This window comes from Hymenobacter sp. YC55, from assembly GCF_029433095.1.
Lineage (GTDB): Bacteria > Bacteroidota > Bacteroidia > Cytophagales > Hymenobacteraceae > Hymenobacter.
Map to the genome: position 1 here is coordinate 1 of NZ_JARNTX010000007.1, position 114,842 is coordinate 114,842.

The 114,842-nt window shown below is 54.8% G+C and carries 106 protein-coding genes; 45 read left to right on the forward strand and 61 right to left on the reverse strand.

Annotated elements, in window-relative coordinates; all coding sequences use genetic code 11:
• The 4 genes from P1X16_RS26895 to P1X16_RS26910 all read right to left on the reverse strand — a co-directional run.
• A partial coding sequence (locus P1X16_RS26895; protein WP_277235589.1) for a hypothetical protein occupies positions 1-478 on the reverse strand: 478 nt, incomplete at its 3' end.
• A gap of 134 nt (positions 479-612) precedes the next feature.
• Positions 613-801, reverse strand: coding sequence for a hypothetical protein (locus P1X16_RS26900; protein ID WP_277235591.1), 189 nt, complete (start codon positions 799-801; stop codon positions 613-615).
• 104 nt (positions 802-905) lie between these two features.
• Positions 906-1,397 carry a response regulator gene (locus P1X16_RS26905; RefSeq protein ID WP_277235592.1) on the reverse strand — a complete coding sequence of 164 codons (492 nt, stop codon included), beginning with the start codon at positions 1,395-1,397 and terminating at the stop codon, positions 906-908.
• Positions 1,398-1,411: 14 nt separating this feature from the next.
• Positions 1,412-1,585 (reverse strand): hypothetical protein, encoded by a 174-nt coding sequence (locus P1X16_RS26910; protein WP_277235594.1) that lies wholly within the window; start codon positions 1,583-1,585, stop codon positions 1,412-1,414.
• Positions 1,586-1,653: 68 nt separating this feature from the next.
• On the opposite strand from P1X16_RS26910, the gene P1X16_RS26915 reads away from it, so the two are divergent.
• The gene (locus P1X16_RS26915) at positions 1,654-2,508 is read left to right on the forward strand and encodes a BLUF domain-containing protein (RefSeq protein ID WP_277235595.1); all 855 of its coding nucleotides are present in this window, start codon (positions 1,654-1,656) and stop codon (positions 2,506-2,508) included.
• Between the two features lie 337 nt (positions 2,509-2,845).
• Here the strand turns inward: P1X16_RS26915 and P1X16_RS26920 are convergent, their stop codons facing one another.
• Positions 2,846-3,484, reverse strand: a complete 639-nt coding sequence (locus P1X16_RS26920) for a sigma-70 family RNA polymerase sigma factor (RefSeq protein ID WP_277235596.1) — start codon at positions 3,482-3,484, stop codon at positions 2,846-2,848.
• A 640-nt stretch (positions 3,485-4,124) separates the two neighbouring features.
• Between P1X16_RS26920 and P1X16_RS26925 the strand changes: the two genes are divergently transcribed.
• Positions 4,125-4,376, forward strand: a complete 252-nt coding sequence (locus P1X16_RS26925; RefSeq protein ID WP_277235598.1) for a hypothetical protein — start codon at positions 4,125-4,127, stop codon at positions 4,374-4,376.
• 596 nt (positions 4,377-4,972) lie between these two features.
• On the opposite strand, the gene P1X16_RS26930 is transcribed toward P1X16_RS26925, so the two are convergent.
• Both P1X16_RS26930 and P1X16_RS26935 read right to left on the reverse strand, forming a co-directional pair.
• On the reverse strand, positions 4,973-5,389 hold the full coding sequence (locus P1X16_RS26930) for a hypothetical protein (RefSeq protein WP_277235599.1): 417 nt from the start codon (positions 5,387-5,389) through the stop codon (positions 4,973-4,975).
• A 1,386-nt stretch (positions 5,390-6,775) separates the two neighbouring features.
• Complete coding sequence (locus P1X16_RS26935; RefSeq protein WP_277235600.1) at positions 6,776-7,990, reverse strand: PAS domain-containing sensor histidine kinase; 1,215 nt, start codon at positions 7,988-7,990, stop codon at positions 6,776-6,778.
• 267 nt (positions 7,991-8,257) lie between these two features.
• Between P1X16_RS26935 and P1X16_RS26940 the strand changes: the two genes are divergently transcribed.
• The 6 genes from P1X16_RS26940 (at position 8,258) to P1X16_RS26965 (ending at position 14,160) form a co-directional block, all read left to right on the forward strand.
• Complete coding sequence (locus P1X16_RS26940) at positions 8,258-9,907, forward strand: PAS domain-containing protein (protein ID WP_277235601.1); 1,650 nt, start codon at positions 8,258-8,260, stop codon at positions 9,905-9,907.
• Positions 9,908-10,091: 184 nt separating this feature from the next.
• On the forward strand, positions 10,092-10,259 hold the full coding sequence (locus P1X16_RS26945) for a hypothetical protein (RefSeq protein WP_277235602.1): 168 nt from the start codon (positions 10,092-10,094) through the stop codon (positions 10,257-10,259).
• Positions 10,260-10,785: 526 nt separating this feature from the next.
• Positions 10,786-10,995 (forward strand): hypothetical protein, encoded by a 210-nt coding sequence (locus tag P1X16_RS26950; RefSeq protein WP_277235605.1) that lies wholly within the window; start codon positions 10,786-10,788, stop codon positions 10,993-10,995.
• A gap of 73 nt (positions 10,996-11,068) precedes the next feature.
• Positions 11,069-12,247, forward strand: a complete 1,179-nt coding sequence (locus P1X16_RS26955; RefSeq protein ID WP_277235606.1) for an MFS transporter — start codon at positions 11,069-11,071, stop codon at positions 12,245-12,247.
• Positions 12,248-12,286: 39 nt separating this feature from the next.
• Positions 12,287-13,138: a DUF4239 domain-containing protein gene (locus P1X16_RS26960; protein ID WP_277235607.1), complete on the forward strand. Its 852-nt coding sequence runs from the start codon at positions 12,287-12,289 to the stop codon at positions 13,136-13,138.
• Between the two features lie 95 nt (positions 13,139-13,233).
• Entirely contained in the window at positions 13,234-14,160 is a 927-nt protein-coding gene (locus P1X16_RS26965; RefSeq protein WP_277235609.1) for a bestrophin family ion channel, read from the forward strand.
• A gap of 246 nt (positions 14,161-14,406) precedes the next feature.
• Here the strand turns inward: P1X16_RS26965 and P1X16_RS26970 are convergent, their stop codons facing one another.
• The 3 genes from P1X16_RS26970 to P1X16_RS26980 all read right to left on the reverse strand — a co-directional run bounded on the left by P1X16_RS26970 (position 14,407) and on the right by P1X16_RS26980 (position 18,702).
• Positions 14,407-15,234: a LytTR family DNA-binding domain-containing protein gene (locus P1X16_RS26970; RefSeq protein ID WP_277235611.1), complete on the reverse strand. Its 828-nt coding sequence runs from the start codon at positions 15,232-15,234 to the stop codon at positions 14,407-14,409.
• Between the two features lie 11 nt (positions 15,235-15,245).
• Positions 15,246-16,253, reverse strand: coding sequence for a histidine kinase (locus P1X16_RS26975; RefSeq protein WP_277235613.1), 1,008 nt, complete (start codon positions 16,251-16,253; stop codon positions 15,246-15,248).
• 64 nt (positions 16,254-16,317) lie between these two features.
• Positions 16,318-18,702, reverse strand: coding sequence for a TonB-dependent receptor (locus P1X16_RS26980; RefSeq protein ID WP_277235614.1), 2,385 nt, complete (start codon positions 18,700-18,702; stop codon positions 16,318-16,320).
• 1,045 nt (positions 18,703-19,747) lie between these two features.
• On the opposite strand from P1X16_RS26980, the gene P1X16_RS26985 reads away from it, so the two are divergent.
• On the forward strand, positions 19,748-20,164 hold the full coding sequence (locus P1X16_RS26985; protein ID WP_277235616.1) for a hypothetical protein: 417 nt from the start codon (positions 19,748-19,750) through the stop codon (positions 20,162-20,164).
• 242 nt (positions 20,165-20,406) lie between these two features.
• Here the strand turns inward: P1X16_RS26985 and P1X16_RS26990 are convergent, their stop codons facing one another.
• Positions 20,407-20,823, reverse strand: a complete 417-nt coding sequence (locus tag P1X16_RS26990) for a hypothetical protein (RefSeq protein WP_277235618.1) — start codon at positions 20,821-20,823, stop codon at positions 20,407-20,409.
• 561 nt (positions 20,824-21,384) lie between these two features.
• Here P1X16_RS26990 and P1X16_RS26995 point away from each other — a divergent pair.
• Positions 21,385-22,647: an amidohydrolase family protein gene (locus P1X16_RS26995; RefSeq protein ID WP_277235619.1), complete on the forward strand. Its 1,263-nt coding sequence runs from the start codon at positions 21,385-21,387 to the stop codon at positions 22,645-22,647.
• A gap of 111 nt (positions 22,648-22,758) precedes the next feature.
• Here the strand turns inward: P1X16_RS26995 and P1X16_RS27000 are convergent, their stop codons facing one another.
• The gene (locus P1X16_RS27000; RefSeq protein WP_277235620.1) at positions 22,759-23,526 is read right to left on the reverse strand and encodes a DUF3667 domain-containing protein; all 768 of its coding nucleotides are present in this window, start codon (positions 23,524-23,526) and stop codon (positions 22,759-22,761) included.
• Positions 23,527-23,948: 422 nt separating this feature from the next.
• Positions 23,949-24,140 carry a hypothetical protein gene (locus P1X16_RS27005; RefSeq protein WP_277235621.1) on the reverse strand — a complete coding sequence of 64 codons (192 nt, stop codon included), beginning with the start codon at positions 24,138-24,140 and terminating at the stop codon, positions 23,949-23,951.
• Between the two features lie 362 nt (positions 24,141-24,502).
• Here P1X16_RS27005 and P1X16_RS27010 point away from each other — a divergent pair, with 362 nt between their 5' ends.
• Positions 24,503-24,862: a hypothetical protein gene (locus P1X16_RS27010; protein WP_277235623.1), complete on the forward strand. Its 360-nt coding sequence runs from the start codon at positions 24,503-24,505 to the stop codon at positions 24,860-24,862.
• Positions 24,863-25,734: 872 nt separating this feature from the next.
• Here the strand turns inward: P1X16_RS27010 and P1X16_RS27015 are convergent.
• The 4 genes from P1X16_RS27015 to P1X16_RS27030 all read right to left on the reverse strand — a co-directional run bounded on the left by P1X16_RS27015 (position 25,735) and on the right by P1X16_RS27030 (position 28,297).
• Positions 25,735-26,160, reverse strand: a complete 426-nt coding sequence (locus tag P1X16_RS27015; protein WP_277235624.1) for a RepB family plasmid replication initiator protein — start codon at positions 26,158-26,160, stop codon at positions 25,735-25,737.
• Positions 26,133-26,384 carry a hypothetical protein gene (locus tag P1X16_RS27020; protein WP_346771270.1) on the reverse strand — a complete coding sequence of 84 codons (252 nt, stop codon included), beginning with the start codon at positions 26,382-26,384 and terminating at the stop codon, positions 26,133-26,135. The genes P1X16_RS27015 and P1X16_RS27020 overlap by 28 nt, the downstream gene beginning before the upstream one ends.
• 171 nt (positions 26,385-26,555) lie before the next feature.
• A complete protein-coding gene (locus P1X16_RS27025; protein WP_277235628.1) occupies positions 26,556-27,572 on the reverse strand; it encodes a replication initiation protein in 1,017 nt (338 codons plus the stop codon).
• 533 nt (positions 27,573-28,105) lie between these two features.
• On the reverse strand, positions 28,106-28,297 hold the full coding sequence (locus tag P1X16_RS27030) for a hypothetical protein (RefSeq protein WP_277235629.1): 192 nt from the start codon (positions 28,295-28,297) through the stop codon (positions 28,106-28,108).
• On the opposite strand from P1X16_RS27030, the gene P1X16_RS27035 reads away from it, so the two are divergent.
• From P1X16_RS27035 to P1X16_RS27050, 4 genes are all read left to right on the forward strand, one after another.
• Positions 28,296-28,631 (forward strand): hypothetical protein, encoded by a 336-nt coding sequence (locus P1X16_RS27035; protein WP_277235630.1) that lies wholly within the window; start codon positions 28,296-28,298, stop codon positions 28,629-28,631. The two genes, P1X16_RS27030 and P1X16_RS27035, sit on opposite strands and share 2 nt — an antisense overlap.
• A gap of 137 nt (positions 28,632-28,768) precedes the next feature.
• Complete coding sequence (locus P1X16_RS27040; RefSeq protein ID WP_277235632.1) at positions 28,769-29,215, forward strand: hypothetical protein; 447 nt, start codon at positions 28,769-28,771, stop codon at positions 29,213-29,215.
• 3 nt (positions 29,216-29,218) lie between these two features.
• On the forward strand, positions 29,219-29,641 hold the full coding sequence (locus P1X16_RS27045; RefSeq protein WP_277235634.1) for an STAS/SEC14 domain-containing protein: 423 nt from the start codon (positions 29,219-29,221) through the stop codon (positions 29,639-29,641).
• Between the two features lie 407 nt (positions 29,642-30,048).
• Positions 30,049-30,189 carry a hypothetical protein gene (locus P1X16_RS27050; protein WP_277235635.1) on the forward strand — a complete coding sequence of 47 codons (141 nt, stop codon included), beginning with the start codon at positions 30,049-30,051 and terminating at the stop codon, positions 30,187-30,189.
• A gap of 229 nt (positions 30,190-30,418) precedes the next feature.
• On the opposite strand, the gene P1X16_RS27055 is transcribed toward P1X16_RS27050, so the two are convergent.
• From P1X16_RS27055 to P1X16_RS27125, 15 genes are all read right to left on the reverse strand, one after another.
• Entirely contained in the window at positions 30,419-30,859 is a 441-nt protein-coding gene (locus P1X16_RS27055; RefSeq protein WP_277235637.1) for a hypothetical protein, read from the reverse strand.
• Positions 30,849-31,634: a ParA family protein gene (locus P1X16_RS27060; RefSeq protein WP_277235638.1), complete on the reverse strand. Its 786-nt coding sequence runs from the start codon at positions 31,632-31,634 to the stop codon at positions 30,849-30,851. Before P1X16_RS27060 ends, P1X16_RS27055 begins: the two co-directional genes overlap by 11 nt.
• 909 nt (positions 31,635-32,543) lie before the next feature.
• Positions 32,544-33,503, reverse strand: coding sequence for a conjugative transposon protein TraN (gene traN / locus P1X16_RS27065; protein ID WP_277235640.1), 960 nt, complete (start codon positions 33,501-33,503; stop codon positions 32,544-32,546).
• Complete coding sequence (gene traM, locus P1X16_RS27070; protein WP_277235641.1) at positions 33,500-34,783, reverse strand: conjugative transposon protein TraM; 1,284 nt, start codon at positions 34,781-34,783, stop codon at positions 33,500-33,502. Before traM ends, traN begins: the two co-directional genes overlap by 4 nt.
• 11 nt (positions 34,784-34,794) lie before the next feature.
• Complete coding sequence (gene traK / locus P1X16_RS27075) at positions 34,795-35,412, reverse strand: conjugative transposon protein TraK (protein WP_277235643.1); 618 nt, start codon at positions 35,410-35,412, stop codon at positions 34,795-34,797.
• A 12-nt stretch (positions 35,413-35,424) separates the two neighbouring features.
• Complete coding sequence (traJ, locus tag P1X16_RS27080) at positions 35,425-36,501, reverse strand: conjugative transposon protein TraJ (RefSeq protein ID WP_277235645.1); 1,077 nt, start codon at positions 36,499-36,501, stop codon at positions 35,425-35,427.
• Positions 36,501-37,139: a hypothetical protein gene (locus P1X16_RS27085; RefSeq protein WP_277235647.1), complete on the reverse strand. Its 639-nt coding sequence runs from the start codon at positions 37,137-37,139 to the stop codon at positions 36,501-36,503. Before P1X16_RS27085 ends, traJ begins: the two co-directional genes overlap by 1 nt.
• A gap of 2 nt (positions 37,140-37,141) precedes the next feature.
• On the reverse strand, positions 37,142-37,795 hold the full coding sequence (locus P1X16_RS27090; protein ID WP_277235649.1) for a hypothetical protein: 654 nt from the start codon (positions 37,793-37,795) through the stop codon (positions 37,142-37,144).
• Between the two features lie 40 nt (positions 37,796-37,835).
• Positions 37,836-38,417: a hypothetical protein gene (locus tag P1X16_RS27095; RefSeq protein ID WP_277235650.1), complete on the reverse strand. Its 582-nt coding sequence runs from the start codon at positions 38,415-38,417 to the stop codon at positions 37,836-37,838.
• A gap of 40 nt (positions 38,418-38,457) precedes the next feature.
• A complete protein-coding gene (locus P1X16_RS27100) occupies positions 38,458-40,926 on the reverse strand; it encodes a TraG family conjugative transposon ATPase (RefSeq protein ID WP_277235651.1) in 2,469 nt (822 codons plus the stop codon).
• Positions 40,923-41,240, reverse strand: coding sequence for a DUF4133 domain-containing protein (locus P1X16_RS27105; protein ID WP_277235652.1), 318 nt, complete (start codon positions 41,238-41,240; stop codon positions 40,923-40,925). Before P1X16_RS27105 ends, P1X16_RS27100 begins: the two co-directional genes overlap by 4 nt.
• Before the next feature lie 4 nt (positions 41,241-41,244).
• On the reverse strand, positions 41,245-41,586 hold the full coding sequence (locus P1X16_RS27110) for a DUF4134 domain-containing protein (RefSeq protein ID WP_277235654.1): 342 nt from the start codon (positions 41,584-41,586) through the stop codon (positions 41,245-41,247).
• Positions 41,587-41,654: 68 nt separating this feature from the next.
• Positions 41,655-42,332, reverse strand: a complete 678-nt coding sequence (locus P1X16_RS27115; protein WP_277235656.1) for a hypothetical protein — start codon at positions 42,330-42,332, stop codon at positions 41,655-41,657.
• A gap of 97 nt (positions 42,333-42,429) precedes the next feature.
• Positions 42,430-42,909: a DUF3408 domain-containing protein gene (locus P1X16_RS27120; RefSeq protein ID WP_277235659.1), complete on the reverse strand. Its 480-nt coding sequence runs from the start codon at positions 42,907-42,909 to the stop codon at positions 42,430-42,432.
• 12 nt (positions 42,910-42,921) lie between these two features.
• The gene (locus tag P1X16_RS27125) at positions 42,922-43,692 is read right to left on the reverse strand and encodes a ParA family protein (protein WP_277235661.1); all 771 of its coding nucleotides are present in this window, start codon (positions 43,690-43,692) and stop codon (positions 42,922-42,924) included.
• Between the two features lie 594 nt (positions 43,693-44,286).
• Between P1X16_RS27125 and mobC (P1X16_RS27130) the strand changes: the two genes are divergently transcribed.
• From mobC (P1X16_RS27130) to P1X16_RS27155, 6 genes are all read left to right on the forward strand, one after another.
• A complete protein-coding gene (gene mobC / locus P1X16_RS27130; protein WP_277235663.1) occupies positions 44,287-44,619 on the forward strand; it encodes a plasmid mobilization relaxosome protein MobC in 333 nt (110 codons plus the stop codon).
• Positions 44,616-45,548 carry a relaxase/mobilization nuclease domain-containing protein gene (locus tag P1X16_RS27135; protein ID WP_277235665.1) on the forward strand — a complete coding sequence of 311 codons (933 nt, stop codon included), beginning with the start codon at positions 44,616-44,618 and terminating at the stop codon, positions 45,546-45,548. Before mobC (P1X16_RS27130) ends, P1X16_RS27135 begins: the two co-directional genes overlap by 4 nt.
• A gap of 54 nt (positions 45,549-45,602) precedes the next feature.
• Entirely contained in the window at positions 45,603-47,618 is a 2,016-nt protein-coding gene (gene mobC, locus P1X16_RS27140) for a conjugal transfer protein MobC (protein ID WP_277235667.1), read from the forward strand.
• Complete coding sequence (locus P1X16_RS27145) at positions 47,615-47,980, forward strand: hypothetical protein (RefSeq protein ID WP_277235669.1); 366 nt, start codon at positions 47,615-47,617, stop codon at positions 47,978-47,980. The genes mobC (P1X16_RS27140) and P1X16_RS27145 overlap by 4 nt, the downstream gene beginning before the upstream one ends.
• 134 nt (positions 47,981-48,114) lie before the next feature.
• A complete protein-coding gene (locus P1X16_RS27150; RefSeq protein WP_277235671.1) occupies positions 48,115-49,932 on the forward strand; it encodes a DUF3945 domain-containing protein in 1,818 nt (605 codons plus the stop codon).
• Between the two features lie 135 nt (positions 49,933-50,067).
• The gene (locus P1X16_RS27155) at positions 50,068-51,465 is read left to right on the forward strand and encodes a hypothetical protein (RefSeq protein ID WP_277235673.1); all 1,398 of its coding nucleotides are present in this window, start codon (positions 50,068-50,070) and stop codon (positions 51,463-51,465) included.
• 450 nt (positions 51,466-51,915) lie between these two features.
• On the opposite strand, the gene P1X16_RS27160 is transcribed toward P1X16_RS27155, so the two are convergent.
• The 10 genes from P1X16_RS27160 to P1X16_RS27205 all read right to left on the reverse strand — a co-directional run bounded on the left by P1X16_RS27160 (position 51,916) and on the right by P1X16_RS27205 (position 61,581).
• The gene (locus P1X16_RS27160; protein WP_277235674.1) at positions 51,916-52,068 is read right to left on the reverse strand and encodes a hypothetical protein; all 153 of its coding nucleotides are present in this window, start codon (positions 52,066-52,068) and stop codon (positions 51,916-51,918) included.
• 394 nt (positions 52,069-52,462) lie between these two features.
• Entirely contained in the window at positions 52,463-53,152 is a 690-nt protein-coding gene (locus tag P1X16_RS27165; protein WP_277235675.1) for a class I SAM-dependent methyltransferase, read from the reverse strand.
• Positions 53,153-53,220: 68 nt separating this feature from the next.
• The gene (locus P1X16_RS27170; RefSeq protein WP_277235676.1) at positions 53,221-53,625 is read right to left on the reverse strand and encodes a hypothetical protein; all 405 of its coding nucleotides are present in this window, start codon (positions 53,623-53,625) and stop codon (positions 53,221-53,223) included.
• Positions 53,626-53,947: 322 nt separating this feature from the next.
• Positions 53,948-54,505 (reverse strand): TetR/AcrR family transcriptional regulator, encoded by a 558-nt coding sequence (locus tag P1X16_RS27175; protein WP_277235678.1) that lies wholly within the window; start codon positions 54,503-54,505, stop codon positions 53,948-53,950.
• 347 nt (positions 54,506-54,852) lie between these two features.
• On the reverse strand, positions 54,853-55,374 hold the full coding sequence (locus P1X16_RS27180; RefSeq protein WP_277235679.1) for a hypothetical protein: 522 nt from the start codon (positions 55,372-55,374) through the stop codon (positions 54,853-54,855).
• Between the two features lie 143 nt (positions 55,375-55,517).
• Positions 55,518-56,657, reverse strand: coding sequence for a hypothetical protein (locus tag P1X16_RS27185; protein WP_277235681.1), 1,140 nt, complete (start codon positions 56,655-56,657; stop codon positions 55,518-55,520).
• A gap of 19 nt (positions 56,658-56,676) precedes the next feature.
• Positions 56,677-57,321, reverse strand: coding sequence for an acetyltransferase (locus P1X16_RS27190; protein WP_277235683.1), 645 nt, complete (start codon positions 57,319-57,321; stop codon positions 56,677-56,679).
• 125 nt (positions 57,322-57,446) lie between these two features.
• A complete protein-coding gene (locus P1X16_RS27195) occupies positions 57,447-59,090 on the reverse strand; it encodes a hypothetical protein (protein ID WP_277235685.1) in 1,644 nt (547 codons plus the stop codon).
• Positions 59,091-59,217: 127 nt separating this feature from the next.
• Positions 59,218-60,321, reverse strand: coding sequence for a DegT/DnrJ/EryC1/StrS family aminotransferase (locus tag P1X16_RS27200; RefSeq protein ID WP_277235687.1), 1,104 nt, complete (start codon positions 60,319-60,321; stop codon positions 59,218-59,220).
• Between the two features lie 300 nt (positions 60,322-60,621).
• Positions 60,622-61,581: a glycosyltransferase family 2 protein gene (locus tag P1X16_RS27205; RefSeq protein ID WP_277235689.1), complete on the reverse strand. Its 960-nt coding sequence runs from the start codon at positions 61,579-61,581 to the stop codon at positions 60,622-60,624.
• 638 nt (positions 61,582-62,219) lie between these two features.
• On the opposite strand from P1X16_RS27205, the gene P1X16_RS27210 reads away from it, so the two are divergent.
• Both P1X16_RS27210 and P1X16_RS27215 read left to right on the forward strand, forming a co-directional pair.
• Positions 62,220-62,477 (forward strand): hypothetical protein, encoded by a 258-nt coding sequence (locus P1X16_RS27210; RefSeq protein WP_277235690.1) that lies wholly within the window; start codon positions 62,220-62,222, stop codon positions 62,475-62,477.
• 12 nt (positions 62,478-62,489) lie between these two features.
• Entirely contained in the window at positions 62,490-63,311 is an 822-nt protein-coding gene (locus P1X16_RS27215) for a serine hydrolase domain-containing protein (protein ID WP_277235912.1), read from the forward strand.
• A gap of 350 nt (positions 63,312-63,661) precedes the next feature.
• Here P1X16_RS27215 and P1X16_RS27220 read toward each other — a convergent pair whose 3' ends face one another.
• From P1X16_RS27220 to P1X16_RS27235, 4 genes are all read right to left on the reverse strand, one after another.
• On the reverse strand, positions 63,662-64,645 hold the full coding sequence (locus tag P1X16_RS27220; RefSeq protein WP_277235691.1) for an IS110 family transposase: 984 nt from the start codon (positions 64,643-64,645) through the stop codon (positions 63,662-63,664).
• A gap of 818 nt (positions 64,646-65,463) precedes the next feature.
• The gene (locus P1X16_RS27225; RefSeq protein WP_277235693.1) at positions 65,464-66,033 is read right to left on the reverse strand and encodes a hypothetical protein; all 570 of its coding nucleotides are present in this window, start codon (positions 66,031-66,033) and stop codon (positions 65,464-65,466) included.
• Positions 66,034-66,592: 559 nt separating this feature from the next.
• Positions 66,593-66,991 (reverse strand): hypothetical protein, encoded by a 399-nt coding sequence (locus P1X16_RS27230; RefSeq protein WP_277235694.1) that lies wholly within the window; start codon positions 66,989-66,991, stop codon positions 66,593-66,595.
• 44 nt (positions 66,992-67,035) lie between these two features.
• Positions 67,036-67,473 (reverse strand): hypothetical protein, encoded by a 438-nt coding sequence (locus tag P1X16_RS27235; RefSeq protein ID WP_277235696.1) that lies wholly within the window; start codon positions 67,471-67,473, stop codon positions 67,036-67,038.
• Positions 67,474-68,111: 638 nt separating this feature from the next.
• Here P1X16_RS27235 and P1X16_RS27240 point away from each other — a divergent pair.
• Both P1X16_RS27240 and P1X16_RS27245 read left to right on the forward strand, forming a co-directional pair.
• On the forward strand, positions 68,112-72,644 hold the full coding sequence (locus tag P1X16_RS27240; RefSeq protein ID WP_277235698.1) for an IPT/TIG domain-containing protein: 4,533 nt from the start codon (positions 68,112-68,114) through the stop codon (positions 72,642-72,644).
• Positions 72,645-72,748: 104 nt separating this feature from the next.
• Positions 72,749-73,513, forward strand: a complete 765-nt coding sequence (locus P1X16_RS27245) for a hypothetical protein (protein ID WP_277235700.1) — start codon at positions 72,749-72,751, stop codon at positions 73,511-73,513.
• Positions 73,514-74,006: 493 nt separating this feature from the next.
• On the opposite strand, the gene P1X16_RS27250 is transcribed toward P1X16_RS27245, so the two are convergent.
• The 3 genes from P1X16_RS27250 to P1X16_RS27260 form a co-directional block, all read right to left on the reverse strand.
• Positions 74,007-75,902: a hypothetical protein gene (locus P1X16_RS27250; RefSeq protein WP_277235701.1), complete on the reverse strand. Its 1,896-nt coding sequence runs from the start codon at positions 75,900-75,902 to the stop codon at positions 74,007-74,009.
• A gap of 150 nt (positions 75,903-76,052) precedes the next feature.
• Positions 76,053-76,799, reverse strand: a complete 747-nt coding sequence (locus P1X16_RS27255) for a DUF3575 domain-containing protein (RefSeq protein ID WP_277235703.1) — start codon at positions 76,797-76,799, stop codon at positions 76,053-76,055.
• Between the two features lie 900 nt (positions 76,800-77,699).
• Positions 77,700-78,740 carry an RtcB family protein gene (locus P1X16_RS27260; RefSeq protein WP_277235704.1) on the reverse strand — a complete coding sequence of 347 codons (1,041 nt, stop codon included), beginning with the start codon at positions 78,738-78,740 and terminating at the stop codon, positions 77,700-77,702.
• Positions 78,741-79,141: 401 nt separating this feature from the next.
• On the opposite strand from P1X16_RS27260, the gene P1X16_RS27265 reads away from it, so the two are divergent.
• On the forward strand, positions 79,142-79,918 hold the full coding sequence (locus P1X16_RS27265) for a hypothetical protein (protein WP_277235705.1): 777 nt from the start codon (positions 79,142-79,144) through the stop codon (positions 79,916-79,918).
• A 342-nt stretch (positions 79,919-80,260) separates the two neighbouring features.
• Here the strand turns inward: P1X16_RS27265 and P1X16_RS27270 are convergent, their stop codons facing one another.
• Complete coding sequence (locus P1X16_RS27270; protein WP_277235706.1) at positions 80,261-80,629, reverse strand: helix-turn-helix domain-containing protein; 369 nt, start codon at positions 80,627-80,629, stop codon at positions 80,261-80,263.
• A 192-nt stretch (positions 80,630-80,821) separates the two neighbouring features.
• Between P1X16_RS27270 and P1X16_RS27275 the strand changes: the two genes are divergently transcribed.
• The gene (locus P1X16_RS27275) at positions 80,822-81,553 is read left to right on the forward strand and encodes an SDR family oxidoreductase (RefSeq protein ID WP_277235707.1); all 732 of its coding nucleotides are present in this window, start codon (positions 80,822-80,824) and stop codon (positions 81,551-81,553) included.
• A 408-nt stretch (positions 81,554-81,961) separates the two neighbouring features.
• On the opposite strand, the gene P1X16_RS27280 is transcribed toward P1X16_RS27275, so the two are convergent.
• Positions 81,962-82,933: a tyrosine-type recombinase/integrase gene (locus P1X16_RS27280; RefSeq protein WP_277235708.1), complete on the reverse strand. Its 972-nt coding sequence runs from the start codon at positions 82,931-82,933 to the stop codon at positions 81,962-81,964.
• 2,037 nt (positions 82,934-84,970) lie between these two features.
• Between P1X16_RS27280 and P1X16_RS27285 the strand changes: the two genes are divergently transcribed.
• The 9 genes from P1X16_RS27285 (at position 84,971) to P1X16_RS27325 (ending at position 95,270) form a co-directional block, all read left to right on the forward strand.
• Entirely contained in the window at positions 84,971-85,591 is a 621-nt protein-coding gene (locus tag P1X16_RS27285) for a recombinase family protein (protein ID WP_346771271.1), read from the forward strand.
• Between the two features lie 480 nt (positions 85,592-86,071).
• A complete protein-coding gene (locus tag P1X16_RS27290) occupies positions 86,072-86,728 on the forward strand; it encodes a hypothetical protein (protein WP_277235709.1) in 657 nt (218 codons plus the stop codon).
• Between the two features lie 281 nt (positions 86,729-87,009).
• Positions 87,010-88,269, forward strand: a complete 1,260-nt coding sequence (locus P1X16_RS27295) for a hypothetical protein (protein WP_277235710.1) — start codon at positions 87,010-87,012, stop codon at positions 88,267-88,269.
• Between the two features lie 279 nt (positions 88,270-88,548).
• Positions 88,549-89,157 (forward strand): hypothetical protein, encoded by a 609-nt coding sequence (locus P1X16_RS27300; protein WP_277235711.1) that lies wholly within the window; start codon positions 88,549-88,551, stop codon positions 89,155-89,157.
• The gene (locus P1X16_RS27305; RefSeq protein WP_277235712.1) at positions 89,150-90,670 is read left to right on the forward strand and encodes a serine protease; all 1,521 of its coding nucleotides are present in this window, start codon (positions 89,150-89,152) and stop codon (positions 90,668-90,670) included. The genes P1X16_RS27300 and P1X16_RS27305 overlap by 8 nt, the downstream gene beginning before the upstream one ends.
• A 739-nt stretch (positions 90,671-91,409) precedes the next feature.
• Complete coding sequence (locus P1X16_RS27310; protein ID WP_277235714.1) at positions 91,410-92,312, forward strand: helix-turn-helix domain-containing protein; 903 nt, start codon at positions 91,410-91,412, stop codon at positions 92,310-92,312.
• A gap of 121 nt (positions 92,313-92,433) precedes the next feature.
• Complete coding sequence (locus tag P1X16_RS27315; RefSeq protein WP_277235716.1) at positions 92,434-93,303, forward strand: SDR family NAD(P)-dependent oxidoreductase; 870 nt, start codon at positions 92,434-92,436, stop codon at positions 93,301-93,303.
• A gap of 124 nt (positions 93,304-93,427) precedes the next feature.
• Positions 93,428-93,862, forward strand: a complete 435-nt coding sequence (locus tag P1X16_RS27320; RefSeq protein ID WP_277235718.1) for a tautomerase family protein — start codon at positions 93,428-93,430, stop codon at positions 93,860-93,862.
• Positions 93,863-94,262: 400 nt separating this feature from the next.
• Complete coding sequence (locus P1X16_RS27325; RefSeq protein ID WP_277235720.1) at positions 94,263-95,270, forward strand: SDR family oxidoreductase; 1,008 nt, start codon at positions 94,263-94,265, stop codon at positions 95,268-95,270.
• A 283-nt stretch (positions 95,271-95,553) separates the two neighbouring features.
• On the opposite strand, the gene P1X16_RS27330 is transcribed toward P1X16_RS27325, so the two are convergent.
• The 5 genes from P1X16_RS27330 to P1X16_RS27350 form a co-directional block, all read right to left on the reverse strand.
• Positions 95,554-96,312, reverse strand: coding sequence for a DUF72 domain-containing protein (locus P1X16_RS27330; protein ID WP_277235722.1), 759 nt, complete (start codon positions 96,310-96,312; stop codon positions 95,554-95,556).
• A 103-nt stretch (positions 96,313-96,415) separates the two neighbouring features.
• Positions 96,416-96,661: a hypothetical protein gene (locus P1X16_RS27335; protein WP_277235723.1), complete on the reverse strand. Its 246-nt coding sequence runs from the start codon at positions 96,659-96,661 to the stop codon at positions 96,416-96,418.
• A gap of 239 nt (positions 96,662-96,900) precedes the next feature.
• The gene (locus P1X16_RS27340; protein ID WP_277235725.1) at positions 96,901-97,638 is read right to left on the reverse strand and encodes an SDR family oxidoreductase; all 738 of its coding nucleotides are present in this window, start codon (positions 97,636-97,638) and stop codon (positions 96,901-96,903) included.
• 100 nt (positions 97,639-97,738) lie between these two features.
• A complete protein-coding gene (locus P1X16_RS27345) occupies positions 97,739-98,686 on the reverse strand; it encodes an AraC family transcriptional regulator (protein ID WP_277235727.1) in 948 nt (315 codons plus the stop codon).
• Between the two features lie 131 nt (positions 98,687-98,817).
• Entirely contained in the window at positions 98,818-99,504 is a 687-nt protein-coding gene (locus tag P1X16_RS27350) for a recombinase family protein (RefSeq protein ID WP_277235728.1), read from the reverse strand.
• A 124-nt stretch (positions 99,505-99,628) separates the two neighbouring features.
• Here P1X16_RS27350 and P1X16_RS27355 point away from each other — a divergent pair, with 124 nt between their 5' ends.
• On the forward strand, positions 99,629-100,300 hold the full coding sequence (locus P1X16_RS27355; protein WP_277235730.1) for a recombinase family protein: 672 nt from the start codon (positions 99,629-99,631) through the stop codon (positions 100,298-100,300).
• Between the two features lie 748 nt (positions 100,301-101,048).
• Positions 101,049-102,143 carry a hypothetical protein gene (locus P1X16_RS27360; RefSeq protein WP_277235732.1) on the forward strand — a complete coding sequence of 365 codons (1,095 nt, stop codon included), beginning with the start codon at positions 101,049-101,051 and terminating at the stop codon, positions 102,141-102,143.
• Between the two features lie 147 nt (positions 102,144-102,290).
• On the opposite strand, the gene P1X16_RS27365 is transcribed toward P1X16_RS27360, so the two are convergent.
• Positions 102,291-102,953 (reverse strand): hypothetical protein, encoded by a 663-nt coding sequence (locus P1X16_RS27365; RefSeq protein WP_277235734.1) that lies wholly within the window; start codon positions 102,951-102,953, stop codon positions 102,291-102,293.
• A gap of 322 nt (positions 102,954-103,275) precedes the next feature.
• On the opposite strand from P1X16_RS27365, the gene P1X16_RS27370 reads away from it, so the two are divergent.
• A complete protein-coding gene (locus P1X16_RS27370; RefSeq protein WP_277235736.1) occupies positions 103,276-103,581 on the forward strand; it encodes a recombinase family protein in 306 nt (101 codons plus the stop codon).
• Between the two features lie 301 nt (positions 103,582-103,882).
• On the opposite strand, the gene P1X16_RS27375 is transcribed toward P1X16_RS27370, so the two are convergent.
• Genes P1X16_RS27375 through P1X16_RS27385 form a run of 3 tightly spaced genes read right to left on the reverse strand, consistent with a single transcriptional unit; the run spans position 103,883 to position 105,714 of the window.
• Positions 103,883-104,683, reverse strand: coding sequence for an ImmA/IrrE family metallo-endopeptidase (locus P1X16_RS27375; protein ID WP_277235738.1), 801 nt, complete (start codon positions 104,681-104,683; stop codon positions 103,883-103,885).
• Positions 104,667-105,017 (reverse strand): hypothetical protein, encoded by a 351-nt coding sequence (locus P1X16_RS27380; RefSeq protein WP_277235740.1) that lies wholly within the window; start codon positions 105,015-105,017, stop codon positions 104,667-104,669. The genes P1X16_RS27375 and P1X16_RS27380 overlap by 17 nt, the downstream gene beginning before the upstream one ends.
• Before the next feature lie 4 nt (positions 105,018-105,021).
• Positions 105,022-105,714, reverse strand: coding sequence for a sigma-70 family RNA polymerase sigma factor (locus tag P1X16_RS27385; RefSeq protein ID WP_277235742.1), 693 nt, complete (start codon positions 105,712-105,714; stop codon positions 105,022-105,024).
• 80 nt (positions 105,715-105,794) lie between these two features.
• On the opposite strand from P1X16_RS27385, the gene P1X16_RS27390 reads away from it, so the two are divergent.
• From P1X16_RS27390 to P1X16_RS27410, 5 genes are all read left to right on the forward strand, one after another.
• Entirely contained in the window at positions 105,795-106,979 is a 1,185-nt protein-coding gene (locus P1X16_RS27390) for a CBASS cGAMP-activated phospholipase (RefSeq protein ID WP_277235744.1), read from the forward strand.
• A 20-nt stretch (positions 106,980-106,999) separates the two neighbouring features.
• Positions 107,000-108,445 (forward strand): CBASS cGAMP synthase, encoded by a 1,446-nt coding sequence (locus P1X16_RS27395; protein ID WP_277235747.1) that lies wholly within the window; start codon positions 107,000-107,002, stop codon positions 108,443-108,445.
• Complete coding sequence (locus tag P1X16_RS27400; RefSeq protein ID WP_277235749.1) at positions 108,423-110,207, forward strand: hypothetical protein; 1,785 nt, start codon at positions 108,423-108,425, stop codon at positions 110,205-110,207. The genes P1X16_RS27395 and P1X16_RS27400 overlap by 23 nt, the downstream gene beginning before the upstream one ends.
• 183 nt (positions 110,208-110,390) lie before the next feature.
• Positions 110,391-112,142 carry an SIR2 family protein gene (locus tag P1X16_RS27405; protein ID WP_277235751.1) on the forward strand — a complete coding sequence of 584 codons (1,752 nt, stop codon included), beginning with the start codon at positions 110,391-110,393 and terminating at the stop codon, positions 112,140-112,142.
• A gap of 146 nt (positions 112,143-112,288) precedes the next feature.
• The gene (locus P1X16_RS27410; RefSeq protein ID WP_277235753.1) at positions 112,289-112,948 is read left to right on the forward strand and encodes a hypothetical protein; all 660 of its coding nucleotides are present in this window, start codon (positions 112,289-112,291) and stop codon (positions 112,946-112,948) included.
• Positions 112,949-113,277: 329 nt separating this feature from the next.
• Here the strand turns inward: P1X16_RS27410 and P1X16_RS27415 are convergent, their stop codons facing one another.
• A complete protein-coding gene (locus tag P1X16_RS27415) occupies positions 113,278-114,180 on the reverse strand; it encodes a hypothetical protein (protein WP_277235755.1) in 903 nt (300 codons plus the stop codon).
• Positions 114,181-114,357: 177 nt separating this feature from the next.
• On the opposite strand from P1X16_RS27415, the gene P1X16_RS27420 reads away from it, so the two are divergent.
• A complete protein-coding gene (locus P1X16_RS27420) occupies positions 114,358-114,573 on the forward strand; it encodes a hypothetical protein (protein WP_277235756.1) in 216 nt (71 codons plus the stop codon).
• Positions 114,574-114,842 lie beyond the last annotated feature (269 nt).

Below are 114,842 nucleotides of genomic sequence, written 5' to 3' on the forward strand. Positions count from 1 at the left end.
TCCACCGCTCCCGCACACCCGGCAAATGGCTCGGTTGCTTGCCCGCCGACAGGTGCTTGCCCTCGGGGCGTTGCGGCTGACAGTTGTGGAGCACCTCCTGAATGGTGCCTTGGTTGGTGAAGCCCAGCACGAAATCGAAGTACTGCACCGCATCATCCGGATAGCACCGGGCGTGCGGACCACCGAGCACCGTTACGGCGCCTTGACTGCGGAAGTAATTACTGAGTGCGTAGGCCAGCAACGCCGATTCGGTGAAGGCACTAATGAACACCAAATCAACGCCTTTGGGCAGCTCTTTCCGCAAATCTTCCAGGCCCGTGTAGCAAATCAGCTTCACGTCGTGCCCTTCCTCTTCGCACCAAGTAGCCACTACTTGGGGCATAATGCTGGCTAGATTAGCGTGCATGGCGCGGGCCCACAACGTGGTGGTAGGCCCTTTGCACACTAAGTCGATAACCCCAATTGTAAGCTTTGTCATAAAAGTAGTAGCAGATTAGTTTCCTGACCAGACATACCCGCTGCTCTTTGGCAGAAGCGACCTTCGCCTTAACCTGGGCTTGAACGGTGGCTCCGCCAGCAACCGTCGGAGCAGGGTGGGGCGCCAAAGGGAGCTCAAGGAGTTGCTTTCAGGGCGTAGTAGACTTCCAACCAGCTTAACTCCCCAGCCACGTAGCGGGCATAGAGCGGCTGGGCCACGGCATTTGTTGGCAAGCCGGGAACAACGGCCTGCATTTGCTGCAACACCCACGCCCGCTGCGCGGGGGTTTGGGCATAGGGGCCGAAGCGAGCATCAGAGGCCATATGAACATAGCGGAAGGAAGCGCCGGGATACGCTAACCCAAAGGTGAGCGCAGGAAAGCCGCAACGTGCTGCGGATGATACGGGAAAGCCCTTGCGGAGAATACCTAATTTCTGTTAACACTCTTCCTCATGCCACCACTGGGCCGGGCGGTTGCCCTGGGCCAGCAGAAAATCAATGACCGGGCGCAAGTGGTCGGTGCGCGGGGTGTGGGCGGGGCCATACTAGCCAAACTACGGTTGAAGCGTAATGGGATGGGGTGCCGGAAAGAAGCGCAGCGACGCTCTATCTCGGCGATGCTGAGCGTTGGTAGCGCCAACACGAAAACGGGCGCTTGGCGCTGCGCCCAGGGTAACTGCCGGTACGCTTCCAAAAAAGCCCACCCATCTAGTACCGGCATCCGCAGGTCCAGCAGAATCAGCGTTGGGGACGGATGCTGGGCCTCTCCCTTGTGGGAGGTCAGATAATCCAGCGCCTGCCGACCGTTCGTAACCACCACTAGCTGCTGAGCCACTGCTAAGCGCCCTGGTAGACGTTGGTGGAGAAAGTTGGTCGTTTTATTATCGTCCACCAACAGGATACAAGAAAGCACGCGCACGATGCGGGGAAAGCTTATGGGTTGGGGTGCAGCGGGTGGTAGAGCAGGTGGGCAGCGGCTTCGAGCAAGGGCAGATCCGTGGTGCGCTCCTGCACCCGCCCTTCCAGCGCCTGGTTGAGCTGCTCGACCTGCCGGCGGGCGAGCACTTGGTCGGTCACGTCGTAGGATAACTCTTTCCTGGCATCCATTCTCCCGAGGCGCCGTACGCTCTGCTAAGAGGTATAAGAAGTAGATTGGAAGACGACACGACGAACTCATGCGCCACCTAGCGGGTATACTCTTAGTGGATGACGACACAACCAGCACTTTTCTCAGTGCGCGGTTGCTGCGCCACCTCGCGCTGACTGACCACCTGCTCGTGGCCGAAAACGGCGCCGAAGGCTGGCAGTTGCTGCAAGACGTACTGGCCCCGCCGGCTCCAGCGGATCAGGGCCTTTGGTTGGTGCTGCTGGACGTGAACATGCCGGTCTTCGATGGCTTTGCCTTTTTGGAAGCCTACCAGCACTTGCCTGCCGTCCAGCAGCAGCGGGTGGCTGTGGTTATGCTTACCACGAGCCTGCACGGAGCCGACCTGGAACGCCTGCAGGACTTGCCTATCGCGGGTATCGTCTCCAAGCCCCTGACCGAAGAGAAAGTACGCACCCTGCTGCGGGAAAATTTGCCGACGTCGCTGCGGGCGGGCAGCGAGTTACCGGACCGCGTCTTTCAATTGGTGTACCGCAGCCAAGCCACCAGGCCCCTGCCGGAAGCTGAGTTATTAAGTTTGCTCAGCCATGCCCGGCAAGCCAACGCAGCCGTGCAGGTTACGGGGATACTCGTGTACTGGAAAGGGTGCTTCGTTCAAGTACTCGAGGGTGCGGAAGCCGACGTGCGGGCGCTATATGCCCGGATTCAACAAGATCCGCGCCACTCGCAGGTCGTCACCGTCAGCGAAGCCCGCGCGCGTCCCCGCCACTTTGCCCAGTGGCGCATGGCGTTAGGCCGCGACACGGCGCCGGCCGTTATCGGCTTATTTGAGCTGGCGCTGAACCCGCCAGTGGTGGGCGGGGTCCTGCTGCTCGAAGTGGTATTGCAGGACGTAGGTGGGGCGCTGGAAAGGTCGTATAGCTAATCCCTACAGTTTCCACTGACCTAGTAATGAGTCGGATAGGCGTTCACGCGGCGCCCACGGCGTTGCCGTGGGCGTAAATGAGCGGAAGTTGTGTTGCCATCAGTGTCAACAAGTACCGTGGGCATACAGGCCAGCAAGCAAAACGTGGGGTGGTGCACGAGCAAAATGACTCCGCAGGGGGCGGGCTCAATGACGGATCAGAAGAGAAAGAAGAAAGAACTTCCCAAATGCCCTGCCCACTGGCATTCGGCCACCACTACCAAGCAAAAGCGAGGCGCCGTCCTTACGGCGGGCAAGTACCCGAAGTAACCCACGCGGCCGAGTTCATTAACGCCTTTTACAGCGACTGCTTGCTGGCCTGTAGTAGCTCGAGCAGGAGTTCGCGGGCCTTAAATAGTTGGGCCTTGACCGTGCCGATCGGGAGGTGGAGTTCGGTGGCCACTTCCTCGTAGCTGAGCTCATCGAAATAGCGCAAGCGAACCAGCCGGGCGTACTTCGCCGGTAGCTGGTCCACGACTTGCCGCGCCGCCTGCGCCCGCTGCTGGCGGATCATCGCTTCCTGGGGAGTGGGATCGGGGCAGGACACGTTCCAGCCCACTTCCGCGTCGTCGCTGGCCGACGACAGCGCCGCGAGCGAGAGCGTCTTAAGCCGCTTGCGGCGCAGCGAATCGATGCTGGCGTTGGTAGCAATGCGGAACAGCCAGGTGCTAAAGGCAAATTCGGGCCGAAAGCGCGGCAAATTCCGAAACGCTTTGGCAAAGGTCTCGCTGGTCAGATCGTCGGCATCGTCGGCCTGGCGCACCATCTTGAAGATCGTATAGTACACCGGCTTGCGGTAACGCTGCACGAGTTCTTCGTAGGCGTTGGCGTGCCCCTGTAAGGCGGCTTCGACCAGCGTTAAGTCACGGAGGGCACGCGCCGACCAGATTTTGTCGGTTTCCACCGGGGTAGTCTCAGCAGTAGTATTAGCAGGCATAGGCACAACAACGACGGACGGGAATGATGATTGACGACAGACGACAGACTCCCTCCCTAAGGTTAATAATGAGACAGGGGCGGGCACCGACCGCTCCGCCTAAAGCAATTCTAACCGGTAATCGGGTCAGAGTCTCGGGGAGGAAGCGTACGTGATATAATACAATTCGGTTATTTTATTGAATGGTAACATCACTTTGGTCGGCGTCGCTGATCATTAAGCAGGTGAAGAGCCGGGCTTAGACGCCGTAAGGCAGCGAAATCTTCCCCGAGTGGGTTGTATAGGGTTAGCGCAACGCAGACCGAGCGGGGGCTATGTGGTCCATTCCGTTTAAACTCTTTGGTTGATGCCACTTATTTGCTCGTTGGCTGGCTTGCTTCAGGCGCTGCGCACGATTTATTTTTTAATAGCTCGGTGTGCTGGCGGTTGCTGACTTCACCCAATGCGAGAAATGGTGTTGGGTTAGCGCAGTGTTGGGCTGTTTTATGCGGCAATTATAATCGGCCGCCCGTTGACAAGAGCCCCCGCGCTTAGGCAGACTGCTCCTGCTCGTTAAAGCCCAGTAGTCTTTTAGCTTGTTGCCCCTCAACCTCGCCTGGGCGAGTCCCGTACGTGACACGATGCCCAGTAGTATGCTGTTATGACGACCTCCCAGTGGGTGCTTGACGCCCTTCCCTTGCTGGAACAAATCCGTATCTTGGTTAAGGAAGGCCTTTTTTTAGGGACGCGCGCCGCCCAGGACGGAGGCATCAACCTATATCACTTGCCCCAGGGCTACTTTGCCGAAGTGCATTATAATCCGATGGTGTACGCGGTCACCACCTTCACCGGAACCCTGGGCCTGCAGGCCTACGTCGAGGCCATTTGCTTACCGGAATTGCCGAGCCGCTAAGCAGCCACCAGAGTGCCTCTTATCCCCATCGCTGAGTAGCTTCGGCACGAATGGCGCGGCCCGCTGCGAACTTTTCCTATGAGTACCTGCCCCTTGCCGCGTGCCTGCCGCTGTCAACTTCTGAACGTAATGGTCAGTTTTTACTTCTTGTTTGACGAGCTGCCCCTCGAGCTGCAATTACCCCTGATGTGGGCGCACGGCAGGTTCTGGCCGCCTGCCTAGTCGTGCACCAGATCCGTACACTTTATTATCTCCACCACTTCTTCTGCGAATTGCACTACGATTCCCCGGGTAAGTAGAAACTCGCATTCCGCTGCTAGCCGACCACGCGCGGTTTGGAGGGCTATGTCGATTGGATACGGTTGCCGGAGTTGCGCAACTTGCTGCCATAGCGCGATGCGGTACGCGAGTGTTAAGTAGAGGCGCGCCGCGGGTGCATAATTAATCGGTGCAGGACGCCACTTTCCGAGTTGATCGGCCGCCCTAACGAAAACGGCCCGGTGACGCGACTCGTTTCCGAGGGGCTTATTGACCGCTAGCCTATGATTGGGCCAGTCCATCGGTTATTAGTACCCATCTGAGGGGCCTGGGCCTGACTACAGCATTTGCCGAAGCCAAGTGCCAGCGGCTAGCTCGTCTTCGAAAATATGATAGGTGACGTCGCCTTCGTGGGCATCATTCAGCACTAGGTGCACGGAGAGCCGCGCGTAAACGTCGCGGGGCAGCAGCACGGCGACCAGTTTCTCGTAGTGCCCGCCGGGGCCCCCTTGGCGCCACCGCTCCCGGATAAAGGTCTGCTCTTGCTCGGTGAAGGGCGCGAGAGCCCGCTGATCGGAGAGCACCTTGTGCCAGCCCCGGCGGCGCAGCAGGTGGCTTAAGTGGGTGAGCAAGGCTTGAAAATCAAGCAGCTCGCGCTTGCCAGGCTTGTAGCGCACGACGGCGTAGCCCAGCGCGTGCTCGCCTAACTGACCCGCGGCATTTTCAAAATAAATGCTATGCGTAACAAGCGGCATAGAAAAGCAAATAAAGGGAGGAGCCCTGGACGCTAACCAAGAGGTAAACGGCAAGCCCTGGCAACAGGCAATAAACAGGCGAGTAGGGACCGACAAAGGTAAAAAACATTGGAGGTCACTGCAAAAGCAATCCGCAAGCTACCGCATGTCAACTAGTTATGCTTCGGATAATCTAGGCGCCAACTGCTGCGCATTAAACAAGCTAAGCTAGTATCAACTGGGCCTGAGCTAGGCAGGAAGTAAATGCTCGTAAAGCAGGCTAGCGGCCGCCTCAGGCAAGGACAGATTCATGGCCAGCGCTTGGCACAAGTTCTGGTCGTTGTGGCACAGGGTGCCGTATGTACTAACTGCCTTATTGATGCCCTTGTACTTTCGGCAGCTGAGCGTACCCTATTGATTTTGCGTTGGCCAGCTGTAGGAGCAACTGCTGAAATGTGGTGTGGCTACCCTAGTGGCCCGATTCCTCATGCACCTGTTTTTGCGAGACGAGGTCGTCGACACCTTCTACTGCCCAACGAAAAATAGGCTATTGGTTCCCTGGCTTATTGCTCTTCGTTGTTTGTAGAAAAGCGGTCTAGTGACTTGTCGCTACCCTATTCAAGTAGGAAAACAATCAGTTAAGCTCCGCCGTTAAGCCTAAAAAATAGCTGAACAGTAATGTATAAGAGCTACCCCTTTCATTCCTTTTACCGAGGCATTGGGGTCAACGACGTTTATCATTCGCACCCCACGTGCCAGATTGCGCATAGCATCCCGTGGGAGTTGCGCTTCGTAGGCAATCCGCGCGGGTGGCCGGAATGCTCCTGTTGCGCCGTGCACCATGCGCATCGGCCGAGGCCTCGCCCGGCACACACGCGTCGCGTTGATTCACCACTTGATGTAACGTGAACTGCCCCACAAAGAAGTGATCAAGTAACTGCCGTTTTGCTCGACTCGACGCAATGACCGTGTCGTGCGTGAAAGCAAGGAAAGCTTCCCCGTGCGGCGGTCTCTCACAGCAGTCAGCAAGAAGAATGAGTCATTGGGCCGGGGGCGTACCTCCGGAATTTCTCTCAGGGCGGAAACGTATCGAGCGATCCTGACAGATGCCATGTTGTTACTAGTGCAGGAACTAACCAAGGAAAGGCAGAACCATTACTATCATGCCGGGAAGGGCTGAACTAGGCGCTTCTGCTGCCGACAACCAGCAGGGACTGCTCTTTCTTGCTCGTCTTTTTATTCGAAGGTGGCTGTTGCAGAATGCACTATCCTGTTTGTTGTTCTGCTTTACTTGACCCTGCTTCGCCTTATTAAGCGCCACCTTTACTACTCGATTAGGGGCAGGCTTGTGCACACAAGTTTAGCCAAGACGGGGCTTTCTCCGCACTTTAACCCGCGGGGCGTCCGTTAGGTAAGGTCGATATAGAACGTGGTACCCTCGTTCTCTTTGCTTTCCAGCCAGATTTTACCCTGGTGCAGCTCCACAATCTGCTTGGTGATGAACAGGCCCAGGCCCGTGGTGGTGTCCCCATACAGGCCGGGCCGCGCGGCCGTGGTGAACTTGTCGAACACATGGGGCTGCAGCGCTGCCGGGATGCCCAGCCCCGTGTCGCGCACCACCAGGCGAATGCGGCCTTTCAATTGGCGTAGGGCCACGCGAATCGTGCCCCCGGCCGGCGTAAAGTTGAGCGCATTGGTGAGCAGGTTATCGAGAATGCGGCCAAACTTTTCGGCGTGGATGGCCGCGTGAACCGGGGTCTTGGGCAGTTCCAGGCGCAGGTGGATGTTTTTTTCCCGCGCCGCCAGCCGGAGCACGGCCACCCGCTTGTCGAGGAAGGCGCCCAGGTTGGTGCGATGTTTTTGCAAGCGCGTGGCTTCCAACTGGCCCAGAAACAGCACGTCGCGCAGCAGGGCGTTGGCCGTGCCGCAGGATTGTTCGGCTAGAGCCAGCAACTGCTCGACCTCCTGCCGCTCCGTGGCCGAGTCCATCCGGCGCACCCCGGCATTCTGCCGCAGCAAGGTGATGATCATTTGGACGTGGGCAATGGGATTTTTTAGATCGTGGGCCGCCAGGTGCAGCATGGTTTCCTGCGTGTCGTAGAGGCGCTGGTTGGCCAGCTCCAGCTGCTTGCGTGCCGTGATGTCTTCGAGCGTGGTGTAGCCCAGTTCACCCTCCTCGTCGGGGAAGAGCACCGACGTCACCCGGCACCAGAACGAAGACTTGTCAGGGCGAATGAGGCAGGTTTCCAGCGCAAAGTGCGGTTTCTTGTGCGCCCAGAGCTGCTGTTGCAGCCGCTGCCAGTCCGCCACAAAGTCCGGGTGAGCAAACTCGATGATTCGGCGCCCCACCACCTGCTGCGGTTTTTTCAGGCCCAGCATCGTGGCCAGCGCTTGGTTGGCCTGCCGAATGCGCAGGTCGGGATCGATGATTTTCTGGCCCAGCGGCGAGTTCTCAAACACGCTGCGGAACCGTTCCTGGCTGCGCTGGTACCGGTCGTCCGCCACTTTTTGCTCGCGGGCCACCCCTTTCTGTTGCTGCAAGCGGGTGTTTTTTTTCTGCAGGGACTGGACCTGCTTCTGTTCGGAGCCAGCAGAAGCCGGGGTTGACGAGGGGGAAGCCATTAAAGAAACGGAATAACGAAGGGAAAGAGCCTGCCACGAGGAAAGCAGCGCGTAGGATCAAGTATACGCGAAACGCAGTGCCTTCGCTAGCGGGAGGTCAACGAGGGCGAATTAGGTCAAGCAAGGGTACTACCCCGTTCTGCTGGGCGGGGTTCCGAACGATGAGACCCACCGCGAAGAACTTCCGCCTTCAACAACCCCACCCCGTCCGGCCCGTTTCCTACTTAGTTGCCTGCCACCAGTTGCCTGCTGCCGTCCCGTTTGTCCATGCTTCCAACTGCCTCGCTTGGCACTACCCTGTTGCTCTCCCCCAACTTGCTTTCCGTCTTCAACGCCCAGCCTGGCGCCACTCTATTGCTCTCCCCCGAGTGGCAGATTGTAGGCGCCAGTAACGACTACCTGGCCGCGACCCTCACGGAGCGAGACCTCCTCGTCGGGCAGTACATCTTCGACGCCTTTCCCGATAACCCCGAGACGCCCGAGGCCAATGCCGTGACCAACGTGCGCGCCTCGCTCGCGCAGGTGCTGGCCACCAAGCAGCCCCACGACATGGCCCCGCAGCACTACGACGTGCCTGACCCGGCGCACCCGGGCCGGTTTGTGGAGCGCTACTGGAAGCCACGCCACACGCCCGTGCTCGACGCGGCCGGGCAGGTGCACTTCATCATCCAGTCCGTGCAGGACATTACCGCCAGCCGCTTGGCGGAGCGGCAGTTGCGAGAGAGTCAGGCCCGCGAGCAGGCGGCCTTAGCGGAAACCGAGCGCCAACGAGCCGAGTTGCAGCGCGTCTATGAGGAGGCGCCGGTGGCGATGGGCTTGCTGCGCGGCCCCCGCTTTGTCGTGGAATGGGCGAATGCGCGCATGGGGCAAATTTTTGGGCGTCCCCTAGCACAGATAATAGGTCGTCCGCACTTTGACGCCCTGCCCGACCTGGCCGGCCAAGGCTTCGAGCAAGTCTTTGTGGATGTGCTGGAAACCGGCCGCACTGCCGCTTTTCAGGAACTGTTGGTGCGTATCGAACAAGCGCAGCAGTCCTACCAAGGCTATTTCAACATCACCTACCAGCCCGTCTACGACGGGCCGCACCACATTACCGGCATCTTGTGCTCCGCGTTCGAAGTAACGGACCAGGTGCGAGCCCGCCGGCAAGTGGAGCAGCTCAATCAGGAATTAGAAACCCACGTGCACGCCCGCACTCAGGAATTGACGGCCACCAACGAGCAGCTGCAACGGACCAACGTGGACCTGGACAACTTCATCTACACGGCCTCGCACGACCTGAAAGCCCCGATCAGCAACCTTGAAGGGCTGTTGCACGCGTTGCAACACGAACTACCCGTCCAGAGGCAGGTAGGGGAAATACCTGCCCTGTTGCAGCTCATGCAACAAGCTATTGAGCGTTTCGGCCGCACCCTCCACCATCTGACGGCTATTTCCCTTTTGCAAAAAGAGTACGACCGGCCCGCGACGCCGGTCAACCTGACCCGCGTCGTGGCGGAGGTGCAGTTGGACCTGGCGCCCTTGGTGGCGGAAAGTGGTGCGCAGGTCGTCGTCCTCCTACCCGAACACGTGAGCTTTACCTTGGCCGAGAAAAACCTGCGCTCGATCGTCTACAATCTGCTCAGCAATGCCCTCAAGTACCGCCATCCCGACCGCGTGCCCCACATCGAGATCACCTACGACCAGCAGGGCGAGTCCCACCTGCTGGCCGTGCACGACAACGGGCTGGGGCTGGATCTGGACCGGGGCGCTGAACGGCTGTTTGCCATGTTTCAGCGGCTGCACACGCACGTGGAGGGCTCCGGCGTGGGGCTTTACATGGTCAAGCGCATGATCGAGAATGCCGGCGGCCGGATCGAAGTACAGAGCGAACTCGGCCAGGGCAGCACCTTCTGCGTCTATCTGCCTCTCACCTGATTTTGGTAGAGCTCTTCGGCCTACTGGGTCGGTCCTTTAGGCAGGTCGTTGCGGTGAGGGATACCGCAGGACCAGAATTAGGTGTTGTCCGCAAGGGTTTTCTCGTATTGCCCGCAGCACGTGGCGGCTTTCCCCTCCTCCTCTTTGGGGCAGCGTATTCTGGCGCTTGTTTCCCGTTCTAACTATGGCACCCGATGTTCGCTTTGGCCCCTATGCGCAAACCCCCACGCAACGCGCGCGGGTGTTGCAGCAAATGCAAGCCATCGTGCCCAGTCTGCACAAGAAAGCCCCGGCCGCTGCCCAGCTGCTCTACGCCCGCTACGTGGCGGGGGAGGTACGGGGCCGTCCATAGCTCATCAACTACGACGAGCCGGGGGGCGTCGCTCTTCTGGGGCGGGCTTGATCGTTAGCATAACTTCGGCTAAGGAAGCTAGTTTGCCCCCTGAAAACCATAAATTATTAAAAAACAAGCACTTACAGTTCTGCTTGCGACTATAAAAGGCAAACTTCATTCTTGGTGGGCCGTATGAGCGCTCAACCCGTCCCATAAGGCGGGCCCTTTCTTCACGCAGTAGCCATCCGAGGCGACAGTCTTCCTTCTCTACATACTAGCAACTAGATGGCTACGATTACCGATACGCAGGACAAGGGAGTAATGGCGGCCTTTACCGTTACTACGCGTGCCGTTCCGATTAATCCGAGCAGGACAGTAGAGGGGGCTCTGAACAACTAGTGTAAAATCAAGTGGTCAGCTGAAGCAGTTCCGACAAGGATCCGCTCTTCCGACGTAGCGTCACTCCTCGTAACCATAACCAAACGGCGTAGCGGCTGCTAGTGTTCGCTCTAGCAGTTCGAAGCAGCGCCTCCTCGTTCGTATTATGCCTACACCCCTTGCTCACTGGATTCGCCAGCAGCAGTCGTTGCTCACTACCCCGGAAGACCGGCGCCGCGTGCTTGCCTTTGCCCAGACCCTAACGCACGGGACCCGCCTGCTGCCTACGCCCAAGCAGCAGCTGGTTCTCGATCAGTTTGTGCGGGGTACCTTCTCGCATGAGGAACTCTTGACTCATCTGGAAGTGAGCTCCTAGCGACACGACGGCCCAGAGTGGCTGCGGTCTCTGGCTGGTCTTTCCTGCTTCTTGTTCTTGTTAATAAATCCTTGTGAATAAAAACCTTTTACCGCTCTCGTTGGGAGGGCTGGCCATCGGCACCACCGAATTCGTCATGATGGGCTTATTGCCCTATGTTGCCCGCGACTTTCACGTCTCGATTCCGCAGGCGGGCTACGGCATTTCTGCCTACGCCCTGGGCGTGGTTATCGGGGCCCCACTGCTGACCGAGCTAGGTCGCAACCTGGCGCCTAAAAAGCTGCTGTTGCTCCTGATGCTGCTGTTCACGGTCTGCAATACCCTCTCGGCCTTTGCCCCCAACAACACCGTCCTGTGCGTGATCCGGCTGCTGTCGGGTTTGCCGCACGGTGCCTTTTTTGGCGTGGGCTCGGTGGTAGCGAGCAAGCTGGCGGAAGAAGGCAAGCAGGCGCAGGCCATTTCCGTCATGTTTGCTGGCCTCACTGTTGCCAATCTGCTGACCGTGCCGCTCGGCACTTTCATCGGGCAGCACTATTCGTGGCGCTACGCCCTAGGCGGCCTCGGTGGGGTAGGCCTGCTGACGCTGCTGGCCATCTACTTTTTCCTGCCCACCTTACCTGCCAAAAAAGCCGGCAGTCACCGCGCCGAGCTAGCGCTTTTCAAGAAACTAGATACCTGGCTGATCATCCTGATCACCGCCATCGGCACCGGGGGGTTGTTTTGCTGGGTAAGCTACATCGCCCCGCTCATGACCGAGGTTTCGCGCTTTCCGGCCCCCTATGTGCCCTACATCATGATGCTGGTTGGGCTAGGCATGTTCGTGGGCAATATAGCGGGGGGCAAGCTGGCTGACCGTTTTGCGCCAGTGCCAGCGTGTTTGGTGCTGCTGCTGGCCATGGCCGGGGCCTTGGTGATTATCTTTTTCGTGTCCGAAAATCAGGTATTATCGCTACTGATGACGTTTGTGGCCGGCGGCTGCTCCTTGGCGTTGGCTGCGCCCATCCAGATCCTCATGATCCAAAGCTCGAAGGGGGCCGAAATGCTGGGCGCTTCCGTAACGCAAGCGGCTTTCAACATGGGCAACGCCCTCGGCGCTTTTCTGGGCGGACTGCCCCTGGCGGCAGGCTATGGCTATACCTCACCGGAAGTGGTGGGGGTGGGCATGGCGCTGGTTGGGGCAGGCTTCGCGTACGTGCTCCTCAGCCGCTCCCGCCAGGCAGAACCCGCGGCAACTCCCGTTCCGGTAGCATAGAATGCTTGGGTGTTCTGCTTTTCCGTAGCCTTTTCTTTTATGGACCCCTCATTTCCTTGGCAAGCGGCCTTGTACCCGGTGAACCCTTCTTTGCATTACTTTCTCTGGCTTTACCAAATGCCCACCTGGCTGCTGGGAGCCCTTATTGTCGGCCTGATCCTGTTGCTCTCGCTTGCCGGCCTCTACTTCACGCACCGCCGCCTGCACCAGAGCCAGGCCCCCGACCAGATCGACAACGGGACGGTGGGCTGGTTTTTCTCGGGCGTGACCGTGCTTTACGGCTTAACCCTGGGGTTGCTAACGGTGGCTAGCTGGCAGAATTATTCCACGGCCGCCGGCATTGCCTCGCAGGAGGCGGCCACGCTGGCCGTGCTTTACCGTGACCTAAGCGGCTACCCTGATAGCACACGCCAGCCGCTGCAACGGCAACTGCACGACTACACTCGCTTCATCGTGCAACAGTCGTGGCCGGCTCAGCAACGGGGCCTGGCCAACGACACCGAGCGGCTGGTACTGACCACGTTTCAACTCGAACTACTGCATACAGACGTACCGACCCGGACGCTGCAAGTGCTGCACGGGGAGGCTATCGCCACCTTCAATAAGCTCGTGGAGCTACGACGGCAACGTATTGAGAGCGTCGGCACCGGCGTGCCGGGCGTGCTCTGGGCTGCCGTGCTCATTGGCGCGTTGGTCACCATTGGCTTTTCCTACTGCTTCGTAGTCGTGAGCCTGCGCCTGCATGCGTTGCTGACGGGCTTACTGGCCCTGATGGTAGGAGTAATGATCTTTCTGATTGCAGCGCTGGATCATCCTTATTTAGGCGAAGTTAGTGTGACGCCTGAAGCCTACCAGCTAGTGCTCGACAAGGTGATGATCCCGACTAAGTAATGACAGTCCTTTTGCGGCCGGATCCCGGCGCACTACCGGCTTTTTCTCCAGTCAATCGGCGGGGCACCGCTGTTAACGCAACCAAACACGTCATTATGATCATGTATAAACCCGGGGAATGGTGGAATGCTCTGTGGCATTTCCACACCACCAAAGTGTTATGGGTTCTACTGAGGCGCGTGGCGCTCGTCGGCCTCTACGTCGCCGCCGTCACAGTCGCCCAGCTCGAGTATTTTCAGTTTTTGCTGAAAGTGGAGCGGGAGTACTTTTCGTTTCTTGGCATCCTGCTGAGCTTGCTGTTGGTGTTTCGCACGAACACGGCCTACGACCGCTACTACGAAGGGCGCCGCCAGTGGGGCCAGCTCATCGGCGCCAGCCGCAACTTAGCGGCAGTGCTTAGCGCGGTCCTGCCGGCCGAAGCCGCGCAGCACCGCATTTTCTACGCCCGGATGCTGGCCAACTTTGCCCTTTCGCTGGAAGGACACCTGCGCGAAAACGTGGTCTACGACCAGTTAGAAGCCGTGGATGGCGTGGCAACGGCCGGCTTGCGGGCGGCCGATCATTTGCCGACCAAGCTGGCCACCCTGCTGCAAGCCAGCTATGAACAGCTGCACAAAACGGGCGAGTTGCAGGCCGTGCACCTGCTCCAGCTGCAGCCCTATCAGGGGAGCTTGCTGGAAGCGGCCGGGGCTTGTGAGCGGATCCGGTCCACCCCGATTCCTTTTTCGTACAGCTTTTTCATCAAGGGCTTTATCACGGTCTTTACCTTGCTCATGCCATTCGTGCTCCTCGACACGTACGGCTACTTCACCGTGCCCATCGTTATGATCGGGGCCTACGCGCTGCTGGGCCTGGAGCTCATTGGCGAAGAAATTGAAAACCCGTTCGGCTTGGAAAGCAACGATTTACCCCTCACCCAACTAGCCAACCGAATTCGGGTGAGCGTGCATGAAGTACTGGGGGTACCCCTGCCCGACCACAAAAAAGCGCTGGCTGATTTGCCGTATACCATCGTCCACTAAGTGCATAGTGCCTCGTCCGTCCGGTTATTGGAGCGTTTTTGTGGACAGATTGCTAGATGGTGTTCATTTGGCTATTCAAGCCCCCATGCGGAGGCATCTCGTCCCAAGATGCCGTCTACAAAAACAACGTCCCAGTATCTAGGCGTTTCTTGACTTAGTGAGAAACCAGTGGCTGACATCATCTGCCCAAGGTCCCTCCCCTTCTTCTCCTTGGGGAGCTTTTTCCTAGCCGTTTGACCGGGTAAGCTAGTGCTCTACCTGCGTAAAGCCTAGATAAGGGAGACAAACCCCGCTGAGCTGCTCCCCATCCCCGGCTAGCCACTCCTTGAAGGCGGTGGCTTTGTCGCGACTGATGTGCAGCTCCTGCGGGGGAATGGGGTCCAGCGTCAGCACCAGTTTGCCATTGAAGTAGGGCTGCACCCCACGCACGGCTTGCACGTGCGTGAGCAGTTGGCGGCTGGCCCGGAAAAAGAGTCGCGGGTCGAGCAGCTGTTCGAGTTGCTCGAGGGTGTACTCCAGGACAAAGCGGCGGCCATCACAACTTACCAGTTGCACCAGCTCGTGGCGGGTCTGGAAGTAGGCAATCTGGTCCACCGCCAGCGGCACTAACTGCTCGTTGCTGGCCACCAGAAAGCGAGTTTTATAGGTTCGGCTCGGGCGGGGCAGGCTGTCGAGCACCTGCTCCAGTTGCTGGCTGTGGGCGACGGGCGCAAAAGCAGCGCGCAGATCATGGTACTTGGCCAGGGCGGCGCGCAAGGCGGCTAGCTTGAGCGGTTTGAGCAGATAGTCCACGCTGCGCACCCGGAACGCGCGGATAGCATATTCGTCGTAGCTGGTGGTAAAGATAATGGGGCTGGTGAGCCCCACCTGGTCGAAGACCTCGAAGCTCAGGCCATCGGTCAGCTGGATGTCGGCCAGAATCAGGTCGGGCGGGGCGTGCTGGGCAAACCACTGCCGGCCGGCGGCCACGCTGCGCACCACGCCCACCACCTGCGCCGTGGGGTCGGCCCGGCGCAAGAGCCGTTGCAGGTGCTCGGCGGCTGGGTATTCGTCTTCCAGGAGCAGGATGGTCATGGGCGGCGGGGTTAGGGAAGCAAGGGCACCCGGACCGTAAACAGCCCGTCTTCGCGCAGCACTTCCACCGGAGCGGCCGACAAGAGCTGGTAGCGGCTGATCAGGTTGCGCAGCCCCACGCGGGTGGACGAGGACAGCGTAGTGCGCAGCTGCACGTTGTTTTGCACGCGCACGTACTCATTCCCCTCCTCGGTGAACACGCGCACGCACAGCGGCCGTTCCGGCGATACCACGTTGTGCTTGAGGGCATTTTCCACCAGCAACTGCACGCTCAAGGGTGCCACGCGCGTGGCATAGGCGGCGGGGGCAATGTCCTGCTCGACCTGCAAATCATCCCGAAAACGCGTTTTGTTCAGGAACACATAAGCCTGCACGAACGCCATTTCCTCGGCCAGCGGCACCGTGTCCTGGTGGCGACTCAGCAGCACATAGCGATATACGTCGGCGAGTTGCTCGAGGTAGGTGTGAGCCAGTTCGTTGTCGCCCTCAATCACGGCCGCCAGCGTGTTAAGCGAGTTAAACATGAAGTGCGGGTCGAGCTGGCTGCGCAGCAGGTCGAGCTCGGACTGCAGGTTGGCCCGGGCCAAGGCTTCGGAACGCAGCAGGTTTTCTTTCCAGTGGCGAAAAAAATAGGCGCTTTCGTAGAGCGACGTCACAAAGAGCGTGGGCACTAGGTTCAGCAAAAAGCTGACCAGCAAGGCATCCCCGGTGCCCAGCGGAATGCCGAGCAAAAGCGGGTAGATCCCGTGCAGAAACGCGGTGTTTGCGAACGTAAAGGCGACGCTGGCCAGCGTTTGCACTACCAGCCGCCGAGCCGTCTGCTGGTAGCGCGGAAACCAGCGCCGCATGGCGATGAAAATCAGCCGGTTGCCTTCCCACAAGGTAAAGCCAGAAAGCACCCCGCCCAGAAACCGCCGTTCCACTCCCGGCGCCGTATAGCCCGCCCAGCCGTCGTAGGCCGAGAGCATGAGCAGCGCGGCGCAGGGGATGCCGATCAACCGAATCCATTTGTCGTTCATAGGCCGGCAGCAGTAAGGCGCGCGACCTACCCGCGTCAGCCGCGGTCAGGTTGCCGCGGCTAAGTTAAAAGGTTACCCGGTAAAATGGGATGGGCAGCAGGCCCTGCTGATAGGCCGTGCCCAGCTGGTTGGTGCGTGCGTTGTAGGCTCGCTGAAACACGTTCTGTCGGTTGGTGAGGTTCTGCACGTCCAGGGCCAGTTCGTGCGTGAGCCGGGCGCGGTTGATTTTATAGCTCAGCTTCACATCGGTCCGGAAGTAGCCCGGTAGCCGCTCACTATAGGCCTGGTCGTCGCGGTACACCGCGGCGCGGGCCTGGCGGGAGGCTTCGGCGTTGAGGGGCGTGACGTAACGCCCACCTGCGCGGGTGGCTTTGAGGCTAACGGTGAACATATTACCGCGCTGGCCTAGCCGAAACTCACGGCCGGCCAGCGCGTTGGCCACGTACCGTGTATTGAAGGGCGTGTTGCGCCGCACGCCATCGCTGCCCGCGTACTGCGAGTCGAACCCCGAGCCCGTGAGCAGAAAGTAGTAGCCCTGGGCGAAGGTGCGCTCCAGCGTCAGCTCCAGGCCGTAGTTGCGGCCGGTTCCCTCGTTGACCAGATGGTCGCGGCTGGCGATGTCGAAGTCGGCCCCTTCCGTCAAGCCCGAATACGCGCTGGGCGTTTGCTCCACCGGCGCCTCGAACAGGGCTTGGTAATATCCCTCGACGCGCAGGCGCAGGTTATCGGCCAGTTGCCGGTCGTAGCCCAGCACGAAATGGTGGCTGCGAGTGAAACCCAACGCGTGGTTGGTGAGGGCGTAGGAACCGTCGGCCTGCGGACTTTGGTAGAAATAGGTGAGCAGCGGCGCGAGGCTGCTGTGCAGGCCGTAGGCGGCGCTCAGCGTGCTGGTGGGCGTGAGCTGGTAGCGCAGCCCCAGGCGCGGTTCCACGACGGTTTTCCCGTTCAGAGCGAAGCGCAAGGCACTCACGCCGGCATTGAGCGTGAGCAGGGCACTGAAGCGGTGATGCCACTGCCCGTAGAGTTGCGTTAGCGCCGTCTGGCCCCGGGCATCGCGCTCCTGATTGAGGGACGGGTAGAGCTCGGTGCTGCGGTAATCGTAGCCCAGCCCATCGACGAGGAGCCCGGCCGTCAGGCGGTTGCGCGCACTGCCTTTATGAGCGACTTGCAGGTGGGCCGAGCGCTTGTCTTGCCGGAACCGGTCGCGCTGGGCCGGCAGTTCCGCTAGCACCCTGCGCCCGCTTTGGAAGAGAAGCGTATCCTCATCGAAGTGTTGGAGGGCGCGCGAGGCCGAGAGCGTGAGGCGGCTCACCGTGCGGGGGCTGAAGCGGTGCTCGTAGCTAACAGCCGCCACGCCCGTGCGGAAGCGAGGATAACTGTTGACGCTTTCCTCGCCGTACACGTCGGTGCGGGTCGAGTCCACATCCTGTCCCAGGAAGGTAATGGTGCTGCGGCCGGCCAGCACCCAGGCGCTGAGCGTGCCGCGCGAACCCACCGGCACATCGGTTTTAAAAGTGAAATCCTGATACTCGGGCGTGCCGGCCAGGCGGTAGCCGGCCGCCTTCAGGAGTGAGAAAATCGAGTAGCGGTAGTTAACTAAGTACGAAGCTTTCGAGTGCTTGCTATAGGGTCCTTCCGCGCCTACCTCAAAGCCATTGAAGCCGACCTGCCCCAAAAACTCGTGCTTTTCGTCGTTGCCCCGGCGCAGGCGCAAATCAAACACCGAGCCCAGGGCGTTGGCGTATTCGGCCGGAAAGGCGCCGGTCAGAAAGTCGGATTTGGCCAGCAGGTTGTTGTTGAGCAGACTCACGGGCCCGCTCGTGGTGTTCTGGGAGCCGAAGTGGTTGGGATTCGGGATATTGACGCCTTCGAGCCGCCAAAGCAGCGTGGCGGGTGAGTTCCCGCGCACGACCAAGTCATTGCGGCCGTCGTTGACGCTGGTGACGCCGGCAAAATTCTGGGCCATGCGGGCCGGGTCGCCGAGGGCGCCGGCGTAGCGGTTGGCTTCGAGCGGGGAAAACGGGCGGGTGGACACGGTGGCCATCTCCTGATTAGGCACGGTCTGATCCTCCCCTCGCCGGTAGGTGACCTGCACCTCGCCCAAGGGCGTCAAGCGCTCGGTCAATTGAACGTCGAGGACCACTTCCTTACCCGCACTTACGCTTACGTCGTGGAGCAGCAGCTCTTCATAGCCAAGACTGGTAACGCGCAATTGCACGCGGCCAACGGGTACATTCACTAATCGAAAGCGACCCTGAGCATCCGTATTGCCGCCTAAGGCGGACGTGACGCCCAGTACCACCACCGTAGCCCCAATAATGGGCGCTTGGGCAGCCGCGTCGCGTACCGTGCCCCGTACTGTTTGCGTGGCGGGCGTAGGCTGGGCAATAGCCAGCTGGCAGCTGGCTGTCAGCAGGAGGGCCAATAGGATCTGTACAGAAGAGGGCATCACTGCGGGTCGTTAGGGAACAGCACGAAGATGGGCCGGCGCCGGCATCGGCGAAACGAAAAGGTCAGTGAACCGTCGCGCAAGCCAGGGTCAATCGTCGCCTAGCGGGTCTGAGTCGTACCACTACCAGTGGGAGGACGGCCGTGCTTGGTCTACCTGCCAGCCGACAAACACTGGCTCCACAAGCCCCGGTGGCGGTTGCAGCACTCTACCATCAATGGCCAAAGTAGACCCTACTGCCGAGCGGTTCAACGATATAGTTATATCATCATGCAGAAAATACAAGTCACATTTATCCTTAATCTGCCCTTGTTTGTGGCTCACTAGGCCCCGAGCTTTGTCGGCCGACAAAGCTCGGGGCCTAGTGTTTTTCTACTTGCTATTTCTATTCCTATGCTTGCAATAACTACTCTCTCCCCTGCGCTTCTGAGCCCAGTTGATCCCCTTGTCTTTGCTACGATCGATGGGTACCTGCTCTCCCGTCGAGAGGGAGAAGCCGCTTTGCGTGAGGGCCGCGCGGTGTTGGTCGGTGATTTATTGGTGGTCTTGTTTACGGCCCAACATTCGGTAACCTACCTTGTCGCCTAAGCCGGCAGCCGGATTAAACTTATCGGCCTATACCCCACTCATGGTGTCGTCCGGTCCGCTGCTGCGTTCGCCGCTTGGGCTATGGTAGCCGCAACTCGCGCGGCTTAACACCCTCCAACTCCTTACGCGGTCTGGAAGCCCAGCCACCCGTTCTCTCGACATAGAGCAAGCCTTATTCGGGATCGGTCAGCACAGGATGTCCCGACCGGACTCCCGGGGGCGCTCACCGTCTACGCAGATGGAGTCAGCTGGAAGTTAAGTGAGTTCTCAGCAGGACCGAACAGCTTGTTGGCTCGCAACGGGTCCTCATGGAACACGGTTCGTGTCTTCCTCCCGTTCTGCATGATCTTTTTTACCTTTATAGCGCTCTTACGTGGCTTTGCAGCCCTTATGTATCCGGGCGTCCCTGCCGCCCACTGGTCGGGCGGCCAAGTGCTAGCCTCTCGATCGCTTCCTTATGCCGCTTACTTCGCATACCGTGTATTTCGAAAATCCCGTCGGCCGCCTGAGCGAACATGCCCACGGGTATGCCATCGTGCACTACAAACCCGGTAAACGGGTATTTCATGAGTTTGAGGCCCTGCTCACCCACCTCACGCACTTGCTCCGGCGCCGGGGTTGGCATAAAGTGTTCTCCGACCAGCGAGCCCTGGCCCCCTTTACCGCGCAAGAACAAGCCTACATCCGGGAGCGGTGGCAGGAAGCGTCTCCGAGTAGGCACCGGGAGCGGCTTGTGGCTGTGCTCCTGCCGCAGGACGTCTACGCGCGGCTCTCAGCCCACCTCGTGATCAACGATGCCCACGAAGGCGACGTCACCTACCGCATATTTGACGACGAGGCTACCGCCGGGGCGTGGCTGCGCCAAATGGTGTAACCCGTCGCGCGACTTTCTCTGCTCGCGTCCACCCGTCTGTTGCCGCGCAAAAGTCATTAAGATAACTACTTCGAGAGCGTATCGCGGCCCACGGGGAGCCGTATACCCTTCTCTATGGAGGAGTCACTCGAAGAAACCCGCCGCCAACGCGCCCTAGCTTGGATGCTGACCCTGCTCGCCGCTTTCTCTGCGCAAGCGCAATCCTGTATCTGGTAAGGCACCCCAGGGTCAGTAGCGACTAGCTACGTCCGCTGTTGACAACTACGCAGCCAGTCCTCGGCCTCAGTCACAGTGTGAAACAACTGCAGGTCGAGAGCGCCTATCACAGGCTGCAGAAAGGTACGGGTTAAAATATCGACCCGCGTATCGCCTTGCACCACGTGGGCAATGTACCGTAAGCCCAGCTGCTGGGCGTGCGGCAGCCAGGCCTGTTCGAGCCACTCCACGGAGTCGAACCAGGGGCCTTGCAAGGCTAAATTATCATTGAGCAAATAGGCACAGTGAAAAGGGCCCGCGGCGCCCAGGTAGCCCTCGGCACCCCGCCGCGCTTCAAGTGGGTCGACGTAGCCGCCCCAGGTGGCGCGCAGCCACCCGTCGCTTTCTTCAAAGGTGAGGGTGCACCAGCTCCCGTCGGCATCCGGTAAGGTATGAAGTAACATCGGTGATAGTTTCTAGGATCAGCTTACACGTTCCAGGCGGGTCTTGCCAGCATTAGCCAAGTGCTACGGGTTCTAGCAGCCAGCCGTTGCCCTACGGACAGAAGACCCATAAGGCGGTGCAGGTATAGTGGCAAGTAGATCAGGCACATGGATATAGCCCAGAGCTTAAGTTAAGACGATTCGCTTGCCTGCCCGCTCGGCTGCATCGCCTTGCGTTAGCTGCCGCTGGTTAGTCATATCTTAAGCACATCGTATCTGGCAGCAAATCGACGAGATTGCTTAGAGAGAATCGGCACCAAATCGCGGGTAGCGACCAGGATTTCACAAAGGGAAGACTGTCGGAGATAATCTGGCAGACAAGGTGAACAAAGTACGCGGTGACCATGCGCAATCTGTTACGCGTGGTCGGTCCCACAGCTTCATCACCCGCAACGCCGTTGACACCAAGCAGCAGCTATATTTACTACCTCAGCCCCTCACTCATTTTCTGGTAGTGGCTTGGCATTCCTCGACCCCTATAGGCATATGCGGCATCTGCTACCCCTTCTGCTCGGCTGGTTCATGGTTTCCCCGCTGGTCGTCCGTGCCCAGGCACCGGACGTGAAGGCAATTAAAGCCGGCAAGCTGTTCGACAGCGAGCGTGGCGTTCTGCTGACCAAGCAAACCATCCTGGTTAGCGGCAACACGATTACGGCGGTGGGCAGCGAAGTCCAGATTCCGCGGGGAGCCACCCTCATCGACCTGAGTGAGTACACCGTTCTACCGGGCCTGATTGAATCCCACAGCCACCTGCTCATGGAGCACCCGGGCACCGAGGACAATACGCTAACCGTTACCAAGGCGGTGGCCCTGGAAGGCGATGTATTACGGGCTTTGCGGGGCGTACCCCGGGCAAAATCCTATCTGGAAGAGGGCTACACCACCGTGCGAGACGTAGGGAATGCCGGCCAGTTTGCGGACGTGGCTTTAAAACGGGCCATTGACGAAGGCAGTGTAGTCGGCCCCCGGCTATACGTGTCCGGCCCCGGTCTCGCCGCTGAAGGGGGGCAAGTACCCGGCCTGGCACCCGGACAAACGCACTTCATTGCGGGCGAGTACCGCATCATCCGCGGCGTAGAGGACGCCCGCCTGGCCGTGCGGGAGCATGTGTACCACGGGGCCGATCTGATCAAGATCTATTCCAACAGCTCCCCCAACAAGACCTATCTGTCGGTGGAGGAAATGAAAGCCATCGTGGAAGAGGCTCATCTGCACCAGTTGAAAGTTACGGCGCATGCGACTACGGACCTAGCCATCCGCCGCGCCGTGCGAGCGGGCGTCGATGGCATCGAGCATGGGTACGTGGTCGCGGACTCCACCTTGCAGCTGATGCGAGAACGGAAGGTTGTGCTTGTGCCGACCGACATGGACTTTCTGCTCGCGAAAAAGCAGGTAGACAAGTTGAAGATGAACCTGAGTAGGGAGCAGATTCGAGACTTGGCCAAGCCGTATCACGAGCGCCTACTCCGGGCCCGACGGGCCAACACCACCATCGCCGCAGGCTCCGATATGTACATGGACTTGGGATTATCCCGGGGGCAGGCCGCCAAACGGGTGCTGTTTGCCTATGCCGAGGCCGGTCTGCCGCTAAACGAGATCCTGCAGGCCGCTACCTGGAATGGCGCGCAGCTGCTGGGCGAGCCGCGGCTCGGTCGACTCCAGGCCGGGGCCTGGGCTGACCTCATTGCCGTGAAAGGCAACCCGCTGGAAGATCTGTCGGCCCTGGAGAAGGTGGTCTTGGTGCTAAAAAACGGTCAGCTCGTTCTCTCGACTCGTCAACCTTAACCAGCTGACCGTCTTTACCGGCCGTTGGTGCCAGAGGCAGATGCCTAGCTCGGGGCCGCCCGCCACCTACTGGCCGCGCACGAATTTGGGGTGGCTCAACGGGCCTTGGCCTTAGGTGGCGGCCCAATAGCCGACGAGAAAGAGCACGAAGCGATAGGGCAGCAGCAAGGCCAGCAGAAAGGCCCCGGTGAAGAGGACCGCCTTGCCCCAGCGCAGCAGCAGCGGCTGGGGCGCAAAGGCCCGCTCAAAGAAGAAAGCCGCGTAGGCGGTGGTCAGCGCGAACATGGTCGGCACCACCAGCGCGTCCTCAGCCAACAGCCGACTTAGCGGTGGCAGCACCCGCCCGAGCAAGGCGAGCGCGGCCATGGCGGCAAACAGCAGCAAGAGCCCGCCAAATAGGTAGACGCTCAGACTGAGCCACTCGACAAAGTAGCGCCGCTGCCGCCAAAATAGCAGCCACAGGGGTAGCGCCAGCAAGGGAATAAAGAGGAACACCAGGCTTTTGGAGTAGACGTGGGCTGCCGCGTCGAAACGCGTGGCAAACGCCAGCCACCCGGGCCCCGCCAGGGGGACGTGCCGCGCCAGCAACTGGCGGGCCCAGCCTCCCCACAAGGGGGCGTGCAGGTGATAGGGGAGCCGCGTTTCGAAGGGGCTGAAGTGACTCAGGCCGGCCAACAGGTAAAACAGCAGGTTAGTGATCAGGAACAGCTGCACGGGGGGCGCGTGGGCGACGCGGCGGCCCTGCAGCCACTCGGCTGCCAGCCACCCCGGACGGCGCAGCTGGGCACCCAGATCGCGCAGCACCCGCACATCGAAGTGGGTGAGCACGTCGACGGTGTGTTCGAGAAAATGGGCCAGGGCATAATCGTGGCGGTGCAAGCGCTTTTCCCCACAGGCATGGCAGTAGGACCCGACCAAGGGGGTGTGGCAACTAGCGCAAGCAGGCGCCGGGGCGCTGCTCGGCGGGAGCGGAATGGAAGGGGAAGGCAGCGGATTCATCCGCCTTAAGATAGCAACTCGCCCGGAGCTACACCCTATGCTCTGCGCTACATCTCGTTACGGGCTGCCATGCCACCCCTCGGGCTTGCTTATACCAGGGCCAGGTCCACGCCGGTGGTGAGCGGACCTGTTTGGTACTGGGTAGCGCCGTGAAGTGCGTTCACTGTCTTGGTGGGTTGCGTTCTGCTGGTCCTTACCCGCGCCGGAAGCACACCTCCCGCGGTTCTCTCGGCGCCACCTGCGGCGCCAGAGTATCACGGAGAAAATCGTTAGCAGTGAAGCCATCGTCACAGGGTATTCTGCTAGGGAGTATGGTGCGGCGGTAAGGGTGTCTGCGCGGCGGCAGCAACTACGGGAGCCGAAGAGGTTGACTTCTTCACATCAATAACGCCGGTTAGTTGCAACGCAAAAACAAGTAGGAGCATACTCGTCATGAGCCAGAAGTGGCTGTTCATTTCGTTGGCCAATGAGCTAGCAGGGTACGTAGTATTCATACAGCGGAAAGGCAAGAGGGAGCGGGACGAAGACGGCTTGGAAGATTGCTAAATATAAATAACATAATGCAATAAATACAAGGAAACGAGGTACTGGTTAGGATTAATTTAATCGCGGTAATAACCAAGCTATGGAAACCTCTCGTCCTAGGGCGAGGCTTCTTTCTATCTTGGGCAAGCGGCTGTACTCGGTATACGCTTCGAGAGGTGCTGTGCCAACGCAGGGGCGGCAAGGGGGCAGCTGAGTGGCTTCCGCATCCTAACACACCTGGGCAAAGAAGCGGTCTAGCTACTAAAGAGTGAAGCCGTTTTGTCCTTATCTACTAGCCTGAAAGCCCAGAAACCGCTAAATTTATGTTCTTATGAAGCAGAACCACGTCGTAACCGGAGCCGCCTTTGCCGCTCTACTCGGACGGTTGCGCCGTGAACAGCCCACCAGCCACGTGTATTTGCACACCAACATCGTCACGGACCGCTACTTTCTGCTGGGGGAACAGAAGCAGTTGCTGGCCGAAACCGACTACGATACGGCTGCCTTTTACACCTTGGCTTTTCGGGCCCAGGTAGCCGCGAGCGAGGGCGATGATTTCTACGTGGTGCTGGCCCTACAGGACCTGGAGGATACAAGTGGCGTGCGCGACGCCGAGTTTGCCTTGGAGTTGATGAAGTACATCTCTGCTCCTTTACCGCGTAAGCCCCGGGGTAAGCGGGGCAAAACCTAGGATTGTACTTCCTGATCGCCGTGCCCACGCAAAGCTGGTATGCGCCGTTAGGAGTACCCGGGCTGGCCGAGACGAACTGCGCGCTCTACTGTAAGCAGGAGCCTAGAGGAGCGCGTTTTCCGTTACTTTTCCGGCTAAGTCGTCCACCTATTTCAGCGCGCAATGCAGTTCGCTTTTAGCTACAGTTGAGATCTGCCAGCAGGGCCTTGGCTAGCATTTTCAAGGCTTTACTCGCGCTTTTTAGGCAAGGAAATCCCCATCTTCCTTCTAGGTTTAGTTTACCTCCCACGATATTCTCGTGCCCATACTCTGTTCCTTCTGGTTGTGTTTCGGGCTCACCCTCCCTCCTACTGCTCCCAAAGTCTATAGCTGTCAGGGATTCGCCAGCTAGGCCCATCATGCCTCAAGCAAGGGGTAAGGCTTGGCGTGGGGTACGAAAACGGTCAAGTAGTTGTCTAAGGGCGGCGGCCGAGAAGCTAGGTCGGCGCCCTTGCGGCCGCTGCTACTCTCGCTAAGATAAAGCTAGCCGAGCCTACTTCGATTACCGATGACTTAGCAAATCGGTTACGTCGTTTGGATAGAGTGGACCAAGACTTCTCTTCCTGTTTGAGGCGGTTTTCACTCGGACTACAGGTACCTAAGGAAACACGAGATGCCTGCTCCTGTCAACCCCCTAATTTGGATTGAACGACGTAAGGCAGGCAGAATAAAACCAGGCAATAATAAACTCATATAATACTAATAATCAGTTATATCGACACTTAATTAAAGGTATAAAATCGCATAAAAACCTCTCTGCGGAATAGACTTTTTTATACCCCGGGGAGCGTGCCGTTTCAACTTATGGGTTGACCAAAAGCACCTGTTTCGTTTTATGCTAGTTTGTGGTACAACTTGGGGTACAAACTCGTAATCCGCGCCATGGTCGTGGCAGCGATATTATCAAAGGCCTTGGCCCCGGTTTCGAAGTCTTTAAGCAGCGCATAGGTTTCCCGCATCAGCTTGGTCAGCTCCGCCTCCGACAAGGTGAGCACGCGCTCGATCTGCGCTTCGCTGAGCTTGAGCTTCCGGAATCGACCAGCCACCCGCGTATGCAGATCACCCAGCGGCGGCTTCGGGGCCGCCGGCAGTTGCTTGCTGGTTTCGGCCGCCACCACCGTGGCCGAGGTCTGCGGCTCGGTGGACTCGTGGTACTTAATCGTAAACTCGATGCTATCCACGGCCCGGCCTTTCTTGTTTTCCGTGTAGGCGACCTCGAAATTTTTCGTGTTCAACTCGTCGATACTCGGCTTGAGCACTTTGTTGCAGTAATCCGCGTACTGCGCGTAGGTGCCTGCCCCGTGGTAATGGTGCGCAGTTTCTCCACGGTGACCGTGATCGGCGAACGAAACTCCCAACTCTTGAGCAGCCAATAGAAGCGAATGGTATTGGCGTTGGATAAGCTCATTAGCTCCGCCACGTGGCCTAGGGTGTACTCGCCCGCCAGGTGCTGCAAGTACAGCAAGGCCGTTTCGCTGAACATGCCCGTCAGGATCCCTTTTGTGCCATCATAGCGCATGCCCTACACCAGGGAAATCACGGGGCGCTCCTTTCTCCGGTTTACCACGGGCAGTTCTCTAACCAAGTGAGCGTGAACACCACCAGGCCACGGAAAGAGCTGCGGTTCCAACTTCCAACCGCGCGGAGCGTGAACTTAAAGCTTGGAGAAAAGACCCGGAAACTCCGTCTTTAACGAATTAACCGTCGTGGCGCCGATATTATCGAATACCTTGGATTTCGTTTCGTAGTTCACTAGGAGTTGATGCGTGGATTTTAGCAGCTTCGTAAAGCTGGCCTCGTCATCCCCTAAATGTTCCAACACGGTCTTGATCTGCGAGTCCGTAACCAGTAACTTCTGCAACCGGGCCACTATGCGTTGATGTAGGCTAGGCATTTCCGCGATAATCCCCAGCGTTAATTGCTCTGACTGCTTTTGCCGGCCCTTGGGGGTGATATCAAGTATTGGGGGCTCCCCGTTGTTTCCCGCTATAACATGCTTGGGAATGGTAAACAAAATCTTGGTGACCTTCCTACCCACTTTCAGGGGTTCCCAACCAACCATCCACCCGATATCGTGCAGTTCTTTTACGGCCGGTTCCAGCACGTAGCGCTTGAAATCGTAGAAAATAACATAGGCGGTATCCTCCGTACCCACCATTTGCTCGCGTAACTTATCGATCTCCACCTCCCAACTGCCCACGTCATCCCAGCTGGTTAACAACCAGTAGAGCCGATGCGCGTGCGCGCTCTTTAAGGTCAGGATCGTTTCAATTTCCACCGTGGTATACTCACTGGCGAGTTCGAGCAGAAACGGTTTAATCTCGGGCGCAAAATTACCGGTCACGTACCCCGTACCCTCGTCTATTTCCATAAAGCTGATGATACCATAGTTTTTGATATTCATCTTCCCTCGGGAATTAGTTCGGGCAATGCTTACCACTTTCCCCATCAACGTCTTGCACGCCGCATCAATTTGTTCATACACGGGGCCGGACTTCGCCTTGGGAATAACCCGCTTCATGGGAATCCGAATTTGGGGCAATTCCAAGGACTTCGAGTGGATGCAACCCAATGCCAACGCAACGATGCGCGCCTCAATGTGATTCAGCTTCAAGGGCGACCTGACCAGAATATTGGCTTGCCGGGCCTGGGGGTACAACGATGTTTCCATTACAGATGCAGAGTTAAGCTGCTCTAACCTACGGAAAAGTAGTGACAATCTTCCGTAGTATAGGACTGTATTTTTCGCACCCAGTACCAGTGGGTGTAATTTCTTCCGTAGTTGCCACAGCTAGTGTAATTTCTTCCGCAATGGGTGTAGTTTCTTCCGTAATGGGTGTAATTTCTTCCGTAGTGGGTGTAGTTTCTTCCCTAATAGGGTGTAATTTCTTCCGTAGATGAGTGTAAATCCTTCCGTAACAAGGTGTAATTCCTTCCGTAGCAAGGTGTAGTTTCTTCCGTAAATGGCCTAGATAAATAACTGACTTACAGTTATTTACGAGCTATAGAAGAAAGAAAAGAGAAGAGTTAGAAAACTAGAAAGGTTCTTTGCTTTTTGAAAGGATTAAATTTTGTCTTAGTCCTAGTCAAAAGATGGCTTGTTTGTCGGTTACCGCCAAGCAGCGGACACTGAAACTCTCCCAGCAACTACGGAAGAAACTACACTCTGACTACCTACCAAATCCGGCGAAAACCCGGCAAGGGTTAACCCGGCAGTTCCCGGCCGGGTAATACGCGCGGTAAGTTAACTTGATGAGTGGATGCCCCGGAGGCACCAACAAGCACGGCAATGGGGACCGGATCCTTCTCGTCGAACTGGGGCAACAGGTGGCGCTGGCATGGAGCGGCGTGCCAACTCAACACTTGTTTGGTTACGTCGAAGGCATTGTTCAACATGCCTATTGCTATCATCAGCCTGGTGGACGAGGACCGCATCTGGTTGAAGTGCCACCACGGGCTGAAGGTGGAGCAAAGCGACCGCGACCCGGGCCTGTGCGCCTCGGCCATTCTCTCCGACGAAATGTACCTCGTGGAAAACGCGCGGCGCGATCCGTGCACGCTCACCAAAGCCGCTGGTGGCCGGCGCGTTTGGCCTGCAGTGCTACGCGACGGCCCCGCTGGAAACCTACGATGGTTACAACCTGGGCCCCTTTTGCCTGATCGACCAGAAGCCGCGCAGGGAAGTGCCCGGCGCATTGCCCAGCTGGAACAACGCCAGCCCGCTGCGTAGTGACGGCAAATAGCCACCGGTAGTGGCTTCACCCCAAACCAACTGCCTAATGTTGTGGCCTGAAGATCAATTTGCTAGCCGTTAAGGGAGGGCAAGCGTGCATCTTTGCCGGCGGTACCGCCGTAGCACGGGAGCATATGAACGACATCACCTTGGTTTCGGAGGCCTACGGGGCCGTCTACCTAGCGCCGGAGGTGCCGTGCATCATCATTCAGTGGACGGGCTACGCCAACAGCGAGCAGTTCCGCTACTTGATGAAGCAGGCGCAGGCCTTCTACATCGCCGAGACTCCGCGCCACCCTGCTGCCCTAGGCTGGATAGCTGATTCGCGGGGCTTAGGCGCGGTCCGCCCCGGTGACCAGCAGTGGCTGCACACCGACTGGAATCCGCAGACTTACCAGGCCGGGGTGCGCTACATCGCTATCGTCGAGGCCGAATCTATCTTCGGCAAGATTGCCGCGCAGCAGTACGTGACCAACGTCATGCAGAGCGAGCAGTACAGCTTTCACACCCGCACCCTGCCCACGCTGGAGGCCGCTAAGCAATGGCTGCAGCAGGTATTGCCCCTTGCCCCCGAGCAGTAGCCGATGCGCCAAGAACTGACCAGCGCGCTAGGGCGCACCTACCTAATTGTCGAACCCAACCCCGCCGAGCGGTGGATCGACGTGGTCTGGATGGGCTACCTCACCAGGGCCAACATCCAGTGCGGGGCCGCGGCCTACACCGCCGCCCTGGCCGCGTCCGGGTACCACGCCGTGCTCAACGACACGCGCGCCGTGTTGGGTCCGTGGGAGCATTCGCTCGACTGGGTGGTGAACACCTGGGCCCCGCAGGCGGCGGCCGCGGGCCTCACGCACTTTGCCATGGTGACCACCCGCGAATCGATGGCCGACGCCACGGCCCTGAGCTTTTACCAGCAACTCACCGCCTTCCAAGCCGAACTGTTTGCCGACATCGAAGAAGCCCGGCGCTGGCTGCGGCGGTTCTCGTTGGCCACTGGCGAACGATAAACAAAGGGTAAACAGCTCGGTCTGGCGCGGGAACCCAACCACCTCCGGGCTCGGGTAGTGGAACATGCCATGTTAGGGCTTTACTCAGCTGTCTCGTCCGCCAACAAAGTCGACCGTTATTTTGAGCGATTGTTCAGAGTAACGGTCGTGGCTGTTGCAGAACTCCCAGTAGGGAATGCACTTGCTAGCACCAACGTCTGAAACAGGCTAAAAAGACCACGTACTGCTCCTATTTCCCATAAATGAGGCGATGAAGCATAGCTTCTCCAGAATACAGGAAGGGTTCTGCAACAGCCACGTTCGTTTTAGTGAACATGCAGAAACAGTCTTTACGTTGAAATGTGCTGACATAGCAGATGGGAGACGCCCGCGGCTCGCCTACTGGTCTGCCCATACGCCCGTTGCTTATGCCCCGTCGTTCTACGCTCTCCGCCGCCGAGCGGGAGCAACTGCTCGCCTTGCCCGAAACGTCCGCGAACCACTCGGAGTCGGTGCTGAAAGAGTGGGCTCTCCCCTATCCGCTTACATTGTGGACTGGGTACGCATGAATTGGGATAACTAGTTACATACCAATGCATTGCGTTTGGGGAAAGAACCCGACGGAATGTCTTTAAGTGCAGCGGTTAGGCTACTTCCAAACCCTATCGGCCAACAAACCCTGGTGGGGCTATCCTCTTGCAAAAAACACCACTCCCTCTGGCGCTCCCACCGGAAAACCCAAGTTTTTAGCGCGAGCGCCACAGTGAGTGGCTATCGTAGCAAATCGATACGAATCGTTTACCGGGGGGCTTTTTTGGCGCGCGGGCGACCTTGCAGCTTCTTAACGTTGAGGCGCTTCTGGTATTCGTGCGGCGGCAAGGGCTTGTCGGCATCGGGAAAGCGTCCCAAGTACAACTGCAGCGCGTTTTCGACGGCGGTGGTCATGTCTTCCCGATTCCAGTAATCGTGCTGGACCAGGCGAATATAAGTGCCTTTCGTAATCAGGGTGTTATAGGGCACCTTCGCATCGAGCGGTAACTCGGAAGCCTCCTCTCCTACCGGCTCTATAGTTGATTCTGGGCTCGGCACCGGCGGGGAGGGTATTGCCTCCGGGGCTGCCAGCGTACGATTGCCGTAGAGGCTGGCACGATCCGCGGGGATGACGGGCGCGGGGGTGACGCGTTCCGGGTCGGCCAGGCTCGAGAAGTTGGGGCGGTTCTTAGGGGGCTTAGTGCTCATGGACAGCGGCGACGCGGTGAAGAATAGCTTGGGTTAATTCCATGTAGTCTTGGGCGCCGTGGGAATCAGGAGCGTACTCGAAGATGCTGGTTTCCAAACTCACGGCCTCGGCCAGCGCCAGGTTGGTTCGAATGCTGACCTGCAGCACATCTGCGTCGCCGAAGCGATCCCGGGTCTGCTGCACAAAATCCCGGTGGAGACGACTGCGGTAAGACGCCGCGTACTTGGTGAAGAAGATGCCGCCTAGTTGCAACTGGGGGTTGTAGTAGTCCCGGGTTCGGTCACAAGCATCGAGCAGCGTCTTTAACCCCTGATAGCCCCAGCGCTCGGGCTGGACGGGAATAAACACCCAGTTGCTGGCCACCAAGGCCGCGTACAACAGGGCGGACATGTGGGGCGGCGTATCAATAATGCAAAAGTCGTAGTGCCCGCTGACGGGCCCGAGCCCTTTGCGCAAAAGAAACTCGCTGCCTTTTTGCGTGCCATAGTATTGCTCGAGCAAATTCACGTCCAAGGACGAGGGAAGCAGGGCCAGCCCTTCCTCTATCGGATGAATTGCCGCGGCCACGGTTACGGAGGAGTTTGGCTCCAGCAGGGTGCCTAAGTTAGGGGTTAAGCTTATCGCCCCTTTGAACGCCATGGTCAGGTTGCATTGCGCATCACAATCAACCAAGAGCACGCGGTAACCTAAGCTGTGCAGGGCCAAGCCAATGTTGAGGGCGGAAGTGCTTTTGCCTACTCCCCCTTTGTTGTTTGCTAAACAAATTGTAACCATCAGACAAGTGCTAGATAATGGATGAACAAGTATAGTACTTATTGTACGTACAACCAGTATTGTGCTTAATATAATTAATTTACGCTTTATAGTTACACTAATCAGAGTAATTATTTAAACTATAACTTGTTTATAATCAGTTATATGCAAGTAAGCTTGCTGTTTCAAGTCGCGATTTATGAAGTACGAAATGTACACTGCTGATTGTAAGCTATTCGATTACCACCAGCAGTGTACGTACGATAATTACTGTACGTACCAGATTTATCGATGACTGTTACGTTGCCCGAGGGCTTAGGAAAAAAGTTGAACTACTAGCTTGATTTATCTGGTAAGGCGAGGGCGCCGGCAGGTAAGCTGATTCGATTCCCCTCTTATTATAAAAGCAGATTCCCTCGGTGAATGTGAGAAGCGAGTAGCTAAAAAAAACGGGTTACGGTTAGCCGTTACACAAGGGGCCGCAACCCAGCTGCGGTAAGAACCGGGCGGCTGCGCTGCCCTATAAGAGGGGCAGGGCCCACCGGCGTAAGCCAGAAGTTTAAAAGTGAAATTAAACGCTGCTGGTATTAGCCATCGCTTTTGACGGCAACGGGGTTCAAATAAGTGGCGGGATGCGAGTAGTAGGACGCTAGCGCAACAAAAGCTTGAAATTTAAAATGATTACAACGCGTAGTGTACGTACAATACTTACATAAAGTACTGTACGTACACTACGCGTATCTCGATTGATTGCAAGAAGAAACCATTCGCTTAGCGCAGGCTAAGCGTCAGATACCAACCAGTAGGGGAGGGAAGCAGCAATTACAGAGCCTAGGCAGTACCCGCACCTAACGCCGGCCTGCGACATGAGGCCAGCGGGCAAAGAGAATACACTCTGTTCCGTCTTCGTGAAGCTGTTGCCGGGCCGGGCTAGCGCTTCAGTTTGCGCGCCTTTAAAATATCGTCGTTGCTCACGTTAAACGTCAGATGTCGGCCGCCGCCGCGCTCGAACATCTCGACGACCAGGTTCTTGTCGTCGGGGATGGTGAACTTGCGCAGCACATAGACTTGGTCCAAGCCGCCCGGGCCGGGAATTACGGTTTGCCCCGCGTTATAAATGAACACCGGCGCTACCTCGGATTCCTGGATGGCCGTGCGCTTGGCCAGCTTCTTGTCGCGGATGTAGAACTTGAGGAAGTCCACGTCGTAGTTGATGTTGGACTTGTTGAGCATATAAACGGGCAGGAAGAACAGCTCCTCCGTGGTATACATACCCGGCAATGCCAGGGTGATATCATCCTTGACCTGCTTGGTGCGCAGCATGCGCTTCTTCTTCAGGACGAGGCGCGCGTAGTTCTCCATCTCGGGTTGCGTCAACCTGAGGGGCGAGAACAAGGCCAGCGGCAGGGTAGGGGAGGCCGCGCCGGTGCCCGTGGTCAGGTTGTAGGTGAGCACCCGGGGATTCGCCTCATAGTCCACTAAAAACGAGTACAGCTGCCCATCCGCGGTGACCACCGTCATGTTGGTTTGCGGAAAGCTTGGCTGGTTGGCTTTGAGCTTGACGATGTTTTCCGCCCCCTGGGCCTTGTCGGCAATGATGCCGGCATTCCCTAAGTCCACGTACGTCACGGCGTAGGGGAAAATCAGGTGGGTGGTTTTCTGAAAGCCCACGCCCAGGTGGTACGAGCCGATGTAGTTCTGCTCCTCGAGGCGCAGTATCTTCGGCCCGGCACTGGCTGCTTCGGCCGGCGCGGCCGGGGCGGAGAAGTTGCCCAGCAGCTGCGCCGGCGTCATCGACCGACGCGCACTAGCGTGTTGGGCCGGGGCGGGCAGGGCCCCTACGGTCAGGACCAGAAGGCCGACGCGGGCAAACGTGGGGAGTAGGCTCATGATTTGAGGAGCAGGTTGTAGTTGGCTTTGAGATGAATCTTGACCAGCTTGATTTTCTTACCGGCTAATGCTTTGCCGGTTTGCAGCGCAAGGCCCGCGGCCTGCGCGCCCATACTCGGTGACATCGTGAGCAAGTCGGCGCTGCTCGTGCCGCTGGCCAGGCCTTGCTTGGCCGCGTCCCGGTCAAGGGAGCCGGGAATGCTCAGGCCTTCCCCGCCATCCAGATCGTAGGCTTTCAGCGTTACGGGCAGCACACTATTCTGAACCTGCACCGAGGTAGCCTCAATCGAGAGGCGGTTACCGGAAATCTGGCAGGTGCCATACAGAAAGCTGTTGCGTGGGATACTTCGTCCTTCTAGCTGCACATCGGAAAGCAGGCGCATCTTCACCACCGACCCTTGCGTCACGACCACATCCTCATGAATGACGGCCGGTACGGCATTCCTCTGTCCGGTGGTGGCTTCCCCCAGGCCGTGGAAGGCATTGCCGGAATTCACGACCACCACCGGCGTGCCCATTGGGGCCGGGCTGCCCAAGCGGGTCACCACTGAGGGGTGTACTTCGCTCACCACGCTCATGCCTTTCGGCTTGGGAGCGGCCGAGGGTTTCGGTACCGGGGCCGCCGCAGGAGGAGGGGCCGCCGGCGTGTTCAGGGCCAGCAACCGCTTTTCGTATTGCTGCCGCAAAACATCCAATTCCTTGATGGTTTGTTCTAGCTCTACATCCTTAACCGAGCGGGCCGGCTCGTAAGCCCGCTCGCTGCTGTAGTCTCTGCTGCTGGCATACCCTCCGCCCGAACGACTGTGCGACGTTTCGGGATCCTGCTGCTGCTCTTGCAGGCGCTGCATCCGGCTTTGCACAGCCATCACATTGGGATCTTGGTTGGCTTCGTAGGGCTGGGAGGACTGGCCTGGCTGCACCGCATAGTTGAGGCCGGTAGCGGTCGTACCCGACATGGTAGCGTCACCCGCCGCATTCGTGGCCTCGCCGACTTCTCCCACAGGCGTAAAGGCGAGCCGGTTATCACGCTGGCTGCTGTCATGGGGGGCTTTGTAGGCCTCCAGCTTCGTTTCAAACAACGAAGATTTGCCGGCCGCAGGCAGGGTCGTATTAATGCCCATGGAACCAGGAGGGGCACTCGCCGTCGCGGCGGTCACGCCCTTGCCGCCGCCGCCCATATAAAAAAGCAAGGTTAGGCAGATGAAGGTGGGCAGTGGAATGAAGAGCAGCAACCGACGCTTCATCAAAAGTTCTTGGGTTAGTTTAGGAGGGGTCGCCATGGTCGTAGGAATTAGCGGCGTTCGGTGCGCAAATCGTTGTTTTGAATGACCCGCCATTTCTCCATCAGGAAACCGTGTGGGTTGTTGCTCGAGCGCGAGACGTCGCGCAGGTAACACTCGGAGATGAGTTGGCGGCTCGTGATCGTCGACGCTCGGATCACCTGCTGATGCGCGTAACAACGGGCGTAATAGGGGTAAGAGGCCGAGTTGATGCTGACGCTGTCAACCTTGATTTCTTGGCTGATATTAGCCTGAATCAGGTTGTTGTAGTAGCCGTTTTCTTTCAGGCTCTCGTAGGCTCGTTGGGCACTTTCGTCGGCCAGGAACAAGGATTGACTCACGTTGTACTCAATGGCCTTGGCATCAGGATCTAGGGTGAAGAAATACTCGTGAAAGCGCTTGACGTGATTCTTCGCCTCGACCGGGCGGTTTTCCTTCACGTTGTGCGAAACGGCCGCCAACAGGTTGCCCTGGTCGAGCACGTAGATACGGCCCTGGGCGGCGGCAGCCGTCTGGCGGGCTGCGTAGATGGCGTAGGCGGCCACTGAGAAGCAAAGCAGCATGAAAAGCAGCGCCAGCGTCTTCGTCTGTTGGTAGGCCGAGTCAATGTTTTTGAGGGATCGAAACATAGTCGTAGCTGATTAGGCGGCCGTGTTAGTGTTTTTGTAGCCTTGATTGCCCACCGTGCCGGGCACGGTGTTGTGGCGCACATCAGAAAGCATAGCGCCAGCCATGTTCGCGCCCCGGCCGGCAACCTGACCGGCAACCCCCCCGGCGGTACTAGCCGCCATGTTGGTTACTGCACCGGCCTGATTGGTAGCAAAGCGGGTAATGTTGCTCAGTCCACTGGCCGCGACGATCCAGCTGGCCACTGAGGGCACGGTGAAGTAGCCGCAAATAGCAATCACCAAAAAGATCATGTAGCCCGCATCAGCACTCTCCAGATCGCCATTAGTTTGAATTATATGAATGTCCCGGTCAAGCATCATTACCTCGATTTTAGCCGTAATGGCCCCGAAGATGTTGGCTACCGGCAACCATAAAAAGGTGTTGATGTAGCGGGAGATCCAGTTGGTGAGCGTGCCCTCAAAGCCGGGCCAGATAGCAAAGCCAAAGCTGATGGGTCCGATAATTGAAAGGATAATTAGGAAGAAGGTGCGGATCGTATTGATGACTAGCGCGGCCGAATCATGGGCTAACTCCAACGCATTTCGCATCCACTCTCGGAAGTTCTTTTGCACATCGTAGCTGAGCCGGTCGAAATACAGGGCTGCTTTGCCCCCGAAGTCCAACACGTCTTTGGCTCCTAATTCCTTTTCGAAGGCCTCATCAGACGCATAAGGCGCGTTTTCAGGCCGTGCAGCCAGCAGGGCTTTTTTCCGCTCCTGTAACTTGATGATGCTTTGATTTTGCACGCGCACCACGGAGTTGGTGGCACTGGAGATACCGCCGAGTACTCCGTTTAGAATGCCTAGCATTGAAGGGAACAAGACGATTACCATTCCGATGACAAAGGGCCGGAAGAGTGGGAACACGTCGATGGGTTCGGCTGCGGCCATGGTGCGCCAAACTCTGCTGGCAATAAACACCAAGGCACCCAGGCCACCCAGCGCACGGCCGATATTTATCATGTCTGAGCATAGCGGCAACATTTCAGTGTAGAGGTTGTCGAGCAGCTGGTTGAGCGATTCAACCGGAAGTGAGACTTGCAGTAGCATTAGTTGAGCCCGTAGAGCTGTTTGAGAAGTTGGGATTCGCGGGCGGCTTGCCCCTGCTGCGCGGCAATGGCCTGATTGCGTTTGGTGAAGTAGGCCACGAGCTGATACTGGTGGACTACCTTGTCGGAAATCCTGTTGATGAACTTGAGCCGTTGCGCGTCGGTCATCTTCGCCACGGCCGGCGTGAGAATGACGGTCAGTTCATCAAGCAGCCCCACATTGTCAGCCAGCAGCACCGTGTAGCCCTTGACCATGGCTTGCACCTGCGTGGGCGTCAAGTAGGGATTCTGACGCAGTTGGCTCATATTCTGCGTGTAGAGGTCGAGTGTCCGACTTTGATAAGTCCAGATCTTCTCTACTCGCTGATAATCGCGTACAACAGAATTGATCTTGAGCAGGCTCGAATACCATTCCTCGTGCATCTGGGCCGTCTGGTCCGTGAGGCGCTTAATGATGGCCTGCTGGTTGGTGCCCTTTTTGACGATCGTATTACCAATAGCACGAAGCGTGGTCAGAAACCCTTGGTGACCGGCCTGCTTGGAAGCTTGCCCTTCGGCAATGGGCACCGACACGACGAATTGCGCGCGTGCCATCTCCGGTAGGTAGGCGAGCAGCAGAAGAAGGAGTAGCTTTTTCATCCTTACTTAACTAGGCCGTAGAGTTGCTTGATCGTCTGCATATCCCGTTGGGCCTTGCTCTGTTGCGCCGAAAGAGCCAGGTTGCGACGGGTGAAGTAGCTCACCAAGTCGTACTGATGGGTTACCTTGTCATCGAGCACGTCAATGAGTTCCATCCGCTCCGCATCCGTCATCTTTGCTTTGAGGGGGGACACAATAGCCGTCAAATCATCCAGGTAAGAAGCCGACTCCTGAATCAGTACCGTGTAGCCGCGCACCATGCCCTGCACTTGCGCTGGCGACAGATTCGGATCGGCCTTGAACTTGCCGATGTAGGTAGAATAGATGGTAATAATGGCCGCTTGCCGCTCAAAGATGTGTTGCACCCGCCGATAGGTTTTGATGGTGTTGCTCACCTGCATCAAGCCGTCGTACCAACTCTTGGCCAGCAGCATGTTCTTTTCGGTGAAGCCCTTGGTGAGCACCTGCTCCACTACCCCGTTGTTGACCAGCTTATTGGCGGTGGTATTAAGCGCCTTGAGGGTAGCCTGCAAACCGGTTTGAATGAAATTGGTGCCCTCTAAAACGGGAGCGGAAACTACTGCCTGCGCGTGGGCGGTAGGCTTACCAAAAAGGCAAAGCGCGGCCACACACAAGAAAATCTGTGTCTTTTTCATACCTTAATGAGTGTTAGTAAGCTTGGTGGGTCAGAGCCGCTTAATAGTGGCCGAAGTTTTCCAGTCGATACTGTTCCCCCTTTTGTTTCTGCTCTTTCAAGGTCAGCGTATTGGCTGTCCTCCTAGTGTAGTATTTCACCAGAGCCAAGTGATGGGTTTGCTTTTCAGCCAGGTCCGACACGTACTTCAGTTGCTCGGCCTCGCTCATTGTCGTTTCACTCGTCGCTAAGGCAGATAACTCCTGCACCCGGGCTGCGCTTTCGTCGACTAGCTTTTTATAGCCAGTTCGGATGCCTTCTGCCTGCTCCGGTGTCACAAGGGCATGCTTTACCAGCTTGGGTTCATTGGCCGCAACTTCCTGCAGGATGGCCGCATGCGTTTCGTAAATCGTCGCCGTCTTAGGATTGAGCTTAACCAGGTTGGGCACCTTACTCTGATACCAGTTGTGCACCACGTTGATATAGGACGTAGTACCCGCTTTATCGCCGGCTTGCGTGAGCATCTGCTGAATGGAAGCCGTTACGCGGGCCTCCGTATCGGAAGCCAACTTCTTCGACGCGGCATCTTCCCCACAGGAAGAGAGCAGCAGGCCAGCTAGTAAGAACAAAGCGGTGGTTTTCATAGTGGGGTTGTATAGTGATAGTCTCTTCTTCCCTTTAGTTCTATCCGGCCTGCCGTAGCTCTTCGGCGTACACCTGAATAGCCTCTTCCATCGGCATGCCCGCCTCGACCTTGGCAAACAGCGGCAGCTTCTCCGTCTGCTCGGTGGTATAGGTCACGTACTCCTCCTTCGATACTTCCACCCCGTACACCTTCGAGAGGCGGCCGCCCAGGCTGATAAAGACTTCGTTGTATTTGGGACCTGGGCGGTTATTGCGGTTAATGGAAAGCACCAAGTTCTTCTCCTTATCCGACAAACTCATCATGCGCTGAATATCGTCAAAACGACTCAGGAAGTCGTTCATATCCAGCAGGATTTTGCAATGCGAGTTGTTGATGATCGTGTCCTTGACGATGGGGTTGCTGATAATGTCGTCGATCTCCTGCGTGACGACAATGGCCTCGCCGAAGAACTTACGCACCGTCTTGAACAAGTACTTGATGTACTCAGCCATGTTAGCCGTGGCCAGCGCCTTCCAGGCTTCCTCGATCAAGATCATCTTACGCACCCCATTCAGCTGGCGCATCTTCTGCAGGAAGGTGTCCATAATGATGAGCGTTACCACTGGAAACAGGATGGGGTGGTCTTTGATGTTGTCGAGCTCGAAGACGATAAAGCTTTCCTGCGTAAGATTGAGTTGCTTAGGCGAATTGAGCAGGTAGTCGTACTCACCCCCGCGGTAGTAGGGAGAGAGCACGTAGAGGAAATTGTGCAAGTCGAAGTCCTTTTCCCGCACCTTCACCGTTTCCAAGTGGGCCCGGTACGGGCCTTGTAGGAATTCGTAGAACGTATTGAAGCCGGCTTCAATCCTCGGGTCTGCTTCGAGCAGCTGGTAGTACTGGGCGATGGCATTCGAAATGGACACCGATTCCGACTGCGTGACCTTCTCGTCGGCAAACTTCCAGAGCGTCAGCAGCAGCGTGTGCAGGCTCTGACGCTTCTCCACGTCGGGCTTATCAACTACAAAAAAGGGGTTGAAGCTGATCGGCTTGCTTTCCTCGTAGGTGAAATAGACCCCCCCTTTGAGTTCACACAGGCCCTTGTACGAGTTGCCCGTATCGACGAGCAGCACGTGCGCGCCCTGCTCGTGGTACTGGCGCACCATGCCATTGGTGAAGAAGGACTTGCCTGACCCCGAGGGCCCGAGCACGAACTTGTTGCGGTTTTTGATGATCCCCTTTTTCATCGGCTCGTCCGACAGATCGACATGGACGGGCTTCCCACTGATTCGGTCGGAGAGCTTAATGCCGAACGGGCTGGAAGAGTCGCGGTAGTTGGTTTCTATGTTCCACAAGCAAGTGGCGGCATCTTCGAATGTGTAGAAGGTCTCTTCGCTCGGGAAGTCGCCGGCGTTGCCGGGAATGCCGGCCCAGAACAAGGCCCCGATGTCCACGGTGTTTTGCCGGGCCGAACAGGTAAGCGACGTCAGGGCCGCGCCTACCGTTTCGCGCAGGGCCTTCTCCTCGGACGGGTTCTCGGTCCAGGCTAGCACGTTGGCGTGAGCCCGTACCGAAAGCTTATTGAAGCTGTGCGCCTCGTTCAGGTACTGGTCGTAAAACTCCTTGTTGATCGCGTTCTGGCGCGAATAGAGCGAGAGCGCGTTCAGATTGTCGCGCTTCTTCTCGAACGCCTTCAGCGTCTTCTTGTGGTCATCGATGAAGAGGTACTGGTTGTAGATATGATTGACCGGTAGCAGCAAGGCCAGCGGGGCGGCAAAGCCCACGTAAAAGGGGGAGTTGTCTTTGCTTAAGGGGCCATACTTGCTGTCAGTTGGCAAGGCAGCCGGCAGATCATCCAGGCGCCCGAGCGAAAAGCAACTGCAGCACTTGGCGCCAACCTTCAACCCCTCCGTGAAATCAATATCCACCGCGGGGGCGTGGTCGCGAAAGTCCAGGCTCAGGTACTTCTCCAGTAAGCCGGTCGTGCTTTCGGTTCCGCACAGGTCCTCATCGGTTAGCTGCGTAACCCCGATGCCCGAGTCCGTCAGCACCCGCACGAATTGGCCGACCGACGAGAAGAACTCGGCGAGCGTTTCCTCGCTCATCATTTCCTTGGGTACAATCTTAGCCCGGGAGAGTAGGGTTTGCAGGCTGTTCCAGCTGTCGCGACTAGAGGCCGTTTTGGTGATGAACAGATAGCAGTAGTGGTTGAGGAACGGCCGCTCGTAGAAGTACTGCTGGTACGCGTGCGAAAGCAGGGTAGCGTCCGGCTCGAAACCCGGCGCGTACGTATCGGCAATAAAGGCGTCCAGCTTGTGGAGCACAGTATGATTCGGGAATAGCCGCACGCCCTTGCTGAAGTTGGCTTGCGCGCTCTCGTAGTTCTGCTGCGAGAGCGTAAAGATTTCGGGCAGCTCCAAGCGAAAGGCCACCGTCACGTCGGCGTTCTTGCTGATGAGGCAGTTGGCTTCCACCTTGTAGATCGGCTGCTTTTCTTCCAGCGTAGCGGCCGGTTGCAGTAGTTCACTCATCCTTTCAAGTCTTTAAACAGGTGGGGGGTGCGGTTCACAATTCGTTTGGGCTGCCGATTCTTGGCCAACTGTTTCATGGCCCCGTGCTCGCCGTATTTGGCACTGAGTGAAAACACCCGGGTCACCCAGCAGAAGCCGCTGCCAACCGCCAGGGGTAGCGTTAGATAGGAACTCAGGCCAGCGACGTAGAGGGCGATGTAGCCCAAGAATACGCCGCCGAGCCCCCCGAGCAGCAGAAAGAGGTAGCGTGAGCCGACTAGCCCTTTGAATTCGACCGGTTTATTGACCCCCTTATTCAGTGGGTAGTGGGTCATGATCCTAGAGAAAGAAGGCGCGCAGGATGGTGGACACCACCACGAGGAAAATGCAGCTGCCGAACCAGCTCATGGCCGCTTTCTGCGTGTCCTGGTCGCCCGAGTTCCACTTAGAGAACACCTTGATAGCGCCCACCAGGCCAACGATGGCGGCGATGGCATAAATGAGCAGCGTAGCGGGATCGAAGTAGTCGGTGATGGCGGTGGTGGCCTCCTCGATGCCGGTGGTACCGGCGCCGAGGCCGCCTTGCGCGTTCGCGGTGGCTACGACAGCAAGCATAAGAAAGGCAGTACCGAGGACTTGCTTCTTGCTTTGATTTCTGAGTGTTTGGCGTTTGTTGAACATGGCAGTAAAGGGTAAGAGTAAGAAATGGATTAAGTGAAAAAGAAAAGGGTAAAAGCGCACCAAGGAATTTAGTTGGCGACAGGCTCTTCTACTTGGGCGTACACCTTGGCGGTAAGCCGCTGCGCGGCTTTCGTGCTCTTCTGGAAGAAAGCCATCAGTACCTCGGTGTTCTCCAGCGCAGGTACTTCCCGCTCGATCTGCTGTTGGGTCATTTCTCCGGCCGCGGCCCGCTCGAGAAAGTGGTTTAGTTGCGCTACCCCAACGGTATAGTCGATCGCCACTTCTTCATTTTCGGTTTCCGCGTCCTCTGCAGCAACTTCGGTAGTAGTAATTTCTGCTGCTGTCGAGCTGTTGATTTTTTCATTATATGATTCCGAAGCTATTTCCTCTTCATCATGACTGTATTCCTCCGTTTCTTCAATAGACGACTCGACAGCTACCCTATTGGGATGGGCAGCCGTTACTTCTCCATCCTCGCCCTCCTCGCCTTCCGTTTCCTCTGGTTTGCGGTGCTGTTCGGCCGCAATCGGCATCACGATAGCTGCCTTAGGGATCAGCGGGCCGTTCTCTGGTAAAAGAGAAGGCATAACCGCCTGCCCAACGGTGCGAGTTACTATTTTGCCTTTACCAGTTACCAGCGCGGTCAACTCCGCGCGGTAGTAGACTACGGCCACATAGGCATAATACACGACGAGTAGCAGGGCCGCGACACCTAAGTATTGGGACCACGAGATCATTTTAAACATGACGATGGGCGAGTATAGTGAGGAATGGAAAGGGCAAAGCAGTAACTAACACCCCTTTTTTAGGGCTATGTAAATCAGTGCCTTAAGTGAGGGAAGCTTAGTAGGGCAGGCGCTTCTTATTCTTCTTTTCCTGCTCGTTCACGAAGGCCCGGATGTCAGGGCCATAGGTTTCGAAATGCTGCTTGATAATATTGATCAGCAAGTCCGCTAACGGGGTGCCGTCGCTGGCTTGGGTGATAACGGCGAGGGCATTGTGCGTGTCCTCGTCCATGTAGACGGCCTTCAGCTTGCGGCCGCGAACCGGCGTTAGGAAGGTAGCCGCATAGTTGATCCGGCCGGCCTGCTCGGCAGAGACTACCTCCCTTCTTTCCGTTTGTTTATTGGTATCCTCCGAGCGCTCTACCTTCAGCGTTGGCGCTATACTCTCGGAAACGGGGCTAGCTTGCCTGGGCAAATCAGTTGCAGAGGAAAGATTTGCTTCCGAACTGCCGCCGGGTTCAGCGGTAGGTAGGGGCTTACGGGTGAACGTGCTGACAAAAGCCGTCACGTCGGGAGTTGCGTTCTGGGAGGCAGCCATGCGGTGGGTAGGTTAGCAGTTGGTTGAGGCAGTGGCGGTTACAGGACTAATTTTCGCAGAATCAGGCACCTCACTGGCAAAAATGATGTGCGCCATCTCCTGAATTAGATTACTGATGCCCAACCGCATGAACTCCTTGGACAGCGGGAACATGGTCGAGCGCATGGCCTCCTTCTTGTAGTTGACACTGTGCTCTAACCGACTTTGCAGAAAGGGAATACCTTGCTCGGTAAATAACTCCTCTGTGCGCTGGTAAAAGGCCTGCTTCTCACTCTTGATGTGCTTGTTCCAAAAAGCGTAGTATTCCTTTAACCGGCTACCGGGCTGGCCTTTCGCGAAGTTTTCCAGAGCAGCAGCAAAAGGGATAGTGGCCTCGACACTGAGTACATCCGCTTCCAAGGGCATGAAGACATAGTCCAGCTGCTTCCATAGTTCCAACAGACCCGGTACGTTGATGGTACCGGGCGTGTCGATAAAGACCAAATCGTATTGGTTCTCCATTTCTTTGGCAACGCTCAAGGCCTCTTTTACCTCGCACGCAATAATTGGGTAGGAAGCTTGGCCCAACGCGTGGAATTCGGCGGCTTTGTCGGGATTGGCTTGTAAGTGCGCCAGCTCTTTGTGGCGCAGACCCTCCAGAGAGTGCTGAGGATAGTCGCAGTCAATAACGGCTACGCTTTCCTTACCCAGGAAGTGAAAAATCGAGGCAGCCAGAATATTGACGGTCGTTTTGCCTACGCCCCCTTTCTGCGACGAAATCGAGATAAACTTGGTCGAACTCATAAAGAAGAGGGGGGAGTAGTGGAGAGGACAACCGTCTACCGGCAGCACGTATCTAACAAATCCTATAACTCTTTCACTGTTTACAAATTTAGAAGTGTTGATGATTAAAGCAATATTTATTTAGATAAAAATGAAAAGATCATATCGTTCAACTTTCCGTTTTGTTGCCTAGCTACTTGCTCACATAAATCCATACGGGGTTGCACAGTTGCGTTGATGTCAGAGCAAATAAGCAGGGACGTACCTAACTATTGGTGAGGTCACAGCCCTAGTTAGGTAGTCAAATAATTGCATAGTTACGTAAGGCTATAACTACATAATTATTCAATTAATTACATATTAAATCATACCATTATGTCTGGTGCAGGAGGTTAGTTGAGGTTCAAGAAAAGTGATTGATAGTGCGCAGATTTTTGCCTACGTTGACAGTGTTCTTATCGAAATACTACCTCTGTTTTAGTCCCTTACATATTGGTCAGCAAGCCATGTCTTTGTGCGCACAAACCTGCGGTTCGCACTTACTAAGACCCCCGGGTAATTGACGCAAGCTATTCCCCTCGTCTTGCTGACGCAGACCCTAATCCAGTGCCCAACATGAAAACAGCCGACGTACCTGATCTCGCATCACCCGCAGAGAAAAGCACAATTAAAGACACGCACATCAACGTGCGTATTTCGAGGGCGGACAAGAAAATCATCGTAGGTAAAGCCGAGAAAGCCGGTCTTAGCACCAACGATTACGTGCGACGCGCAGCACTAGGAAAAAAGATTGTCGAAAAGGTACCCCCTGATTTGCGGCGTCTTATTGCCGGGTCAGTTAATAATCTCAATCAACTCACGCGCCTAGCCAACGCGGGCAAACTCAATTCTGTGAGTTCCGCGCAGTTAACAGATCTGCTAAACCGCCTACTAGAAATCCTGAAATGATTGCGAAAACGGTTACCGGCAACGACTTTTCTGGTGCTTTAGAGTACGGTGCGGGCCTGCGTTCGGACCGCACCAACAAGCAGGCCGAGCTCCTGAGCGTGGCTAATTTGGGTAGCACTAGCGTGCACGGAATGGCAGCTGAAATGCGCGCCGTGGCGGAGATGAGCGACCGAATTAAATTACCGGTGTGGCACACCGTCTTGTCGTGGGGGCCAGGGGAGGAGGTAACCAAAGAGTTGAAGTTGCGGGCGGCCGCCCTCTACTGTGAGTTGATGGGGGCAAGTTTGGAGCGGCACCAAGTAGCGGTCTATGAGCACAAGGACAAGCAGCACCCCCATATTCACATCTACATCAATCGGGTGCCCATGGACGGTGGCCCGGCTCTGCGCTCTGATCAGAACTACGCCCGCAATGTGAAGGTCACCCGTCAGATTCGCGAGCAGTTGGGCCTGAAACCGCTGCCCGAACGCCGGCTCAGCACCAAGGATCTTGACCCAAACCAAGAAGTGGCCCGCAGTTATGTTCGGGAGGTAGTGGCTACCGCGTTGCAGGATAACCGTATCCGTTCCCTGGACCAGTTCACCGACCGCCTGAGGACGAAGGGAATCGACCCCACCTTTAAGCGCGATGCCAAAGGCCTGCTCGTGGGCACGAGCTTTCGCTACCAGGCAAGCAGCGTGAAAGGCACTGAGGCAGGCATCAAAGCCAAGCAGTTGCGGGACCACTTCAACGCTTTTGGCCGCGAAGCTGTGTGCACAATCTGCCCCTCATTGCCCGGCAAACCAGGACTAGTTCCCCCGGCCAGCAGCCAGGATACGGCACTGATTCAGTTGGCCGACGAGTCGGGGCCTGGCGTAGGGGTCCTCGCCGATGATGCCGAGATAAACGAGAATGAAGTACGCCGACGTCGGCGCCGGCCGAAGCTTTAGGGGTCTACGCGTGACACCCAGCAAGAAACTCATCTACCAACTACCCCCCTAGCCATGGAAGACGAAAGAGGCCTCAAGAAGATCATGGACTTTATGCGCCTGATCAGCATTTTCCTCGTGCTGCTGCACGTGTACTATTACTGCTACAACTTCTTTACCGAGCAGCACTTGACGGCGGCTTGGTCGGGTAAGCTATTAACGCGGTTTAGCACCAAGACGGCCCTGTTTGATGCGCCCTATGTGACGAAGCTAGCCGCCCTCGTATTCTTAGCGCTTTCCTGTCTAGGTACGCGGGGCAAGCCCAAGGAAGACCAAACGTGGACGCCTATTGTAGGAGGACTCTTGTTGGGGGCAACCTTGTTCTTTGGGAGCGCCCTGCTCCTGGATCTGCCCTACCAACCGGCCGCGGTCACGGCCTGGTATGCCGGCACAATGGGCGTAGGCTTTTTACTGCTGCTGCGGGCGGGCAACTCCATCAGCCGGCTGCTGAAGGTGAATCTGATGAGCGATCTCTTCAATCTGGCGAACGAGACCTTCCCGCAGGAAGAGCGGAAAATGGAAAACGAATTCTCCGTGAATCTGCCTACTACCTACCTTTTGAAAGGCAAGCAGCGCCAGGGGTGGGTCAACATCGTGAATCCGTTTCGGGCGACCGTCGTGTATGGCACGCCGGGTTCAGGGAAGTCGTTTGCCGTCATCAACCAGTTCATCAAGCAGCACCTGGCCAAGGGCTTTGCCATGTACGTCTACGATTTCAAGTTCGACGACCTGAGTTGTATCGTCTACAACGAGCTGCTGAAAAACCAAGACAAGTTTCAACATCCGGTGCGCTTCTACGTCATCAACTTTGATGATCCGCGCAAGAGCCACCGCTGCAACCCGCTGCTGCCAGAAACGATGACCGACATCGTGGACGCCTACGAATCGGCGGCCACCATCATGCTTAACCTCAACAAGAAGTGGATCGAAAAGCAGGGCGAATTTTTCGTCGAGTCGCCCATCAACTTCGTGGCGGCCATCATCTGGTTTCTCAAGCTCTACGAGAACGGCAAGTACTGCACCTTCCCCCACGTCATCGAGTTTTTGGGGCGCGAGTACCACGAGATGTTCCCCATCCTGGGCTCGTACCCCGAGATTGAAAACTACGTGCGGCCGTTCGTTTCCGCCTACGAGGGCGACGCGATGGAGCAGTTGGAAGGGCAGATTGCCAGCGCCCGCATTCCGCTTAGCCGTTTGGCCTCCCCGCAGCTCTACTGGGTGATGAGCGGCAATGACTTTACGCTCGACATCAACAACCCGGCCGAGCCCAAGGTGCTGTGCGTGGGCAACAACCCCGACCGCGAAGTCATCTACGGCGCCGCCTTGGGCCTCTACAATGCCCGGCTCGTGAAGCTAGTCAACCAGAAAGGCAAACTCAAGTCCTCGCTGATCATTGATGAGCTGCCGACCATTTACTTTAAAGGCCTCGATAAGCTCATTGCCACCGCGCGCAGTAACAAGGTATCCACCTGCTTGGGCATCCAGGATAAGAGCCAGCTAGACCGCGATTACGGCAAAGCAGAAGCGACGGTCATTCAGAATACCATCGGCAACGTCATCGCGGGTCAGGTGTCGGGGGAGAGTGCGGAAAACTTAAGCAAGCGCTTTGGTCGCATTCTGCAACTGCGCCAGAGTTTGAGCGTCAACAGCCGCGATACGAGCAGCAGTCTTTCCACGCAGCTCGACCAGATGATTCCGGCCAGCAAGATTTCCAACCTGAGCCAAGGCACGTTCGTGGGAGCCGTGGCCGATAATTTCGGGGAAGAGATCAGCCAGAAGGTTTTCCACGCTAAGATTGAAGTGGACGTAGTGAAAACCAAGCGGGAAGAAGCGGCTTATGCCCCTATTCCCCACATTACCAGCTTCGCGGATCCAATAACCGGAGAGGATAAGACAGACGAGGTTATCCGAGTGAATTACAAGGCCATCAAGGACGACATTGCCCGCATTGTCAAGCAGGAATTGGAAAGGATTGCCAGTGCCCCCAACTTGCAGCACTTAATCAAATCCAAGAAAGAGAAAGTGAAATGAATAGAAACCAGATCGGTAAGCGACTCTCCATCATTCGTGACGAGTTAGCGCGCCCAGGGGAAGACGCGTGGACGCAGGGAAGAGTAGCAGCCGAAACCGGGCTCACCCTTAACCAAGTGGCCCGGTTAGAGCAGTCAGCAGCGGGCAGTATTGAAGGGTTGGTTACGTTGTTGCTGTTCTATCACGGCAAGGGCTACAATATCAGTTGGGTGCTGTTGCCAGATAATTCCGGCACTTCGAAGCTGGCATTAAGTGAGAACACCAAGACGGTAAGTTCTCGGGAAGTCATCAACAAGCTCAACAAGCTCAAAGGAGATTTAAGTAAAGACGTGGATGCGTTAATTGATGAGTTGGCTGAATAAGAACTGAATATGGTATAACGATTATTCATTTTACAGTTATTAAATAGTGATAACAGCAGGAGCAAATTCTTATATTTGTTTAGGCTGGCCCCGTGAAGGAGGACAGGTGGTATAACTCATTTAATAACAGGTGTATGTCACAAGAAACCGAACCTCCAGTAGGGTCTGGCGGGTCTTTTGCCCCCCGACTAACAGGGTCAGCAACGGAAATCAAGAAACCGGCAACCATCAATATTGATGAGACGCGGGATGATTTTATCAATAATGCGCAACCGGTCGCGGACGCACTGCGCAAGCGTGGGAAGCAGGTGGAAGCCACGCAGTTGGAGCAAGCGGCTAAGGTGATAGGGGTCGCCGTTGGCACGCGACCATTGCAGCAGAATAATGCCTTGCAGGGCGAGTCAGTGAGCCAGGTGCTGAAGAGCATTTGGGAAGTCATTGAAAAAGATCCCGAGCTCAGGAAGATGCCGCAGGCCCAGAACCTACGGAAGGCCGGCCAAGCCCTGGATGGGGCGGGCCTGCTCAACATCACGGTTCGAAATGGGGTGGTTGTAAGCTTTGTTAGCAATTTCGTCGACAATTTCAGCCAGGCCCACAAGGCCGGGCAGAAACCCTCTGAAAAGCCCAACCCTGATGTCATGCTGGAGTCGAGTGCTTCCGCTGCGCGGATTCAGCAGCCACAGACCGTATCTGACAGGCCCGCACCTATTGGGCAACAGGCCTCACCGCCAGTACACGTATCAACTGAAAAGATGCTGGAGCCTACCAGCCACGCCGCCGCACCAGCAGGTGTGCAGCCCCGTCCGCAGGAAGTTATCTACGTGAATGCGCCACCCCTCCCGGACGGGAAGCTTCTCCATGAGGTACTCGGCCGGCAGAAGGAACACTATTCCCTGTATCAGCTACAAGTAGACCCCCGGGATGCCAACAAAGCTATTATGCTCCCGGCTTCTGGTGCCGACGGGATGATTATCAATGCCCTGGCAAGTACGACTGGGAGCTGCTACTCCGTAGTGGGCAAGCCAGACGCAGACAAACAGTTCTTAGAAGTGAAATCGCCTACCCGGTTGGAGCGTACGGCCGATGGGTGGAGAGTCACCGAAAAGGGTACCGTTGGCTTTAGGGCGGCACCAAGCACCCCGCAGGCTCCTGCTCAGCAACAGGCGGCCGACCTGCAGCCCGCGCCCGCCGTGCAGGAAAAAGTAGCTTCGTTGCTGAGTCCCGCAGTACGGGCACAGGCGCAGGCATTGGCTGAGCAAAACTTAGCGAACCGCCGGGGCGCACTAGCTCAACCGAAAGGCTTTACCATAGCGGATATTCCCTTCAACTTACTGGCGAAGATGGGGGTGCAGGCGGCCGACCTCGAGAAGAGCGGCCAGTTGCAAAAGCTACTCGAAGGCAAGAAGACCGACCTGATCCCCTCGTTTGTTATCCGCAACCTGCAGGGCGAACCAGTTCCGTTTGCGGCCAAGCTCGTACTACACCGTGACGCCGATGGGGTGGCCACCCTACGCTTTGACCTGCCGAAGCATCGGTTGGAAATCCCCAAGCAAATCATGGGCAAGGACATTACGCCCCTCATGAAGGAGCAGCTGCAACAGGTGGGGGTCGTATTGGCCGACGGGTTGAAGGACGGCAAGGGCCAACCCTTTACGGGTTACCTGACCGTGGATAAGGAGATGAATAAAGTGGTGGCCGTGCCCCGTGCTGGCTTCGAGGTGCCGAAGGTGCTGCACGGCGTTACCCTAAAGCCCGACCAGCGCCAAGAGTTATTAGAGGGGCGGCCCCTCCAGGTAGAGGGGATGATAAGCAACAATCGCAGCTTTGATGCGACCCTGCAACTGGACCCCCTCAAGCGGACGATCAGCTGCAAGAATGCCAGGTTTTATGAGCCGGCAAAGCAGGAGATGGAGCAGATGGAAGGCTCAACGCGCCGCGGAGTTCGGATATAAAGCCTGTAAAGCCGTATTGATTATCAGAAAATCAGTTTCCGAGTTAATCGGGAGCTGATTTTCTTTTTTATTGCACCCCCACGTCCTACTACACACACCTACCTCTCATGCAACGGTTCCCCCATTCTCTCTTGTATGCAGCAACCACGTGAATCCGACCTGAACTTCAACCAGGTCAAAAAGGATCTCAACTTGGTTGACCTCGTGCTCACTTTAGGCTACCAGCACCATCGGGCTAAGAGCGGCCCCTCGCTTGAGCGAGGCAAGTTTCATGTATTCGATTACCGGGGGAAGGTGAACCTGGACCAAGTAATCATTTACAAGGCGCCGTCAGGAGACTACTTGTATTTCAATCGAGCCGATGACCGCGACAAGGGCAACGTGATTGACTTTATCAAGTACCGCATCGAAAATCCCCGCATCCCCGGTATTACGGCCTCGCCAGGTAAAAGTATTTGGGCCAGCGTGCTGGATAATGCCCGTCGGTTTCTTGCTGTGCCCGCGCAACAGCGCACCGTAAGCCCTGCGCTGCAGCAAGCCATGGAGCCAGTGCAGCGCGGGGATCAGTACCTACCGGACTTCCTGCTCAAGACCACTCCGCTCCATGACACCGGTTACCTCAATAGCCGAGGCATCAGCGACGAAGTGCTGAATGAACCTTGTTTTAAGGGGCGAATTTTCAACCACCTTCACGAGGGCAAACGCAAGGATGGCCACGCGTACAAGGTGTTACATACGGCCTTTCCGCAACTCTACCGCGACAAGATTGTCGGCCTCGAAATCAAAACCATTGGCTTCAAGGGCCACGCGGCGGATTCGCTTACCTCGTCGGCGCTGTGGCTCTCCCATGAGGGAGCCAGGACGCATACGCTTGTGGTATCTGAAAGTGCCCTAGACAGCCTCTCGCACTTTCAGCTCAAGCGGCCAAACTATACCCTGTATGCGTCCACTTCCGGCCATCTGACCGACAACCAGGTGACCGAGCTGCGGCGGCTCGTCACCGACCAGAACTTGAAAACGGTAAAGCTGGCCTTCGGCAACAATGTGGAGGGACACTTAGGTGACACGAAGCTGATCACCGGCTTAGCTCACCCTACGGCCGCGATGCAGATCGAACGGATTACGCCCGGCCTGTTGACCGTCAGCATTCATTGCACGCAGGATCAGTACTTCAAAAAGCTGCACGAAGAGACCCGCAGCTACAACCAACGGCTAACCGATCACTACCATCAAGTGGCCGGGCCAGAGAGGGTAGGCGTATCGGCAACCCTACAGGATGAATTTATCATTGCCAACAAGGAAGCGGACAACAACTACAAGTTCCACATTCCCAGGCGCCTTGATACCCTGGCTTTCTTCAATCAAGCGTTGATCCAATCGTACCCCATGCGGGTGAAGCTGGAGGTCGATAAGTCGCGGGCCAATGATTGGAACGACCAGCTAAAAGAGCATCTCAAGGGGAAAACAGCCATCCAGGCGCCCGAGCAACCCGAGGCCGACGAGCCGAGCCGACGCCGGGGGATTCGCCGCTGACTGCTCTTTAGATAGCCTTCTGTTTCACCCGTGAGAGTAGGACTAGCTAATCGGGAAGACTGTGCACTTTAGCAGGGGCCTCTAGGACAGACTAGCTGCGGGGCGACAGGAATCTACTCTCGTGAAGTTCACGAACATCAACCAGAAGCTAGCGGTGGGGTTTACCGCTAGTCAAAGTGATCTTTCGTTATCGCCGTCTTTTTTGTTGCCGATCCGAATGCCGAATACTGCCTGCAAGGCAAAGCACGCCAAGTAGCCGAAGACGAAAGAGCCAGCGATAACAGAAAAAAAGGTGGAAAACTCGAAGCTGGACAACATGAACTTGAGTCAATAAATTTCTGGGATCGACCGACGCAACGAAGGTCAAGGGTCTTGCGCAAAAGGGTGTGCAACGCCTCTTTGCCGGGCCTGACCGTATGAAAATAACAGCAAATCTATCCTCTTACTATTCTACTCATAATGGCGCCCCCGCGGAACGTGCTTGAAAATCTTGCCGGACACATACACGATGAGACTCATGTTCACCGCAAACTTGCCCCAACTCGGCCCCCAGGGGCTGTAAAGAAAGAGGGCCAGCAGCAGTAGAAAAAGGAAAGTGCGCATCGCCGTAGGATAACAATACGAGGAATGATGGGAATATACGACGTAGCACAGAAGGAGGCAAATACGAGTTGGGGCACTGCATTCAACTCGGCAACGGTAATGAGGCATCCTCCTCGTTGATGCCAGCACCTATCTCAGAGGTAAACGGTTCCCATCTTGGCGCGTCCTAGCATAAAGGGAAAAGATTGTCCATCAGTGAACGACGGAATTCTCCAGGTTGGAAGGTCGTCTACCTAAGTTGAACAGACAAGCGAGCTAAAGCACCATTGTCAAGCCATTGAATTCCAGTTGGCTGGTCATGAAACCGGTCAAGCAACTTCGGAGAAGCACTCGCGCAAGGGAAGTCATAAGGTGTTGTATCATTACTTAAACGCACCCTCAACAAATGATACGCTTATTGCACAGCCAAGTGCGGCTTGTAAGCTACCCATCCCCGAAAGGTGAAGCCGGCGTAGAAGAGGCTCACGTCGACAAAGCCCGCTTCTCGCAGCAGTTCTTCGTCTTGGGCCGGCGACAGGACCGAGAGCCGAGTGGCCATGATGGCGCTGCCGGCCGCCGCCTGGGCTGGGTCGGCCCCCTGGGCCACGGTATAGGCCGCGTAGCGCGCCAGCCACTGCGCCTGCTCGGGCTCGTGCTGGGGAAAGCTGTGATGGGCGACCACGAAGGGGGCACCCGGTTGGAGCCGGCGCAGAATCTGCTGCAACGTGCGGCGCCGCTCTTCCAGGGGCAGAAAATGGAAGGTCAGCAAGCAAGTGGCAGCATCAAAAGGCCCTTCCGGGGCCGTGTCGATATAGCCTTCGTGCAGGTGCACCCGATTGGCCAGCGAACCGAGGGTAGCCTGAGCCAGCCGCAGCATTTCCGCTGAGGGATCGACGCCGGTGAAATGCCAACCGGGCGCGAATTCGGCAAACGCCTTTACTTCCAGGCCCCCGCCGGCGCCGACCACTAGGATGCGCCCGGCAGCGGGCGTGCGCTCGGCCAGCAGCAGCGCGCTCATGCGGTGTAAGTCGGCGAAGCCGGGCACGATGCGCGGCGGGCGCTCCGCGTAGCGCGCGACCGCCTGAGGATCAGAAAAGGGAAGCATAAACAAGGAGAAAAGTGAAAAAATGAGAGAAAAGGTTGTTGCGCCCCCCTGGAGATATCCGCCGGGAGCTACGCGCCGGACCAGCTAGGCGTGGCGGGGCGAACCGGTGGGAGATAGGCGTCAACGGCTAGGATCTCCAAGCCCAGCCGATACGGCGAGGGGCCGAGTTCGTCCACCAGCTCCGCCCAAATCACAGTCAGCTCCTCGGTGTCAAAGAGCCGAACGCACGGTACCACATAGGAGGCGACCACCCGGCCCTCGCGCAGTACCGCCTCGGTGAGCTGATAACGCACCCGGTATACCCGAGGCTCCGCCAACGTCGAGCTAGCTTCCCAGTTGCTCGCTCCACCTGGGGCGGAAATGGTCGGCGCAACCGTGCGTGGTTGGTCTTTACCAAACACGCGTTCAGCCAGGCAACAAAGGCCGTCCTCGAGGTAAGCCAGCAAACACGTGATGCAAGGAAGAAGGGGCATGCCATTCAAGTTTAATAGTACATTCTGCCCGTTCGGGAAGTAGCAAATAAGAAGTAGGACGGGGTTAGCCGCCGGTGGCGGACTATTCTCTATCGGCTTCTGCTGCCGCAGGGGAGCGCCAGATGCCTGGAGAGTAGTGCTCTAGCTGTACCACTGGTAGGTTAGCACTTACTAGGCAGGTAGTAGTTTTCTGGTTGCAGGGGCGGCGAGAACCCGACGTAGCTGCCACCAATACTCACTATTTCCACGGCTATTTGCGGTTCCATAAGCAAACGAAATAAAGTGAATGTCTCACTTGTGAGACACGTGCATGCAAAAAAACTCACAGCCCGATGCCCTTACTAAACGAGAACCAAGCAAACTGCGACAAGTGGGCACCTGCAGTGCCCGCCGCCCGGGCCTCGATCGTGGTTTTTACCACCCCACTTAGCAGCAGCAGCACCCATTCGGCCGTCAGGTGCGGGCTGATGCGCCCCTGCTGCTGCAAGCGCGTGATAACGGCGCGGCAGCGGGCCTGTAAGCTGTCGTACTCGGCGCAGTCCGCTGCTTGCCTAGGGGCGTGCTGGTGTTCGGGTCGGCTGTGGAGCTTGGTGAACAGCGCGTACTTGGCCCCGCAGTCAATGCCCGCGTAGAGCATGTGCTCGAGCTGGACCACGGGGTCAGGGGAGCTAGTCAGTGCCTGGGTCAAGGCCTCGCGGCAACTGCGCTGCATATCGCGGGCACAGCAAGCCAGTAATTCCTCTCGGCCAGTGAAGTAGCGATGCAGCGTGCGGCGGGTAACGCCCGCCCGCTCGGCCACCTTTTCCAGAGGGGCAGAGTAATCCTCGTTAAAAACAAGAATGGCGGAGTCGACGATAACTTGCTCGGTGCTGCGGGTCATGTACAGCAAAAGTACACAATATGTCTCACTTGTGAGACATAAACGTAGCAAATTTTAGTGCTTTATGGCGATATATCTAGTTTCTTAAGCTAAGAACAAGCAACGATAGGTGAGGTCAAGTGCTAAAGCGACTTTGTACTTCGCGTTAATAGGTAGCGATAAGTAAACTAAAATCGTTATCTAAAAACAAGCAAGGTGCTTTTATTGCTCTTAACTCTGCGTTAGCAGGGGCTCCATTATTGGTTTAGTGCAAGGTGGGGGTAATCGAATACGGTAGCTTTGGCCTTCCTCGACTTCAGTTGGTGGTAATGGTCACCGCCCAAAGGCAGTGAGTGCTACTGAGGCTGCTAGCGTTTGCTATACTCATGATTTTGACTACGTTGACTCTGATATACCGCCGGCAGGCCCTGGTAGACTCCGAAGGCTTCAGTTGATTTGATTAACAGCGAGTGAGCGACCAATACCGATCCCTTCTTCATCAGAACGCCCCCCAACACCATGGCGGCAGCTCCAACCAAAACGAAATCTTCGAGCACAATACCTCGCTCCCGACCTTTACACTGCGGGTGATTCATATCATGGTCGGCCGTTAACAACTTTACTTCCGGCGAAATAGTAACGTTCTTGCCAATGACAATGTTGGCCCGGTTATCCAGCCGGCAGCCCTCGTTGACGATGGTATTTTCCCCGATGCTTAACATGCCCGAGCCATTGAATTTGCAACCCTTGCCAATACAGCTTCCCTTACCAATTTTATAACTCATGATGTGCCGGTAGTAAAACAGCCTCACCAGCAGGATGGGGATGTAAGAAACGATAAAGTTGCACACGTAAATCTTGCACTCGCTATAAATCCATCTGGGCTTCATACGGCTCTAGCAGGTAGTACATTTCGTAGTCTGGCAACAAGGTTCTACTTAATTCGCTCTGACAGTTGGCCGTTAGGAAAAAGCGTTCGTCAGAGCAGGAACGGGTGTACACTCAAATGGTAGGATTTAACAACGCGCCTAACTTAGGGCAACGTATATTCCTGACGATAGAAAGCCTCTACCCGCTGTAAATACTTTTCGTAGCTGTGATCTGGCCGGCACAGGGCGGCGACTTCACTATTATACGTTTCGTAAGCCGACTCCTGGTCCAGCCGGTGCATGTCCGCTATAATATTCTCGTACAAGGCCTCGTAGGAAGCGTAGAACGTGGGAACCGCCTGGTACTTGGGCAGAAAGAAGTCCTCGTTGTAGACCGTAAACGAGACCCCCCCTTTGAGCACGGGGAAAATAGTGTAGCCGTCAAACCCTTCCCCAAAAGAAATCGACCATTTCGCTTTGGCTTCCAACACTTTGAAGTCGTCGTACTTCATGTTTTCAATGACGATTAGCTGGAGCGTGGGAAAAGCTTGACGAATCCGGGCCAGTATTTTCACTTTGTCGGGATGCTCATCCGGGGACACCATCATAATGTTTTCCTTGCCCTGGTAAGGCACCACTTCAATTTCCTGCTGCTCGAACCAGGCGCTAAGCAAGTGCGTCGGGGCGGCATAGAGTTGGCGCAGGGCCGGCGTAGTATAGCTACTATGGGCGGTTGTAATGGTCAGGTGGGGCGTTAGCTGCCGCAGCTGCTCGATGACCTCCGGTGCCGGCATCAACTGGATGTTTTGGTTCATCACGTTGATGTGCAAGTCTTTAAGAGCCCGCAACTTGCTGGTTTGCGCGGGCGTTAACTCTCGCAGAAAGTACGGCACGTAATACTCAAGCAGGTGTAGGCACACTGCTTGCTGGGGCCGGAGGACGTCCAAAATTAAATTGAACCGGATCAATTGGCCGTCGTTACGGAACCAGCGGTAACGCAACGACGTCAGTTTGTTGGGGTAGGTAGCCAGTAGTACGCTCGCCTTAGCGCCTAACAAGGTTCGGGTAGCGCAGTAAAAAGCGTAAATAGATAAGATCCCCCCGCTGATGGAATCCGTGCCGGGCACGAGCATCACTACCACGTGCGGGGCATTGGGGAGCATAGCTTGCAACCGCCGACGCTGCAGCACATGAAAATAGGGCTGCAGGGTTAGCAGAGCGGCCATGCGCAGGGGCTGCCGCAGAAACTTTGTGGCTCGCTGCTTTACTTGTGCCGCCAAACTTGACTCCCGGGCCTTCTGCATCTGCTTGCTAGTATTAAGGCTAAGACACGCTTTCCAGGCGTTTGATTACTTTGGCCGGGGCGCCCACCGCCACCACATTGGCTTCTACGTCTTTGGTGACTACGCTACCGGCGCCAATGACGGTGTTGGCCCCAATTGTAACGCCGGGCAAAAGGATGGCGTTGGTGCCGATGGCGCAGTTCTCTCCGATGTGCACGTGCCCTGAAATCCGGGTGCCCGGCATTAGCTCGCAATAGTCGCCAATCACACTATCATGGCCGATGGTGCAGCATACGTTCAGCAGCACGCCTTCCCCTACCCCGATGTCGGTAGTGAGAATACAGCCTTCCATTATCGTGCTGCCGGCGCCGATTTCAATCCCAAATACGCCGATAGAGGTCTTAGGAGAAATAATAGACGTTAACACGCCCCCACAACTACGCAGTTTGGCGGCCAGCAACCGCCGCACTTTCGGGTTGCCTATTCCGAGCACGAACTGCTGGCCGTGTTGGCTAAACCACTGCTGAGCTTCTTCCTCGGTTTGCAGTACTGGCTGCCGCTCGTAGAGGTGCGGCGGCAAATCCGTCGATACGTTGTCGAAGAAGGCTAGGTGAGCCTGCTCGTTGGTTAAGTAAATCAACTCGAACACTTCTTTTGCAAACCCTTTGGCACCCGCGATTAGCATAAAATTTCGTTTAGTTTTCGCCTTTAAATCCTATTACAGTACCACTGCTCTCACCGCTGCTGGCGGCCGTTACGCCGGCGGTGGGCCACTCTCGTTCCCAGCTACCGCTGATCAAATCTTGCGAATTACAAAGTGGGTATATCGGCGAGTTGAGCAGTGAACTGCTGATTTTCCCACCTAACCACGCCCGCCTCAATCCAGGGGGCTGCGCGTTGCTTTTCCAGGAAGTCAGGTTCCCACTCGGTGGCTTCCCGGATTTTCTTGACTTTCACCTTGAATTGACAATGGTTTAAGTCCACGTGGTTTTTGGTGGCCCAGAAAGCCGTGAAGGTGCGGATGCCTTTTTCCAGGCGGGCCTGGTCGATTTTTTTCGTAACGATGTCGTAGGTCCATTTCAGCCACAACACGCCGTAGAGGTACGCTCCGGGCTGCCCATCGGGCCGAATGATGGGTAGAAAGCGCTCGACGCTGTCGGCGCCGACGTAGGTAACGGCCACAATGCGCGTGTACCCCGCGAAATGCTCGTCGAGCGCAATCGGGTGATTGGTGATGCCCAAAAACTTGCGCGAGGGCACGGTGGACGCCATGGTAAGACGGGCCAACCCCTGGCCAACAAGCGTGTGGTCGAAGCCGGATTTTTCGCGCAGCACCTGCGCTAGGGTGGAGTTGTAGGAGACGGCGCCCTGCATCAGCGTTAGCCCCACTATTCCTGTCGTTAGACCCGCCAGTTTCAGTTTACGCAGGGCGGTGCCCGCGCTGGCATCCGCGTATTGAGTGGTGGCGGCTTGATCAACAGCCCCCCTCGGGGTACTACTAGCCGGCCGGTGAGAACTAGCTTCAATTAAGCGGCGCAGTCGGGGGCGGCGCAGCAGCCAGGCCGCCAGGCCCCGGTCCGGCCGGGCCTTGAACCAGCGGCGCCAGTACGAAACCGGCACCATCAGCAAATAGATAGAACCAAAACCGAGGGCGAAGAAGGGCAGATTGAAAAACAGCAGTACCCCCACGTGCAGCCCTATCCCAATGACCATCAGCCCCGCCCGAAATTTGCGGAAAGGAAACAGAAACAAGAAAAAGAACTCGAACACCAACGTTAGGTAGCCTAAAAACTTAACCAGCCCTTCCTGATTCAAGATGAAGGTGCCGTTGGACCCCATTTCAAACGGCGAAGACATTGGCTTCCACATCCCCAGTCCCTTCAGCCACAGGGGCGCCGTCAGCTTGTAGAGAGTGGAATCAAAGTAAACGAAGGCAATACCCACGATGACGGGTACGTAGTAGGCGAGTTGGCTAACCGTGCGGGGCGGCGGAGAAAGAGTACCCGTGCGCACCGTTCGCCAGACCCGGTCCCAGGACAGGCACTGCCCAATGGGCAGAAACAGGAACAGGAAACTAATGCTCACGTAAACCGGGGTCATCATGTAAACGTAGGTGCGCACCGACGAAAAGAACAGCAGCACAAACACGTAGTTGGCGATGGCCGCGGCGCGCGTAAACCAGCCGAGCAGCAGCAACACAACCGCCCCCATCCACAAGACTAAGGGGCCGGCAAAACTCATTTCCGAGGGCTCGATAAAGGGCACGGCATCGAAGATCAGCTCCCGGAAATAAAACAAGTTAACAACCTCGCCGAGTAGTACGGCACTGAACACAATGCGGAACAAGGCTAAGCCGGTGCCGTCAATTTGCTTGTCGTAGGCTTTGCGGATTATGCGGTACGCTTTGGCGAATATCCCTTCCGCAACCGGGCGCTGAAGTTGATCGGTGATCATTACCTGAGTGAAGGATGCTAGGTGATGGAAAATAAGGTTGCCTACTTTTGGCCCTAAGGCAGGCTCCTGCCGGGTCGGGCCAGGCCAGGGCCCCCTTGCTACTGGCCGCTTCCGGCCGAGAAATGCTCTAGGCGGTGTAGGGGACCACGGGCAGTTTTCTGGTCAAGCCCGCCCGCACTAAGCCGGCTATCCGGCGGACTTGCACTGGTGGCAACTGCGGGTAGAAAGGCAGACAGAGGACGCGGGTAGCAATATCTTCGGCTACCGGGCAGCTCTCGCTCGGCGCGTAGGGCAGGTGGTTGAGGGAGGGGAAAAAATAGCGGCGGGCATCAATCTCGTTTTCCGCCAGCAGTTGCTTGATATCCAGCAGTTGCGCCTCGTTTTCAAATACCACGGGAAAGTAGGCGTAATTGTATTCTATCCCGGCGGGCATAACAGGGTAGCGTAGCGTTAAGCCGGCGAGTTCGTGGTGGTAGAGTTGGTAGAGCTGGGCGCGCGTGGCGATAAGCTCAGTAACCCGCGGCAACATGCACAAGCCCAGAGCCGCGTGGAATTCCGAGTTTTTGCCGTTAATGCCCAGCAGCATGTGATCATCACCGAAGTGACCGAACGATTTCAAAAGCCAAATTTTCTTGGCCAACTCGTCGGTATGCGCGATCAGGGCCCCACCCTCGCCGGTATGAAAGAGCTTGGTTGCGTGAAAGCTGCACGCCGTCAGATCACCGTAGGTGAGCAGCGAGCGACCCGCGACTTTGGTACCAAAAGCGTGCGCGCCATCGTAGATAACCTTCAGTTGGTGACGCTGGGCAATTGCTTCGATTTTAACGACGTCGCAGGGATAGCCGTACACGTGAGTGGCGAGAATGGCGCTGGTACGCGGCGTGATGGCAGCTTCTATCTTATCGGCGTCTATGCAGAAGGTGGCTTCTTCGATATCAACATAGACGGGCGTACATTTTTCCCACAGGATAACCGAGGTGGTGGCCACGTACGAGAAAGGCGTGGTAATAATTTCCCCCGTTAAGTTCAAGGCTTGAATGGCCAACTGCAGCGCAATGGTGCCGTTGGAAGTGAACTGGACGCAAGGCCCACCCATGTAAGCACTCAGCTGGCCCTCGAGTTCAAGCAACAACGGTCCGTTGTTGGTGAGCTGGTTTCGCTCCCAAATGCCAGTTAGATAGGAAACATATTCCTCAAGCGGGGGCAGATACGAATGCGTAACATAAATCAAAGCAGTAGGAAAAAGGTTAGCGAGTTACTAAAGTACCAATCAATATTGGAAAATGATAAAAATAACCCCACGTTATGGCAACCTATCCAAGCAGGATTCAATATAAAGCCCTCTTTAAATAGTTAAGTTTTATATTGATTAGATGCTGTAATCCACTGATCCTAACAGATCCTTCGCTTGAACCAATGTTAGAATGAGGCTAAGCTCGTCAGTAAATATCACTACTAAATAAATTTTGTTCTTTGTGCTTACGACTTTTGTGAAGCTCGTAAATTTTGCAAAATGGAAGATCAGCTAAGATTAGATAGCTTTAGGATTTTTAAATAGCAACATGCTAATATAAAGTAGTGATGTTTGACCTAGGGTCTGTTTGCGAACACCACTCTTGGCATTTCGATAAAACAGCAACAGGCTTTTGGTTTTAGCTAACTCAATAAAGTTATCAAGCAGTAATTTCTGTTGGTTGTCTAGCCGCTCGGCGTACGTGTAACTAAATTCCTTGGCCATAAGAATTTTCCGAGTTAAATCCCGGAGCATTTTCTTTTCAATAACTATTCTCTTGAATCGGTTAAGGAAAGTGCTGTCTTTGAAACTACCGGAAATATTATTTCCATGTTGGCGGTATAAAACAGTTTTCTCGCTTAAGTAGCTGATTTTCCCGAAGGCACTAGCGACCATGGCAATCCAGTAATCATGGCTTTCGGCAACGGTGGGTACGGCATCGACTAACTTAACTAAGGTCCTGTTTATCATAGTAGTACAGCCATACACGGGGTTTTGGACCAGTAAATGGGAAAGCTTGAGATCGGCTAGTTTCAAGGCGCTAAAGTTTTTCTTCGAGTAAATAGTGCGCAAGTTGGCGTCTACGTACCGAAAGCCGGTGTGCACCAGCAACGGGTACGATTTGCCGTGTTTTTTCTCCAGGACAAGCATTTGTCGCAGGGTGAATTCTATCTTACTAGGAATCCAATAATCATCCTGGTCACAAAACATAAGGTAGTCTTCCTGCTTGGCGTGCTGTAACAAGCAGTTGAAATTAAGCGCGCTACCCAATCGACGGCCATAATTATCAATCACCGCTATGGATTCGGGAAATAATGCCTGATACCGAGCTAATATCAGGGCTGTCTCATCCGAAGAGCCATCATCGCGAATCAGCAATTGCCAATTAGTATACGTTTGCTTGAGGATGCTTTCAATTTGCTCACCAACAAATTCTGCTCCGTTATAAGTCGCCAATAACACAGTAACCTTATGCATGAGCTTTTCTTTGACCACATCAACAGCACGAGTAAGTCGAATTCAATACGCAGGCTACCAATTGGAGGACGTTACACCCCTTTAAAAAATTAAAATTTATATAAATTTATGAATAAATTTTACATAATATGATTGTAAAATCTCGGCCTTGGCAAATGAGGGTATGCTTACTGGAGCACCTTATTGCTAAAGCTAGCTATGCCCTAACCGGAAAGTCCCTTAGAATTAAGGTATTGGTCTGTGTTACTAAGTCTTTACAGCTAGCAAATTAGCTCCACGCCGTTGCTACATATTCTTTGATGTAGTCCAAAGAGTTGGCGCCGCTGGAGTTTACGTAATGGTACCACTAATACGATGCCTAAGTCGTTGGAAAGTACTTACCGGCCAAGCGGTATGACTGGCGCACCAAGGTTCCTTTGACCACTTGTTAGACAACTTTATTTGCAGAGGGTAAGAAAGATAAGGCTGCTAAAATGTAAGGGCGCCTGTAACGAAGGGCCGGGTTGGCAGTAGTCGGGGTGCGCCCTACCTTCCAGTCAGCAAGTATTGCCCTGCTCCCGACGAAGCACGAGCGGAGGGTCTGCGTTACCATCAGGACCGCCCTGTTACTTGATTTGCCTACTTCCACCCGCTTGTTGATGAAAGCACTGGTCGCCTTTCTCGTTGTTGCCCTGTCCTTCTTCTCTGCTGTTGCACCCGTACCCCCGCCCGCCAAGCCCTCACTGGCCCGGCGAGAGCGAATGGCCATCGACAGTGCCGTTGCGCAAGAAATGCGGCAGCAACACGTCGTAGGGCTCTCCCTGGGCATCATCAAGAACGGGCACGTGGTGCTGACCAAGGGCTATGGCCGCACGAACGTGGAACTAGGCGTGTTGGCTTCCCCCCGGTCGGTGTAGAAAATCGGTTCGATCAGCAAGCAAATGGTGGCGACGGCCATCCTGTTGTTGGTCCAAGAACACCAGCTCACGCTCTCCGATTCGCTCCCGCTCTTTTTCAGAGGGGCTCCCCCGTCTTGGAACAAGATCACCGTTCGCCACTTGCTTCAGCACACCTCGGGCCTACCGCGGGACTCGCCCTTGCTCGACAATATGAAAGAGCAGCCTGACTCGGTTCTGATCAAAGGCGCCTATAACAGCAAGCTGCTGTTCGAGCCGGGCACGGCGTGGCGCTATTGCAACCTAGGCTACTTTATGCTCGCCGACATCATTCGCCAGCGCTCCCACCGCACATTCCCTGCTTTCATGCAGGAACGCCTGTTTGCCCCCTACGGCCTAGACCACACCCGCACGACCACTTTTTCGGGGATTGTCGCGGACTGTGCCGCTGGGTACGTGTATAAGGAAGGCCAAGGCTTGTCCAATGCCAAAAACTACTTGGCCTTGCGCCCGAGCGGGGCTTTTCTCTCTAGTGTGGAGGATCTGCTGCGCTGGGAACTGCTTATCCAACACCAGCAAGTACTCTCGGCAAGCCAGTGGGCACAAATGTGGCAGGATACCGTTTCGACTGCCGCCGTCACCCAAGGCTCGGTGGAATACTATGGCTATGGCTGGGACGTCAGCACATATAAGCAGCGGCCCGTAGTGCACCACGATGGCACCATCCCCGGCTTTACGAGCAGCTACTTTCGCTTTATGGATAGCAACACAGCTATCATCGTCTTAACCAATGCCGACAATGCCTACCCCAAAACGGTGGCTTTGCGCATCGCCGACATTTTGTGGGAGCAGTAAATCGGAAGCTACCCGTGGATCGGGAGCTGACAGTAGGTGCTTGTTTCCGGTTGCTACCTCAGCGAGGACGGCGAAAGTGCTGGTGATCGGTCCCGCCTGCTTTCAGCTGAGCCCCTGGTAGTCCGCCGCCCCTCGTGCTACAAAAACGCAATCGCCCTAACTAGACAAGAGGCAACGCCCTGATCAGAACGTTGCCTTGCTACTACTTTCTCTGGCCTGGGGAGACCGGGTGAACACTCCAGTAGGCGTACGAGGTCTTTTATCTCTCAATAGTCAATCGAAGTCAACATAAGGAGAAGGGTGAGTAGTGCTCATCCGCCCAACTTAGGTATCATGAACTGTGTTAAAAGTCAAGCGTTTAGGGGCATTTTTGAGGTAAAATCCGCTTGGTAGGGCACCCCCGATCCAACAATAGCAAATGCTTGCTTGAGCAACTTGTTACAGACGGCAATCAGGGCCAACTTCCCACTCTTGCCTTTGGCTACCAGTCGATTATATAGCGCTTGGCACGCGCTATTCCTTTTCTTGGCCGAGAAACTACACATAAACAGCTTGCTCCGAATCAAACTTCCGCCCATTTTGGTGATGCGTGTCTTGTCCCGCACACTCGTCCCCGAGCTATGCTCGTGGGGTGAGAGACCTGCTTTGGCAATGAGTTGGCGGTAGTTGTCCAGGTGAGCGAAGCCGCCAGCGAACAAGAGCAGCATACTCGCGGTCTTACGTCCAAGGCCTGGAACCGAGCACAACAGGTCTATTTCCAGCCCGAAGCGTTCCGCTAATAAGCTCAGCAGCTGTGTTTCCACTGCTTCTGCTTGTTGAGTAAGTAGTGTCAGCGTGTGCTGTAGCTGTTGGAGAGCCTGCTTGCTTACTACGGGCTGTTGCGGCAAGGCTTCCAGGGAGTTTCTAACCATCGTTTTCTGCTTCAGCAGTTGCTCGTTGACCTGTTCCAACTGCCGGCATTCAACTACTACTTGCTCATCCGGCTGCCAGGTCTTGACCACCTGTTGCTGGCCGTAGTGCAGCAACCATTGGGCATCTTTGCGGTCGCTTTTGCCTAAGTGCATCTGGATGAAGCGCTTGATCACGAGCGGATTGATCACGGCCACCTGCCCACCTTGTTCATGCAGATAGTAGGTCACGGCAAGATAGTACGTACCAGTAGCTTCGAGCACGAACAAACAAGTAGGACCGCAGCTCTTCAGCAGTTGCTGAAAACCGGCTTTGCTGTTGCTGACCTCCAGGTGTTTCACCTGTTGCTCGACCTGGTAACATACTGCCAGGGAAGTTTTACTCACATCAAGACCAACGACGGGGAGCGGGACAGAAGTAACCATAGTGTGGAACAAGAAGGGGAGGAAGTAGAGAAAGGAATTCTAGCGCGTCTTTCGCTATCCTGCTGCAGGCTCTGGGGCCTTATGGAACTGTTCGAAGTAACGCTAGAAAAGGAAGGGGATTGTCATGATACACGAGCTCGCACGCTCTATAACTTTGAAATCTTACTCCTCCCTTTTCCTTTTCACCAATGCTAATTAGAACAGCGAAACGAACATAGGATAACTCTTACGAATCGTATCCAACTAGGCAATAATTATCTGATTGTGCTCGCTACAAATGGGTAGCGATAAGTAAACCTACCTCGTTACTCAACAATGAGTCTATGCCTCATAAGGCAAGTTAATTCGTCCACGTCCCGTATTCTATTCCGCGCTTTGGGCAGCACACCAGCATCTACTACCCCCCCCTTTGGCCGCTGGGTCAGCGCTGCCAGATGCCGGGCCGCAACTTAAAACTGGTGTTTAATCCCCATGGTGGGATACAGCTGCAGGGCACCGTCCGAACTCAATACGTGGTAGAATGTATTCAGCTCGGTGCCTATGGCCACGCCTTTGTGCACCGTGAACCAGAGTTGGGGATTGCTGTAAAAAGCTAGTCAGGGGCCTTGCAAAGCCAGGTTGTCGTTAAGCAAGTAGGCGCAGTGGAACGGGCGGTCCGCAGCCCGGTAGCCCTCGCGCCGCGTCGCGCTTCGAGCGGGTCGACGTAGCCGCCTCAGGTGGCGCGCAGCCACCCGTCGGTTTCTTTTAGGGTAAGCGTGCACCAACTGCCGTCGGCATCAGGGAGCGTATGAATCAGCAGGGAAGGGAAAGAGGACATCTTAGCCGGTTAGAACGAGTTGAGCACCGCCCGGGCGAGGACGTAGTGCAAATAGATACTGACCCCGACTAGGAACGCCTTGACCGGGGGCGGAATCATCCGCGACTGCCACAGCCCGTAGCAGCCGAGTGGTAACACCAGCACGCACAGCAGCAACACGAGCCACGTTTGATTGTACCAGCGAGCGGATTCGGGGCGGTAACCAGGAGCCATAAGGGGGGCAACAAGCGTATGGATGAACAGTCGGGGTAGGTAGGAAGCGAGTGGAGGCGGGGTACTTGCTGGTCGGCGGCGGCGCCTGCCGGGTGTAGTCCCAATTGACCGCGTGGGTGAGGAAAAGAGGCGACTCCAACTGGGCCTGGTGCTGTAAGTCGAGCACGGCCAGGTGTTGCAGCAGCGCATAGCGCGCCCCTTCGGGCGTGTAGTCGGGATACAGGCCTTGCAGATCCTCGAGCGTGGCCACCAGAATTTCGAGCAGTTCCAGCTCCCCTGTTTCCGAGGTCGGGTCGAAGCGCAGGGTGTGCAACCGCGCCTGGTTGCGGCGCAAGCGGGCGGACAACAAAATAGCCATGAGCAAGCACTACAAGAACGGGGTAAAGAAGGAGCAGCGGGTAAGGGACGAGCAGGGCATTACCGAAGCATAAGCCCCGGGCTGAGCAGTCGCTCGAGCTGCAAGCGGAACGGAAACGAAGCAGTAACCAGAGACGAATCGTACGGGTGTCGGAGTACTCGGCTCCTGCTATGGGAACGGATACGAAAGGAAATGGGCGGCGCCCACCAGGGATAACCGGCTTGGAGTGAGAAAAGAAAAGCGTGTTGTTAAAAACGGGTTAAAGAAACGGAAAAGCGGGTTGAAAACCCAAGCTTTTTAGGCCGACCACCATCTAGTTTAATCGCCCTCCCTTCCGGCGGCAGCTTCCGACCCCCGCGAACAGAGAAGCCCCGGCCGCGGCCACGGCTTGCCAAGCGAGCAAGGCCTCCCGAACGGGCATGCCGCCGCCCCGTCACCTCGCCCGCAGGAAGGAAGCTGCTGTGGGATTCTGGTGCTGCCCGACGCGGCTCGCCCCGGGCAGCGCAGGCTACGCGGGGCGAAGCAGGTCCCGGCTGCTCTCGGTGGATCGAGCCCCGCCCTATGTACTCGCGGCCTGCTCGTCGGGCAAGTGGTCGATGAGGTCGTCTAGCCGCGTCAGCAGAGCCCACCCCGCGTTGCTGAGTTCGATCTCGCCCTGCTCAATCACCTTCTCGCGGATGATGGCCACGGCTTTATGCAAGATGCTTTTTTCCGGCTGGGGTCGGCTGAGTTCCTGCCGGAGCAAGTCAAGTTCGCCCTTCAGCAGTTCTCGCCCGGCCGGGAGCGCCGCTTGTAGCTGACGGAGCCCAGCGAAGAGCTGCTGAACGGCCAGCGAGCCGCTCGGGGCCACTTCCTCGTCCGGAAGTGGCGCCGTTGCTGCTTCATTTTTCGGCCCGGAGCTGGCCTTCGGTGGGCGGCCCCGCCGGGGGCTCGCCGGGCTGTTGATCCACGTACGCATCGCGTTAAAAGAAAGAGGAAGAGAAAAAGCAGCCGGGCAGGCAATCACCCAAAGCTGTCGATGAAGCACTGGCGCAACTGCTCATACAAGGGGTGAGGCAGTCCGGCATTAATCTGCAGGCGCGCATTGGCATAGCGAAAGCTGAAGTGGTAGCACTCGTCAATGGCCAGGCCCTGCGCGTGTAAGTAGGGCTGGTAGCGGACGGCGACCGCGGCGACCAAGCGCTGGAAGTCGGCATAGCAGGTGGCGGCAACGGCACTGTTGGCGCAACGGGTCGCGTCAAAGGAATCCATAGCGGGAAGGCAACGAACTGAATGTACGGTCGAGCGCTCAGCAGCGGGGCCCAGACGCTCCGGCAAGGTGGTAAGCCCCTCCGACAACGACAACTCCACTGGGTCAACGGGACGCTTTGCTGGCTCAACGCGCCGGGTTCGCCCGGCGCGTTGCCCGCGCCGGATACGGCTGGCTGACAGTGGGGCCATTGCCAGACGAGCGGCCCGGTGCGGAAAAGGACAGAACCCATTCGGCCGAAGCTTACAAGCAACGGAAGCGTTGGCTTAACGCGCCGGGTGCTAGATACCAACTTACCGCCCTTGCTCGTGCTACGCTGCTGCTCACGACCCTTACAGGCGTGGGTATTCGCCGGAGCAGAGGAGTCAGCACCAAAAGAAAGCTATTCGCGTCGCGTTCCGCTAAGCGGATAAAGGACATGACCGAAAATGGCATTCGACAGAGCATAACTGCACTAAAATGGTCATTATATGACTATTTCTCTTTTACTTGCACAATACCTGATTACCTCGGATAACACTCTTTATCCGCTGTAATGGGAGGTTGCTTTGACTAGCCTTCGCTTTCGCCAAATGATGCAGTTGCGCCAGCAACAGGCGGTCGATTTGGGTAGCGGTTATAGCGGAGTACGTTTCTTCCGCAGTGCTTTGAGAGGTAGTCAGGGCAGGATAGGTGCTATTTTACAATAGCCATAGAATAGGATAAAACATATGCTATTTGCATAATATTAGATAGCTTTACTGCCGCTCTACCTATTGCCTACAAAGGCCTTATTGCTTCCATTTTTATTGTATCCAATCTGGGGAGGCTATGCTTGCTCAGCGACTATATGGCTAAACTTTTACCCTGGCTTACTCTCCTATTCTTGCCCTTTCTTACGCTCGCCCAAGCTCCAGCATCCCTGCACCTGGAACGCGTGCTGGGCACGCCTCTGTTTGCGCCCACTGATATTGCTGTCGACCGGCAAGGCAATATGTTTATCCTTGATGCGGAACCGTATTATTCTCTGCGGTTGGGCATAGTGACCAAGCTCGATCCGCAGGGACGCTTTGTGGAGCGCCTAGACGTAAACAAAGCGAATTACACGCGGCCTCTCACTGCCTGCGAGGGTGGAACTTTGGCAATAGACGAGGCCGACAACCTCTACGTGGCGGATTATGGCGCGGGCGAGATTCGCAAGTTCACTCCCCGCGGGCAACTGCAGCAAACCTTTCGAGCCCCCACCTGGGGCCCCTGTTCGTGGTTTAATCCGCGCAACCTGACCGTCGACGAGGCGGGCAACGTGTATGCCCTCTCCACGACCAAGCTCGTGCGCTTCAACGCCCAAGGTGTACTGCAGTGGGAATACGCACCCCCACTCACCAGCCAGCCCGGGCGGGCCGACATCAAACTCACGGATGTGCAGACCGACGCCGCGGGCAATGCCTACGTGCTGACCGATTATTACACCATTACCAAGCTTAGTCCGACCGGGCAGGTCCTGCAAACTATTTCCGTTCGCCAGGCCGGGGGCTATATCCTCGGGGGCGGCTGGGATGTTCCGGTGCTGGCCAGAGACGCGGCGGGTAATTTTTACGTGGGAATTGAAGGCGGCACCCCGGTCTATAAATTTGATGCTACGGGAGCCTACCAGGCTTCTTTCCCTACTGACGTATTCGCCGGCCGGCTCACGCTCACTTTCGATCGGCAGGGCAAGCTCTACGCTTGCGCGATGAGTAACCGTGCGGAAACCCCCACTATTTTCAAATTTGATCCGGTCGGCCCGGAACTCGCCCGCTGGGGCGGCTCTAACCGCTCGCTGTTTTTAGCTCAAAACAGTCGGGGCGAGTATTACGTCTATAACCTGAACCGCCAGCAGATTATTAAATGCGCGGCCGATGGCCAGGAATTGCTGCGCTTTGGGGGCCCGGGTTATTCAAACGGCCAGTTCAAGCCCAACACCGGCGGCGTAGCGCCCCGGTTTGCGGGCCTGGCGCTGGACGGCCAGGGCAACGTCTACACCCTAGAGAATAGTGATAATTCCGGCGCGGCCACCCTGCAGAAATTCAACAGCCAGGGGCAGTTTCTGCGGCGGATCCACCACCCCGTTTTCGACCAGTCCTGGTCGACGCTGGGCGGGCTCACCGTCGATGCCGCCAACCAGGTGTACGTTTCGGACCGGGGCCGGGAGCGGGTCTACAAGCTCTCCCAACAAGGGCAGCTGCTGCAAACACTGGGCGCGGCGGGCGGGGTGCAGTTTCACCAGCCGCAGAGCTTGGCAACTGACGCGCTCGGGTTGCTTTATGTGGCCGATAGCGCGGGTACGCGGGTGCAGCAGCTTTCCCCCGGCGGCCAGTTGCTACGGGCCACGCATATCCCAGTACGCGGCAACTACTTTAACCCTGTCAATCCGGTCGGGCTCAGTATTGATCCGGCGGGGACTATGTATGTGAGCCACTCGGGCTGGGACTCGGTGCGGATTGTGGACCGGAGCGGCCGCCTGCGCCGGGGTCTACGCAATGAATTTGGGCCCGTCAGCGCGCTGAGCGCCCAGCCCGCGGGTGGACGGCTGCTGACCCTACGCCTGGAGTCGGATCTAATCTGCGCGTACTCGACCGGGAACGGAGAGCAGCGTGAGAGTCAACTCTATGGCAACGTATATCAGGAATTGAACGGCGATTGCCGCCGCCAACCGACGGAACCCGGGCTGGCGGGCATCGTGGTGGTAGCCGAGCCCGGCAACTACTATGGCCTTACCGATGAAGCAGGAAACTACGCGATTCGCGTGGACACCGGTACCTACACGGTGCGCCCGCTGCTCGCCGCGCAGCCCGGGCGGGTGATCACGCCTCAGTGCATCTCTTCCCCGCTGATCCGCGTGCCCGCTCTAGGCCTCAGCCTGGATGGCCCTAATTTCGCTAATACCGTGTCGCTCGCCCCTTGTCTGAGCGTGCAGGTAGCTTCGAACCGCCGGCGGCGCTGTTTCCGCAATGTCACTACTATTTCTTACGGCAACACCGGCTTCCTCGCGGCGGCCGATGCCCGCGTGCGGGTAGCCCTGCCCGAGCACGTGGTGTTGGTAGCCGCCGACCGGCCGTACACCCGCGACGCGCGCGGCTACTACGTGTTTGCTGTCGGTACGCTAGCGCCTAACCAGCAGGGCACCATCACCTTGCAAGACTCGGTGGCCTGCGGCAACCCCGCCCTGCGGGGATTGACGGTGTGCACCAAGGCCTGGATCACGCCCGCTAACCCCGTGCCCGCGGCCCCTACCTGGAACCAAGCGGCCATCATAGTAAACGGCGCGAGCGAACCGGGTAACCAGGCCCGCTTCACCCTCACCAATACGGGCCCAGCCGCCACCACTGACAGTTTAAGCCTGCGGGTCTACCAGGATACCGACTTGGCCTTGGTGCACCGCTACGCCCTGGCTGCCGACGACAGCTTGGTGCTGCGCGTGCCGGCCACGGGCCGGGTGGTGCGCCTCGAATCCGACCAGCCCGCGGGCCACCCCTACAAGGCTTTGGCCAGCGCCAACGTGGAGCTAGCAGGCCGGGCAAGCACCGGCGCCCCGAGTGCAGCCATGCAGGCCTTTCCTCCCGATGATGCGGAACCCGAACTCGCCGTGGACTGCCAGCCCATCGTGGATTCCTTTGACCCCAATGACAAGCAAGTGGTGCCCGCCGGCGTGAGCGCCCAGCATTACACGCCCACCAACACGCCCTTGCGCTACCAGGTCCGCTTCCAGAATACAGGCACGGATGTGGCATACCGCGTAGTCGTGGTAGACACGCTGGCGGCGGATCTGGACCCAAGTACGCTGCAGATGGGAGCCACTTCGCATGCCTACCGGCTGCAGCTGAGCGGCAAAACCCAACCTATCCTCACGTTTACCTTCGACAACATTCTGCTGCCTGACAGCAGTCACGACCAGCTCGGCAGCAACGGCTTCGTGCAGTTCAGCGTGCAGCCTAAAGCAGGCTTAGCCCCGCAAACCAAGATCGAGAACTTTGCCGACATCTACTTCGACTACAACGAGCCGGTACGCACCAACACCACGCTCAATCGTATTTATGATGTGCCGCCCACGGTAAACCCGGCCGGGCAGTTGCTCGCCCAAGACGTCATCGTCTCACCGACCCTGCGCGCCTTTACCCCCGCGCAGGGTCGGGCCGGCACGCTGGTCACGCTTACGGGCCACCGCTTTGCCCCGACGGCCGCCGCTAACCGCGTCCGCTTCCACGGCGTGGATACCCCGGTGTTGAGCGCCACGGCCACGACGTTAACGGTGCGCGTACCGGCCGGGGCCACGCCCGGGCCGATCGAAGTGGTGACAGCTGATGGGGCCACTCGTAGCATCGCGCCCTTTGAGGCTTACCAGTTGCCCACGCTCACGGCCCTGCAACCCAACGAGGGGGTGGTGGGTAGCCTGATCACGCTCACCGGTACGCACTTCTCGACCGTAGCCGCGCAGGATACCGTCTGGTTCAACGGTATCCCGGCCCAAGTGCTGCAAGCCTCCGCCACGGCTCTGCAAGTACAGGTACCGGTCGGTGCTTCGTCCGGGCTGGTGCAGCTGCGCACGCTCGGGGGCGGGGTCAGCAGCGCGCAGCCCTTCACTATTTGGTACCCGCCGACAATTACCTCCTTCAGCCCCGCCCGCGGCAAAGCCGGCGACCTGCTTACCGTCACGGGTACGGGGTTTGCCCCCGCGGCCCGCTCCACCGTTACGCTCGGAGGCGGCCGGGCACCCGTGTTGCAGGTCACGAGCACCCACTTGCAAGTGCGAGTGCCAGTAACTGCCCAAACCGGCAAACTCCACCTGGTAACCCCAGGCGGATCGGTGCAGTCTCTGACCGACTTCACGTTTCTGCCCCCACCCGTGCTCACGTCGTTCTCGCCACTGCAAGGCAGCGTCGGCGAGGTGGTTACCCTGACGGGAAGAAACTTTCTGGTTGAAGGCCGGGCGGATACCGTCTATGTGGGGGGCGTACCCGCGCCCGTGCTGGCGGCCACTGCCACCAGCACGACCGTGCGCGTGCCCCGAGGTGCGCGCTCTGGTCTCTGGACGATGGCCGGCACCGGCGGGCAGGCCGAGAATGCCCAGGCCTTTACCGTACTCGACTTGACGCCCGCCGAGGCCGTGCGCGTCTATCCTAACCCGGCCCGTGGGGCCATCACCTTGGAGTGGCAGCGAGCTGATTTTACGCTCGAGCGGGTGCAGGTCTACAACGCTCTTGGGCAACTGCTCTTTACCACCGACTTGAGTCGGCAAGCGGAACTGCGGCAGTTATTAACCTTTGCGGGCAACCCGACCGGGCTGTTCGTGCTGGTCGTGCACACCTCGCGCGGACCCGTTACTAAAAAGATCACCTTGTACTAGCTCAACCACTAGGATGGGCGTGCGCTTTTACCAGCGTGGTGCAAGTGAGCAAGGTTTTGTTTTCCAGAGATGACGCCCCATGGCGCCGATTCATTCTCCCTTCTATGCGTACTCTTCTCCTCGTGTGGGTAGTGCTGGTGAGCGACGCTTTTTCAAGTCACCCCGCTTGGGGAGCCCACGGGTGGCCGCATCGCGCATCGCTCTGCCAAGCGTCAGCTGGCCCTACCCCGACGGCGGTGTTCGGCTTACCAGTTCGTGATCACCTGGTAAGTCAAACGCAGGATCCGGAAACCCGAACCAGGCAGCAGGGCGTGGCCACGCGCCGACCCGGAGAAGCAGATACCACCTTTCTGCGGCGCGTACTCCCAGTATCGTTTCCGGCTTCCACCGATCTAGTGGCCTACGCGTGGCGGCCGAGTGCGTTTGGCAAACAACTCTTCTTCTCCGTGCCGGGCACTGGCGACAACGCGTACGGTCGCGAGTTGATCATCCTAGATCCATTCCAACCCAACACGTATGCCCTGTACTCGCTGACGCTGGAATCGCTCGGGGATGCGACGGAGCTGGCAGCGCTGCTCTTTGCCAATGTCGAGCAGAACGGGCAAAAGGAGCTCTTAGCGCTGCTCTCGTGCAGCTTGCGCGAGCCGGCCTTTCGTGACAAGCAAGGCCGCCAGCACTACGGCCGGGTAACGCAGTACCAGACCTTGGTCTTCCAGTATGTTGGCATGAATTCGGCTGGCCGGCCCCAGTATCAGCCGGACCCGACGCCTCATCCCGAATTAGATAACTTGTCCAGTGCTGCGGCGGTCCGGCAGGCGCTGACGCGGCCATCGCAACGGCGACCCTCAGCCACGCACGTCCCGAAATAAGTGGTACTATCCTCTAGGAACGAAAAAGCTATCTACGAATGCGCACGCTCCTTCGTAACCCTTAAGCAACGAGTTTCGACGTACTAACCTGATCATTCGTTTCCATCATTCACATAGGTGGCGATAAGTAAACCTATCTCGTTACCTAAAAGGACGGATGAGGAGCCCCTGTCATCCTGGTCTTTGTAAGAGGGAGACTCTGGCCACCTTCGACATCAACCAAAGGGGACTGAAGAGCAAACAAAAGCGTCTCCAGTCCCGAGCTGGAGACGCATTGAGAAATGGGTGTGCTCGCGTTACGCGGCCACTATGGATGGGACAACGCGTCCCGTCCAGTACCTACGAGGAACTGTTTAGCGAAAAGCCATCGCAAGTATTTCAACTCTAACTAGACTCGGTCAGGACGCCTTGTCGGTATGGAAGTAGTTGCTTTACGCCGGTAGCGGGCGGGTCGTCTACGAGGAAAAAGAGAGGATACCAGACGGGAGCCGCCTTAGTTCTTGGTGTATACCTGACTCAGAAACGTGAAATTGGGGTACCCTTGCGGCGAGCTATAGACCTTGTAGCCAGTTAAAGGGTACTTGAGCCGGGCATGCTTCGTAATTCTATCGTCCGTGTAAGCGGGATGCCACCACCCCTGCTCTTTCAAGATGTAGCCCTCGGGGGTGCTCTCAATGGACCAACGAATGGGAACGTCCCTAGTGAAGCCCGTACCATCCATTGGGTACACCCCCGTGCCATCGGCAAATAATCTAAAGCGGTACGTGCTAGGCGGGTTGTTCGGGTCATACCCCGTTACGGTCCATGACCCCACCGCCGCTGCTTTATAGATGGCAATCGAATCTTTTACCTTGACTTCAAACTTCACCGGGCTCCCCATCAGGTGTTCCTTCTCGCGGTCCAGTACTTCCGCCTTGAGCGCATACGTGCCCTCCGGCGTCGGCAGCCGCCATGAGGTGACCGTTTTGCCGTCGGCGTTAAAGGGGGTTTTGGGCGTAACCTGTCCGTGGCCGCTCTCTACCGTCCAAGCCGCCTCGAATTGCCCTAAATCTATTTTGTCGTAGAAGGATAGGATCTTGGCTTCCACTGCCGGCCGCACGGTCACACTCGGGGCGTACCCACTCGTTACGCTGCCCTTTATTTCTTGGAAGCTTACCCAACCGGGAACGAGTTTGCCTTTGTAGACCTGCATCTTGTCGGACATTATCACGGGATTAGCCTGCGCAAATACAAACGGAAAAAACTCAGCTAATTCGTACACCATGCTGACGGCTTGAATGGTTTTCATAAAGACGTTGGTTTGAGCGGCCAGGGCCTTCGCAATCACCGATTTATTTAACAATGTTTTTTGGCAGGCACTATTGGTGAAGGCCGTCTGCAGCGTATTGCCCGCAACTTGTGAAATCTTGAGCAGCACCTCTTGGGCCGGTATACTAGCGCCGCCCCCTAATTCTAACATCGTTGCTGTGATATCCACTTGTATCGCTCCGGCGATAGCGGCAATGCAGTCACTCCGGCTCTCTTCACCTAGCCGGCCAAGAAAAACATTCAGAAACATTTTGGCCATTCGGCTTGACAGCTCATAATAGTTTTTTGCCACCACTGACTCGTGGGTTTGGTTTAGATGAACTGTATAATAGTCATCCTTCAACCCTAGCTCGGCTAGTGGTTTCTTGGACCACCGACCAGCGGGGACGGGTTGAGGATCAAGCAGTGTCTTTACCGTATTGCCCCCGTTGCTGGGAATGAATTCGGCGTACACGTAGCTATGCACCTGATTGATGAGGGTGCCGCCTCCTTCCACGGCAACCCAATCCTTGAATTGATTTACTACTCTCGCAGTCCGACCCGCCGTCAGGTCCGGCGTTCCGAGCAGGTTTTTCAAGATATAGCTATTCAGCTCCACGAGCTTATTCACATAGGCCGGCTCCGTAGAGTAAATCGGCCGTTTACTTTTGAGCAGGGCATCGACCTGTACCACAAAGTCCTGAAAGGGTTTGAGCGAGGGCGCATTCCTTTCGAAGGTGATCTGTTGCACGGGCGTCAGGGAATGATAGGCCGGCACCAACGGGAGCAGGGCTTGCGCCACGGACGTGGCGTTTACTGGCACTTGGTCACGCACGGTGTCCGTTTGCACCACGGCCAGAATTTGGCCGGAAGTGTTGTCTAGGAAGAAGACGGCGGAGGGGTAGGCCGCAGGCACAAGGAGCCCCTTGTCTTCTCCATCCATTGCCGTGGAGTCGAGGGTGCTGTGCACTTCGGTTTGACTCAAGTCATACGCGCCGTCGATGATAAAGCTAATCTTGCGGGCATTCTTGAGGATGGGCTTGGCCCCATAAGCGGGTACCGCATCGGGCTCCTGCTTCTCTAAGCAAGAAGTAAGTGTCAATGTGAAAAAGAGAAGAAAAAGGGCGTAGCAATTGCGCATACGAAGAACAGTAAGTGATGAAATAAATCGGAGGAGGGGAGCCGCGCAGTGCCGGCAATCAGGAGCCGCAGTTACGTCCAGAGCACCCGTGGCAAGAATTCGAAGCAGTTTCTAGAAAGCAATGCCTAGGTTGAAGCCTAAACTGCGGATGCCAATAAAAGGCATGGTCCCGGTCAACTTGGCGCCTTGCGCCGTTACGGTGGCCTTCGTTTTCGGCTTGATCGGGAGATCATCGCTTAACGACTCGAGGTCGCTCTCCAACCCCTGTCTTTCCGCGGCGGACAGGGATCTCAGATCCGACTCCGAATGCAGGTCGATCTGAAGTTTGCCGTAGTGCCCACCTAAGATGTACCAGTCGAAGGCGACGCGCTTGGCAATGAGCCATTGTGAACCCATCATTACCCCGGCGCCGAACCCGCTAATTTTTCCTGCTAGGGGGATGGAATAGATCCGCGTGTCGGTCTCGTACTCATGCGGCAGCAAGGCGTCCACATTCAGGTAGCGCCCGTACAGGGAAAGATAAAACCCACGCGCTCCGGGCTTTTTGCCGCTATAGAAGCGTATCTCGCCGGTCACGGTGTTATTGCCTACCAGCGTGGCATTCAAATCCTCTTTCAGATCAGCATCTTCTTTGTCTAACTGGGCGCTATATTTCTGCACCAAAAAAGCGGAAGTGGCCGTCGTTCTCGGCATGTATCGATACCCGACAACGATCGTCATTTTCTTGGTCAGCGTGCGCTCATAGCTGAGGCTGTTGTTGTAGAGGGCCAAGGACGAAAGATTGAGCTTAACGATATTCTTTCGAAAACCCTCCTGTTTGGTAGGCTCATGGACAACGGAAACCGGAGCGGTAGTCATTCCCGATGGCACTCCTAGCGTATCCGAGTTTACCTGAGCAGTTGTGGGATCCGTTTGCGCAAAGGAGGAGACGACAGAAAGTAGGAAGAGGAGAGTAAAAGGTATTCTCATGCAGAAGTGAATTAATTCAATAAAACATGTAAACCTAGACTGTACAGTTCCTGCACACAATACCTACTTCTAGGTATATTTGACTACTACAGTGGTCGAATAACGTCCCCGCCGGCTTTATCTCGATTCCTTATCCCAGCCTTATGGCGCTGCTATCCAGGGTGGCGTATTCGCGCTTTAGGTGTACAACCGCTCTCTTTTCTTGTCCTTGTCCTAAGATGTCGCCCTTTAGCTAAGGCAAGCTGGAGGTCACGCTGCCCGCGCCCTTGCAACCCGGGTGGCAGGCCCTAGGCATCGAGCAGGTCTACCCAAATCGCTACGGGCTCTTTCGCGGGCAGAGAGCTACGCACTAGTCCTGCTGTTCGGGTTGTGAGACACGTGCACAAGGGAACCGCCATGCCGGCAGGGCTAATATTTTGGCAGCGTTAAAGCGCTTAGCGTCGTTGAGACGGGCATAACGCTTGTTGCTGATTTCGTCCTTCTATTGGGTTTGATATGTAATGCCGTGTAACACGGACTAGCCTCGACGGAAATGGCAACGAAAGAAGCGCACAGGGAGCGGGATAAGAAAGGTACTATGTTGACAGCGACTTCCAGTCTGTAACGTTTTTGCACTTTTTTGCAATACTATATGATATAGCAAGTATATTTATACTATTCCGCCATTTATTGGCTTAATCGATTATTGGACTCGATAAGATTTACCTATCACAACGCAAGGCATATTTTTTCTAATGCAGCCTTACTCGAACCTGGCCTGTTTCCAGATCAGGTTCGAGTAGGCAGTTCTTACACCCCGGTAAACTTCACCGTCACCAACGGCCGGGTTTCGTCGCACCGAATCAGATAGGGTTGGGTATCGAGCAAGGCAGCAGTGTCTTTATAGGCAAAGTCGAACTCCTGCAGGATGCTACTCTCAAAGTCGCCCTGCCGGTTGAGCAATTCCGAAAAGCGTTGACGATACGCCTCCTTCTCTGCCTTCTTGAGCGAATGCCAGTATTTGAGCGTATCGGTACGGCTGTAGCGACGGCCCGCCCCGTGGGCGCAGCTCCAGAGCGCTGGCGCCAGGGACGGATGCCAGCGGTTAGGCTTGACGATCAGCGAGCCGCGACTCATCGAGAGCGGGATGACCACCTCGCCGTCCCCGACCAGTTGCGTGCTGCCCTTGCGGTGGATCACCCCCTCTTCTTTGAACTCGAGCAGGTTGTGGCAGCTATCCGCCAAAACGGGCGTCCCGGCCTGGACGTAGCCATTGCGCCGTAAGAAATTATAAGTCTTATACACAAATTCCTGCCGACGGCTCGCCGCATAGGCGAGCACCCGTCCATATTCCTTCAGGTAGTCGGGCGTCGCCAACTCAAGTGGCAGCCACTCATTGCCCGGGTTATGGTGCTGCAACAGCCGGCAGTTCTCCTGGTAGAGGTAGATGCCCAGGTTGCGGCTACCCGTGTGCACGATGATGTAGAGGTACTCGTCCGACGTTTCGAGCGAGAGGAAGTGGTTGCCCCCGCCCAGCCCTTCGTCGGTCATACCGTGCACCTCCCGCTCCAAGGCGCGATAGTGCCGGGCTTTGTCGAAGGGGCGGAGCACGTCCTGCCGGGGAATACGCAGATAGGCGACCCCGCACCCTAGGTCCTTGCCCGTTACCAGGGGATAGAAAATGTCGGTGGTGTGAAAGGCCACCCCCACGGGGATGGAGCGCTCGGCGCAATAGTGGATATCGGGAAAGACGGCAATCTGCCCGATGGGTTCTTGTTCCTCATAATAGAGGAGGGATTGTAGCGCGTTCTGCTCCACGCCGCTACGATCCGTAAAATAGACGGTTTGCACGGGGTCTTCTTTACGAGATAAGGAAAAGGACGCGCGCCGGGAAGCAGCCGCAAAAAATGCGCGCGTTAGAGGAGCCTCAGCATAGGCTCGCACAAACATACAACAAATTACGTATTTCAATACCAATCTGCCGTACTACTACCATTGTAAAGTGCCATCTTTTAGCTCCACCGTTTACTCGCCGTGCAACGCCCTTGTATGCAATTGGTCACCCGACCGACGACTGCTGCGAACCGTGGACGCTGGGCCGAGGGCAGTGACTGGCGTGTTGCACTGCGTGGAGCCGCTAGGCAATCTGGGATAGCCCCGCCCTTTAGGGGTCCATTCCAGTCGCTTACAGGCAGGAATCAGTCGAATAACGGGTAAGAAATCGTACGTTGTGACCGTATGTGTTTTTCTACATGATGCTCCTGCACGGCCCTTTCTCGCTAACCACTCCTCCTGCCAAGTGGGTAGAGCAACGCCAAGTAGAGCAAAACGATTACCTGTGCTTCTGGTCCGCCTCGCTGCCCTACACGTTCGGGGCCCAAGTACTAACCCTTCCCGACGGCCCCTTGCGGGTGGGCGAGACGAAGCGGGCCGTACTCTGCGTTACAGCGGAAGCCGGGACGCAGCTACGGGTAGGCGAGCCTCTTTCGGTTGGCAGCGCCAGGCAGGAGCCGAGCGGGCACTTGGTGCTGAGGGTCTTGGCGAGGCAAGCAGGTAAGGCTGTCCCGCAGCGAGTATTGCCACTCTCTCGTGTGAAACGCGGTTCGCTCACCCCAACCGAGCAAAAGCTTTTCCAGCGTATTGAGGAATGGGTAAGGCTGGCAGACCAGCTGTGTAGTGCCTTACGCGAAGCCTTCCGCCTGGATTTTACCCGCATCGGCCGCTTGGAGCGGAATATGTGTATGGGCCGGCAAGGTCAGCGCAACGGTATTGCCTATGCCTTCCATGGAATTGGCTGTTACTTTGAAACCAACAACCTCCGACTGGATGTCGATTTTGACTCGCAAGGCGACTGGCGAGGGTTTGACCTCTGGCGCCTGCAGTCGTTCATCGACTGGAATTACCCGCAATTAGGCTTCTCTGCTCAGCGCATTGAACAGGGAGTTGACGCTTTACTCGCCAAGCAGTGGCTTTACCAAGTGGACCGGCCCTATGACCACAGCTTCTATTATGTAACGCTTACCCAATAACAGTGACCTGATTTATTTCATGGCACGGCACCTAACGGACAGCGTCCATTCAATTACTTTAGGTATCATAACTGTTACGAATCGTATCCGAACTAGCAACGAACGAGCTGATTTCGCTCGGCACACATAGGTAGCGATAAGTGAAGGGCCTCGTTACCTAGCACACCTAAAAGCCGGATTGTCCTTAAAGCTCCGATTTCGCTATCCTCTACTGAAGTCCGATACCCCGTTATTTTATCAGATCTTATGGAAGGAGTAGAACAAACAGCGATCCCGGCGCACGAATGAACCAGCCGTCCTATTACGCTCGTCTCTATGCGTTAGGCTGTTTCCTGCCCTTGATTAGTCTGGTAGCTCGGCCAAATTCCTGGCCAGCACTTGTTCCAGTTCTGTGCGGTGGGCATTGCCCCACTGCTCCATCACCTCAATCACTGGCAGCAGCGACCGCCCCAACTCCGTGAGCTGATACTCCACTCTGGGAGGCAACTCAGGAAAGATAGTTTTGCTCACCAAGCCATGGTGCTCCAGCTCGGCCAGTTGCACGTTGAGCACGCGCCGCGTAGCGCTCGGGAGCATGCGTTGCATGGCGCTGGGCCGCTGAATGCCCTGGGCAATACCCGCCAGCAGGGTAGACTTCCATTTGCCGTGCAGCACTTCCTTGGTGAGCACAGAGCCGCAATTCAACGTGTTAGCAATTTTCTTTTGGTACATCAGGAAAGCAAGTTGAGGAAAGAGATGGCGGAGGAGAACGGGGATTAAATTCGCCCTAGGAGTTAAAAGTATCAGGTGCCGAATAAGTTCTCCGTACTTGCCCGCCCTGCCCACGCGTCGGAAGTTTGCCTTGTGAACAGCGCCTGTAGGGTGCAAGTAGCGTCACGCAACGCAAACCATCAACTGGAAATCATGGGAAAACTCACCGGAAAAGTAGCCGTTATTACCGGCGCTACCTCGGGCCTGGCCCTGGCCACCGCCCACTTATTTGTGGCGGAAGGCGCCTACGTCTTCATTACGGGCCGCAACCAGCAGAAACTCGACGAGGCGGTGCGCACCATCGGCCGCAACGTGACGGGTGTGTTGGGCGACGCGGCCAACCTAGCCGACCTCGACCGCCTCTACGAGACGGTGCAGCAGGAAAAAGGGAGAATAGACGTCCTGTTCGCTAGCGCGGGGGCGGCCGGCTTCGGCAAACTGGGCGAGATCACGGAAGCGTTCTTCGATTCCATCTTCAACCTGAACGTCCGCGGCACGCTCTTCACCGTGCAGAAAGCCTTGCCCTTGCTAACGGAGGGCGGCGCTATTGTGCTCAATGGGTCGATGGCCTCCATTAAGGGGTATGCGGCCAACAGCGTGTACAGCGCCAGCAAAGCCACGCTCCGGGCCTTTGTACGGGGGTGGCTGGTCGACTTGCAGGACCGCCACATTCGGGTCAACCTGCTGAGCCCAGGCGCTATCGATACGCCCATGATGGCCGCATCCGGTGCGGAGTTTAAAGCTCAAATCGCCCCTTTGATTCCGCGCGGGGAAATGGGGCGCCCGGAAGAGGTAGCCGCCGCTGTCCTGTTCCTGGCTTCGGCAGAGGCCAGCTTTGTGAACGGCATCGAACTCTTCGTCGATGGCGGTATGGGGCAGATTTAGTTGAGCAACTACTAGCCCCTTGCGGGTGCAGATAGTTGCTCGGTCGCCCTAAAACACCTCCTGCTTCGGTGCTAGTGGATAGTGGATGCCGGCGCAATTCTCCGCGCAGGACCACCCTACCTTCCCATAGGCTCGTGGCAAGAGCCGGGGGGGTAAACAACAGGGAGAAAAGGCAAGGGCCTAGACTCGCTATCCTGCTTCCCCCCATTATTTACTTCCTTACGCGCTGTGGCGAAACGCTAACGGCCTACGTGTGCTTCTGGAAGAACCACTGGACGTAAGTAGCATACGCAAAATCGAGAATAGACTCGCCTCGTTACCTATTGCGCAGAAGCCAGGGATATTATCATGGAAACCGGGATTGCCTCTTTCTCTTAAGGTCTGATAGCTCTTACTTACCGGCGGATTCTACAAGCCGAGGAACTTGGCGGCGTTGAAGCGCTTGACGTCGTCGAGGCGGGCATAGCGCTCGATCATGGCGTCGGTCTTCTGCTTGGTCTGGTTCTTAATGGCCTTGTTGGACTGGCCGGCCTCGACAGCAATGGTGACAAAGGAAGCGCGCAGCGAGTGAGCCGAGTACTGCGCGCCTAGGTGCTGCTGCACGAGCTTGTTGGCACTGATGTCGGAGAGGCGAAACGGGGAGGGCTGCGCCACCTGCTTGGGCACGCGCTTAAGCGAGACGAACAGCGGGCCTGTCGGCCGCCCCAGCACTTCCAGCCAGGCCTGCACCGAGCGTACGGGACAGTAACGATCATCGGGGGCGTAGAAAACGGCTTTATCCTCGACCTCCCCGAACTGGTTGGTTTTGCTCTTGTCGAGGTGGATCATCAACGCTTGGGGGGTAAGCTCGAGGTGCTCGACGTTGAGGGCCACGAGCTCGGAGCGGCGGAAGGCACCGGCAAAGCCGAGCAGCAGCAGGGCCCGGTCCCGCAGCCCGGCCGGCGTGGTCAGGTCGAGTCCATTAATCGCTCGCTTAAGCTCGTCGACGCTGAAGGCGGGCGCTTGCTTCTGGCGCTTGCCCAGCACGCGGGTGATGCCCTCGAGCACGACGGCCAGCTGCTTGGAGTCGGTGGGCGTCTGGTAGCCGGCCAGCTCGTGCGCTTTGGCGATGGCCGAGAGATGACGGCGGATGGTAGCCAGCTTGCGGGGTTGGTCGGCCAGGTGCGTCACGTACTGAGCCACGGTGGGTACGGCGGCGGGCAGGTGCTCGAGGTCATGGTCGCGGCAGTACTGCTCGAAGGTGCGCAGGTCGGCCGCGTAGGCCCGGCGCGTGTTGGCCGCCCCGGCTAAGCCGACCTCGACGTAGCGGGCGACCGCGTCGGAAACCGACGACAAACCCGCGGGCAACAACGTGGTGGAAACGGGAATCAACTCACTCATAGCAGGCAAAGCTAGTCGGTCGTAGCACTCCTTATTATAAGGAGTACTGCGCCCGAGGAAAAGACGAAAAAAGAGCGGTTTTCAAAGATAGTGGTCTTGGTTATGATAATTAACTATTATCATAACCAAGTTGTAAAATCTAGCTCCGCTAACCAATGATTGTCGGAGTCTTTCCTAGAAAAACAAAACAAAAATCTAAATAGTACAATTATATGAGAAAAGCAATAATATTATTTGGAAAAATTATATTTTGTCTATTCCTGATTATTTCGGGATTTACTATGGTCAACGACAGAGTGAACGGATCGTATATGAGTACCGCTGGTAGAGCACTCAAGCCTTCAGTTAATAGGCAGCAACCAATCACTAGGGCTACTGTTTTCTGTACCCTATATATAAAGGAGTAGATCGTGATGTTTCGCTCAGTACCGCCAGAGATAGTCTTCGCCTTACTCGGCACTAATCCTACCACCCGCTTGATGAAGCTTCTACTTTCTAGAGTCGCGTTTGACGCGGCTACGTTGGCCAGACGTAGCTCAGTGCATAAACTCGAACTATGGCGGACAATAGGGTACAGCAACCTTCTAATCATCAGGTAATCTGCTTTAGAAGTTCTCACTTAAAATAGAAAGTGATACCATCAATAGGCATGCGAAGACCATACTGATAAGGATGTATACTGCACTTCGACTGGTAACTTTATAATAGGCAGTAACGAATGAATTATAATCTGAATTTATTCTATACCTGTTTACTATATGTTTCTTTTCACTGCTAGCGGAATTCTCAAAAACGCTGTCTAGATCAATGTCACCTATTGCTGGATCATGAAAGGGGAGGTTGTTAGAAAAACGGTCATTGATTATGATAAGCTTACGTAAGAAGATGGATTTGAGCAGCATCATTCTACACATAAAAAAGAAAGTTGATCCAAACGAAACCAAGAATATGATCAATTCTGTCATTTTTGTGATTTAATACCTATACACTAGCTGCTGGCTATCTAACAGTAAAGTTTTCGATGTGCCTTAGAATCAGATCGAGTAGGAAGCGCTGCTTTTCATCCTCATCATATGCTTGATAGTGAGGATGGACTTCTAGTATTTCGACGAGATGGTAGGGAATAATATAAGAGGCATAATTATTAACCTTTAATACAATACCCTCAATATCGGGCTTCGTGCCAAAACTAATGTTGACCTGAAAACTCTTTTGGAAAAGAGGCGAATAACTGTCCATTGAGAGGAAATAATTTTAGTGCTCCTAAAGCTACTGGTTTTAATACACTTGTATTCCACTTGTTGATTCTAGCAAGTCAGCTTAATTAATTTTCTATAGAGAATATCACTGCATTCACTACTTTTTATTTAATCAACTATTGTTTTTTTGATATCCACTAGGTAAGAAATAGAAGTAAGCAAATGTTTGCTGAGAAAACCATGATGAGTTGACAATGGAATTCTCTTCTATATTTCTTCTTAAACGGATTGAAGGAGTTTTCAACCACATGAACAATCGCGTATTTTATCTGCCTTCATCTCGAAAGCCAACATCCTGCCGATGTTGTCTTTTATTTATATAGCGGGTGGCAATAAGCGAATCGCATGAATTTACTTCTCGTCGCGTAAGCTCGTACATACTAGCCGGTTTTTTGCAACGGACTAAGTAGGAGGTTTTACCGTAGAAATCATTCCTTTCCCTTTAAAGTATTTATTATTCTAATTGGAATGGAAGCGCAGAATGTGTTCTTGTAGGGATAATTATTTAATAAATTAACTACAAACAAACAGACGGATAATACAGGCATAAGGATGTAAACTACAAGGAGGGTAAGTAACGATCGATTTCTATTTTCTTAAGAGGCCTAAATAGATCAAGTCGGAATCCAAGTATCTAATTAGGCTAGCTTACGCGTCTCTGCTGCCTTTTCCAACTAGTGGTTCAAGAGGGCTCCTTTGTTTTCCTGAGCGAGTACAGCAATAGCCTTCTTTAGGGCAAGAACTAGACCGACAGAATGCTCCGCTTTCTCGCTATCTTATGGGATCTTTCACCTTGTCAGACGGGAGTATGATTTGGGGCTACGCACGGGTATCGACGCCGGACCAACAGCTGCATCTGCAGTTGGATGCGCTGCGCGCCTATGGCTGCCAGGAAATAGTGAAAGAAAAAGCCTCGGCCGTTAAGGAGCGTCCTGCCTTGCGCGAGTTGCTTGATCAGCTCCAGCCCGGCGACACGTTCGTGGTGTGGAAGCTCGACCGGCTCGGCCGCTCGCTCAAGCACTTGGTCGAACTCGTGCTCGGCTTTCAGCAGCAACAAGTCCAGTTGGTGAGCTTGCAGGATCACCTCGATACGACCACCGCTCAGGGGCGGCTTATGTTCAATCTGTTTGCCTCCCTGGCCGAGTTCGAGCGCGACCTGATCCGTGAGCGTACCCTGGCCGGCTTGACGGCAGCCCGCGCCCGGGGCCGCCAGGGCGGGCGACCACCGGGCCTGAGCAAAGTGGCCCAACGCAAAGCCGAAGCCGTCAAAACCTTGTATTTGCAGAACGACAAAACGACGGCCGACATTGCCCAATTGCTCGGCATTGGTCGCTCCACCGTTTATCGCTATTTGGACCTGCTTGGGGTCGCGACTGGGGCAGCGTCCCGCCCGGCCTGAAGAGCGACTGTTTCTACGACTGGTGCCGCCAGCAGATTACCCGGTACTCCTACCGCTTACTTGGTAAAGTAGGCAGGTATTTTTGTATTTCTTGAGCACATACCTGCTTACACTGTGATATGCCCTAGCTGGTATTTCATCATTTCCGACTTACTGTAATTATTTAATTAACGAATCACAATAGTTAGCGATGTCATCTTAAATGAACTACCAGTCTGTTCGAAGTTCAGCATGCAACTATTAAAAGTCTTAAAAGAGCAGGTTAGATAGGTAAAACGACAAATCCGATTCTGCTTCGCGTAAGATGGGAATTCGTTTTTACTACCAAAACAAGACGACTCTAGCCCAGCTACACCAAGATTATTTGACAGCTCGCCTATAACACCAAGACTGTATCAGTGCTAGCACTGATATAGCTTATACTTTAAAAGATATACTTGCGCAGAGTCAGCTTGCTCATAATTCAAACTTTTGCTTTTCATGATTGGCGTATTAGAAAAGGATAAGACCATTCTGTTTCGACACGCATTTTTGATTCTGCTGACAGCTAGCCAGCTGATGGGTTGTGCTGTACTTAGTACTAACACGGAATGTGGAACGGAAGACAGTAGAGAATATACAATGAAGAATAAAGAATTACAGTTAAAAGATAACTCCACCAAATACAGGATGCCTGTTGTGTTTCATGTACTTTATAATACAGAAGCTGAAAATATATCCAAACAAGAGATAGAGAATATGTTGGCTACGCTTAGCCATGATTTTACCGCTAAAAATATCGATTTAGCTGAAGTGCCAACGGAATTCAAAGCGTTTGTTGGCAATCCTGACATCACATTCTACTTAGCTAATAAACTGCCCAATGGAGAAGACACTGATGGCATCATTAGGAAGAAAACCACTAATAAAAGTTTCAAGGTAAGGGAAAGAAAAGCATTTTTTCAAAGCAAGATAATAAGCCCTAAATCTTATCTTAATGTGTATATATGTGATATCAAAAATTCTAATGCGTATACACCAACTGAAAGCAATTTAGCTCATGACGGTATAGTGATTGATTATAAGAGAGTATTTGGTGGCAGTAGAACTCTAACTCATGAGGTAGGCCACTGGCTTGATCTTCGGCATATTTTTTAGGTGGTTGTGACAATCGAGATGGGGTAGCCGACACTCCAGCTCAATCGAAAAAGCATCCGCATTACTGCGCAAAGTATCCTACTACTGAATGCAATCAGTCTAATATGTTTATGAACTATATGGATTATAGTAGCTGCAGATATTTTTTTACAAAGGATCAAGCATTTAGAATGAGGAGCTACCTAATTGATTACAAAAATCCTGAATTAGTCGAATAATATAATTGCTGCAACACTTGCATACATGATTATTGAATCAAAAACTTTTAAATTAAAAATGCAATGAAAATTAATGTATTTCTATCGTTAGCAGGAGAAAAAGGCAAGACAGAAGCTGAACGTTTAAAGGCTGAGCTTGAAGCTGTAGAGGCTCCAAATGGCTTGCATTTTAAATGTTTTCTGTATTCACAAGAAGTTTCTGTAGGCAAGCCTCTCATAGAGAATTATCTAACTCAGCTTGATAAATGTAACTTCTTTGTCCCAATAATAACGCCAGAATACTGCGAACCAGAGCGCTATCATGTAAAAAAGGAATTAGCAAAAGCGCTTAAAAAAGATGAAGATATATATGTGGCTAGTGGCCAAAAATTCAGGTTCATTTTTCCTTATGCACCTCATAATGGCTGGTCTCTGATAAAAAAAATATCCGAGCTTGCTGAGCTTATTGTTACAGCAAGTGTGGCAGACTTAGCGAATGCAATGATTAAAAATTCCCCTTTTATTTTACTCAATCAGGACTCTGAAAAATTTAGTTTTGAAGATTGGCCCCGGAAATTTTTTAACCTTGATGGGGAGCCTGATATTCTGCTTGTCTTAGGCCATTCAGGTAAGGAGGATCCACCTAAAGTGACGGATATTCTGAACTTAAAGAATTGCTTGATAGAAGAAGATCTTATTGAACGTTATAAAAACAAGCCGGATAGTGTGGTTCCTAAAATGCCTACGCAGTCTATGAGAATCGCAGAGTACTTGCCTTATCTGTTTCAATTTATCTCAAACGAATACCTTAGGCTGGTGCCGGCAAGCAGGAAGGTGCCTCATATTCCAGCTGATATTGATTGGCACCTAATTAAGCATCGTTCAGAATTGTTAGGGCAATACAATCTCATTTGCTTCGGCGCAGGCGATACCAACTGGATATCGCGTGCTGTGTTAGCTTACTATGGGACACTCTTGCCTGTGGTTTTCGATTCGCCGGGTGACTCGCGAGTAATTTTTTACCGAGATTCAGCACATGCTGTCAATGGCAAGGAAGATTATTCTGGGCGCATCGAGTTAGCGGAATACTCTGAGCTTATGGAACAGGTCCCTGCCAATGACAGCCAATTTGGCGCGGTGTTATTATTATTACCTAATCCTTGGAACACCAAGAAAAGAGTAATTATTGCTGCTGGCTTAACTGGGCTCGGCTCGCAAGCTTCGATTTTAGCACTCAGTGATGTAAGCATTTCTGTCACCCCACGTGGAGGAACTCCATGGGCGCGTGTCATTCGCGGAATAGAAGGAAACTGGCAGGCATTGGGGTTTGAAGTAGTTGCCTAGAGTGACGTTACCACCAAAACAACCAAGTTGGCTTGATTCAAGTGCGGCCCCACGCGCATAAAGCCGTGAGCCTGCGCAATTAGTCTTACTCGGCTTCCGACACGTTGCGTCCTTACTGTTAAGACGGATACTCAAGAATTGGAGGAAAACAGGCCTCTTCTCACACAATTAGGGGTTGAGATATGAAGGACTATTACTACCATTTGAAATACACATCGATAATTTTATATATTCCATAGAAGGCACGCAGACCACCACCAGCACCAAGAGGGGACGACTATGAAAGGAGTGTTAGCACTGTTTGGGGGAGCTGGTGTGGGAGCGCTAATCGGAGTTTTAACTGGCCTTTCTATCTCCAGTACCGTGGCGGTGGTGATTGGGTCGTTGACATCCGTGCTCATTGTGCTACTCGGGTTAAAGGAAACAGCCGATGCCCACTATCATGCGCTCCGTACCGGGGCTTTCGGCTTTGCCTGCACGGGCGCGTTACTGACCGGGATTTACCTGCGGGCCCACAACGCGCTGGCGCCAAATATCCATAATGAGGTATTACGATGGACTGCACATGGGGAATTCAGCCTGGAAGAGGCCAAGCGCTACGTAGCCTATGAACGACTGGGCATCATCCCGCCCGAAGCAACCCTCGATACCACCCGCCAGTCCCCGCACCGCTCCCGGCGCACGGTGCTCTTTGCTGCCACCATCACCCTCAGTGACTGCACCAAGTTGAAAGGGTATGAAAATTTCTCGCTACAAGAGGAAGTAGAAGCCTATCGTCGTACCGGGGCCCTCTGGAAATCCCTTGCGGAGGGTGTGGTCAAACATGTACCTGCATCCGAACAGCAAAATACCCTGCATCTCACCCGCAAATGCCTCTGCAATGACTAAAGCGATGCTCTTATGGCTCTCGGTCCTCCTACTGGCCGTCCGAGGGCAAGCCCAGCCCTCCGCCGCCGTTGTAGCCAACCTGCAACGCGCCATTGTGCGCATCGAGAGCGGCGGGAAAGTAGGCACCGGCTTTCTGTGGCGCAACCGCAATTCGGTGGTAACGACTATGCACCTCATTGCCAACCGGAGCCAGATAGAAGTCACCTTACATGACGGCATCCGCCGGGCGCGCGTGGTCAAAGCCCTGCGTGATCACGATCTCGTCCTCCTTGAATTGGACAACAGTGCTTCGGTCGCCAATACCACTTTAACAACTACCAATACCACTCCCATCCTCCATTCGAGTCTTTACACGGTCGGCTACAATGGCAACGGGAACCTAAACACGTTGATTGATCGCTCGTTGCGGTTGGGCTTTTCCAGTAATGGCCGTTTAGCGGGCTTGTTATCCCCGGAGCTGCAGCAGGAACTACAAACCTGCCGCATGCCGAATCCAACCATTCAAATCTTATACTTGGAGGGCACGTTGCTACCCGGCTTCTCCGGGGCACCGATCGTTGACACGGCCGGTAACCTGGTAGGCATTGCCGATGGCGGATTAGACAAAGGAGCGAGTTCTATTAGCTGGGGAGTACGAGCAGCGCAGCTGCCGAACTTGGAAGCCTCTACAGAGGCACTTGCAACCTCTCTCAATTGTGCGGGCGGTGGACAGGTCCGCTTTGCGGCCGACCGTCCGTTGGATGAGCGCAACTTGCAAGTGATACAAGCAGGTAGGTCTACTTTCGTTAAAACGAAGACGCGGACAATTGCCCAAATGCAGCATACTATTGATGATCCGGCAGGACTCCAACAACTCTTAAACGTGTATGCGCTGAATAACAGTTTTGATTATCGCACTTTCAGCTACGATGTCTATGAGGATTTGCGAAGCGGAGCCGCTATTTGTGTGCCGGAAGGAAGCATTCCCGTCTTACAGAATGACATGCTCGAGGTTTCCTTTGCCAGGCAACAAATGGCCTTTGTGGCCTGGTTAACCAGTATTCCGTCTCCCGATAATAATCCTTTACTTCGCTACAATCCGAGTGCCACCGCCTTCCAACAAAAAATCATTGCCCGGGATGGGGGTAGTCTGTTTTACCAGTTTGATCCCAGTTCCAGTTATCAGTCGCCCTTGATTCGTGCGGATGGCGTGATTGCCAACCGCATCAGCTACGCTGGCATTAAGCAAACCCCAACTGGTTCCGGACAAGCGAGCTTTGCCCGTCAGACCTTCTCTTTTCAAACGCTTGTTGGCAGAGGGGCGTACTTTCTTGGGGCGGCCGCACTCAACGACGCGTACACGGATGAGAATATCAGCTTAACCAATAGGTGCGTACTGAGTGGACAATGTCGGGCCGCCACCCCCGACCCGAGCTGTGTGTCAACCTGTAAAAGGGTGGAATTGTATGCCCAGTTGGTATTAGGAGTACATATGGTCGGGTTTTCGAATAGCCAAGCCTCCGCTAGTAATTAAGTCTTATCATAACTTATAATCTCTTTTGCTTTAGCATCTGACCTAAGTACGATAAGGAAGGGTTATCATAACTTATAATTTCTTTGGCTTTGATTGCTGACTTAGTTAGGACAAGGGAGACTCATCGTATCTGAATTTCTTTTTTTCGGTTCATGATTTATGTGCTCGCACGGTGAGGAGTTCATACCAGAGCTAGTAAGGCGATACTTAGTCTCCTCTTGTGACAGGTCCCGTTGGTGTATAAGCATACTTGCTGGCCTCATGATTTAGCTAGAGTTGGTAGTAAGAAGCACTTACGAGTTGTGCCCAGCTCCTATCTCAGAGGTAACCGGCTCCCATCTTAAGGTAACCCTGACTTCTTACAACACGAAGTGGTAGGCAAGGCCTCGTATTACGCCAAATGACCACTAATGACAGCACTGCACTGTTTGTGACATACGAGGAACACCTGTTTTAAGAATGTCACAACCAGGGGTTAGCTTCCCTCTGCCAAAAGTTACATGCTAAGGAGGAACGTCCTTGAGGTGTGGCTTTGGCTAAAAGTTTAGTCCAAGGATTAAATGGTGGACTTGCCAATGCCCACTTTTCGGTAGGAAATAGTACGTGGCTATTATGGGTTGCCTAATCGAATTAGCGTAGCAAGGGAAAGCAACGGCAGGGAGAGCTACTTGCGTCGTACGACGCTGCCCGGCTGCCGGCTAACACTGACTGGCTAGCTTGAATCTGGTAACTTTACGTGATGTCAAAGCCCGAGAGCCTCCCTGAATTTTACCAGCACCATTTCAAGGAACTACCCGCCCCCCAGCCCCCGCAGTTGGGACAAATCAACGTGTTTCGGCTGGAGGACGTGCTGGCCCCCAGCGCCGAGCCGGTGCAGTACAGCCGCCGGGATTTCTATAAAATCACACTCATCCGGGGCCGCAACGCTTACCACTACGCCGATAAAAGCCTGGAAATAGCCGGGCCGACGCTGTTGTTTTTCAATCCCCAGGTGCCTTACACCTGGCAGCCTCTTTCGGACGATACCACCGGGTTTTTCTGCATTTTCCGCGAAGCATTCTTTCACGGCTGGGGCAACCCGACGCTCATCGAATTGCCGCTGTTTCAGCCCGGTAGCGCCCCCGCCTATCCCCTCACGGCCGCGCAGGACGAAGCGGTAAGTGCGCTGTATGGGAAGATGCTGGCCGAACTGGACTCCGATTATCCCCTCAAGTATGAGCTGCTGCGTAACTACACGTCGGAGTTGATTCATACTGCCCTCAAGCTGCGGCCCACCGCGGCCCGCTACCAGCACCCCGACGCCAAGTCGCGGCTGGCCGCCGTGTTCCTCGAGCTGCTCGAGCGCCAGTTTCCCATCGAGTCACCTACCCGCCGGTTTGCTTTGCGCTCAGCCAGTGACTTTGCCCAGCAACTGGCCGTACATGTCAACCACCTTAACCGCTGCGTGCGCGACACAACCGGCAAAACCACCACCGACCACATCGCTGAGCGCCTGGCCGGCGAAGCCCGGGCCCTGCTGCGGCACACCGACTGGAACATTGCCGAAGTCGGCTACAGCCTGGGCTTCGATGAGCCCGCCAACTTCAACTACTTCTTCAAGAAGCAAACCGGGCTGGCGCCGTCCGCTTTTCGGCGGGTTTGAATTTCATAAGCATCGGCTTGAATCTCATAAGCGCCTGGTGCCGGGAGGGGAGGACCTTTGCTGTCGTTAATCGAGTCCCTCGAATCAACGCGCAAACCCTCATTTTAACCAACACCCCCGCATGGACATCCAAGTACACACTCCGCAAGCCTGGTTTATCACTGGGGCCTCGAAAGGCTTCGGGCTCGAACTGGTGAAACAACTGCTGGCGCAAGGCCACCAGGTAGCGGCCACTTCCCGCAACGCCGATGAGCTGCGCGCCGCCGTCAACTCCGACTCCCCCAACTTTCTGCCGCTGGCCGTGGAGCTGACCGTCGAGGCCCGCGTGGGCGAAGCCATTGCGGCCACCGTGCGGCAGTTCGGCCGCCTGGATGTGGTCGTCAACAACGCCGGCTATGGCCAGCTAGGCAGCCTGGAAGAAGTAACCGACGCCGAGGCGCGCGAAAACTTCGACGTCAACGTGTTTGGCACGCTCAACGTCATTCGCCAGGCCATGCCGCAGCTGCGAGAGCAGCAGCGCGGGCATATCTTCAACTTCTCCTCCATTGCCGGCATTCAGGGCGGTTTCCCCGGCTGGGGCGTGTATTGTGCCACCAAGTTTGCGGTCGAAGGCCTCTCCGAAGCCCTGGCCGCCGAGGTGGCCGCGTTCGGGGTGAAGGTAACAGTCGTGGCGCCCGGCTATTTCCGCACCAACTTCCTACAGTCCGGCTCACTGAAGCTGGCCGCCGACCAACTACCAGCTTACCAAGTCGTGCGCGATAACGAGGCGTACCACGACCAGGTGCGGGAAACCAACTCCCAGCTGGGTGACCCAGCGAAAGGCGCCGCGGCCTTGATTCAGATTGCCGCCGCACCCCATCCGCCCGTGCACCTGCTGCTGGGCGCGGACGCCTACGGCTTGGCCGAGGCGAAAATCAAGAGCTTACAAACGGACATGGCGACTTGGCAAGCCCTCTCGCACGCCACCGCCGCCGAGCCGGCCCACGCGTAGTTTTTTCGAATGGTGGCCCGCCTGGACCCAATTCCTGGGGCTAGGCGGGCCGCTTCATTCCTCCCCAATCTAGCCCTGCGCCGCCGCCAAGGGCCTCCGCTGCGCGGCCTTTCCTTGCTTCACCATGCCGTTACTTTATCTCCATTGCCCCGAAAACACGTTTTCTGCGGCGGCGAAAGAGGCGTTGGCCGACGAGTTGACGACCATCGCCCTGGCCACCGAGCAGCTGCCTGATACGCCTTTTGTGCGCAGCACCGTTTGGCTTTACATCCACGAATACCCGGCCGCCACCGTGTACCACGGCGGCAAATCGGCCGGTACCCGGGTGATTAGCCTGGAAGTGAATGCGTTCGCGGGCGGCCATGACAACGCCTCCAAACAGGCGCTTATCCAGCAGTTTACGGAAGCCTTTCGGCACCACGCCGGTCTTACTGACGCAGACCGCGTGCCCGTGTACATCCTTTTCCGGGATGTGCCCGAATCCAACTGGGGCGTCTTTGGCACGACGATAACGCTACACGACCTGCATCATCCACCAGCCGGGGCAGCCGTCATTTAACGGGTCTCGCGTCCGTCTACGAAAACGACCGCGGCAGTTGCAGACTCCTCGATGATTAGCTTGAGTCGGGCGTTTATTGGGGGAAGCCACCCTAAAAAGCGCTTGAAACAGCGTTTCGCTTGGCAAAAGCTACCGCTCAACGCATTCGAGACACGACACCCAGACTTCTGCAACAGCCACGACCGTATTTTGGGACTTGATCCCGTTGGGTTCAATGACCTGGCTATTGGTGAGGCAGCTGAAAAGAAATAGGGAGAGCTTCATAAAGGGCGTACCACCCGCCGGGGATGGGTTTTCCCATATGCGTGGGTCCTATCCCTTGCGAGTAGTAAGCTGCGCGTTAACAACGGAAAGGTTGGTTCTGCGTGTAAGCAAGGGATCCAACCCCAATACTAGTGCTATGAAAGAAGAAACTCCACTTAGCCGCCGGCAAGTGCTTACGGGCCTGAGTGCCAGCCTCGCCGTCGCGGCGGTCGGCCCCGTGCTCGGTGCCGAAGCCGCTACCCGCCCCGCGGCCGCCGGGGCGCCCCCTTTGGAAGACCCCACCAGCGCCTACCCAAAGCCGCCCTACAAAAGTCAACAGCAGTCCTGGCCCGGTCTGGCCTCTAAGATGGTGCCCGTGCCCGACCACGGCGAGAAGAGTTACAAGGGCTCGGGCCGCCTGAAAGGCCGCAAAGCCCTCATCACGGGCGGCGACTCGGGCATGGGCCGGGCCGCCGCCATTGCCTACGCCCGCGAAGGCGCTGATGTGGCTATCAACTACCTGCCGGCCGAGGAAGCCGACGCCAAGGAAGTCATTGCGCTTATTAAAGCCGCTGGCCAGAAAGCCGTCGCGCTTCCCGGTGACCTGCGCGACGAAGCCTTTTGTAAGAAGCTGGTCGCTGATGCTGTGCGCCAGCTCGGCGGCCTCGACATTCTGGTCAGCAATGCAGCCCGCCAGCAGACCCACGAGTCCATCCTGGACCTGACGACGGAGCAGTTTGACTGGACAATGAAGACCAACATCTACGCGCCGTTCTGGCTGATTAAGGCCGCGCTGCCCCACCTCAAGCCCGGTTCCTCCATCATCGGTACGACTTCCGTGCAGGCCACCGACCCCTCGGCTAACCTCTACGATTACGCCCAGACCAAGGCCGCCACTACCAGCTTCGTTCGCTCGCTGGCCAAGCAGCTCGGGCCGAAGGGCATTCGCGTGAACGGCGTGGCCCCCGGCCCTATCTGGACGCCGCTGCAAGTGAGCGGCGGAGCCACCCAGGAAAAGCTCGTCACCTTTGGCGGCGATACGCCGCTGGGCCGCGCCGGTCAACCGGCCGAGCTGGCGGGCATTTACGTGCTGCTGGCCGACCCGCTGGCCAGCTACGCCAACGGCCAGATTTACGGTTCGGCCGGCGGCGGCGGCCAGCCGTAGTCCCGGCGGCAGCAACCCGCTGCTAGTTGGCTACCAATAGCGTAAGACCGGTTCAGAAAGCGAGTGTACCAAAGGCCCCGACAGTTGTCGGGGCCTTTCTTGTATTGCTACAGGGGTTCTTCTGCCAACGGGGCGGCCGTCCACCACCGCCTGCCCGGCCACGACCGGTAGCCCCGCGTGAAGGCCCGCTGTGCCACGGCCCTGGAGAAAGCCCGTGCCGTGGGGTACCACGACCTGGCCCTGGAAACCAGCGCCCCCTACCCCCGCACGCGCGTCGTCCGGCTCACGCCCGCTCCGCGACCAGCCGCTGCAGGTCTTGAGCATTGTCAAACGCGGCGCCCATGGTATTGTTGAAGTAGGCATACACGTCTTTTCCCTCGTGGAGGTAGTCGTGGATCTGCTCGGCCTGGTCGTGCAGAAAGTCGCGCTCGTAGGAGGCGCGGTAGTTGCCCTGCGGGCCGTGGAAGCGTAGATAGACAAAGTCGGCCCCCTCGTTGAGTTGGGCGTTTCGGGCGGGACCTTTGTCGTGCCGCACCAGGCTGGCGCCGTGCTGGTCCAGCAGATCAACCGTATCCTCTACATACCAGCTGGGGTGGCGAAACTCCACCGCTTGGCGCCACTCGTGGGCGGGGTCGGCCGCGGCCAGCGCCTGCAAGAGGGCCCGGACCGCGGGTAGCTGGCGAAGGGTGGTGCTCGGCGGGAACTGCAGGAGCAAGCAGCCCTTTTTGGGGCCCAACGCCCGGGCGGCCTCGAGAAAGCGGACCAGGCCGGAGAGGTCCTCGGCCAGCAGCTTGGTGTGCGTGATATCGCGCCACAGCTTGAGGGTAAAGGCAAACGCCGGGCCGGTTTCCGCGGCCCAGGCCGCAAACGTTTTGGGCTGGGGGATGCGGTAGAAGGTGCTGTTCACCTCCATCGAGTTAAACAGGGTGGCATAGTAGGTGAGGCGGCTGGTGGCCTGGTAGGCCTCGGGAAAGGTGGCCTTCGGGCCGGGCACGACGATGCCGCTGGTGCCCGTGCGCAGGGTGCCAAGGAGGGCGGGCATGGGAAGGAGGTAGACGGGAGTTTTGGGGTAGTACGGGCCACGCGGCCGCGGCGTTTTACCCCAGGCGCCTCTTCACGGGGGCCCAACGGATCCTCTGCTGGTCCTAGTAGCGCTCGTTGCCGGCCCGGCAGGGGCTTGACGCTATAAGGCCCTGCACGCCGCCGAAGGCAACGGGTTGCGCTTCTACGCCGGGTCCCTGTTGCGCTACTTCTTCACCCGCCACGGCGTTCAGATTCCCATACCCGCCGAGTTGCTGGCCCAGGTCGAACACCGTCGACTGGCAGCAGGGGTGTCTTGTCCGTCCAAGAAATGGACCGAATTCGTAGACGCACTTGGATAAGATAGACACGCTACTAAGTAGGCCAAAACAAGAGAGAAAGCAGGAAACCGCCCCAGTGATCAATGGTTCACTGGGGCGGTTTCACGGCATTTCGTAGACGCTGGCGGGGTGGCGCAGCAGGGCCTGCTGCCTCCTCAGCACGACAGAGGCTTCGCGTCATTTTATACCCTTTCGGTTATAGGAAGGCCTAAAAAAGCCCCGGGCGCGTTGGCGGCCGGGGCAGTTTTGGGTGCTTGCTGCGGCTGCTACTACCAGGGGCTGATGCCCGTTTCCGGTGCATTATCATCGCTGTAAAACTGGCTGGTGGGGCCATCGGGGCCCAACAGGGCGGCTTTTACCACGCGGGCGGCCGCGTCCTGCACGGTGCCGGGGCCGTTGTGGTAGGTAAAATCGGTGGCCGTATAGCCAGGATCCACGGCATTCACTTTGAACGGGCTCTCGCGCAGTTCGTAGGCCAAGGTAATGGTGTACATGTTCAGCGCCGCTTTGGACGCGTTGTACGCCATCAGCTTGATGGGGTAGTACTGCCAGGTCGGGTCGTTGTGCAGCGTGAGCGAGCCCAGGCCCGAAGTGAGGTTGACAATGCGGGGTTCCGGGGCCTGCCGCAGCAGGTCGATAAAGGCCTGCGTGACCTGCACGACCCCAAACAGGTTGGTGTCGAACACTTCTTTCATCAGGCTGACGGGGGTGCTGAGTGCGGGCTGCGGCATGGCCCCACTGATGCCGGCATTGTTGATGAGCACATCCAGCCCGGTTGCTTTCTGACCGAGGGCCGCGCGGGCGGCAGCAATGGAGGCGCTGTCCGTCACGTCGAGGACGAGCGGCTCTACTTGGGTGAGGCCTTCAGCCTGTAAGTGGTCTACGGCCTGCTGGCCTTTTAGTAAATCGCGGCTGCCCAAGTACACGTAGTAGCCGTGCTGGAGTAGTTGGCGGGCCGTTTCGAAGCCGATGCCTTTGTTGGCACCGGTGATGAGAGCGTATTTCATGGAACTGAGGGGGTTGAAGAGGTGGTGTTGCGTGAACAGCACAAAGGTCTTCTGGACCCCAACCAGGCCCTAACGAGATTCAAACGAATGTGTAAGCAATTCAAACAACTCGCGGCGAAGCGGCCGCGTGGTCTTGGCTGAGCTGGGCGCGCAGGGCCGACGGGGTGGTGCCGGTTTGCTTCTTGAAAAAGTTGTTGAAGTAGGTAGGGTAGTCGAACCCCAGCCCGTAGGCAATTTCGGCGGTGCTCCAGTTGGTGTGCTGGAGCAGGGCTTTGGCTTCGTGGATGAGACGCTCAGCGATGTGTACCGACGTGGGCTTGCCGGTGAGCGCGCGCACGGCCCGGTTGAGGTGGTTGACGTGCACCGAGAGCTGGCGGGCGAAATCACCGGGCGTGCGCAGCTGCAGCCCGTGGGCGGGCGAGTCGATGGGAAACTGCCGCTCCAGCAGCCCCTGAAACAAGGCTACGATGCGACTGGCGGCGTTGGGGTGCTGGTAGTAGCTGGCATGCGGCTGCATTTTGAGGGCCTCGTGCAGGATGAGGTTCAGGTAATTGCGCACCACTTCCTGCTGGTAGAGGTAGCCCGAGCCCATTTCCTGCAGCATTTTGCCGAAGAGGTGGCTCAGGTCGGCATACTGGGCCTCATTTACCAGGTATATTGGGTCGCTGCCGAGGCGGAACAGCGGCGACTCTTGCAAGCTGGCGGCGCGGTCATTGATGATCAGGAATTGCTCGGTAAACAGGCACAGGTAGCCCCCCTGCTCTTCGGAAATGGGCTCCCAGGAGTAGGGAATCAGCGGGTTGGAAAACACCAGCGCGGGCCGGTCAATGAGCACGCCTCGGGTGGCATAAGTGTAGCGGCTGCTGCCGGTGAGCAGCCCCACTTTGTAGTAGTCGCGCCGGCCATGCGTTAACGAGCTAGGGTGGAATTGCTCGCGGTCAAACACATTAAACTGGCCCGAGGCCACGATGGCGGGCTTCTGCCTGCTGGGGGCTGCCGCCTGATCGAGGTCGAGCGAAGTGACAGCAGGTACGAGGGGTAAAGTCATGCCTAAAAGTAAGCAATTCAAACGGGGGTAGTCAGCAGCGCTGGATGGGAGTGCTGGGCTTGTCATCGCCTAGACGGGCAACACAACCGATGACAGGCGCAGAATTCTCGATAGGCTATTTTTCCCGTTTTCTAAGAGGACCCCTTACCCCCGGGGGTAGGCCGCATGGCCCGTAGGTACAAGCGCTTGACCTGCTCAGCGCGAAACACCTTGCCGGTGCGGGTGAGAAAGCGCTGGGAATTGAGCCGCTGGGCAATCTGGGAGTAGTTGAGGCCTTTCTCGTGCAGCAGCAGGATGTGCGCGGCCGCCCGCTCGTTATGTTCATGGGCGTGCGCCAGCGCCTGGCTCCGGTCCCGGCCCTTCTGGGTGGCCGCTGGCGTAAGGTTAGCCGGCGTACCCAGTTGCGCGCCCTGCGCTTTCTTGGCGGCGAGCGCGGCCTTCGTGCGCTGGGAGATGAGTTCGCGCTCGTGCTGGGCGAGCACGGCAAAGATGCCGACGGTGAGGGTATTGGCGTCGGGCATGTCGCAGCAGACGAAGTCCACGCCCGCGTCGCGCAGGGCGAAGATGAAGCCCGCATTGCGGGACAAGCGGTCGAGCTTGGCAATGAGCAGGGTCGCGCCCGTGGCCTTCGCCAGGGCCATGGCCGCCTGGAGCTGGGGCCGCTCGTTCTTCTTGCCGGACTCCACTTCAACAAACTCTCCTAGTAAATGAGCAGCCGGGGTGAACGTGGCCACTGCAGCCCGCTGGGCAGCAAGGCCGAGGCCAGACTGGCCTTGCTTTTGGGTGGAGACGCGCAGGTAAGCGACGTACGATTTCATGCAACGGGAGAGAAGGGTAGGCAAAAGTAACCCCCGTTTGACTCATTTCACAGTGGTTAAACGGACGTTTAACGAATGTGACAACACACTATATTGCACCTCTTTCCTCTTCTACCATGGGTGTATGATCAACTATGTCGCCTACTTCCGGGTGAGTACTGCTCGGCAGGGACAGTCTGGCTTGGGACTTGAAGCGCAGCAAGCCGCGGTGCGGAATTTCGTGGGGACCGAGGCCCGCATCGTGGCCGAGTTTACGGAAGTAGAGAGTGGGCGCAAGAACAGCCGGCCGCAGCTGCAGGCGGCCATCACCCAGGCCAAGCAGGAGGGAGCGGTGCTGCTCGTCGCCAAGCTCGACCGCTTAGCCCGCAACGTGGCCTTCCTCGCGACCCTGATGGAAAGTCACGTGCGCTTTAAGGCGGTGGACTTGCCGGCGGCGGATGAGTTTACGCTACACATCTTGGCGGCGGTAGCGCAGAAAGAGGCCACGGCCATTTCCACGCGCACGAAGGATGCGTTGGCCGCCAAGAAGGCGCGGGGCTTTCAACTCGGCACGCCCGCTAATCTGACGGCGGCAGCGCGGGAGAAGTCGTGGGTGTCGCTACGGCATAACGCGCAAACCAATCTCAACAATCGGCAAGCCAAGCAGCTGGCCATCCTCCTGCGAGCGACGGGGGTCAGCTTGCGCGAGATTGCCGCTCGGCTCAACGAGTCGGGGTATCGGACCAGGAGAGGGAAGGCCTTCCATCCCATGGGGGTGAAGCGGTTACTGACAACGCTAGAAACCCAAGTCCTTTAAGTTGCAAAAGAGTCAGAATCAAACAAAGGGTACGGATTAGCTCCAGCAGAGGACGAACAGTACATTTAGACGAGTAAGCGTTGCCACTTCTGTTTTCCGGCTGCGTGCTGCACGCTGCGAAGTAATTAAGTGCCTATTAGTCCTTAACCATTCACCCTACGCCGAAGAGCAAGCGGCTATTGCAGAGCATAGCTGAACCCATATTACTTCTTCATGCCTAACCATACCCAGCCAGCCAAATGGCCTCGCGCCGAACCGAAAGATTTACGTCAGCTGATTGAGTTCATAGCTCCCTTCGTAATGTGGCTTGACCCCAAAAGCGTGGAGGATATTGTTAGATATAATAACCAAAGGTGTTCAGACTGGGAAACCATATTGAAAGCTTTACCTAGTAATCCAGTGCCTTCAGAAGCATATCTGTGGAAAAATGGGGCTTGCGTTTTTCCCGTAATCCGCCGTTCCACCGGTTCTGAAGACAGTAATTACTTCGGCGCGGATGGATGCCTCAAAACCGATAATAGCAATAACCGGTACTCTAACTCAATATAGAGATAAGCATTCCACTAAGCTGGTAAACCCAAAAAGAACGATACTAGTCAATCAGTTTTAATAGCCTTGGTATGAGCAGAAATACATGAGACTCTCTCCTAACAGAGATACTAGTAAAAAAATAATATAGGCGAAACAAGGATCATGACTTTTTATTGAAAGTAAAATAAATTGTTTAAATATTTAATGTTATAGTACTATGGATATTAACACCATAAAGGGTAATTTAAATGAAAAGCGTGCTAGTTATTTTGATATTTGGTTAAGAAAATTAGGGTTTAGAGATGATATTATACGTGAGCAATATATTTCACAATTATACAATATGTTTGTAAATAAGTTCAAGGACAAAAAGAAATTTACTTATTGGGGATATGGGCAAACGTCACTAAGTGAATATACCGTTCAAGACTTTGCTGAAATGGTATCCGCAAATCTTGGCGCAGAGATATCATTTAAAAGACCCACTATAATGAAGCGGGTTATTTTAGAAGATTCACAAAGTATTGAAAATTTTATATTAGATAAGCTCAAGTTAAAATATGTAACTGCATCTAATATAGCTGGATATATTTATTGCCCAGTAAGTTATTGTATTCAGAAGAGCTTTCGTGATGATCCCACAGAAGAAGGGGAAATAGGAGCCAAATTACATAATGATAACAGGCTAATAAGTTATATAGATGGGATAAAAGGCAAGTTTGAGGTAAGCAATAACATCAAAACCAACGTATTATACAGTAGGTATAATTATGATTTTTTTACTGAAATACGTCAAGCATCTGTATATTTTGTTGGGCACGCTAATGACAGAAAAGAATATTTCAAAAGTAGCAAAGGCAGGTTCGTAGGACAGCCAGATTATATATTTACGAATAGAGATAATAACAAATTCATTGTTGAAGAAAAATTTATTAATGCAAAAAAGGAGAAACATTATTTCAAGGATAGCCACATAGCTCAATTGACATCATATATCGAAGGACTAGACTTAATTAATGCTAAATATGGCTATTTGGTATACTGGTATTATGAGTATGTTGATGAAAAAATGGTAATTAAGAAGTGTAGTGCATTAAAGATTAGCCAATCAGAACAAAATAAGAATAAGCTTAGAGAGGCCTATAAAAATATAATGGACATTAATACTGGAACGGTCATTGATTTTGATAGCAGTACGTTAGATGCAAATAAATGCGCAAACTGCGTTGTTAGAAGGTTTTGTGGACACAAATCGGGCAGGCCTAAAACATTGTCTATTCCTTATGATAAGAGGTATTACGGATTGATTTAAAAAGTGAGTTTTATAGGCCATATCAAATTATAGTTACAGTGACGTTAAATGACATTTTCGATAGCTCACCCTGCTTGCGGAGTTTTTCACTTGCTCTAGGTCAGAAAGGTCTATGTTGTAAAAGCTAAAGGCTTTTCGTTTCTGGACCTACTTTTTAGCCCTGATTTTGCGCTGGACTATAAATTTAATGATCCGAACGACCCCAAGCGTATCTAATACCGCTCCGACCACTACAACTTCGCTAAGCGCAACGTGCCCATCATCTTCTACACGAGCATCGAACACCCCGAGTACCACTAGGCGATGGACGACGTGGAGAAAATTGATTTTCCGGCCATGGTGCGCCGCGACCAGCTCATTTTTCACACGGCCTGGGCCCTGGCCAACCGGGATACCCGCATCGCGCTGAAGCCCGAACTGTTGTCCACCGTCTTCACGCCCGCCGCCGACCTGGACCGCTACGTTGGCAATTACGCCAGCCCTCAAAGTCAGCTCAAGACGGACATAACAAAAGAGGGCACGAAAAGAGGGCACGACCCTAAAGGCGTAGGGCAGCGGCCAGGCGGCTTTCTCACTGGAAACGGTAAGCAAAGACGTGTTCAAGAACGACCTCTTAGATCTCCGCATAGAGTTTGATGCAGCGAAGCCCATCTTCACGATGAAGCAGCGCGGCACCACCTTCACGTATGCCAAGGAATAAGCGCCGGCCACCAGGCAGGTAGTTGTTGTCCGCCCGGTTCCGTCGGTTGTCATGTTAAAGGCCTTTTCCGTGGTCACGTTAGGAATGAAACCTAAACCAATACGCTGCATACTACTTCCAAACGTCCATTCACAAAATGTCCAAGGCCCGTATAGCTACTTGCTGGGCTGGCTTGTGACATACTAGGAACACCTGTTCCAAGAATGTCACACGCAGCACTACCTTGCTCAGCGTTCCCAATTAAAGCGTATGCCTCATGCTGTATGTTTTATATAATCGGGTCAATACCGCTCGCCAAGGCCAATCCGGTTAGGGTTAAAAGCCCAGCAAGCGGCCGTGCTCTCATTTGCTAAGGATCCTGTGGCTATCGTAGCCCACTTCCGCTAAATAGAGAGCGGTAAGAAAAACCAGCGACCGCAGCTTGCAGCTGCTGTGGCAGAGTGTGGGCGGCTCGGTGCAACGTTACTTATTACCAATCTGGACCAGTTGAGCCGTGATGCAGCATATGTATTGCTATTAGATGTACCTTTTGTGGCCGTAGACATACCCGAGTTGAACACCCTAACGAAAGGGATCTCCGCTTCTATAGCCCAGCATGAGCGCGAGTTGATAGGTAAGTGGATTATTGAAGCATTAGCCGCTAATAAGGCACGAGGTGAGTCTTTAGGTACGACTGCTAATCTTGCTGCTGAAGGTCGACAGCAAGGGCAGGCTATCCAGCAGCAAAATGCGCGATAAGCGGAAGCCAACCGTGTAGCGGCAGCATTGGTAACACTTTGGAATCAAGTGCCTGGTCACGCATATACACTCCGTTGGATGGCGCAGGAGTTAAACCGTTTGAGGTTACGTACCCGTCGAGGGTATGCCTTCAGCGCCAAATCCGTGCAGCGCTTACAGAAATTCGATTAGCAAATACAATTGCAACAAGTAAGGTGGAATGTAATCGCATCTTGTAACTGATAAGGAGGGGCAATACCTTTTATGTTACGGGTATAAAGCGACTTTGTGAGAGCTGATGAAGTAAAAAAGTAACAAAAAACTAATCCTGCCATATAACTGTAAACACCATATATATACTGTCGAAATAGATACAATGCTCGTTTAAGGGTCTTGTATAACTCTTTGAGTTAACGTAATCGAACCAATCTTCTGCATATATCTTTTCGGGATTATTATATTTTATATTTTTACTATAATACTCACCAGTTGCTGTTGCAGATGGTACTCTATTTGATAATTTAGTAAGATATCTAAATTCAAAATCATCACTCATGCTGTGCCATAGTATTTTGCCATATTGAGAGCAAACTACAGCAATCGGGTGTGTTCCAATTGCTGCGTATCTTAATAATGTCGCGGCTATACTTGTTTGATATTTATTGCCTAAATGGCGAATAAGCTCTATAGATATTCTTTTTCCTTTACAATCATCAATAAATCTTTTTTCAGGCATTAGCAAGGAGCAAGCAAAATAGTCTGCTTCTTGTTCTACCAAGTTTTTTGAAGAAAAATCGACTGTTGAAGGATGGGATGGCGTTTTGCCTGCCTCTAACGCTAAACGATGTTCATCAAGGAAATAATGCCCTAATTCATGGCCAAAAGTAAACCGGCTCCTTGTGCTGGTTGCCTGCTTAACTTTGGATAAGTTGATATAGATGTGGAAGCTGCCATTAAGTTGCTCAATCAATCCATCAAAAGAGTCACCATAAAAACCATAGTTAAAGCTGATCTCATTATCACTCGCAATTATTTCAGGTGTAATAATACCATTTGAGCAATATGTTTCAGCTATATCTTGCGCTAAGGAAGAAATAACCCTTTTTCTATGCTTGTGGATCACTATCGTTATGTGAGTTGTTGGCTCTCTTTCGGTCCTCTTCCATTCGTTTGCGTATTTCTTCGGGTATATCTTTTCCTTCTCTCGCTGCCTGTGCTAAACTAATAGTAAATTCATTATCTATGTCATTATTTATAATTGGCTTAAATGATACTATACCTTTGTTTAAAATATCATCGATTGGTGATTCTGGAGGAGGTGTTTTTTTAAATATGTCTTTGTGATTCTCTTCTAAATAATTAACCTGTTCAATAGTGATTGGGAATAGATAGCCATTGGCTCGTAATGAATGAGTGAGCTTAGATTCATATTGCCGTTTTCTGTTATTGTTTTCCATCTTATTATTTTTTAAGAGCTTGTAGCTCATCTATCTTTTTTTGCACCTTCATTCGGGCGGTTTGCTTTATTTTTCGAAAGTTCGCTCTTGTGATGTTAAGCAACTTGCATGTACTATTAATGAATTCGCGGGGGAGATGTTTACCTTCACATTCGTAGGCTACACTTTGCAGCAGAATGTAGTGCTCTTTTTCATTGAGCGTGCTTAAAGCACTATCTAAGAGTTTTCGTTCATACGAGGCAGGTTCTTCATCGGGCTCGTCATCTGGGTCGTACTCTTCACCCTTCTCGAATATCGTTATGTCTTCCACCACGACCATCATCTCGGTCTGAGGTCGTAACTGCTGCAGAAGTTTTTTATGTTCATTATCGGCAATGGTGCCGAGCCAAGCTTTGATACCAGCTGATAGGTCATTGCCTCTAACAAGAGAGGGGTTAAAGGTTTCGGCATGTTTAAACACCTTTATGAAGGTGTTCTGTAGAACGGCATCCCCTAGTTCCTGAGCGGAAATAGGGAAGCGTGCGCACACCTTCCGTACTACTGCGGCTAGGTAGCCATGGTAGCGTTCGTAGAAAACTGTGAATGCTGCCCGAGCAACAAGTTCGTCGTCCGCACGCATGGCAATGAACTGAAGAACAGTAACATCACTTTCAGTGCGTAGCTCGTCAACAGAGATAGAGGGTAGCGATTGGTCCATGGTAACTGATAGTAGTCAAAAGCGTGAAATAGGGTCTTTTCACGCTTTTGAATATAGGCAGGAAACCAATTACCTGATCTATGTTAGTTGATGAACAAGAGACCTCTCCCGATTCTTTATTGCACAGTGCTAAGAGCAGGGTATCTATACCCGATGCAGGACTATACTCGCCTGTTAGCACAGCGCCTGTTACGCGACCCTTTCGTATACTCTCTTTGGATGGGGGTGGTATTCGAGGCTTGTACACTGCCCGTTTTTTAGCTGACCTAGAGGCGCAACTACGACGAGATGGTAAGGAACACACGTCTCTCTACCAGCACTTTGATTTAATCTGCGGTACCTCTACCGGCGGTATCATCGCCCTAGCACTGGCATTGGGCATGCCAGCAAGTGAGCTAGTGCATCTCTATTCGCATCATGCAAAAGATATTTTCGGTTCTGGCCGCAACCTCATTTCGCGTCTTGGCACTGCCCAGTATTCTAACAGGAAGCTGGAAACTTTATTAAAGGAAAAATTTAAGCCTTACTCCGCTAATGGTGACACCCGGCTGGGACACGCCCGGACGCGGGTGTGCATTCCAGTCTTTAATGCGGTGTCGGGTAAGGTAAGCGTATATAAAACTTGCCATCATGGCGAATACACCCGCGACTACCAGATGCCCGCTTATCAGGTGGGCATGTCTACTGCCGCTGCTCCAACTTATTTCGATCCTTACAGCCCACGCTATCTAGCCGATACAACGGAGGAGGAAGTCGTCGTCAGCCACAATGTAGATGGTGGCATCTTCGCTAACAACCCATCACTTATTGGCCTCACAGAAGCACATGGTGCCTTATCGGTACCATGGGCCAATATTCAACTCTTATCTATCGGGACAGGGAATAAGCGATTTTCAGAACTGCCTAAGCAGCGCAATTGGGGCTTATTCTATTGGGCCAACCCCGTAAAGAAGCGCATTTTGGATATGATGCTCCATGCTCAAGCGGACCACACTGATAACGTGTGCAAGGTACTTAGTCAAGGTGTTGGGCGCGAGTCCCCGCAGGCTTTTCTATACGAACGGGTGCAGTTCGATTTCTTTAATAAGCAGGAATACGTCGACCTGGATACTATAGATCCAACCAAGCTCGCCGCGCTGCAAGAACGAGCCAGCAACCATTTTAAAGATCGAGGCCGAAAAATCATCAATGATTTTTGCTCTGAGCCTGTACTGCCTTTCACGCCTTGCCTACCTATTCGCTCTGTCACTTTGCCTCACGCTTAATTAGACTCAAAACACCTGTCATGGCTAACTGCAACAAACTTTTTCTGGATTTCAACCAAGGCCTGAATGTGCTCAGTACAAAAAAGACCAAGCTCAACACGTCAAAGAAGGAACTGCGCCGTAAAATCACAGATCACTTCAAAGAGCATCATCCGGCCTATAAGCCAAAGTTCTTTACGCAGGGCTCACAGAAGCTAGGTACTGTAATTCGCATTCACGATGATACATGTGACTTAGATGACGGGGTGTATTTCCTGTGCGAGCCAGACGTTTCGGCGACCACCTTACAACGGTGGGTATTCGAGGCGGTAGAGGACCATACAGGCGAGCCAACTCAGCGGCGCAAAAAGTGTATTCGCGTCACCTACAAAGCCGATTATCACATCGATCTGCCGGTTTACTACATGCTCGATAAGGATGAACACCCGCACCTTGCTGTGAAGGGTGTGGGCTGGGAAGACAGCGACCCGAAGGAGTTCATCACTTGGTTTAGAAAGCGGCGGGATAGCCAAGGCCAGTTGGTTCGGCTGGTTAAGTACCTGAAATCGTGGTGCGACTGGTCTGCTCACAAAATGCCGAGTGGCCTATGTATGACAGTGTTGGCCGAGCGCAATTTTGTGGCCAATGAACGAGACGATTGCGCCCTCCGCGCCTTACTGAAAGCCATTCACAGTGATTTAAAGCGAGAGTGGAAATGCTCTATGCCTACCACACCCCAGGATGATTTGCTAAGCAAGTATACCGACGAATTAAAGCGCAATTTCTTCGATGCGCTCGATGAGTTTATCGACGATGCCAACGAAGCTGTAGACGACGAAAAGAATCAGTTGAGTGCCAGCAACCTGTGGCGTCATCACCTTGGCGATCGTTTTCCCGATGGCTTGGATGAGGATATAGAGGCAAAAGAGGCTAAGCTTCGTGTCTCCGAAGTGCTTATTAATAGCGGACGGGCAGCTACCACAGCTGCGGTTGGCATCATGGAGCAGCGCAATGGCGGCATACCTAACCAACGACATCGCTTTGACGGAGGTCGTCTGTTTTACTCTTTAGCGCGACAAGGCAAAAACTGGTTTGCCGTGTTCCACCGGGAAAAACAACTAGTTGAGCGCCATTATCCAGCTTTTCGGTGTCAACTAAAGTACAATGTCTTATGCTGTCGCGGCGAAGTGCCTTCTCCTAGTGGTAAAGGCACTTACCAAGTCAAAATTGACTGCACGCCTGGTCGGCCTCCTAAGGTATTCGTTCTGAATCCTGGTATTGAATATCGAAACCACGCTCACACGCACTTCTATCCAGCAGATAACAGCCTCTGCCTTTACTACCCGGGCGACTTGACTTGGACGGATAAGCACCACATATATAACAAAACTATTCCTTGGCTTGCCGAATGGTTTGTGTTCTACGAACTGTATCAAATTACTGGCCGCTGGGAAGGTGCTACTGTTGACCATTCCATGGCAGCTTGATACAAGTGCGCCTAATATCGAATGGCTGATAGCCAATTTTACAAAAAGCTGCCTTGGACATTTTATAAACGGTCATGCCTTTACCACAATGTCTTCAACTCTGCCCTCACCACAATTAATACTAGGTTTTGAAACCTTCTTTGGCCGCAGTGAGCCGACAGAGAGATTATCACTGCTTCAGAGTCTTCCGAAAAGGGAAATTATAACTGAGTTGGCCGGACTTAACTATCGTCTAAAGCCCAAAGACAGCATTGAGTATAGCAGCTCGTATGCGCAGCAAGTAGAGGAGCTGAAAAGATTTGTTCCGTTTTGGGGATTGTTCTTGCCCTATAAGGCGCTTTTTGACGCGCATACCGCGAAAACTAAGGACCCAGTCATCTTCACGCGGGCAACCTGCTTATTTGCCATTGAAGAAATATTAAAGTCTGATTTAGCTGACGTTGAACCAAACTTCGTCATGGACCGGCAGGAGGTGTGGGATGCTATTTTTAAATACTTACTGTGTGTTAACACCGTAATTTCTGACATTAAAAATCCTGATGAGGAGAATACCACCTTTGAGTCCGTGAACGCCAAGCTTCTTGCGCTTAATGAACTGCTGATTCCTATCGACCCCATTTACTTTCCTTACAGAGGATATAAGCTGCTAGAATATTTACATGATAGTCCAGAATACAAAGACGAACTGACTGCTTATCTCGCGTCTACTTACGGGCGTACGTATGAAGAGCTTGTTCATGCAGTGATGAGCCTCTACCTAGCTAATAAGCAACCAGATAATCAATTTGATTTTATGTATTTTACTGACCCTGCGAAAGGGTCGACTATACTGCCTGCGTTAGCCAAGGTCTTTTCTAACCCGGACACTATTAAGCTGGTGAGCTTACGCAAGTACCCGTTTGCTAGTAATGGAGAGGGAGTCTACTGCCTGATTGACAATGCCTTTTTATTGGAAAAGATATATTCCCAGTTCGTACATGACTTTTGGTTCGACTGGCTTAAAGCCATCAGTCACGAGGGCAAATCAAAATTCAACATCGCCAGTTATCGGGGAAAGATTGGATATTTTGTCGAGCACTATCTGCATTATTGGATGACATACATGTTCGCTAAAAAGGCAAGCTACAGGATGCTAACCTTTGACGAATTGAAATTTCAGAAGGGTAAAAACCAGATTGAGTTGGCGGATTTATACATCCGGGACGGTAACCGCATCCTCGTCGGGCAGGTAAAATCAGGTAGTATTTACGACCAAGAAAAATTCGGCGGGGATATCGAAGCTCTTTATAAGGGCGACCGAGAAAAGTTTTTCGCCAACTTCGGGGTGCATCAACTAGTGAGTTCTATTCAGGAGATAAACGAAAACATGAAAGCCTTGGATAAAGGCTTTCCGAAAGGCCATTCTTACGAGGTATATCCTTGCATTGTCGTTAATGACAAAGTATTCCAGACGCCAATAATGGCGAATGTATTTAACGACCGATTCCAAGAGCAGCTTCAAAAGATTACGCTTCCGAGTCGGGTGAAAATCCACCAGCTTACCTTACTCCACGTAAGCGATATCGAGCGAATGTCAGTGGCTGTCAATAAGCGTCCAAAGCTGGTGTGGGAATTGCTAAAATTCAATACGAGAGATCCACACTTTATTCCTCCCTTCTACAACACGTTGAATATAAAATTAGTAGGGCGCGAGTATGCGCAAGAAGTAAGGGAGATGTATTATGATTTAATTCACCGGTTTAGTCACTCAACATCTGCTTAACGGTTCATCTTGCTGCCTGAGTGTCTAGATCGGGAAGAACAACCCAATTAGGTGCTAGGGATTCATGGTTTAGCACGACTAAGCCTACTAGTGGCGAAAACTGATCCAACTATCTTAGCCTTAACACACTGCTTTTATTACGACGCTGCTAGCCGCGCTTTCAGCTCTTTGCTTTATTCTCGAATGGACGCTTCTCTTAGCTTAGCAATCACCCTTAACAAAACAAAAGGCGCAACAGCACTGCTGCTGGGCTCGGGCATCTCTTCGGCAGCGGGCATTCTCACAGGTTGGGGTGTCACCCTCAATCTAGTGCAGCAAGTAGCCGCCTTACAGAAAGCAGATCCGGATCCTGACCCTGCCACCTGGTATAAGAACAAGTATGGAGAAGAGCCTGATTATGCGAAGCTACTGGAACTCCTGGCTCCAACTGCTACCGAGCGGCAACGATTGCTTCGAGACTACTTTATTCCAACTGAGGAAGACCGCGATCAAAACCGCAAAACCCCAACAAAGGCTCACCGGGCTATTGCCGAATTAGTTAGCAAAGGCTACATCCGGGTTATTCTCACCACGAATTTTGATCCCTTATTAGAGCAAGCCTTGGAAGAGGTTGGTGTGCATCCTTCAATTGTTAGTGACGTGTCCGGCATCAAAGGTATGATGCCCATGCAACATGAACAGATAACGATTATCAAGCTCCATGGCCATTACTTGGACACCCGCCTGCGAAACACGCCTGCGGAGTTGGCAAAGTATGAACCCGAGTTGAACCAGCTCTTAGATCGGGTATTCGACGAATATGGTTTGCTAATTGCGGGCTGGTCGGGGGTGTGGGATACGGCCTTGAGAGATGCACTACTGCGTTGCCCAACACGACGTTTTTCCACCTATTGGACTACTATGGGTAGCTTGGCTGAGGCAGCAAAGCCTTTGGCACGACAGCGCGCGGCACAGATTATACCCATAGAAAGCGCTGATAGCTTTTTCCAGGATCTGGCGGAAAAGGTGCTGGCGTTGGAAGATTTGGCTCAACCCCATCCGGTTTCGACCCCAGTGGCTGTGGCTATCATGAAACGGTATCTGCTGGTGGATACCCAACGTATCCGGCTCCAGGAACTGGTGACAGACGAAGTTGAACGGGTATGGACGTTAGCTGGCACTCTTATCCCTACTGTTTCGCCCGCTTCAGAGGTGATGAAACAGACCATTTTAGCTATTGATCAACTATGTGAAAGGACGCTTTACTTTTTGGGTTTAGGTTCTTACTGGGCTGGCCAGATGCACCAAACACTTTGGCTACGGGCCGTAATCCGGTTAAGCAAACTGAAAGTTAATAAGGAGAGTAGCTCTGCAGTCTGGTCGGCTTACCATGACTACCCTATGTTGCTTTGCTTCTATGCCGTCGGCTTAGGTGCCACCGCCGCCGGCGATTATGACCTGTTGCTGAATTTGCTCATCGATACTAAACTCCACTACAGAGAGAATTATCCGCAACAAAAACCGGCTGAACGCTTAGATAATGTTATCCAGCAAGAGTATATGCAGCCAGTTGAGGAGCAAGCCAGTAAATTGTATCTTAATGAGCATCTTCAGCGCGTTCTACGGCCAGTTTTCACTGGTGTAATCCCCGATGATACACTATATCGGGAGGCGTTTGATGAGCTAGAATACTTGATGACTCTTGTCTTTTTCGCGGAAAGCCCAACGCAGAACACCATGTTTGGCCGTGAGTTCTATCGTGGTCTTTACATGACCCGCAGGAGAGGATGGTCAAGGCCGAATATCCACATTGAAGCTATTCGCGACAAACTCAAAGCGGCTGGCGCCAAAGGACTATTATTACAGCGTGGCTTATTTAATAACTCGGTGTCGGAACAAGAAACCGCTATAACAAAATTGGATGAGTTAATGAACCTCATCAATAGTCGTTTGTAAAATACCAAAAGGATAGGAGTTCAATTATTGCATCGGGTGAAGTCAGCTTTTATAGACCTATTTAGTAGAGTGGCTTTAGCGAAATATTAGACTCTGCTTTTTCCATTTCTGCTTGTGTATCAACTCCCACAATCCTAATCTGCACCGTGACCAACCGAGGCTCTCGATTACCCGATGTATTTCTTGAAAAGTTACTGTCCAAGGTCGGAAGTGAATTTGATCCGGAACCTGTGCCCGTGCATGCAGAAGCGTATGCTACGCCGCTGAACTGCTTCCCCAATGTCGATGAAAAGGTCAGACGGGCTGGTGGGAAGCCCCATTATGGCTGGTTAATCCATAAAACCAGACTCCTTTACGAGGCGGAAAGGCACGCTGTATGGGAAAATGAAGATGGGGAGTTAGTTGATGTAACACCCTACGAACCCGTCGTAGACGAAATTCTATTCGTCTCCGATAATAACTGGGCCTATGTTGGGAAATCGATTGACAACATTCGAGTTAACCGAACCAAGAACCCCTTGGTTGATGACTTTATACTTCTATCGGAAACAGTATCGCTAGCACTTGCCTACGGCAGTCAACTAAATGGGATTCTAACTATTCCAGAGCCCGCAATGGTAGTTGCTAAAGCCTACGGAAAGCTGAAGGATGACCTGCACGAATTCATAAGGCTGGGAGGCCAGCCGCACTTCGCTTGCTACTGTGGCGTATCTAGAACCTATAAAAGCTGTCATGGTAGCCAGCTGCGTGAGGGTATTAATATGGTTATGAACAAGTTACAGAACCTATTAGGCAGTCCGAGCTAATAGCCCTGCAATTATCTACAGACATAAGGGCATCTCACTGTCATCCATCATTGTCCTCGGTTAAAAGTTCGATTCAAATATTAATCGACGAGCTTATCAGTATGCTCACTCTAGAGCGTCTCCATTGTGAAAGGGGCCTCACTCCTGCTTATTAGTAGTTTATACTCTCGTGCGGCCTTGGGCCTTGCCAACCTCTGAATGCAGCAATTTAGCATGCAACCACTAGGCTGGGAAGCACCATGCTTAACTTTTAAATCAAACTTTTAACCGAGACTAGTATTGTGCCACGGAAGGTTAATTGCGTGACGATGACCTATAGTACGCACGGTTTACGCTTGGGCATTGGTTGTTTGAGCATTCATCCTATCCACATAGTTCTTTAGTATCGTCTCGATGTAGTCGACCCGCAGTTGCATCTCCTCATCCGGTACTGCCCGAATCTGGGACCAGATAATATCGCCGGGATCAGCAGGCCAAATTTTAACCATATCAGGATACACTGCTTTGGCGAGCTCGCCCTTGATTGCCGGGTCGACACTACTTAAGACCACCAAGACTAGCCCCTTTATACAAAAGGTCGAGCTTTGAACATTCTTTGGTAAAGCGAGTCGATCCTTTCTCAATGCGTTGGTAGTCTCCTCGCTAAGTCCTCTCTCTTCTCCAGTATTAGAAGCAACTAAATATCCATGGTGCCCATTCATTTGCGTCCAATCTTCCGACTGCCCTTGCTGATGCCTTCCAATCCATATGTTCCAGTCGGAGGGCGGCAAACGGTGGATAAGTAAGTATTGTCTTTCTCGATAAGGAATGGCTCGCATGGGCAGATCGGTGAACTCGTTAACCATAGTCATAAGGGTTATCCAAGACACAAGTTCGAATTGCTGTGATCTGGTTAGAGTTGCTTCATCCTGATTCATCAAAGAGAGTATTGTGTTTTTACTTCCCTCTTCAATCTTGCTCATCCAGCCACCATTACACCCTTCACATACCTGCCGTAACTTGCGCGAACCCAGACTACCTTGGATTACCTTCTTTGCCGGTTCCGAGGTGTAACTCGTCGCGGAATCGGGAGTAATACCGAAATAGGACTCCGATTTTAGATTCCCGTGGTTGTCTTGTCGAGGTACATAGTCATTCAGCCAGTCTGGCCAGAGGTGCTGTTTGGTTAAACCAGTGCCGCCACAAAACATACATCTGCCTTGTGATTGTGGAGCTTTTTTGCTTTTAGCCATTTTCGTGTTCTATTAAATAGGAGTTGATATACTATGGGTGTAAGTGAAAATATAGCCGGTAATTAAAGCGGTTGCTAGTAGCAGAATGCTTTCTGTTTCCACGCAGACAGTAGAACTTAAGCTTGCTATCTTGGCGGCATAGCTATTCCCTCTTTCTACCCCTTTAATAGCTTGCCTTTGCCTGAGCACCTGGCTATTGTATTAGGGGAAGGCACATACTTGACGATGCGTTTTGGCGAGAACGGCGACCGAATCAACCTCTACAACATGATCAACTTCTTTGCTGAAGTGTACTACGATCCGGAAATCAACCACCTGCACCACTGCCGCACCTACCAAAACACTGGCCCACTCGAAGTATATACCGATCAGATCCGCTGGCCCAACTTATAAAATATCATTGTTCAAAAGGAAAGTCTAAGCTGGGAAAACCAGCTTGTTAACGCTATAGAGCGGTAACAATAGTGGGCCCAATATGGCACCAAGCTTTGATGAGGCCGAAATCTCCGACCATCTTTGACGCAACGTACGGGAAACACCCCTCCAACACGGTCGCCTATAAACGGCGAAACCCCGACTGTTGGTAGCAGCCGGGGTTTCAAGAAGCGGGTGCAGTCACACCCTAACTTCTTACTCACGATGAGAAAGGTGCGTGCGAAAGT

Bases quoted from the DNA above. Each gene is read 5' to 3' on its own strand.
- P1X16_RS26950 (WP_277235605.1), top strand. From the start codon at position 10,786: ATGCCTACACCCCTTGCTCACTGGATTCGCCAGCAGCAGTCGTTGCTC.
- P1X16_RS26910 (WP_277235594.1), bottom strand. From the start codon at position 1,585: ATGGATGCCAGGAAAGAGTTATCCTACGACGTGACCGACCAAGTGCTC.
- P1X16_RS27150 (WP_277235671.1), top strand. From the start codon at position 48,115: ATGTCACAAGAAACCGAACCTCCAGTAGGGTCTGGCGGGTCTTTTGCC.
- P1X16_RS27205 (WP_277235689.1), bottom strand. From the start codon at position 61,581: ATGCATAAGGTTACTGTGTTATTGGCGACTTATAACGGAGCAGAATTT.
- P1X16_RS27165 (WP_277235675.1), bottom strand. From the start codon at position 53,152: ATGCTTCCCTTTTCTGATCCTCAGGCGGTCGCGCGCTACGCGGAGCGC.
- P1X16_RS27105 (WP_277235652.1), bottom strand. From the start codon at position 41,240: ATGACCCACTACCCACTGAATAAGGGGGTCAATAAACCGGTCGAATTC.
- mobC (WP_277235663.1), top strand. From the start codon at position 44,287: ATGAAAACAGCCGACGTACCTGATCTCGCATCACCCGCAGAGAAAAGC.
- P1X16_RS27155 (WP_277235673.1), top strand. From the start codon at position 50,068: ATGCAGCAACCACGTGAATCCGACCTGAACTTCAACCAGGTCAAAAAG.
- P1X16_RS27225 (WP_277235693.1), bottom strand. From the start codon at position 66,033: ATGGCTATTTTGTTGTCCGCCCGCTTGCGCCGCAACCAGGCGCGGTTG.
- P1X16_RS27050 (WP_277235635.1), top strand. From the start codon at position 30,049: ATGCCCCGTCGTTCTACGCTCTCCGCCGCCGAGCGGGAGCAACTGCTC.
- P1X16_RS27115 (WP_277235656.1), bottom strand. From the start codon at position 42,332: ATGTTTAAAATGATCTCGTGGTCCCAATACTTAGGTGTCGCGGCCCTG.
- P1X16_RS27135 (WP_277235665.1), top strand. From the start codon at position 44,616: ATGATTGCGAAAACGGTTACCGGCAACGACTTTTCTGGTGCTTTAGAG.
- P1X16_RS26970 (WP_277235611.1), bottom strand. From the start codon at position 15,234: ATGACCATCCTGCTCCTGGAAGACGAATACCCAGCCGCCGAGCACCTG.
- P1X16_RS26960 (WP_277235607.1), top strand. From the start codon at position 12,287: ATGGACCCCTCATTTCCTTGGCAAGCGGCCTTGTACCCGGTGAACCCT.
- P1X16_RS27360 (WP_277235732.1), top strand. From the start codon at position 101,049: ATGGATATTAACACCATAAAGGGTAATTTAAATGAAAAGCGTGCTAGT.
- P1X16_RS27285 (WP_346771271.1), top strand. From the start codon at position 84,971: ATGGGATCTTTCACCTTGTCAGACGGGAGTATGATTTGGGGCTACGCA.
- P1X16_RS27190 (WP_277235683.1), bottom strand. From the start codon at position 57,321: ATGCTAATCGCGGGTGCCAAAGGGTTTGCAAAAGAAGTGTTCGAGTTG.
- traK (WP_277235643.1), bottom strand. From the start codon at position 35,412: ATGTTTCGATCCCTCAAAAACATTGACTCGGCCTACCAACAGACGAAG.
- P1X16_RS26935 (WP_277235600.1), bottom strand. From the start codon at position 7,990: ATGGCTTCCCCCTCGTCAACCCCGGCTTCTGCTGGCTCCGAACAGAAG.
- P1X16_RS27300 (WP_277235711.1), top strand. From the start codon at position 88,549: ATGAAAGGAGTGTTAGCACTGTTTGGGGGAGCTGGTGTGGGAGCGCTA.
- P1X16_RS26915 (WP_277235595.1), top strand. From the start codon at position 1,654: ATGCGCCACCTAGCGGGTATACTCTTAGTGGATGACGACACAACCAGC.
- P1X16_RS27210 (WP_277235690.1), top strand. From the start codon at position 62,220: ATGAAAGCACTGGTCGCCTTTCTCGTTGTTGCCCTGTCCTTCTTCTCT.
- P1X16_RS27030 (WP_277235629.1), bottom strand. From the start codon at position 28,297: ATGTTGAACAATGCCTTCGACGTAACCAAACAAGTGTTGAGTTGGCAC.
- P1X16_RS27020 (WP_346771270.1), bottom strand. From the start codon at position 26,384: ATGTTCAGCGAAACGGCCTTGCTGTACTTGCAGCACCTGGCGGGCGAG.
- P1X16_RS26975 (WP_277235613.1), bottom strand. From the start codon at position 16,253: ATGAACGACAAATGGATTCGGTTGATCGGCATCCCCTGCGCCGCGCTG.
- P1X16_RS26945 (WP_277235602.1), top strand. From the start codon at position 10,092: ATGGCACCCGATGTTCGCTTTGGCCCCTATGCGCAAACCCCCACGCAA.
- P1X16_RS27045 (WP_277235634.1), top strand. From the start codon at position 29,219: ATGCGCCAAGAACTGACCAGCGCGCTAGGGCGCACCTACCTAATTGTC.
- P1X16_RS27055 (WP_277235637.1), bottom strand. From the start codon at position 30,859: ATGAGCACTAAGCCCCCTAAGAACCGCCCCAACTTCTCGAGCCTGGCC.
- P1X16_RS27230 (WP_277235694.1), bottom strand. From the start codon at position 66,991: ATGCGTACGTGGATCAACAGCCCGGCGAGCCCCCGGCGGGGCCGCCCA.
- P1X16_RS27385 (WP_277235742.1), bottom strand. From the start codon at position 105,714: ATGGACCAATCGCTACCCTCTATCTCTGTTGACGAGCTACGCACTGAA.
- P1X16_RS26920 (WP_277235596.1), bottom strand. From the start codon at position 3,484: ATGCCTGCTAATACTACTGCTGAGACTACCCCGGTGGAAACCGACAAA.
- P1X16_RS27120 (WP_277235659.1), bottom strand. From the start codon at position 42,909: ATGGCTGCCTCCCAGAACGCAACTCCCGACGTGACGGCTTTTGTCAGC.
- P1X16_RS26940 (WP_277235601.1), top strand. From the start codon at position 8,258: ATGCTTCCAACTGCCTCGCTTGGCACTACCCTGTTGCTCTCCCCCAAC.
- P1X16_RS27415 (WP_277235755.1), bottom strand. From the start codon at position 114,180: ATGGCTAAAAGCAAAAAAGCTCCACAATCACAAGGCAGATGTATGTTT.
- P1X16_RS27095 (WP_277235650.1), bottom strand. From the start codon at position 38,417: ATGAAAACCACCGCTTTGTTCTTACTAGCTGGCCTGCTGCTCTCTTCC.
- P1X16_RS27395 (WP_277235747.1), top strand. From the start codon at position 107,000: ATGGCTAACTGCAACAAACTTTTTCTGGATTTCAACCAAGGCCTGAAT.
- P1X16_RS27100 (WP_277235651.1), bottom strand. From the start codon at position 40,926: ATGAGTGAACTACTGCAACCGGCCGCTACGCTGGAAGAAAAGCAGCCG.
- P1X16_RS27185 (WP_277235681.1), bottom strand. From the start codon at position 56,657: ATGCAGAAGGCCCGGGAGTCAAGTTTGGCGGCACAAGTAAAGCAGCGA.
- P1X16_RS27295 (WP_277235710.1), top strand. From the start codon at position 87,010: ATGAAAATTAATGTATTTCTATCGTTAGCAGGAGAAAAAGGCAAGACA.
- P1X16_RS26900 (WP_277235591.1), bottom strand. From the start codon at position 801: ATGGCCTCTGATGCTCGCTTCGGCCCCTATGCCCAAACCCCCGCGCAG.
- P1X16_RS26925 (WP_277235598.1), top strand. From the start codon at position 4,125: ATGACGACCTCCCAGTGGGTGCTTGACGCCCTTCCCTTGCTGGAACAA.
- P1X16_RS27275 (WP_277235707.1), top strand. From the start codon at position 80,822: ATGGGAAAACTCACCGGAAAAGTAGCCGTTATTACCGGCGCTACCTCG.
- P1X16_RS27255 (WP_277235703.1), bottom strand. From the start codon at position 76,799: ATGACTACCGCTCCGGTTTCCGTTGTCCATGAGCCTACCAAACAGGAG.
- P1X16_RS27175 (WP_277235678.1), bottom strand. From the start codon at position 54,505: ATGACCCGCAGCACCGAGCAAGTTATCGTCGACTCCGCCATTCTTGTT.
- P1X16_RS27265 (WP_277235705.1), top strand. From the start codon at position 79,142: ATGATGCTCCTGCACGGCCCTTTCTCGCTAACCACTCCTCCTGCCAAG.
- P1X16_RS27280 (WP_277235708.1), bottom strand. From the start codon at position 82,933: ATGAGTGAGTTGATTCCCGTTTCCACCACGTTGTTGCCCGCGGGTTTG.
- P1X16_RS27305 (WP_277235712.1), top strand. From the start codon at position 89,150: ATGACTAAAGCGATGCTCTTATGGCTCTCGGTCCTCCTACTGGCCGTC.
- P1X16_RS26990 (WP_277235618.1), bottom strand. From the start codon at position 20,823: ATGTTACTTCATACCTTACCGGATGCCGACGGGAGCTGGTGCACCCTC.
- P1X16_RS26995 (WP_277235619.1), top strand. From the start codon at position 21,385: ATGGTTTCCCCGCTGGTCGTCCGTGCCCAGGCACCGGACGTGAAGGCA.
- P1X16_RS27245 (WP_277235700.1), top strand. From the start codon at position 72,749: ATGCGTACTCTTCTCCTCGTGTGGGTAGTGCTGGTGAGCGACGCTTTT.
- P1X16_RS27110 (WP_277235654.1), bottom strand. From the start codon at position 41,586: ATGTTCAACAAACGCCAAACACTCAGAAATCAAAGCAAGAAGCAAGTC.
- P1X16_RS27325 (WP_277235720.1), top strand. From the start codon at position 94,263: ATGAAAGAAGAAACTCCACTTAGCCGCCGGCAAGTGCTTACGGGCCTG.
- P1X16_RS27290 (WP_277235709.1), top strand. From the start codon at position 86,072: ATGATTGGCGTATTAGAAAAGGATAAGACCATTCTGTTTCGACACGCA.
- P1X16_RS27160 (WP_277235674.1), bottom strand. From the start codon at position 52,068: ATGCGCACTTTCCTTTTTCTACTGCTGCTGGCCCTCTTTCTTTACAGC.
- P1X16_RS26930 (WP_277235599.1), bottom strand. From the start codon at position 5,389: ATGCCGCTTGTTACGCATAGCATTTATTTTGAAAATGCCGCGGGTCAG.
- P1X16_RS27025 (WP_277235628.1), bottom strand. From the start codon at position 27,572: ATGGAAACATCGTTGTACCCCCAGGCCCGGCAAGCCAATATTCTGGTC.
- P1X16_RS27040 (WP_277235632.1), top strand. From the start codon at position 28,769: ATGAACGACATCACCTTGGTTTCGGAGGCCTACGGGGCCGTCTACCTA.
- P1X16_RS27345 (WP_277235727.1), bottom strand. From the start codon at position 98,686: ATGACTTTACCCCTCGTACCTGCTGTCACTTCGCTCGACCTCGATCAG.
- P1X16_RS27390 (WP_277235744.1), top strand. From the start codon at position 105,795: ATGTTAGTTGATGAACAAGAGACCTCTCCCGATTCTTTATTGCACAGT.
- P1X16_RS27125 (WP_277235661.1), bottom strand. From the start codon at position 43,692: ATGAGTTCGACCAAGTTTATCTCGATTTCGTCGCAGAAAGGGGGCGTA.
- P1X16_RS27035 (WP_277235630.1), top strand. From the start codon at position 28,296: ATGCCTATTGCTATCATCAGCCTGGTGGACGAGGACCGCATCTGGTTG.
- P1X16_RS26985 (WP_277235616.1), top strand. From the start codon at position 19,748: ATGCCGCTTACTTCGCATACCGTGTATTTCGAAAATCCCGTCGGCCGC.
- P1X16_RS27235 (WP_277235696.1), bottom strand. From the start codon at position 67,473: ATGGCCCCACTGTCAGCCAGCCGTATCCGGCGCGGGCAACGCGCCGGG.
- traN (WP_277235640.1), bottom strand. From the start codon at position 33,503: ATGAGCCTACTCCCCACGTTTGCCCGCGTCGGCCTTCTGGTCCTGACC.
- P1X16_RS27005 (WP_277235621.1), bottom strand. From the start codon at position 24,140: ATGAATACTACGTACCCTGCTAGCTCATTGGCCAACGAAATGAACAGC.
- P1X16_RS27320 (WP_277235718.1), top strand. From the start codon at position 93,428: ATGCCGTTACTTTATCTCCATTGCCCCGAAAACACGTTTTCTGCGGCG.
- P1X16_RS27090 (WP_277235649.1), bottom strand. From the start codon at position 37,795: ATGAAAAAGACACAGATTTTCTTGTGTGTGGCCGCGCTTTGCCTTTTT.
- P1X16_RS27180 (WP_277235679.1), bottom strand. From the start codon at position 55,374: ATGAAGCCCAGATGGATTTATAGCGAGTGCAAGATTTACGTGTGCAAC.
- P1X16_RS26965 (WP_277235609.1), top strand. From the start codon at position 13,234: ATGATCATGTATAAACCCGGGGAATGGTGGAATGCTCTGTGGCATTTC.
- P1X16_RS26980 (WP_277235614.1), bottom strand. From the start codon at position 18,702: ATGCCCTCTTCTGTACAGATCCTATTGGCCCTCCTGCTGACAGCCAGC.
- P1X16_RS27010 (WP_277235623.1), top strand. From the start codon at position 24,503: ATGAAGCAGAACCACGTCGTAACCGGAGCCGCCTTTGCCGCTCTACTC.
- P1X16_RS27340 (WP_277235725.1), bottom strand. From the start codon at position 97,638: ATGAAATACGCTCTCATCACCGGTGCCAACAAAGGCATCGGCTTCGAA.
- traM (WP_277235641.1), bottom strand. From the start codon at position 34,783: ATGGCGACCCCTCCTAAACTAACCCAAGAACTTTTGATGAAGCGTCGG.
- P1X16_RS27220 (WP_277235691.1), bottom strand. From the start codon at position 64,645: ATGGTTACTTCTGTCCCGCTCCCCGTCGTTGGTCTTGATGTGAGTAAA.
- P1X16_RS27310 (WP_277235714.1), top strand. From the start codon at position 91,410: ATGTCAAAGCCCGAGAGCCTCCCTGAATTTTACCAGCACCATTTCAAG.
- traJ (WP_277235645.1), bottom strand. From the start codon at position 36,501: ATGCTACTGCAAGTCTCACTTCCGGTTGAATCGCTCAACCAGCTGCTC.
- P1X16_RS27195 (WP_277235685.1), bottom strand. From the start codon at position 59,090: ATGATCACCGATCAACTTCAGCGCCCGGTTGCGGAAGGGATATTCGCC.
- mobC (WP_277235667.1), top strand. From the start codon at position 45,603: ATGGAAGACGAAAGAGGCCTCAAGAAGATCATGGACTTTATGCGCCTG.
- P1X16_RS27270 (WP_277235706.1), bottom strand. From the start codon at position 80,629: ATGTACCAAAAGAAAATTGCTAACACGTTGAATTGCGGCTCTGTGCTC.
- P1X16_RS27330 (WP_277235722.1), bottom strand. From the start codon at position 96,312: ATGCCCGCCCTCCTTGGCACCCTGCGCACGGGCACCAGCGGCATCGTC.
- P1X16_RS27085 (WP_277235647.1), bottom strand. From the start codon at position 37,139: ATGAAAAAGCTACTCCTTCTTCTGCTGCTCGCCTACCTACCGGAGATG.
- P1X16_RS27240 (WP_277235698.1), top strand. From the start codon at position 68,112: ATGGCTAAACTTTTACCCTGGCTTACTCTCCTATTCTTGCCCTTTCTT.
- P1X16_RS27315 (WP_277235716.1), top strand. From the start codon at position 92,434: ATGGACATCCAAGTACACACTCCGCAAGCCTGGTTTATCACTGGGGCC.
- P1X16_RS27170 (WP_277235676.1), bottom strand. From the start codon at position 53,625: ATGCCCCTTCTTCCTTGCATCACGTGTTTGCTGGCTTACCTCGAGGAC.
- P1X16_RS27350 (WP_277235728.1), bottom strand. From the start codon at position 99,504: ATGAAATCGTACGTCGCTTACCTGCGCGTCTCCACCCAAAAGCAAGGC.
- P1X16_RS27145 (WP_277235669.1), top strand. From the start codon at position 47,615: ATGAATAGAAACCAGATCGGTAAGCGACTCTCCATCATTCGTGACGAG.
- P1X16_RS27380 (WP_277235740.1), bottom strand. From the start codon at position 105,017: ATGGAAAACAATAACAGAAAACGGCAATATGAATCTAAGCTCACTCAT.
- P1X16_RS27060 (WP_277235638.1), bottom strand. From the start codon at position 31,634: ATGGTTACAATTTGTTTAGCAAACAACAAAGGGGGAGTAGGCAAAAGC.
- P1X16_RS27355 (WP_277235730.1), top strand. From the start codon at position 99,629: ATGATCAACTATGTCGCCTACTTCCGGGTGAGTACTGCTCGGCAGGGA.
- P1X16_RS27405 (WP_277235751.1), top strand. From the start codon at position 110,391: ATGGACGCTTCTCTTAGCTTAGCAATCACCCTTAACAAAACAAAAGGC.
- P1X16_RS27365 (WP_277235734.1), bottom strand. From the start codon at position 102,953: ATGCAGCGTATTGGTTTAGGTTTCATTCCTAACGTGACCACGGAAAAG.